The following is a 93,028-nucleotide window of genomic DNA, read 5'->3' on the forward strand; positions in this document are numbered from 1 at the left end:
GACCGGCGCCGGACTCGTCCTGATCACCCACGACCTCGGGGTCGTCGCCGGTCACGCGGACGATGTCGCCGTCATGTACGCGGGCCAGTTCGTGGAACACGCGGGCGTCCAGGAACTCTTCCGCCGGCCGACGATGCCGTACACCGCCCGGCTGCTGGCCGCCGTACCGACCGTGGACGGCGGCGCCCGGCGCCCCCTGGTCCCGATCGGCGGCGAACCCCCCGCCCTGGTGGGCCTCCCGGACGGCTGCCCCTTCGCACCCCGGTGCGCCGTCGCCCTCGACGCGTGCCGCTCCGGCGAACCGGCGTTGAGCCATGTCACCGGGCACGGGGACGTGGCCTGCCTGCGCGCCGCCGAGATCGCCGACGGATCCCTTGACCCGGCGGGCGATACCGCGCCCGTCGACCCACCGGCGCCCGCCCGTCCCACCGGGACCGGCGAGGTGGTGCTGCGCGTCTCGGACCTCGTCAAGACGTTCCCGGTCACCAAGGGCGCCCTCCTCAAACGCCGGGTCGGCACGCTGCGCGCCGTCAACGGGGTCGGCTTCGAACTGCGCGCCGGTGAGACGCTCGGCCTGGTGGGCGAGTCCGGCAGCGGCAAGACCACCACGCTGATGGAGATACTGCGGCTCACCCGGCCCGAAGGCGGCCGGATCGAGATCTCCGGTACCGACGTCGGCACGATCACCTCCGGCGTGCGGGCCCGCGCGCTGCGGCAGGACGTGCAGATCGTCATGCAGGACCCGCTGGGCGCGCTGGACCCCCGGCTGCCCGTCTTCCACCTGCTGGCCGAGCCCCTGCGGGCGATCGGCCGCGACCGCGAGTCGATCCGCGCACGCGTCCGCGAACTGCTCGCCCTGGTGGGCCTGGACGACTCGGTGAGCGATCGCTTCCCGGCCGCGCTCTCCGGCGGCCAGCGCCAACGGGTCGGCATCGCCCGCGCGTTGGCGACCGAGCCCAGGCTGCTCGCGCTCGACGAACCCCTGTCCGCGCTGGACGTCTCGGTACAGGCCGGAGTCATCAACCTGCTGGCGCGGCTCAAGCGGGAACTCGGCCTCGCCTACCTGGTGGTCGCCCACGATCTGGCCGTGATCCGGTACATCTCCGATCGCATCGCCGTGATGTACCTCGGGCACATCGTGGAGACCGGGGACACCGAGGCGATCTTCAACGACCCGAAGCACCCCTACACCCGGGCGCTGCTGTCGGCGATCCCGATTCCCGACCCGGAGCGCGAACGCGCCCGCGAACGCGTCGTCCTGGAGGGCGAACAGCCCAGCGCCGCGCGGCTGCCCGAGGGGTGCGTCTTCGTCGACCGCTGCCCGCTGTACCGCCTCGCCGACGAGGAACTCCGACACCGCTGCCGCACCCAGCCTCCCGCGCCCACCGCAGCGCCCGGACTCCCCGGCCACCAGTACGCCTGCCACGGCGTCTGACCCCCGGCAGACCTCCTCCCCGGCCGCTCTTCACCGCACTCACCGCACTCACCTGCACTCTTCGGTCTTCCCGCTCTCCCGGCTCTTCCCGATTTCCGATTTCCGATTTCCGAAGGAACCCTCCACCATGCGCACCAGACTGGCCCTGCCCGTCGCCCTGCTCGCCGCCGTCTCCGTGACCGCCACCGCGTGCCAGTCCTCGGCGAAGGACTCCACCGGATCGGACGCGAAGAACACCCCCAAGGCCGCGTCGTCCGTCGCCGACTACGACCCGACGCCGTACGACCGGATCAAGGACGGCGGCACCTACACCTCGGTCGGGACCTTCGACGACCAGGGCAACCCGTTCAACGTCAACTCCACGCTGACGGCGTCCCGCGTCTGGTCCTGGTACAACGCCGACGCGATCACCTACTCGCCCACCGGCGAAGTGCAGTACAACCCGGACTACTTCAGCGATGTGAAGGTCTCCGTGGCGGGCGGCAACCAGAAGGTCACGCTCACCATCAACCCCAAGGCCGTCTTCAACGACGGCACCCCCATCGACTGGACCGCGATCAAGGCCACCTGGAAGGCCGATAACGGCTCGAACAAGGCGTACGCCGCCTCCTCCACGGACGGCTACGACCAGATCACCTCCGTCGAGAAGGGCGCGAACGCCAAGCAGGCCGTGATCACCTTCAAGGGGGTGTACCCCTCCTGGTCGAGCCTCTTCACCACCTTCCTGCACCCCAAGGCCGCGACGGTCGGGAACTTCAACAAGGCGTACGTCAAGAAGGCGCACCCGGAATGGGGCGCGGGGCCGTACACGGTCGGCACCTGGGACACCCACTCGGGCGACATCACCTTCGTCCGCAATCCGAAGTGGTGGGGCAAGAAGGGCAAGCTGGACAAGCGCATCTACGTCAACCTGGAGTCGACCGCCGCCGTCAACGCCTTCAAGAACGGGCAGGTGGACAACGTCTCCGCGGTCGACGCCGAGAGCCTCAAGCAGATCAAGGGGCTCCCGGGCACGGAGATCCGCAGCGGCGGCAGCCCCTTCGAGTACTCGCTCTACCTGAACTCCAAGTCCCCTGTCCTCGCCGACCCCGCCGTGCGCAAGGCCATCGAGGAGAGCGTCGACCGCGCCCAGATCGCGAAGATCCAGTTCCAGGGCCTGGACTACAAGGAGCCGCTGCCCGGATCCGCCATCCTCTACAGCTTCCAGAAGGGCTACCAGGACAACGTCTCGGCCGTGCTGAAGTACGCCCCGGACGAAGCGAAGAAGGCACTGGACGCGGCCGGCTGGAAGCCCGGGAGCGACGGCATACGCGTCAAGGACGGCAAGAAGCTCGAAGTCGGCTACACCCTCCTCGGCGACGCCCCGCTGGACAAGGCGACCGCGGGCGCCTTCGCGGCGATGCTGAAGCCGGTCGGTATCCGCCTCGACATCAGGAAGGCCGACGAGTCGGACTTCTCCAAGATCCTCAGCGACCGCAAGTTCGATCTGTTCCTGTCGGGCAACCGCTCGATGGACCCGTTCGGCGCCCGCTACCTGTGCGACTTCTACTGCTCCGACCGCGACTCCAACATCACCGGCGCGGGTACGCCCGCGCTCGACAAGGAGATCCGCGCCACCACCGAGATCGCCGACCTCGGCAAGCAGGCGGCGGCTGCCAACCAGGTCGAGCGCGAGGCGCTGCGGCAGTACGCCTTCCTCCCGCTGTTCAGCGGCCCCTCGACGTACGGCGTGAAGAAGGGCCTCGCCAACGTCGGCGCGACCATCTTCTACAACCCGCTGCCGGAGACGGTGGGCTGGCAGAAGTGAGCCCGCGCGGGTCGATGCCGTAGAGCGCGCAGAAGCCGCCCCGCCTCGATCGCCACCGGCAGCCGGTTCTCGGCCGGTGGCAGCGGGCAGGTGGCCAGGTCGGTGTAGGCGCACGGCGGGTTCGCGGCGCGGTTGAAGTCCAGGAGGACCCTGCCGTCGGCGGCGGGCGGCCCGACGGCCAGGACCCGGTTGGCCGCGTAGGCGGTCACCCCGGAGGTCGCGTCGGTGAACAGCACCATCAGCCGCCCGGCGCCGTGCCCGGGGAACGCGGTCAGGGACAGCGCGCGCCCGTCCAGCTCGAACTCGATCCGGCCCGGGGCGTCGTACACATGCTCAAGCCCCTCGACGGCCGCGCCCACGGTGGTCGGCCGCGGCTCGTCGAAGGGGACGTACCGGCCGGTCACGGCCCAGCGCGGGTCGGGGGAAGAGGCGGGCGTTCCGGCGAAGGCGGTGCGCAGCGGCGCGTCCGGATGCCGGGGCGCACGATGTCATGGCCACCCCGCCTGGCGACCTCGATGACGGCGTCGCCCCAGACCGCGTCGACACCGCCACGCTCCCCCTTGCCGAGGAGTACGACGACCCCGTCCCGGCCGCTGTGCCACGCCCCCGGCGCGTCGGGGAAGCGCCGCGGCCGGTCGTCGAGCCAGTGCGGACCGGTGATGGCCAGGAACCCGTGCGGATCGGCGAGCCTGGTCTCATGGCCGCGGTACCAGCGCTGCCAGTCGTCGGTGAAGTCCCGGGAGCCACGGGAGCCTTGGGAGCATCCGGCCAGTTGGCCGAGGAGCGCCCAGGTGCGGCGGCGATCGGCGTCCCCCGCGATCTCGGTGGCACCGGCGTCGCGATAGCGCCGCACCTCGGCCGCGACGGTCTTCTCGTCGCCGATCACGGCCAGGTCGACGGCCCGGGCGTAGGACGGGAACTGCTCGTAGAACGCGAGGCTCTCGGCCAGCTTCGCCCGCACCGCGTGCACGTCGTCCGTGACCACGCCGGGCACCAGGGCGACGACCCTGGGCGCGGGACATCCGGCGGCCCGCGCCGCGGCGGTCACGGCCGGGACGATGTGCTCCGCCAGATACGGCAGGATCCCGTCCGCCAGCTCACCGCTGACCCGCAGCGCCTGCGGCCCCATCGCGGCGACCAGCAGCGGCACGCCGTCCTCGGCACCCGCGACCCGCGCCGGGACCGGAGTGGTCGCGGTGAGCAACTCACCGTGGAAGTCGGCCGCGCCGGTCTGAACCGCTCCGGGATCGCTGGAGGCTCTATGCGCCGACTCCAGCCGCCGGTTGGGGCTGGTGTTGAGCGTAGAGGTTGGTCTCGTGCTCGTGGGGCGGGATGTCTCCGATCGCGGTGTGGAGGCGCTTGTTGTTGAACCGGTCGACCCATTCCGCGGTGCCGAGTTCGACGTCGGCGAGGCCCGTGCCAGGGCCTGCGGGGCGTGCTCGGCTCGGTCGTGTACAGGCCGATCTGGGATTCCATGAGCGCGTTGTCCAGGGCGTCGCCGACGGTACCGATCGAGGCATCGATACCCGCCGCGATCAGGTGTGCGGTGAACGCCAGCGGGAGTTCCGGAGCGGTCGCGGCGCCACGGGGCCATGTCGAGGACGTCGAGGACGAGCTTGGCCCGCTTGCCGGTGGCGGCGGACCAGCCCACGATCGCCCGGGAGAACGGTTCACCTCCGCCTGCGGGGAGCGGACACTCCCGCCCACATCCGCACCTTGCCCCACAGCGGTTCACCTCCGCCTGCGCGGAGCGGACGGCTCCGCAGTCGTCATGGGCCGCGACGACGCCGGTTCACCTCCGCCTGCGCGGAGCGGACCGGGGGGCAGGTCAGGCATGGGTGTTCTCCGTCGGTTCACCTCCGCCTGCGCGGAGCGGGCATCGCCGGGGGGTCCGCGTGGGCTCCGGCGGGCGGTTCACCTCCGCCTGCGCGGAGCGGACTCCATCGCGACGGGGATCATCACGGCGATCTTCGGTTCACCTCCGCCTGCGCGGAGCGGACGTCTTCAGTCCGTATCCGGCGTCCCGCCATGCCGGTTCACCTCCGCCTGCGCGGAGCGGACGTTCCGGGAAGTAGTCGGAGAGCAGTACATGCCGGTTCACCTCCGCCTGCGCGGAGCGGACGATCTGCCGGCGTTCCAGTACACCGTGCGCGAGCGGTTCACCTCCGCCTGCGCGGAGCGGACCGCCCCGTGCGACGCGGGTCCAAAATCCAGTGCGGTTCACCTCCGCCTGCGCGGAGCGGACCGGCATCCGGGGTGGACGCGTTGGTGTGCGGGCGGTTCACCTCCGCCTGCGCGGAGCGGACCTCGCCGCGGGGTGTGCTGGACGGTCCGGTCACGGTTCACCTCCGCCTGCGCGGAGCGGGCCGTACGAGGGAGAGGGCATGTCAGTAGCTCCACGGTTCACCTCCGCCTGCGCGGAGCGGGCTAGCTGGTGTTCGACTTGAGCCCGGTGAAGTCCGGTTCACCTCCGCCTGCGCGGAGCGGGCCGCTCCATCGGCGCGTTCAAGCCCAAGCAGGTCGGTTCACCTCCGCCTGCGCGGAGCGGGCTTTTCCAGCTCCGCGAGGGCGCCGTCCTGCACCGGTTCACCTCCGCCTGCGCGGAGCGGGCCCCGGCTCGTCCTCGGTGCCCTTGGCCCGCTTCGGTTCACCTCCGCCTGCGCGGAGCGGGCGGCCGCGCGCACTACGGTTTCGAGACCGGCTACGGTTCACCTCCGCCTGCGCGGAGCGGGCCCTTCGTGGCCTGCGGTTCTATAGGGTCTTTGCGGTTTCTTGACTTGTGGGGAGGCGTTGGAAGGCGATGAGGGTGAGGCCGTCGAAGTCGAGGGGGTCGCGGCGTTGGGGGCCGGCTGTGTGGAGGGTGAAGCCTTGTTCGTTGGTTGCGGGGTAGGCCAGGACGGCGCTTCCTTCGGTGAGGCAGGCGGTGAGGTTGTTCCAGAGTTCGGTGCGGACGCGGGCCGAGATGGTGCCGATGTAGAGGGTAGGGGTGACTTCGAGGAGCCAGCGGGTGAGGGCGCCGCGCAGGTGGTCGGGGACGGCGGTGGCGGAGATGACGGTCATGGCGGGCACAGGCCGGGATGCTCCTGTCGTGGGTCAGGCGTGGTTGGTGCCGCCGGGGAGGGGGCCGGTGACGGGATCCCAGAGGTCGACGAGTTGTTCGTCGGGGATTTCGTCGGGGTCGGGTTGGGGGCTGTCGGGGGCGAGGAGGGTCTGGAGGTCGCGGACGATGCGTGGCATGAGGCGGAAGAGGCGCAGGCCGTCGCGGAAGGAGCGGCGGGCTTCTGCTTCGGGCCGGTCTGAGGTGTTCAGGGAGAACGCCAGGGGGATGGTGAGTTCGGCTTTGTAGAGGTCGGCGATGTCGTAGACGAAGGCTTGCTGGTTGCCGCTGTGGACGAATCCGAGGGCGGGGGAGCAGCCGAGGGCGACGATGGCGGCGTGGACGATTCCGTACAGGCAGGTGTTGGCGGCGGACAGGGCGAGGTTGACGGGGTCCTGGGTGTCCCAGGAGTCGGGGTCGTAGGAGCGGCGGAAGCGTTGGATGCGGTGCTGTCTCGCGAGGAGTTTGTAGAGGGCTTTGACGCGTTGTCCTTCGAGTCCGCGCAGTTGCTGGAGGGTCGCTCCTGGCGGGGCCTGGCCGGGGCCGAAGCGGTGCTCGTACATGGCGGTGGCGATGGCGAGGCGGCGGGTGTCGTCGGCCCAGGCGCGGGCCTGGTGTTCGAGCCAGGTGGTGGTGAGGGTGCCGGGGACGGTGGCGGCGTAGCAGCGTACGCCGCCCATGCCGGTGATCAGGACCGTGGTGCCGTGGCGGGCGAAGGTGGCCAGGGCGGGTGCGGTGATGGAGGTACCGGGGCCGAGCAGGACGCAGGCGAGGGAGGCGGTGGGGAGGTAGACGGTCTCGGTGCCACGGCGTTGGGTGGTGATCTCCGCGCAGACGCCGGTGTCGTCCTGGTGGACGCGGACGATGTCGAGGTAGAGGAAGGAGAGGCTGTCGACGACGCGGGGCAGCATGGCGACGGTGGGTGCGGCAAGACGGCGACGGCCCCCGCCGTGGGGGCCGGGAGCCGTCGCGGGGACGGTGGTCATGCGGGATCCGGGGCGGGGGCGATGCTGAGGAGTCCGCAGCCGTATGCCTTGCCGCGTCCGATGCCGCTGAGGACGGCGGTGCGCAGCAGGTCGGGGTCGGTGACGGTGGCGGTGCCGTCGAAGCGGACGCGGTGGTGGTGGATGCGGTTGCTGTGCTTGGCGCGGTCGGCGCGGGTGGTGTCGGCGGGGTACTGGCGGTCGCGGGCTGCGTCGACGGGCTGGGAGCGCAGGGTGAGGGTTTTCAGTCCTGCTTGGTCGGCCTGGCGGTGCCACCATTCGTCTGCGGCGGTGCCGTTGAGGGGGACGACGGCGGGGAGCTTGTAGTGGGCGCGGGTGGTGGCGCCGGGCTTGCGGACGGGGGAGGCGGTGCAGCGGTAGTGCAGGGTGCGGCCGGGCTGCAGGGCGTCGAGGAGGGCGTCGAGGGCGCGGGTGGTGAGGGTGGCGTACTGGGCGGGGAGGCGGGCGGGGTCGGGGGGCTGGTTGGACTGCAGCAGGAGGTGGCTGCCGCGGGGGGTGTCCTCGACGCGGAACAGGACACCGAAGTGGGCGCGGGCTTGTTCGGGGATGCCGTCGGGGAACAGGGACATCACGCGGCGGTGGAGGGAGGCGTGGGAGGTGCCGGCGCCCAGTTCCTGCTGAGCCAGTCGGGAGGAGGGGTGGGGGATGAGCCGGGTGAGGTAGAGGGTCACTGGATGCTTCCTTCCCGGGCGGGGTGGGCGGCGGGAGTGTAGGTGGGAGAGGTGTAGGCGGCGAGTCGGGTCAGTTGCCTGGTTCCGTAGTCGGCGCATTGGGAGGCGGGCAGGTTGAGGGTGCGCCGGTAGAGGGAGCGGGCCCGGTGGCGGCGGTGCGGGGAGCTGAAGTCGACGGGCGCGTCCAGGATGGTGGCGTGCTCCTGCGTGCCGTCGTCGGGTGTGCTGTGGCCGAGGGGGGCGGCCAGTCCGGTCAGGGGCTGGTCGGACAGGAACAGCACCGAGACCGTGGCGCCTTCGCCGTCGCCAGGGCCGGTCACGGCGTGGCGGGCGTGCACGGCGAGGGGGAGGTGGACGAGGTCGTGGAGGACGTCGGTGCTGCGGCCCAGGAGGAGCGGGCCCGCTGGGGGACAGGAGCGGCGGCCCAGGTAGGGGGGCCAGCGCGGGGACAGCAGGGCGTCGCTCCAGGAGGCGGGGGGGTCGGTGTGGTCGGGCAGGGTGAGGGCCACGGTGAAGGCGGCGTCCTGCAGGTACCAGCGGGTGCTGGTGAGGGTGGAGGTGTCGCTGTCGCGTCGTTTGCCCTCGGCGGTGACCACGGTCCGCTCGCGGCTCAGACCGCCTCCCACGGTGTGGAAGTCGCGCAGGTGACTGCCGGGACGGTCGGTGCGGACCGTGACCGACAGGGCGAGGTCGTCGAGGCGCTGGTGGCGGGAGCGGCCCAGGGCCGAGGCGAGGAGTCCGGTGATGGCGGAGCGGGTGGGGAAGGGCAGGGTGTCACGGTCGTCGAAGTGGCTGTGCTCGCCCCAGGACTGCAGGGGTGAGGCCAGCCGCAGCAGCAGGCCCGGCACGTGCGCCCGGCGGGGGGCGCTCACGCGGCGCTGTCCTGCCCGGCGGTCCGGACGTGGCCGACGGCTTTGGTGATGAGGGCGTCGAGGCCGTCGGCGCGCCGGCCGAGGGCGTCGGGAAGGTCTTTGAGTTCCGGGCTGGTCCAGCTCTGGTGGAGGAGGTGGCTGGTGCCGAGGAAGGAGCCGGCCGCTGCCGCGTACTGGGCGAGGGCGTCCACCGCGGGGGTGCCGTGGCCGCCGTGCGCGCCGGGGCGTACGGGCTCCTCGAAGGCGGCGGCGAAGGAGACGGGCCGGTCGCCGCGCACGGCGAAGTGGACGAGGTGGGGCAGGGTGTGGGGGGCGGTGGAGTTCTTCTTGGCCTGTGGCACGGCGAGGGTGAACGCGGTCAGGAAGTTGGTGAGGACCTCGTGGACGTCGGCGGTGCCGTCGGTCCCGGCGAGGTTGTGGGTGAGTTCTTCGAGGTCGATGGTGGCGTAGCGGTAGAAGGTCCCCGCGCTGAACTCGGCGTGGCCCATGTGGGCGCTGCCGGTGGTGTCCTGCCAGGTGGAGGTGAGGTCGTCGACCGCGGTGAAGTAGTCGAGGTCGGCGTCGGCTTCGTGGGTGGTCATGGCGTGCGCCACCTGGACGGCGCCGTCGACGCCCGCCCGGTCGACCTCGGCGAGCATGCGCCCGAAGAGGTTGATGACGTCGTTGCGGCTGCGCAGGATCGCGTCGACACCGGCCTTGGGCAGGGCAGAGGCTTTGGCCTCGCCCTTCTTCGTGATGTCCTTGGCGGCTTCCAGTGTCTGGCGGTGTTCCTCGGCGTAGTCGGCGAGTTCGCGCACGGCGGCCCGGGGGACGTAGACCATCGCGTTGGTGATCACATGATTGGGGACCGCGGTCCTGGTCTTCCCTTCGGTCTTCTCCTCGACCTCGAACTTGCCGACAGACGCGGCGATGTGGGCGCCCGCCCGCTCGGCGAGCTCCCGCGGCCAGCCGCGGTCCGCGAGTTCGCGGGTGACGGCTTCGCCGATGCGGCGGGTACGCAGCGTGCTGTTCCCGGTGATCCTCTCGAACTCGACGCGCGTCGCCCGCTTCCAGGACTGGCTGGAGACACGGGTGCGCAGCTTCGCGCCGTAGAGAACGGTCTTGACGGAGTTGGTGTCGTCGCGGTTGAGGTTCGCGAATGGTACGGACTGGATGATGTGGATGTCGAGGAACCGGGCGCGCGCGGTCATGGGAGGTCCTCCAGGGAAGTGGATGCGGCCGGCCGCCGAGGCTGCCGCGAAGTCGTTTGTGGGAAAGGTCAGTTGGGGTCGCCGGTCTCGTCGTCCTCGCCGTCGTGGCGGCGGGCGGCGGCTTCGATGGCGGAGTTCCGGATGCGGTAGAAGTCCTGGAGCCAGCGCCGGGAGACGGCCTTGGAGTACCGGGGCCAGGCCGCCAGGTCGGCCAGGAGGACGGCGAAGTCGATGTCGGTGTCGCCGGTGCGCAACAGGCGGACGCTGCCGGGCAGATGACGGTGGAGCCCCTCCAGGCTCTGCCGGGTCAGGAGGTTCAGGCGGGCTTCGGCCGTGTCCTGACGGACCCCGGTCTGTCCGCCCTGCGCGATGACGGCGCGGGCGAAGGAAGCGCCCAGGCTGTCCCGCCGGGCCCGCGCAGGCGCCTTCCGCTCTTCTGCGGGGACCGCCTCCTCGCCCGCCGTCGACGATGTCTTCGGCTCGTTGCCGGCGGCCGTCAACTCCCGTCCGTCGGGCTCCTGCGTCGTCTCGTCGACGTCGACGTCGGGGGCGGTGAAGGAGTGGCGGGGCCGGTCGGCGATCATCGCGGCCACGGCGTAGAAAGCACGCTCCTCCGCCTCCCCCCTCTCCTCGGGCAACCACGGGGCGACGATGCGGTGCAGGGAGCCGACGTCGGCCAGCCCGCGGCGCAGTCCCTTGCGCAGAGCGACCCGGACACCGGGATCGGCACCACATCTGGCGGTGATCTCTTCGACGTACGCGCGGTACAGGGAAAGCCGGGTGACAGGTGGGGCGGTGATGGTCATCGGGAGTTCCTCCGGGTGCGGCCGCTGCCGCCGGGCACGGCCGGCGGTCTGACGGACAGGGGCGGATCAGGAGCGCGGACGCCGGTTGCCGCCGTAGAGCTCGGTACGGGCGTCGGCGACAGCACGCGCACCGCGCTGGGTGTGGCACACCGGCTCGGTGACGCTCGCGTAGGCCCGTTCCGCGATCCGCAAGAACGCGCGCCTGGCAGCGTTACGGTCCAGTCCGGCCTCGACGAGGAGCGCGCCGGTCGGATCGAGGCCGTCGAAGCGGGACCAGAACTCCTCCTCGGCCTGCGGCCAGTACAGGGCGGCGGCCCGCTCTGCCCAGTTGTCGGCTTCCTTCGGCCTGGTCTCACGGGTGTAGAGCTGGCAGGCACGGCGCACCGCGTACTGCACGCGCCGCCCGTACAGCTCGCCGGTGCGCCGCAGCCAGCCGACCGCCGGCGCGACGGCCGGGTTGGTTTCCTCGGCCCGGTCAAGGACGGGCGGGGTCAGCCCGGCGACGAACTGCCGGTCCTTGGCCTGCCCGTCCTGCTCGAAGCCGAGAGCACGCACGGCCAGTGGCCTGTCCAGCACGTCGGAGACTTCCAGAGCATGGGAAGGGGAGAAGACTTCGGGGTGGCGGGCCTGGGCCGTGCCGCCGGGTTTGAGCAGCAGCAGGCCGTCGATGTCCCGCCACAGCGCACGCCCCGAATCCGCAGGCCGGGGGTAAGGGTTGCCCTGCTGGCTGATCTGCCAGATCAGGAACGGGTCGTCGCGTGGCAGACGCCCGTCGCGGTAGGCCCAGGTGATGAAGGCATCCGTCACGATGTTCTCGTCGTCCGGGTCGGGGATCAGGAGCAGGGCGTGCTGGGAGACGGCCGTCAGCCGCGAGCAGGGCCCCTGCACGGGGGGCGGCGGCGCGTCCGGGTCGGGCAGTTCCTCCCACTCCCACATGCAGCGGTCCGTCGTACGGCTCACCCGCGGGTCCGGGTGAAGGAGGCCCGCCAGGAGAGTCTCGAAGAGGGTGGAGCCCTCGGGATGGTAGGAGAGCGCGCCGCGCAGCGGGCCCGCCTTCATGTTGGCGCTCGCGGTTCCGCCGACGGTGCGGGCGGAGCCTCGTCCGGAGGGGCCGTAGTAATGCCAGGTCAGCAGGCTCAGGGCGGCTTCACCGGCGGGGACGGGGTCAGGGTCGCCGTCCTGGACATGGGTGAACCAGGCGTGGTTGTTGCCGGAAGGCCGGGTCGGCACCAGCTTGTTGACCCCGGCCGAACGCGCCGGATCGCACTGTTCTGCCAGGCGCGGATCCTGCATCCAGGGCCGCTCGCCGAACAAGCACAGCCGGTGCGCCCAGGCGTCGAAGTAGGCGGTGATGCCGTCGGCGGGCAGTCGGCCCGCGTCCAGAATGTTCAGCCGGCGCTCTGACCAGTCCTCGCCCGATCCGTCGTCGTCCTCATCCAGCGCGCACACCCGGGCGGTGAGCGCGTACAGCGTGCGCAGGACCGCGGAGTAGGCCGGCGGTTCGGTGATGGCGAGCGAGCTGATCTCGTGACTGCGTGCCAGCAGGGTGCGCAGTCCGACCAGCGGCGGCAGGTGCCGGCCGCCTGCTTGGGCGGCCGGAGTCCACAGGACCGGGATCCACGGTGCTGCGTCAAGGGGAAAGGCGGACACCGTGAACATCACGCTCCTGCGGTGGGCGGGTTGGCACAATGGGTGTCGAGGGCCCCGCGTGAGCGGGGGTGAACCGGGTGCGTGCCACAGCTCGCCGCCGGTGCTTCCCCTCTGCTCGCGCAAGCGGGCTCGTCCGGCCCACCCCTCGTCTCCCCCTGCCGAGGGGCGGGCCTGGTCCAATCATCCAAGGGTGCTTGGCATAGCTCAAGCGGTTCAGTGACCTCGGTCAAATTCGGTCGATTCCGGTCTCGCGCGTGAACTCGACGTGTATGCCGTTGAGTTGACCGCGCCAGACCGCACCCTCGCTGCCCTCCGCCGTACGGACCATGGGCACGAGGACGAGGTCACGCAGGTGGGTCTGCTTGCGCCAGGCCGCAGGAAGATCGGGCCGCTCGCCGGCCGGAGGCAGCCAACTGCCGGGAACGGGCACAGCGCGCGCGACGATCCGTCGCACCGCCGCCCGGTCCGGAGCACCCTTGCCCGGCAGCGGGAGTCGCCCGTCCTCGTCGAGCGAGACACCCCCCGCATCCTGGGTGAACAGCATGAGCAGGCGTCCGGTGTCGGCACCGAGCCGGGTGGTGAGCAACTCCGCGCTCATCTCCGCGGTGCCTTTGCTCAGGAGGGACAGATCACCGCGTACCGCATACGGTGGACTGATCCCGGTCATCACCGCCAGCGTCTCCTCCGCGATCTGAGCACCCGTCCGACGCTGGTCGAGTGCGTGCAGCCGCGCGGCCGCTTCGGCCTCCTCCTCACCGGCCTCCGTCAGCCGATCGGTGAAGTCCTGCGCGTACACGGCGTCCACGAGGTGCTGCACGTCCCCGGGAACAGCGATGCCCTGCCCTGCCTTCTCCCGTAGCAGGGCGGCCGAGCGCAGCAGAAGCGAGTGGTCGTAGACGTCTCCCCACAACCTGGGGGGCTCGGTCGCACCGTCCGGCCCGGTGGGCTCCAGGACGACCAGAGCGGGCCGCTCCTCCGCCCGCGCCCAGTGGGGCCGTCCGGCCGCCCCGCGGGCGTGGCGCCGTCCGCGGCCGGCGCGTTGCAGGAGCAGGGCCAGCGGAGCGAGGTCACTGACCACGAGGTCGAAGTCAAAGTCCAGTGACTGTTCCACGATCTGGGTCGCGACCAGGATCGACGCGGGCCGCGCACCGGGCTGTTCGTCCGGGCCGGGCTTTCCGTAGGCGAGCTCGCAGTCGGCGGTGATCTCCTGTCGCAGCAGGCCGGGGAAGCGTGAGTGAAGCAGCCGGATCCCGCCAATCCTGCGGGCCAGGGCCGGGAACGCCCCGCGGAGGTCGCGGAAGGTCCGTTGTGCCTCAGCGACGGTCGTGCAGCACACCAGCGCCGTCCCGCCGAACTCGGCCACGGGGGTGAGGACTTCACGTAGTACGCCGCGCCGCCCGCCCGGTTTCAGCCGGGCGTCGCTCTCATCGCAGTCCCAGGTCACCTGCCGCAGCGACAGGTCCAGGGTCCGTGGGCGCGAGGTCGCCACCGCGCGCGCATCCGACACCTCACCCGTCGCGGCGTCCGCGAACAGCCAGCCCGGGTATGCCGGTTGAATGTCGCAGGGCGCGGTGAAGGCGGCACCCCGCCGGTACGCGTCGACGAGGGAACTGGCGGAGCGGCCGGTCAACGTCGCCGAGAGCAGCACCACCGGGGCCCGCAACGCCCCCAGCCATTCCAGAAGGCGGACCATGAGCGTCTGCATCCACGGCCCGTAGGCATGCGCCTCGTCCACGATCAGCACCTTGTCCGACAGGCCGAACAGCCGCAGCGCGTTGAAGGAGACCGGCAGGACCGCAGCGAGAGCCTGATCGATCGTGCCTGCGCCCAACGGCGCGGCAAAACCCCGCTTGCCGCCCTCCCGCAGCCATGCACGCGCCTCCACCGCGGTGGCCGGAGCCGCGCTGAACTCATCGCCTGACGCAGCCGCGTCCTGCTCACCCTGTCCGACGGCCTCCTTGAGACTCCAGGTGTCCGTCGCGCGTCCGCCCTGGACGCCGTCCATCGCGGGGCTCAGCCAGGCCGCGCTGTGCATCAGCAGCAGGGCCCGCTCCCCGGTCAGCACGCGCTCGGCGAACGAGGCCACCCGCGGGAACATCTGGTCCGCGGTCGCCATCGTCGGCAACGCGAAGTACACCCCTCGCGCCCCCGAGGCCCGACCGAGCGTCGCGGCCGCGAACAGGGCTGCCTCCGTCTTCCCGTCGCCTGTCGGCGCTGTCACCAGTACCAGTCCCGAGCCTTCTTCCCCCACCAGCCCGGGCAGGACCTCCGCGATGTCCTGCTGCAATGCGTTCGGCGTGAACGGAAACAACTCCTCGAACTTCAAAGCCTCCTTACGCGGGAACTCGGTACGGCCCAGTCGCGCCGTCGCCACCACGCCGGGCGCGTCCCGCGCAGCCTGCCGGTAGTGCCCATGCAACTGTTCCGCACCGCCCGGCCACGTCCTGGACGGCAGACCGGGCAGGATCCACTCGACGCTGCTGGCCAGCCAGTCCGCCAACACGACCAGCCCGTACACCCGCACCGACGTCGCCGCCGACAGCTGCCCTGACGGCACGGTCTCGGCCCCCACCACCCGCCGAACCGCCTCAAGGTGGCGGCGCCGCTGCTCCTGCCACCCGCGCTGCCCCAGCCCCGCCTGATACTGCCCGGCTGCCGCGGCCTGCCGGGGCGGCACCACATCTGCGAAACACCCGTGGTGCCCGCCCAGCAACTGGGCCACTTGATGCGGCAGACTGCGCGCCTGCACCCGCGATACCGGATATCCGGCCTCCGCCAGCAATGACACCAACGCCCAGTGCGTCCCCAGCTCGTGCCGGAACCCCGCCGACCGCTCGGCCCCTGCCGCCGCAACGTAGCCCCCGTCGCCCGTCAGCGCCTTGAACGCATCCGGCACCTGCGCCTGGAACGGCGGCGTGATCTTCCCCAGATCATGCAGACCCGCCCACCACGCCAGCACCGCTCGCGCCTCGCCCACACCCAGCCCAAGCTCCCCCGCGACGCGCTCCCGTAACCGAGGGTGCGGCAGAACGTCCCACAGCGCGCCGAACACCGCTGCCACATCCAGCAGATGACAGATCAAGGGGTACGGATACGGCAGCCCCCGCTCCTTGCCCCACACCCGCACATCCACCTGGTCCGGGACCATCACATCGCTCATGCCGAGAACTTCTAGCAGCAGCCACCGACAACACGGCCCCACCTGCGGACTCCCCACCGCCGTCGCCATGCCGGAGATAGTCTGACTTCTGCCACCGCCGTGGCGCGTCTCTCTGAGACGCCGCGATTTGATCGAGCTCAGGGAGACTCTGATGCGCCGCAACAGCGTTGGTAAAGGGAGTGCCAACCCCCTCTGACGTCGCAGGTCAGGAAGGGGTCCGCTCCGCGCAGGCGGAGGTGAACCGGGGACTTCGGCCTCGATGCAGGCGTGGAGCCTGTCCGCTCCGCGCAGGCGGAGGTGAACCGTGCCGGCGCCCCGCCCCCCAGCTCACCAAGAGGTCCGCTCCGCGCAGGCGGAGGTGAACCGGCGGCGGAGTCCGGAGGCGTCGCGGCGGTCCGGTCCGCTCCGCGCAGGCGGAGGTGAACCGTGGGTGCCTGACTCGCACGCCGGGAGAATAGGGTCCGCTCCGCGCAGGCGGAGGTGAACCGCTGTTGTTCATCGGGGTGACTCTCCTCGGTTTGTCCGCTCCGCGCAGGCGGAGGTGAACCGGCGGCGCTGATGGTGAGCTTCATGCTGGACCCGTCCGCTCCGCGCAGGCGGAGGTGAACCGGAACTGCGGTCGGCGGTGCCCGGCCGGGCCTAGTCCGCTCCGCGCAGGCGGAGGTGAACCGCCGGTGGGGACACGCTGGTCGTTGGTCGGTGGGTCCGCTCCGCGCAGGCGGAGGTGAACCGGACGGTAGCCCAGTGATCTGCGCCCGCTGCAAGTCCGCTCCGCGCAGGCGGAGGTGAACCGAGGACCGGACGGGGCGCGAGCCCGAGGGGACAGTCCGCTCCGCGCAGGCGGAGGTGAACCGGAACGCGATGAACAACCCTAAGTTTGCCCGACGTCCGCTCCGCGCAGGCGGAGGTGAACCGAACATCTCGCTCTGGCTCCGCGTCGTCACCGTCCGCTCCGCGCAGGCGGAGGTGAACCGGAGTACCGCAGCATCACGCGGCGCATCTGGGGGTCCGCTCCGCGCAGGCGGAGGTGAACCGCCGATGACGGTTTCCATGACGCGAAATCCCTTGTCCGCTCCGCGCAGGCGGAGGTGAACCGGCGGCGACGGCGGCCGGGTCGTCGGGCACCAGGTCCGCTCCGCGCAGGCGGAGGTGAACCGCACTGGATTTTGGACCCGCGTCGCACGGGACGGTCCGCTCCGCGCAGGCGGAGGTGAACCGTGCTCGCGCGCGGCCACCGACTTACCCGAGCCGTCCGCTCTGCGCAGGCGGAGGTGAACCGAAAACCAGGGGGCCGACCCGCAGCCACCACCCGTCCGCTCCGCGCAGGCGGAGGTGAACCCGTCGAGCACGGTGCCGCGCCGGGCCAGTTCCGGTCCGCTCCGCGCAGGCGGAGGTGAACCGATTTCCGAGAACACGAACGGCGTTCTGACGAAGTCCGCTCCGCGCAGGCGGAGGTGAACCGCGGCTGCACATCGTCTATACCATCGTCGTCCTGTCCGCTCCGCGCAGGCGGAGGTGAACCGGCCGCACCATGACCGACGGCACGGTGTTCCGCGTCCGCTCCGCGCAGGCGGAGGTGAACCGCCGCGCGACCGGACGGTGGGGCAGTTCATGGAGTCCGCTCCGCGCAGGCGGAGGTGAACCGGAGCCGGACGTCGAGCGGCCCGGCGGCACGCAGTCCGCTCCGCGCAGGCGGAGGTGAACCGCCAGTCCTCGCGGGTCATTGCCCCGTGCTCGCGTCCGCTCCGCGCAGGCGGAGGTGAACCGCGGTAGCCGATCCAGTCGCAGAGGCGGCACTTGTCCGCTCCGCGCAGGCGGAGGTGAACCGGCCGCGTACGCGGCGCACCTCGTGCGTGGTGGGTCCGCTCCGCGCAGGCGGAGGTGAACCGACGACGGATGCGCAGCGTGAGCCGATCGAGACGTCCGCTCCGCGTAGGCGGAGGTGAACCGGCCGACGGCGTCGGGCCCGGGAGGGCCTCCGCGTCCGCTCTGCGCAGGCGGAGGTGAACCGGTCACCCGCATCACGGTGCTGCCGGTGTAGCCGTCCGCTCCGCGCAGGCGGAGGTGAACCGGACTCGACCAAGCGCACCCTGCGCACCACCGTGTCCGCTCCGCGCAGGCGGAGGTGAACCGGTGTAGCGATACCCCCGGACGTATCCGGGGACGTCCGCTCCGCGCAGGCGGAGGTGAAGTGGGGTTCATAGGGCCCGGTGACAGTGCGCTGGAGACCGCTTTCCCGCTTGAGGACCGCCTCGGCGCGTTCGCCGCGCTGGATGCGGCCATGCGCCAGGCCGGGGCGGTGCGGGCCACCTTCCCCGGGTGTGAGGACGAGGAGTTGGCGAGGCGGTTGTTCACGGCGGTGGGTGAGCATCTCGGGTTGTCGCTGGCGCGCCGGGAGATCGAGCGGGGGCTGCTGTCCGCGCTCCACCTGCCCTCGCCGGTGTGATCCGGTAGTCACAGGGGGCACCGTGCCCTCTCGGTGCGGCGCCCCCTGTGAGCGGTGTGGTGTCACTGGTCTTCGCGGTCATGGTGCACTTCACGGTCGTGCTGTCGCTGGAGCACGCCGCGCTCATGTTCGTGTTCAGCCAGTACGGGTCCCGGTCCAGCAGGCGCTGGTTCGCGTTGAAGGCCGCGAAGCCGGCCATCGATCCGCTGTTGTCGCTTCCGGAGATCGAGGACCGTCCGCAGACCTCCTTCCACGTCGGCGTATGGCCGTCGATGTTGAACAGGTGGACGGTGCTGCCCTGCTTGCTCGCAAAGGTCTGCACGCAGGCGTCTCCGCTGCTGACCGGGTTCAGGCCACCCGGGAGTGAGGGCGTCCCACCGCTGTTGTAGGTGGAGTTGAACGCGAACTCGTCGCAGTTGGGCTGGTCTGTCGTGCCGTTGAGGGCACTGGTGTCGCCGTTGGCCGCTGCCCATCCGGTCGGGCAGATCACCGTCCGGTTGCCGCTGATGTCACTGTCGGCCAGGAAGTACAGCGGCTTGCCGTTGGCCAGGCTGCCGGGGTGGTTGGTCAGCCTGTGCTGGATCAGTCAGGCGTGTGCCGAGGCCTGCGGGTACTTCGCCGCGTTGAACGTGTAGGTCGGCACGTAGTCGTGAAACACGCAGCCGATCGTCGGCGCCTGGCTGATGATCTTGGTGTTGTCGCACCGGATCTGGTCGGGAGCCCCGTTCTCCAGGTCGCCGTCCGCGACGTCCATGAAGACGGCGGGGGCCGACTGCACCGTCTGCCGGGAGCTTCATGTCGCCCGGCAGCGCGACCGCGACGCCGAGCTTCATCACCTCGTTGGTGGAGGACGGTCCGGTGAGCGTAGGTCCCCAGACATAGGACGCGTCCGACGTCACGGTGCGGTGGTCGCCGGGAACCCATGCGGCCACGCCCTGCCGGCCGCTGACGTTCTGGACGTTGCAGTTGCCGGAACGTCCACGTCGGTGACGCTGATCCGTTCGGTGATGTTCCCGGACTGCGGGTCGAGCTTGCGCTCGTTGACCACCAGTGCAGTCACGGTGCCCACGGGGGCGTTGTTGATAATCGCTTCCCACGACAGGACGTACGCCGAGCATTCCTCGAATGCGCGTGGTCCATATTCCCGCCGACGGGTTGGCTGGGTCGCAGTTGCTGACCAGGGAGGATGTCGCCGCGACCCTCTGTGTGCCGGTTCCACGGGGCAGGGTGAAGTCACGACCGCTGTAGGGCTCGGCCTTGCCGCACGTCTTCACTCTGTCCGAGGAGGTGGTGCGGCGGGTCGGGAACAACCCGGGGTCGGTGGAGCGGTCGCGGCTCGGGGCGACCGTGGTCGTCCACGGGCGGGCGGTGCCGGCGTGTTCGTGTACGGCTGGGCGGACTGGTCCGGGTTCACCGCCGAGGCGCCGGCGTTGGTCACGCCCTTGCTGAGCTTGACCCTCGGAGTGGTGGCCTGCCAGGCGCCGGAGGCGTCCTTCGTGCCCGGCCCAGCCGTGGGGGTTTTGCCGGACACGGGACGGGACGCTGCGGCGGTCAGGGGTGCCATTCTTGAGTTCCCGCCAGTCACGGGTGTTGGTCCTCTCACGCGGGTGGGCGTCCACCAGAGGTGACTCATGGATGGCTGCGAAATCCGTTCGATGACGCAGCACCTCCGGTTGTGGTCAAGCTGCGGGTGGGCTGACCGTCCGGTAGCACTGCGGTGTCACGGCATGCGCAACTCACCGGTGCGGAGCGAGAGTTCGTCGGACAGTCCCCGCCGGTCGGCAGATTCGGCCTGTGTTCGGATCGGTGCAGGAGCAGTTCGAGGGTGGGCGGTGCCGATGCGCCGCTGCCCAAGGCCGCCTTGGCCGCCGTGAGCCGTACGCCTCGTGCGGGGATTCGGGCCGCCAGTTCGGTGGCGAAGCGGCGGGCCCGGTCGCCCCAGTCGTCGCGGGCCATGCTGAAGTGCTGCAGGGTGTCCAGCAGAGTGCGTGCTTCGGAGAGCGTGAACAGGGCCAGGCGTTGTTCACACAGTTCCGGCGAGCGGCGAGCGGCGTGCCGTGGCGGAACACGCGCTGTTTCGCCGCGGGATGCTGTTCTTCCTCCGCAGGGCGGAAGAGCGAATCGCCGGTGTGCTGTGCCGTCTCGAAGGGGACGTGCTCGTGATACGGCTCGCCGGCGTCCTCGAAGGCGATCCGGGGCATCACCGGGGCACACGAGTTGCATCTGGACGACCTGCTCGCGGATCTGCCCAGGCCGGACGCACATGACGGGAGGTGAACGGGAGATATCCCGGGGGCGCACACGACCGACGGCGACGACGAACCGCCGTGGAGGCCCGACGTCGCCGCTGCGCGTCCTGGCGGCCGTCAGGCGATCACCTCGGCCGGTGACGGCACCTGGCTCACGGTGTGGACGATCTACCTCACCCGGTTCGGTGGGCTGAGCGCCTCCGAGTCCACCGTCGGTGCGACCGCTGGGGGCGCCCTGGCCGCCTTCCTCGGCGTCAGGAACTTCCGGACGTTCCTGCCCGTGGCCCTGGTGGCCAACGCCTGCGACACGGCACGTGCGGGCGTCTTCCAGGTCTACGTCATGGGACTGGCCGGCCACCGTGAACGTGTCGCGGAACTCGGCGAGCGGCATCCCTGGGCTCGCTGCCCGCCTGCGGCGTCCTCCTCCTGGCGAACTTCAGGGAAGTCAGCAAGTGGTCAGTATGAGTCCTGAAAAACCTGGGAGCAGCTGCCCTGACACGCGACTCGTTGTAGGGTGTGGAAACAGCCCTTGACCTGCAAAAACGCAGGCAGGGAGCCTACTTGTTGGAGTGCCCCGATGCTGCGTACCATGTTCAAGTCCAAGATTCACCGAGCCACCGTCACCCAGGCCGACCTGCACTACGTGGGATCCGTGACGATCGACGCCGATCTGCTCGACGCGGCCGATCTGCTGCCCGGGGAGCTGGTGCACATCGTGGACATCACCAACGGCGCCCGGCTGGAGACGTACGTCATCGAGGGGGAGCGGGGTTCCGGGGTCATCGGGATCAACGGGGCGGCGGCGCATCTCGTGCAGCCCGGGGACCTGGTGATCATCATCAGTTACGCGCAGGTCGACGAGGCCGAGGCGCGGGAGCTGAAGCCGCGGGTCGTGCATGTCGACGCCGCGAACCGGATCGTGGCCCTCGGTGCCGACGCCTCCGAGCCGGTGCCGGGTTCCGAGCAGCGGCGCGGCCCGCACGCCGTGACGGCCTGAGCCCGGTCGGCCCACTCGGGCGCCGCTCTCGGGTGAGTGGCCCGGCGGTGGTCGGGTAGGCGGGGGGCGACGTCCAGTGACATCGACGATCGCGCGGAGGACCTGATGACGAACCCGCACCCCGACCCCGTCCCACCGGGCCCCCCTCCCACCCCGGAGCCGCCCCCGCCCCCGGACCCGTACCCCAGCCCGGTACCACCTCCGCAACCCGGCCCCGGCCCCGAGCCGACCCCACCCTCACCCGGTCCGGGCCCGCAGCCGGCCCCGCCCGCGCCCGGCCCCCCGGAGCCGTCCCCCTCCCCGATCCCGCCAGGGCCGGAACCCGTACCGAACCCCGAACCGGGCCCACCCCTGACCACCTGAGACAGGGCCTGACACAGGCGCGCCCCTGGGGGGCGCGGCGAACTGCGCGAACGGCCGCGGCGAACCCGCGGCCGCCCACCGGTGACAGCTCTCCGCGCCCCCTAGGGGATCCCGCGCGCGACCACAGCGCTACGCCGAAACCTCACTCCGATCCCCGCCCCACAACGTGTGGAACGCCCCCTCCCGGTCCACCCTCCGATATGTGTGCGCCCCGAAGAAGTCCCGCTGTCCCTGCGTGAGCGCCGCGGGCAACCGGGGGGCGCGCAGCCCGTCGTAGTAGGACAGGGCCGCCGCGAAGCCCGGCGTCGGCACGCCCTGCCGTACCGCCGCGGCCAGCACCTCCCGCCAGTCGTCCTGGGCCGCCGCGATCTCCCGGGCGAACGTCTCGTCGGACAGCAGGCTGGGCAGGTCGGGGCGGGCGTCGTACGCGGCACGGATCCGGTCGAGGAACGCCGCGCGGATGATGCAGCCGGCGCGCCAGATCGCGGAGACGGCACCCTGGTCGATGTCCCAGCCGTACTCCTCGCCGCCCGCCGCGATCTCGTGGAAGCCCTGGGTGTACGACACGATCTTGGACGCGTACAGCGCCTGCTCCACCCGGTCCGCGAAGGCCGCCGCCTCCGCACCGCTCAGCGGCGCAGGCTGGGGACCGGCGAGATGGCGGGAGGCCGCCCGCAGCGCGGCGTGGCCGGACAGGGAGCGGGCGAAGACGGCCTCCGCGATGCCGGAGACCGGGACGCCGAGGTCGAGCGCGATCTGGACGGTCCAGCGGCCCGTGCCCTTCTGCTCGGCCTGGTCCACCACCACGTCCACGAACGGCTTGCCGGTCGCCGCGTCCACATGGGACAGCACCTCGGCGGTGATCTCGATCAGGTAGGAGTCGAGCCGCCCGGTGTTCCAGGTGCGGAAGATGTCCGCGATCCGCGCCGGCGCGTAGCCCGCCACATCCCGCAGCAACTGGTACGCCTCGCCGATGAGCTGCATGTCGGCGTACTCGATGCCGTTGTGCACCATCTTCACGAAGTGCCCGGCGCCGTCCGGGCCCACATGGGTCACACAGGGCGCGCCGTCCTTCGCCTTCGCGGAGATCTTCTCCAGCATCGGGCCCAGCGAGGCGTACGACTCCTTCGACCCGCCCGGCATGATGCTCGGCCCGTGCAGCGCGCCCTCCTCGCCGCCGGAGATGCCGGTGCCGACGAAGTGGATGCCCTGCTCGCGCAGCTCCCGCTCCCGGCGCCGGGTGTCCGCGAAGTGCGCGTTGCCCCCGTCGATGATCATGTCGCCGGGCTCCAGGAGCGGTGCGAACTCCTTGATCACCGCGTCCGTGGGGTCACCGGCCTTGACCATGATCATCAGTCGGCGCGGGCGCTCCAGGGCGGCCACGAACTCCTCGGCGGTCTCGGTCGGGACGAAGTCGCCCTCCTGTCCGAACTCCTTCACCAGATCGTGCGTCCGCGACGCCGTGCGGTTGTGCAGAGCGACCGTGTAGCCGTTGCGCGCGAAGTTCCGCGCGAGATTGCGGCCCATGACCGCGAGGCCGGTGACGCCGATCTGCGCTGAAGTGCTCATACCGCCTGCTCCCTGATCGCCTCGTGAGTACGGCCCCCGTGTGGTACGGGTCCCCGCCCATCCTGACGTGACCCCCGGGCGAGCGCACATCAGACTCGCCGTCCCCGGGAGCGGGCCGCGGGAGCCGACCGTGCCGGACCGGGGAGCGCCTCGTCAACGGCCGTACGATCATGGCCAGTTGGTGCCCATGGAAGGCCGAAACGCCGTCTTGTCGTGCCCGGTGCGCGGCGCATAGCTTTGCCCCTCCTGACGCATGAGGGGACCTCGCGCATGGCCCTAAGCGGCCGGCACCGCCGGTATCAGCCGAACAGGATCAACCGCGCCTCGCTCACGGTCACGGCGGGCGGCGCGGGCCTCGCGCTCCCGCTGATCGCCGCGGGCACGGCCGCGGGTACGGCCACCGGGGCGGACGCCCATACCGGCACCGAGGCCGGTTCCCCCGCGGGCCCGCGGGCCGACACCGGGGACGCGCCGCCCGGCCGGGCCCTCGACGCCTCCGCCCACGACGTGCGCCCCCAGACGACGCCCCAGTCCCGGGCCGGTCGCACCACGATGTACACGGTGGTCCACGGCGACACCCTCTCCGGCATCGCCGACGGGCATCACGTCCCGGGCGGCTGGCGGCGGCTCTACGCGGCCAACCGCGCGACCGTCGGCGCGGACCCCGACCTGATCCTGCCGGGCGAGCGCCTCGGCCTGCACCCCGGGAAGGCGCCCAAGTCCGGTACGAAGCAGCGGACTTCACACCCGGCGAAGCCGAAGGTCCACCACCAGAGCAAAACCACCAAGAGCACCAAGAGCACCAAAAGTACCCAGAGCGCCAAGGCCACCAAGAGCTCCAAGACCGAGACAAGTGCTCACGGGGTCGTCGCCCCGGTCCACGCGGCCATCGGCACCGGATACCGCGTGGCCGGCCCGTACTGGTCGAAGGGCTATCACACCGGCGTCGACTTCCTCGTGCCGACCGGCACCGCCGTGCACGCCGCCGAGGCCGGGGAGGTGGTGGCCGCGGGCTGGGGCGGCTCCTACGGGTACCAGGTGGTGCTCCGGCACGCCGACGGGCACTACACCCAGTACGGCCATCTGTCGGCCATCTCCGTGCGGGTCGGACAGCGCGTCGCCGCCGGTGGTCGCATCGCCCGCTCCGGGGCGACCGGCAATGTCACCGGCCCCCATCTGCACTTCGAGGTGCGCACCGGGCCCGGCTTCGGCTCGGACATCGATCCGCTCGCCTACCTGCGGGCCCACGGCGTCAGGATCTGACCCGCGGCCGTCGCCGGTGCGGGATCGGGCGGCGGGCGTACGGCGCCGTCGGCGCGGGCTCCCCGGGCGGTGCGGGCTCGCCCGCGTCCCCCGGGGCGGTGTCGGCCGCCGGGGCGAGGAGTTCCCGCAGCCCCCGCTCCGTGAGCGGTCCGTCGGCGTGGCCTCGTACGTCCTCCCCGTCGACCCGCTGCCTCGGCACCGAGGAGAGCACCGCGCCGGTGACCCCCTCGGCGGCGGCCGAAAGTTGCGGGGCCGCCGTCCCCGTCTCCTCCATCCGCTCCGTCGTCAGCATGATCAGCCCGCCCGCCGCCAGCACCCCGCACCCCAGGGCGAGCAGGGTGCCCGTCGTGCCGTAGCGGAAGGTCTCGCCGAACATGAGGATGCCGACGGCGGCGGCCAGCACCGGGTTGATGACGGTCAGGGTGGCGAGCGGCGCGGCCAGGCCGCCGCCCGCGTAGGAGGCCTGCGACAGCAGCACGCCGGCCACCGAGAACACGGCGATCAGCGCCAGTGAGAACAGGGTGCCGGGGGAGTCGAGGCCGCCGCCCCAGCCGACGGTGACGGACTTGGTGAACACCGAGGACATGCCGAACGCCGTGCCGGCGGCCGTCGCGAGCAGCACACTGCGCACCGCGGGGTGCCGGTGGGCGGCCCGGCCCGCGCACATCAGCGCCACCACCGCGCCACCGGTGACGATCGCGGCCGCCAGCCGCTGGGCGGCGTCCAGCGCGTGGTCCTGGGAGGAGCCGACCAGGGAGAGCAGCCCGGCGAGCCCGACGGTGGCCATCACGGCGCCCCGCCAGGCGGTCGCCCCGGCCCGGCGGCCGACGCACAGCGCGGCCAGGGGGAGGGCGAAGACGATGGTCAGCGCGCCGAGCGGCTGGACGATGCTCAGCGGACCGTAGGCCAGTGCCACCACGTGCAGCAGCCCGCCGAGGCCGTTGAGCGCGAGCGCGCCCCACCAACCGGGCCTGCGCAGCGGCAGATACGCGCTGGAGGGAGACGTCACGGCCACGCGCTCCTGCACGATCGCGCCGCCCGCGTAGCCGAGGGCGGACACGAGCGACAGCAGCACGGACAGCGCGAGGGCGCTCATCGTCCTCTTCCGCTCATCGGCGTCTCCTGTGCGTGCGGCGGGGGGCCTGGGCCCGGCGCGGCCTACGGTCGGCTTCCATGGTCAACACTCTGCCCGCCCGCGCTCTTCCCGTCGTCGTCCCTGAGCACGCAATGCGTCCTACTCCCGATGGAGTACACCGGTTCGGTGATCATCCCTCAGGTGGGTTACCCAGCGGGAGCCCCCCGACGACCGGTGCGCGAACGGGCCTGGTACGAGTGTCCTCGTGGACCTCGACCCCGAACTCGCCGCCCTGCGCCCGCCGGGCCCCTTCTTCGCCCTGCGCACGGACCCGTACGGGGACCCGGCCGGGCTGCCGACCCTCGCGGCGGCCTACGCCCCGGACGGCCCCGGCGATCCCCTGACCGCGCGGGTGCGCCTCGTCGCCCACCGCCTGCGCGCCCCCGAGCCCCGGGTCGCCGCCTCCCTCGCCCAGCAGGGCCTGGCCGCCCGGCTCTGGTCGGTCGCGCTCGGCTGCGCCGTCCTGTACGGCAGGCTGCCCGATCTGCGCCCGGGCCTGCTGCGCTGGGACATCGGGGCGGCCGCGCCCGACGATCTGTGGCTCACCGAGGTGTCCCCGGGGCCCGGGGATTCCGCCACCACCGCCGCCGCCGCCGCCACCGCCGCCGCCACCACCGCCACCGCCGCGGCCCTCGCCGACGCCGTGCTGCACGGCCATCTGGAGCCCCTGGGGGAGACCCTGAGGGCCCATTACGGGATCGCGTCCGGGCTGCTGTGGGGCAACGCGGGCTCCGCGCTCGCCGGAGCCGCCCGGGAACTGGAGCGCTGGGCCCGCGCCGAGGGCCGTACGGACGCGGCGGCCCGCACCCGCGCGCTCGCCGGTGAACTCTTCGCCCACCCCCTGCTGCGGACCACCGGCACCCGCACGGGCATCGCCTTCCGCCGCCGCAGCTGCTGCCTGTACTACCGGGTTCCCGGCGGCGGCGTGTGCGGCGACTGCTGCTTCTCCCGGCCCCCGGCGGCACCGGGCACCTCAACCGCCGTACCGGACAAGGGGGATGGGCCGACCGGCTGAAGCGCCGTACGAGAGGAGCCCGGCCCGGCGTATTCTTCTCACGGTCCGTCAAATCACCCTCGTCCGCGACGCGTTTGCCCTCTCCCGTCGCGCAATGCCCGGTTTCATGGCATTCGCCCGCCACGATGCAGGCAACGATGTCGAACCTCCGGAGGTCATCCGCAATGAGAGGGACCCGGCGCACACGGCTGTGCCTGGCCTGGGTGATGGCAGCGTCCGCGCTGATCGCCACCCCCGCCGCAGGAGCCGCCGAGCGGACCGACGGCCACCTCACCGACCTGGTGAACCCCTTCATCGGGAGCCAGGACGAGGGCAACACCTTCCCCGGCGCCGCCGTGCCCTTCGGCATGGTGCAGCTCTCGCCCGACACCGGGCACAACACCGGCTACGACTACACCCAGCGCCGGATCCGCGGCTTCTCGCTGGTCCATCTGTCGGGCGTGGGCTGCCGGATCGGCGGCGACCTGCCCGCGCTGCCCACCACCGGCGACGTCACGCAGACCGACGACGCCAAGTACGCGGCCGCCTTCGCGCACGGCGACGAGACCGCGAGCCCCGGCTACTACCGCGTCGGCCTCGCCTCCGGCATCCACGCCGAGTTGACCGCCTCCGCCCGCACCGGCGTGCAGCGCTACACCTTCCCCGCCACCACCAAGGCCAACGTCCTGCTGAACGCGGCCCAGTCGCTGCACAAGGCGAGCGGCAGCAAGGTGGAGATCCTGGACGACCGCACCGTGCGCACCGAGATCACCGGGCACGGCTTCTGCCGGGACACCGGTCCGTACACGGTCTACACGATCACCCGGTTCAGCCGGCCCTTCACCGCGTACGGCACCTGGGACGGCGCCACCGTCACCGCGGGCTCGCGCGCCGGACGGGGCGGCGCCTATGTCCGCTTCGACACCACCGGGGACCGTACGGTCGAGGCGACCACCGCGCTCTCGTACGTCGACCCGGCGGGCGCCGCGGGCAATCTGCGGGCCGAGGGCGGCCGGTCCTTCGACACCGTGCGCCGGGCGGCCCGCGCGCGGTGGGAGGCGCGGCTCGCGGGGGTGCGGGTGCGGGGCGGCACCGACACCCTGCGCCGTACGTTCTACTCCTCGCTGTACCGCTCGTACCTCGCGCCCAACCTCGGCGGCGACGCCGACGGCCGCTACTTCGGCTGGGACCGGCGCGTGCACCGCGCGCGGGGGTTCACGTACTACCAGAACTGGTCGCTGTGGGACACCTACCGCACCCAGGCCCAGCTGCTCGCCCTGCTCGCGCCGCGCGAGGCGCGGGACATGGCCCGCTCGGTGGTGGCGATCGACGAGGACGGCGGCTGGCTGCCCAAGTGGGGCTACGGCCCGGTCGAGACGAACGTGATGAGCGGCGACCCGGTCACCCCGTTCCTGACCACGGCCTATCAGATGGGCCTGCTGAAGGGCTTCGAGGAGCGGGCCTACCGGGCGCTGCGCAAGAACGCGGACGGGGTGCCGCCCGCCGCCAACCCGGGCATCGGGCGGGAGGCCAACGCCGAGTACATCAGGGACGGCTTCGCCCCGTTCGACAAGGACCGGCCGCTGGCCAAGATGGGCGACTCCGACTACCACCACGGCGCCTCCGTCACCCTGGAGTACGCCCTCGCCGACGCCATGCTCGCCCAGATGGCCCGGGGCCTCGGGCATGACGCCGACGCGGCGCGGTACGCGGCCCGCTCGCGCCACTACCGCACCATCTTCGACCCCTCGACCGGCTTCTTCCGGGCCCGGGACGCCTCCGGCGCCTTCACCGGCTCTCCCGACCCGGCGCTCGGCACCGGCTTCCACGAGGGCACGGCCTGGCAGTACCAGTGGCTGGTGCCGCAGGACCTGACCGGCATGGTCGGGCTGATCGGCGGCAAGCGCGCCGCCAACGACCGCCTGGACTCCTTCTTCGCCTACGACCGGCTGCTCGCCGACCCGGCGCGGACGGCCCGTGAGGTGTGGGTCCACGGCAACGCGTACGCGTACTACAACGCGGCCGTCTACAACCCGATGAACGAGCCCGATCTGATCGCGCCCTACACCTACCTCGCCACCGGCCAGCCGTGGAAGACCACCGACGTGGTGCACGCGGCCCTGACCCTGTTCACCGACGGCCCCACCGGCATGACCGGCAACGACGACCTCGGGACCATGTCCGCCTGGAACGTGCTGTCGTCCATCGGGCTGTTCCCGATCCAGCCCGGCTACGACACCTGGGGCCTGTCCACCCCGGTCTTCGACCGCGTCGACCTCGCCCTGGACCGCCGCTACTGGCCGAGCGGGGGACTGACCGTCACCGCGCCGGGCACCTCGGCCGCCGACCGCTACGTGCAGGGTGTGCGCGCCGACGGTTCGGCCCATGGGCGGACGTATCTGACGACGCGTGCGCTGCGCTCCCTGCGCTCGCTGGCGTTCACGGTCGGCCCGCGCCCGTCAGGGTGGGGTACGTCGGCCCAGGCGGCGCCCCCGGTACTGAAGTGACCTCAGGCGACTCCTGAGTCCCGCCCCGTTCGGCGGGGCGGGACTTTATCCGTTGTTAACTGAGCGTATATCGATCACACTTGACCGTAATCGACTGTCGGGGATTGACTGAAGTTCCCTTCCGTCGACGCGCGAGGCAAGCCCGTGACCTCCGATTTGCTCGCTCCCCTCGACCTGGCCTTCTGGAACATCGAGTCCGACCGGCACCCGATGCACCTGGGCGCACTTGGTGTCTTCGGCGCGCACTCGCCGACCGCGGGCGCCCACGCCGCCGACCTGCTCGCCGCCCGCGCCGCCGCCGTCCCCGGGCTCCGCCTGCGCATCCGCGACGTCTGGGGGCCGCTCGCCTTCGGCGGCGCCACCCGCGAGGCGGACCCGGACTTCGACCCGCTGAACCATGTACGGCTGCACGCGCCGACCGGCGACTTCCACGCGGTGGCCGGACGGCTGATGGAGCGTCCGCTGGAGCGCGACCGGCCGCCCTGGGAGGCGCATGTCCTGCCCGGCGCGGACGGGGTCTCCTTCGCCGTGCTCTTCAAGTTCCACCACGCCCTCGCCGACGGGCTGCGCGCGCTCAAGCTCGCCGCGGGCGTCCTCGATCCGATGGACATGCCCGAGCGGCCGGCCCGCCCCGTGGAGCCGCCGCGCCGCGCGTTGCCGGCCGTGCGCGCGCTGCCCGGCATGCTCCCCGGCCTGGTCAGGGGCGCCCTCCTGGACGCGGGGCGGGCCCTGGACATTGGCGCCTCCCTCGCCCTGTCCACCCTGCGCATGCGCCCCAGCACCGCCCTCGCCTCCCCGCCCAGCGGCACCCGCCGCACCGCGGGCGTCGTCCTGGACATCGACGATGTGCACCGGGTGCGCAAGACCGCGGGCGGCACCGTCAACGACGTCCTGATCGCGGTCGTCGCCGGTGCGCTGCGCCGCTGGCTCGACGAACGCGGCGACGGCAGCACCGGGGTGGCGCCGCGCGCCCTGATCCCCGTCTCCCGGCGCCGCCCGCGCACCGCCCAGCCACCCGGCAACCGGCTCTCCGGCTATCTGATACGGCTCCCCGTGGACGAGCCCGACCCGCTCGACCGGCTCGCCGCCGTACGCACCGCGATGGTCCGCAACAAGGACGCGGGCCCCGACCGGGGCGCCGGCGCGGTCGCGCTGCTCGCCGACCATGTACCGGCGCTCGGCCACCGGCTCGGCGGCCCGCTCGTCGGCCAGGCGGCGCGGCTGTGGTTCGACATCCTGGTCACGAGCGTGCCGCTGCCCGGCGTGGGACTGCGGCTCGGCGGCCACCAGCTGACCGAGGTCTACCCGCTGGCCCCGCTCGCCCCCGGCCAGTCGCTCGCCGTCGCGATCTCGACGTACCGCGGACGGGTGCACTACGGCCTGGTCGCGGACGCGGCGGCGGTACCGGACCTGGACCGGTTCGCGCACGCGGTGTCGACGGAGGTGGCGACGCTGCTGGCGGCCTGCGACTGCTGAGGGGCGGGGCCCGGCCGGATCCGCCCCGCCCCCGGTTTCCCAACGGTTCGGCCCCTGCTCCGATCGGGTTTCGCCTCCGCCCCCCGCGCTCCGTTAGAATTTCGCGTTCGATAGCGGGCGTGAGTCGGAGCGCTGCGCGGGATCAGGGAAACGGCAGCGCGATGACGGTGACAGAAGACGGCTCCATGGCCACGGACGCCACGGCCACGGACCCCAGGGCAGGGGATCCCCTGGTCGTGGAACCCATGGCCGTGGATCCCATGGTCGTGGACCCCATGGCCGCGGAAGAGGTCGTCCACGGCCCGGGGATCGACCCCGAGCGCCTGGCCGTCTGCCTCAGCGTGCTGGAGGAGCTCGACACGATCGACGTCGACCACCCCGACGCGATCCTGGTGCGCCGGGCCACCTCGTCCGTCTACCGGACGGTCAAGCAGCGCCGCCGCCAGGAGCGCCGGGCCGCCAAGACCGCGCACGACCGCGCGGTCACCGAGGCCACCGCCACCGGCTCCGCCGAGCGCATCGACGACGAGACCGAGGGCATCCTGCCCTCCTCCAAGGTCGAGGAGGGCCGCATCGCCGGCATACTCCAGCGCCCGCGCTCCTGCTACACCTGCAAGACCCGCTACGTCGAGGTCGACTACTTCTACCACCAGCTCTGTCCGCAGTGCGCCGGTCTGAACCGCGCCAAGCGGGACGCCCGCGCCGACCTCGGCGGCAAGCGCGCCCTGCTCACCGGCGGCCGCGCCAAGATCGGCATGTACATCGCGCTGCGGCTGCTGCGCGACGGCGCGCACACGACGATCACCACCCGGTTCCCCAAGGACGCCATCCGCCGCTTCAAGGCGATGGAGGACTCGGCGGACTGGCTGCACCGTCTGGAGGTCGTCGGCATCGACCTGCGCGACCCGGCGCAGGCCGTATCCCTGGCCGAGCGGGTCGCCGAGGCGGGCCCGCTCGACATCCTGATCAACAACGCGACGCAGACCGTACGCCGGCTGCCCTCGGCGTACGCCGCGCTGGTCGAGGGCGAGAGCGCCCCGCTGCCCGCCGGTGAGCTCCCCGCCCACCAGGTGATCGGCGCCTTCAACTCCGGCGCCGTCGACGGCATCGCCGCGCTGCCCCTCGGCGCCGGTGCCCTGGAGGCGCGGACCGCCGGCCTGGACGCGCAGCAGGTCGCCGACCTCGCGCTGGTCGCGGGCAACGCCAGCGTCGCCCGGCACCTGGACGGGACCGCGATCGACGCGGGCGGCCTGGTCCCGGACGTCGTGGACTCCAACACCTGGGTGCAGTCCATCGAGCAGATCTCCCCGGTGGAGCTGCTGGAAACCCAGCTGTGCAACTACACGGCGCCGTTCATCCTGATCAGCATGCTCCGCCCGGCGATGGCCGACGCGGCCCGCAAGGCGGCGCGCGGACGGTCGTACGTCGTCAACGTCTCGGCGATGGAAGGGGTGTTCAGCCGCGGCTACAAGGGCGCCGGGCACCCGAACACCAACGCGGCGAAGGCGGCCATGAACATGGTGACGCGGACCAGCGCCCAGGAGATGTTCGACACCGACGGCATCCTCATGACCTCCGTCGACACCGGCTGGATCACCGACGAGCGCCCGCACTACGACAAGCTGCGCCTCGCCGAGGCCGGTTTCCACGCGCCCCTGGACCTGGTCGACGGCGCGGCCCGCGTCTACGACCCGATCGTGCGCGGCGAGGACGGCGACGACGTGTACGGCGTCTTCCTCAAGGACTACGCGCCCGGCAAGTGGTAAGAGGCGCCACGCGTTGATCTCCGGGGTGCGCCCCGGGGGTCAGTCGACCGCGTCGAGCCGGCAGTGCCGGGCGGCGACCAGCTCCAGGACCGTGCGCCAGTCCTCCAGCACACCGGCGTCGAAGCCCGCCGTACGGCCCTCCTCGCGGGCCAGCCGCAGCCGCAGGACGTCGTCGTCGGCGGCGCCCGCGTCCCCGCGCACCAGCCGGAACACCCGCTCCCCGAGCAGCGGCCGTACCGCCGCGGCGGCGCGGCGGGCCGAGTCCGCCTCGTCGCCCGGGGCCAGCAGCGGTCCGATGCCCTGGACCAGTCCCGCCACCTGGAGCTCCTTGTCGGCGGGGCGGCCCCGGCGCAGCAGCGCGGCGGTCCGCAGCGCGTGCTGGGGCCGCCCGGCGTGCAGCAGGTCCATCAGCTCCTCGACGCTGCGCAGCTCCATGCGTCCGTCCTTCCGCGAGAGGGCCGTGTCGGGCGCCAGCAGACCATGGTCAGCTTGCGGCCCGGCCAACGGCACCTGAACTGCGTCGCGAACCGTGCGACGTAGGCCGAACGGGTGATACTGACCGTCGTGTCCGCGATGCGCTTTGTTATGTATAGCTGCATATTGGACGGTATTGGGTTGCCGTTCGAAACGCGATAGTTACCCCTTGTTTGCACTCCCTATCGAGCGGCAGTCCGCTCATTTGGTTAATCTGGAGTGGACGGACAGCGAAAAGGGGTCCCACCCACACCCATTTCGTCCGTCCGGGAGCGTGCCGTGGATCATCGGCCCGCTCCGCCCGAAGAACCGGCGCCACCGCGTCCGAGCTGGCCTTCCATCCAGACCCGAGCGGGCGGCGAGCGCCGGAGCGCAGACTGTCCGGTACGCCCCGAGGGTGACCCGACACATAAGGAGTGCGCGGTGACACCGGAGACGACGAAACGCGAGCAGAGCCCCGAAGAGAACCCGAAGCGCCCGGGCCGCAGGCCCGGAGAACTCGGCAGCCTCGACGTGTGGGCCCGGTCCGCCCCCATCCGCCTCGCGGGCTACGAGGAGGACCTCGCCGAACCCCACATCCTGCCGAGCGTGGACTGACCCCCTCGCTCGTGATCGCCGCCGCGCATGGGCGTGATGCGAGAATCACGCCCATGCCGATCAGAACAGCCGTACCCGAGGACTGGCCACTGATCTGGCCCTTCTGGCACCGGATCGTCGCCGCCGCCGAGACGTACACCTGGGATCCCGACACCGACGAGCCCGCCGCCCGCGCCCTGTGGACGGGCCCGGGCAAGCGTGTGTACGTCGCCGAGGACCCCACGGGCACCGTGACCGGCTCCGCCTACCTCGCGGCGAACTACGGCGGCCCCGCCGCCCATGTCGCCAACGCCGGATTCATGGTCGATCCCGCCCACACCGGCCGGGGGGTCGGCCGCGCCCTCGCCGAGCACGTCCTCACCGAGGCCGTCCGCCACGGCTACCGCGCGATGGTCTTCAACGCCGTCGTCGAGACCAATCCCGCCGTACGCCTGTGGACCTCACTCGGCTTCACGGTCCTGGCCACGATCCCCGAGGCGTTCGAACACCCCCGCCACGGCCTGGTCGGTCTGCACGTCATGCACAGGTCGCTCGTCCGACCCTCGTGGAAATCCCCGGCCCCGCCCGGCGCGGGCGGATAGCCTCGGCGCTGTTCATGTCGACACGGGGAGGGGCAGGACATGCGGGAGCGTGACTGGATCGGGCAGGCGGGGGAGCTGTTCGAGGCGGCGATGTTCCGGGGGGACCCGGACGCGCCGGCGCGGTCGGACGAGGTGCTGGACGCGGTCGAGGCGCCGCTCGCGCTCGCCCGGGGCAAGATGCTGCACGTGCGCTTCCTGGGCGACCGTGTCGAACGGCCGGAGGAACTGGGGCTGTTCGAGCGCGCCGCCGAGCTGTACCGGCGCCTCGGGGACGGCCGGGGGGAGGCCGACGCGCTGTTCTGGATCGGCTGCTGGCACCAGGTGGTGAAGGGGGAAGGACCGGCCGGTGTGCCGTACTTCGAGCGGTCGTACGCGCTGGCGCGGGACACCGGAGACCGCAGGACGATGTCGTACGCCGTGCGGCATCTCGGCTTCGCCGACAAGGACGCCGGGCGCTTCGAGCGGGCCCGGGAGCGGCTGACCGAATCGGTGGCGCTGCGCCGGGAGATCGGCTTCCCGGCGGGCGAGGCGGCCGGGCTGGTGGCGCTCGGCTACCTCGCCGCCGAGACCGGGGACCCGGCGACCGCGTTCGGGCGCCTCGACGAGGCCCGGAAGGTCGCCGCGAGCTGTGGCGCCGAAGCGGTGTCCGGGTGGGTCGAGGAGGCCCAGCGGCTCATCGGGGAGCGGGAGTTGAGGGATGAGGGGGGCGCCCGGGCCTAAGTGCCCGGGCGCCGCCCGTCTCAGTCGCCCAGCGGCGCCGTACGAAGCCACGGCAGCGAGCGCTCTATCTCCTCCGCCAGCTCCAGCAGGACGCCCTCCGTGCCGGGGCGGCCCACCAGTTGGACGGCGGCGGGGGCGCCCGAGGGCAGGGCGCCGACGGGGACGGACATCGCGGGCCAGCCGGTCAGGTTCCAGGGCGGGGTGAACGGCGAGTAGGCCGAGTTGGCGAGGACGTTGCGCAGCCAGCCGCGCTCGTGCCAGGGCCCGGCGGCGGGGGAGCGGCGGGCCAGGGCCGGGGTGAGCAGCACATCGTGCTCGGTGAGGAAGGGAGTCAGCCGGGCGCACAGCCGCTCGCGTTCGGTGCCGGTGCGGACCGAGCGGACGAAGCGCCGTCCGATCGCCGCGTGCACCCGGGTGCGCCGGGCCAGCCGCGCCGGGTCCAGGCCCTCGGCGTCCACCGCCGTCCCCGCCGTCCAGTGCTTGAGCGCGTTCACCCCCATCGTCAGGGGGTACGGCGGTTCCGCCCGGCGCACCCGGTGGCCCGCCCGCGCCAGCGCCCCCGCCGCCTGCCGGACCGCGCTCGCGTACGGGCGGCCGACGCCCGCCACGGGGAGCGGATTGCGCAGCGCCACGGCGATCGTGCGCCCCGCGGGCTCCTCGGCAGCGGGGACGTCCCGACCGGCCAGGACGCCCAGCATCAGCCGCAGATCCTCGACCGTGGTGGCCAGCGGGCCGTTCTCCGACATGCCGAACCAGTCGCCGTGGCCGATCCCGGCCGGCACCACCCCGAAGCCCGGCTTCAGGGTGACGAGTCCGCAGTTCGCCGCCGGGATGCGCAGGGAGCCCATGCCGTCGTTGCCGAGCGCGATCGGCACGAACCCCGCGGCCACGGCGGCGGCACTGCCCCCGGAGGAGCCGCCCGCCGTGCGCGTGGTGTCCCAGGGGTTGCGCGAGGCGCCGTACGGCCCCTCGGTCGTACCGAAGACACACAGCTCGGGCACGTTCGTCAGGCCCACCACCACCGCGCCCGCCGCCCGCAGCCGCGCCACCGTGACATGGTCCTCGGCCGCCGGGGTGTCCGGGGTCGCGGTGGAGCCGTCGCGATGGGCCTCGCCGCGCACCGCCAGATTGTCCTTCACCGCCACCGGCACACCCGCGAGCGGCAGTTCGGTCAGATCGGCGCGCGCGCCCACCTCGTCCGCCTCGGCGAGCGCCGTGTGCGCTCGTACGGTGCGGAACGCCTCGATCCGCCCGTCGTACCGCTCGATCCGCGCCAGGTGCTCCGCCACCACCTCCCGTGGCGTCACCCGCTTCTCCCGCACGGCGGCGGCTATGTCGGCGGCGCTCCGCCCGGCCCAGTTCCCCACGGCACTCCTCGGTCACTCGTCGGCTACTCGCCGGTACGCACAGGGCGCAGGGAGAACTGTGCCCCGTCGAGGACGGTACGTCGAGGGTCCGCCGGCCGTCGGAGGGGAATGCGTTCCTCAGCGAGCCCGAAGCGAGCCCGAAGCGAATCCGCAGCGACCCCGGAGCGAGCCCGGAGCGAGCCCGACGCCCGCCCCTGACGAGCCCGACCCGTGAACGCCCGGAACCCAGCAGGGAGCATCCCGCATGCATGATGACCGCACTCTGGTGGAGGACCGCCTGCGCCGCGTCCTGGCCGAGCGCATCCGCCCGGCCGTGTACCCCGAGTCCGTGCCGCTCCAGGTGGCGGTGTGGCACGCGCCCGGCGAGCCCGTGCCGGTCGCCGAGGGGCTCGCCGCCGAGCCCCGGCCGATCGAGGTGGGCACCCGGTGGGGCGCCCCCTGGGGCACCAGCTGGTTCCGGGTGACCGGGACCGTGCCGAAGGCGTGGGCGGGCCGGACCGTCGAGGCCCTGCTCGACCTGGGCTTCGAGCAGGACCTGCCCGGATTCCAGTGCGAGGGCCTGGTCCACCGGCCCGACGGGACCCCGGTGAAGGGCCTCAACCCGCGCAACCAGTGGGTGCGGATCGGGGCCCCCGTCGCGGGCGGCGAGCCGGTGTGCCTGCACATCGAGGCCGCCGCCAACCCGCTGGTCTTCGGTCCGGGGCCCACCCCCCTCGGCGAGAAGGAGACCGCCGGGAGCGAGCCCCTGTACACGCTCGGCCGCATGGACCTCGCCGTCTTCGACGACACCGTGTGGCAGCTGGTCCTCGACCTGGAGGTGCTCGGCGAACTGATGGCCGAGCTGCCGGTCGACGCCGCGCGCCGGTACGACATCCTGCGCGCCGTCGAACGGTCCCTGGACGCCGTCGACCTCCAGGACGTGAACGGCACCGCGGCCCGCGCCCGCGAACAGCTGACCGGTGTCCTGTCCACGCCCGCCGTGCCGTCCGCCCACCGGATCAGCGCCGTCGGGCACGCGCACATCGACTCGGCGTGGCTGTGGCCGCTGCGCGAGACGGTGCGCAAGGTGGCCCGGACGGCGGCCAACATGACCGCCCTCGTCGAGGACCGGCCGGAGTTCGTGTTCGCCATGTCCCAGGCGCAGCAGTGGGCCTGGGTGAAGGAGCACCGGCCCGAGGTGTGGGCCCGGGTGCGCGAGGCGGTGGCGAAGGGGCGGTTCGTGCCGGCCGGCGGGATGTGGGTGGAGGCGGACACCAACATGCCCGGCTCCGAGGCGATGGCCCGGCAGTTCGTGCACGGCAAACGGTTCTTCCTGGAGGAGTTCGGCCTGGAGAACGAGGAGGTGTGGCTGCCCGACACCTTCGGCTTCGCGGCCGGGCTGCCGCAGATCATCCGGGCGGCGGGCGCCAAGTGGCTGCTGACGCAGAAGATCTCCTGGTCGAGGACGAACAGCTTCCCGCACCACACCTTCCACTGGGAGGGCATCGACGGCAGCCGGGTCCTCACCCACTTCCCGCCCGTCGACACCTACAACTGCGCCCTGCACGGCTCCGAACTCGCCCACGCCGCACGCAACTTCCGGGAGAAGGGCCGCGCCCGGCACTCCCTCGCGCCCACCGGCTACGGCGACGGGGGCGGCGGCACCACCCGCGAGATGGTGGGCAGGGCGGCCCGGCTGCGCGATCTGGAGGGCTCGCCCACCGTCGTCTGGGAGACCCCGGGCGCCTTCTTCGAGAAGGCGGCGGCCGAATACCCCGACGCCCCTGTGTGGGTCGGCGAGTTGTACCTGGAACTGCACCGCGCCACCCTCACCAGCCAGGCCGGGACCAAGCGGGGCAACCGGCGCAGCGAACACCTGCTCCGGGAGGCCGAACTGTGGTCCGCGACCGCCGCCGTTCGCACCGGACACCCCTACCCCTACGCGGAGTTGGACCGCGTCTGGAAGACGGTCCTGCTGCACCAGTTCCACGACATCCTGCCCGGCTCCTCCATCGCCTGGGTGCACCGGGAGGCACGGGCGACCTATGCCCGGGTCGCCGGAGAGCTGGAGGCGATCATCGCCGGGGCGCAGCGGGCGCTGGCGGGGGAGGGGCCCCGGGAGCTGGTCTTCAACGCGGCGCCGTACGAGCACGACGGGGTACCGGCGGCGGGCGCCCGGCCGGTCCCGGGGGCGAGGCCGGGGACGGTGCCGGAGCGCCGCGCGGCGGGCGGGTACGTGCTCGACAACGGGCTGCTGCACATCGAGATCGACGCCCGAGGTCTCGTCGTCTCCGCCCGCGATCTCACCGCCGACCGCGAGGCCGTCGCCCCCGGCGCGGCGGCCGGACTCCTCCAACTCCACCAGGACTTCCCGAACATGTGGGACGCCTGGGACGTCGACTCCTTCTACCGCAACACCGTCACCGACCTCACGGACACCGACGAGATCGGCGTCGGCGAGGACGGGACCTCGGTACGGATCGTCCGCTCCTTCGGCAACTCCCGTGCCACACAGGTGTTCTCGCTGCCCCCGGGGGAGCGGCGGCTGGTCGTCGACACGGAGGTCGACTGGCACGAGACGGAGAAGATCCTCAAACTGGCCTTCCCGCTCGACCTGCACGCCGAACGGTACGCGTCGGAGACCCAGTTCGGGCATGTCTACCGCCCCACCCACACCAACACCTCATGGGAGGCAGCCAAGTTCGAGGCGTGCAACCACCGCTTCGTCCACCTGGAGGAGCCCGGCTGGGGCGTGGCCCTCGTCAACGACTCGACGTACGGGCACGACGTCACCCGCGCGGTACGGACCGACGGCGACCGGGGTACGACCACCACGGTCCGGGCCTCCCTGCTGCGCGCCCCGCGCTTCCCCGACCCCGAGACCGACCAGGGCACCCACCGCTTCCGGCACGCCCTCGTCCCCGGCGCCACGATCGCCGACGCGGTCCGCGAGGGCTGGCGGGTCAACCTGCCCGAACGCCGTACGACCGGCGCCCATGACGTCGCCCCGCTGGTCACCGCGGACGACGACGCGGTCGTCATCACGGCGGTCAAGCTCGCCGACGACGGCAGCGGCGATGTGGTGATCCGCTTCCACGAGGCCCACGGCGGCCGGGCCCGGCCCACCCTCACGGCCGGCTTCGCGTTCAGCGCTCCCACGGCGACCGACCTGCTGGAACGCCCGCTGGCGGACGCCCCGCAACCGGTTCACGAGGGCCCGCGGATCACCGTACGGCTGCGCCCCTTCGAGCTGATGACGCTGCGCCTGCGCAGGCCCTGAATCAGTCCTCGGGCGGCGCCAGTTCGGCCAGCCGGTCCAGGACGCGGCGGGTGCCGGGATGCCCGCCCGTCCCGGCCCGGTACACCGCGTGCACGCCGCGGTGCACCGGGGCGACCTGCGGCTACGACCGCTCGGCCGCGCCCGCCAGCCGGGTCGGCGGCAGGTACTCGCGCACGTACGTCCGGTCCCAGCACGCCCCCGTCTGACGCAACTCCCGCCAGGAGGTGTAGCGGTAGCGGAAGAGGCGGGCGCGCACGTAGCGCGGTGGGGTGTCCGGTGGGAAGGGGGAGCGGCGCAGCAGTCGTAGCGTGTCGCGGTCGTTCTCCAGGAGGCGTTCCATCAGACCGCCGAACCACTCACCGGCGTACGCGGGCGACAGCGCGGCGAACCACATCAGCCAGTCCAGGCGCAGATGGTACGGCGCGAACTGCCGCGGCCAGTGGCGCAGTCGGCCCGGCTTGCCCTTGAACTCGTACTCCCGCCAGTCCGAGTCCTCCCGGGCCACCTCGTCCAAGGTGCCCTCCACGACCACCTCGTAGCGCACCCGGCTGACGCTGCCGAAGGCGCCGTAGGTGTTGACCAGATGGAGCGGGTCGAAGGAGCGGTTCATCACCTGGCGCCGGGAGATCATGTTCACCACCGGGTGATAGCTGAGGAACAGCAGCAGCGCGGTGAGCGCGAGGACCACGATCTCGTACCAGAGGGGCGCGGACGGCAGGGACGGCGCCGTCGCCGGGAGCCGCAGCGCGGAGACCGCCAGCACGATGGTGATCCAGTTCAGCCAGGAGAAGTTGCCGGAGAGCACCAGCCACAGCTGGGTCACGATCATCAGCGCGGCGGCGGCCGAGGCGATCGGCTGGGGCGTGAACAGCAGGAACGGCACCACCAGTTGGGTGAAATGGTTCGCGGCGACCTCCAGCCGGTGCAGCGGCTTCGGCAGATGGTGGAAGAACCAGCTCAGCGGGCCCGGCATCGGCTGGGTCTCGTGGTGGTAGTAGAGGCAGGTCAGCTCGCGCCAGCACGCGTCGCCGCGCAGCTTGATCAGCCCGGCGCCGAACTCCACCCGGAACAGGATCCAGCGCAGCAGAAAGAGCACCAGCACCGGCGGCGCCACCTTGTCGTTGCCGAGGAACGCGGCCAGGAAACCGGTCTCCAGCAGCAGCGACTCCCAGCCGAACGCGTACCAGGTCTGGCCCACGTTCACGATCGACAGATACAGCGCCCACGGCACCAGCCACAGCACGATCGCCGCCCACAGCGGTAGCGCCGCGTCCGCCCCGGCGAGCAGCGCCGCCGACACCGCGCAGCCGAGCCATGCCGTGGCCGCGAAGAAGCGGTCCGAGTAGTGCAGGTGGAACAGGCTCGGCGCGCGCCGGAACCGGATCCGCGCCACATAGTGCGGGATCGGCAGCATGCCCCGCTCGCCCAGCAGCGCCCGGAACTGGAAGGCGGCCGCCAGGAACGCCACGAGGTACACGGCGGCCAGCGCCCGCTGGAGGACCAGTCGGCTCAGCCAGTAGTCGGGTGCGGTGAACCAGTCCACGGCCGCCTCGTCTCCCTCGCGCCGGATCCCCCCGAGTTGCCAGTGAAACGGGAGCAAAGCAAATAATAGTGATAATTCACCCACAGTGATGCGGAGTGCACGGTGCGCATACCCACCGGATCCATGCTCATGGCCTGCGTGCTGCTGTCGGTGGGGCTGCTCCTCACCGGGTGTGCGGGCGCCGCCGTCAAGGAGGCCCAGCTGGGTGAGGAGGTCTTCCTCCAGCCCGCCGCCGAGCAGGGGCCCAACCCCTTCACCGCCTCCATGGCGACCGGCCCCGCCCGCACCGGCACGCCCCGGCCGACCGGCACCGGTCGCACCGCCGACGTCAGCGCGCCGCCCGCCGGTCTCGCCGTCGCCCCGCTGGCGGCGGCCCGCGCCCTGTCCGGCGGCACCCCGGGGCTCTACAGCGGCAGCGTCCGCGTCGCCGGCTGCGATGTCGAGCGGCAGATCGGCGGACTGACGGCGGACCCGGCCCGGGGGGACGCATTCGCCCATGTGGCCGGTGTCTCCCGGACGGATCTGCCCGGCTATCTGCGCGCCCTGACCCCGGTCCTGCTGCGCGCCGACACCCGCGTCACCAACCACGGCTACCGCGACGGGCAGAGCGCCGGGTACCAGGCCGTGCTCCAGGCGGGCACCGCCGTGCTGGTCGACAACCGGGGCGTGCCCCGGGTGCGCTGCGCCTGCGGGAACCCGCTGCGCCCGCCCGAGGAGGCCCGGGGCGGGGTCGGCGCGCGCGGCACCGCCTGGTCGGGCTACCGGCCGAACCAGGTCATCGTGGTGACCCCGGCGCCCCAGGCCGTCGGCAGCCTCACGCTCCTGGACGCGGGGACGAACACCTGGATAGAGCGCCGGCTCGGCCCCGACGTCCGCAACGACCACCTCGTGGCCCCGCCGGCCGTCGCCGACACCGCGCCCCCGGATCCGGGCCTCACCGGCTTCCCCCACCCGCCCCGCCCGGACACCGGTCAGCCGAGTCCCCGGGAGAGCAGGTCGAACACCGCGACGGGCGAGGTCGGGGGAGCGCTGATCGACACCGTTCGGCCAGCACGGGGAAGCGGTGCGGGCCGTGGCGAGCGCGCGGACGATCGCCGTACCCGGGCGAACGGGACCGGCACGGGGACCCGGGAACGGAGCACACGGGCCGTGAACCAGGGGGACCTCAGATCGGACACGGTGACGCACAACTCCGGGGGGAGGGCCGACACCGGGGGTCATGGAGTCGAGGGAACGAGAGGCACTGGGGGGCACACCGCCGGAGGGACGAGGGGCACCGGGGGGCACGCCGCCAGGGGAACGACGGACACCGGGACGCACGCCGCCGGGGGCAGGTCGGACACCGGTTCGCACAGCGCCGCCCTCGCCGATGGACATGGCACGCACGCGGCGGACGAGCGGCTGACTCCGGCACCGGACGCGCGCGGCACTGCGGGTACGACCGGGGAGGGGACGCGGACGGCCGATGCGTCCGGCATCCCTGCCGCGACCGGTGACTCGACGCGGGCGGCTGATGGGTCTCGTGCTCCGGCTGTGGCCGAGGATGGGGCTCGGACGCCCGATGCGTCCAGCCCCCCTGCCGCGTTTGGGGCCGCGACGCGGACGGCCGACGCATCCGCCGCTCCGGCCGCGACCGAGGTCGGGACACGGGCGGCCGATGCGTCTCGCGCTCCGGCTGTGACCGGCGACGGGGCGCGGACGCCTGACGCGTCCGCCGCTCCGGCCGCGACCGGCCACGGCACTCGGACGGTCGACCCGCCCAGCGCCCCTGCCACGACCGGCAACGCGACCCGGGCGGCCGACGTATCCGTCCCCCCGGCCGCGACCGGCCACCGTACCCAGGCGGCTGATGCGTCCAGCGCCCCTGCCGCGACCAGCCACCGTACCCAGGCGGCTGATGCGTCCAGTGCCCCTGCCACCACCGGCAACGCGACCCGGACGGCCGACGCATCCGTCCCCCCGGCCGCGACCGGCCACCGTACCCAGGCGGCTGACACGCCCAGCGCCCCTGCCGCGACCGGCCACCGTACCCAGGCGGCCGACATGTCCAGCGCCCCTGCCACGACCGGCAACGCGACGCGGACGGCCGACGCATCCGTCCCCCCTGCCGCGACCGGGGTCGGGACGCGGGCGGCCGACGCATCCGCCGCCCCTGCCGCGACCAGCCACCGTACCCACGCGGCCGACCCGCCCAGCGCCCCCGCCACGACGGGCCAGGGCATCCCGACGGCCGAAACCCACGGCACGGCCGACGACCCCGGCCGGGGGACGACCGTGACCGCCGCCTCCCCCGAGGCGCGTGCCGTACTCTCCGCCTCGGTCCGTCCCTCGGCTCCGTCGGACTCCTCGGCCCCACCGGCGGCTGCCAGGTCCACGCCCTCCGCCGCCCCCTCCCTCCTCGACCCCCTCGCCTATCCCCCCGGCACCTCCCTCTACAACACGGCTCCCTTCGGCGATTCGCTCATGCCCCAGGGTTCCGACGAGATCGGTCCGCCGAACGTCACGGACACGCCCGCCATGCCCGACCCCAGCGGCACCGACGCGTCGGTGGTTCCCGGTGACACGCCCGAACCCGGCGGCAGCGCCGGGGGAGTCGCCCCCACCCCCGCCGACGTGCCCGGCGGCTGACCGCGGGCCGGGCCGTGGGCCCCGGACCGGTCGAAGAATCCGGCGAATCCTGGCAGGGTGGGCCCATGGCTGATCGGGGAGCGAGTGCCCTGTCACTCCCGGAGGACTGGCCCGCCCACCCGGACCCGATCCTGGCGCTCAACCACATGGGCACCTTCGACTGGGACCTGGACAAGGGCCTGTTCCACATGGACGCCGAGGCGCACGAGGTCTTCGACCTGCTGCCCGAGGAGTTCGACGGACGCCCGGAATCCCTCGTCCCGCGCGTGCCGCAGCCCGAGGCGGCCCGGCTCGACGCCCTCATCGCCCAGGTCATCAAGGAGGGCGGCGAGAACTACGGCGCCTACTTCCGCATCCGCTGCCGCGACGGCACCCCGCGCTGGACCCACACCCAGGGCTATATCCGCCGCGACGAATCCGGGCGGCCCCGCCGGGTCGTCGGCATCGTGCGGGACGCCACCGAGGAGTTGGCCGACAGCACCTCCCGCAGCATGCGCGCGGCGCAGGAGCTGGCCTTTCGCCAGCAGACCAACATCGTCCAGGTCGTCTCCGCGGCCCTCGCGCACGCCCGTACCGTGCAGGACGTCATCGACGTGCTCAAGGACACCCACGGCATCCGCCGCCTGGGCGCGGCCAGCTTCGTGATGGCCCTGGTGGAGGCCGGGCGGATCCGGCTCGTCGCGGAGGCGCCGCCCGGCAGCTTCGTGCCCGCCACCCAGGTGAACCGGATCGACGAGCCGTACCCCATGAGTGAGGTCGTCCGCACGCTGAGCCCCCGCTTCGTCGAGACGCCGGAGGAGTTCGCCGAGGAGTACCCGCTCCTGTGGCCGCAGATCACCCATCTGGACATCGCCTCCGCCGCCTATCTGCCGCTGATCGCCCAGGGCCGCCCGATCGGCGCGATGGGCCTGCTCTACAGCGACCGGCGCGGCTTCTCCGACGAGGAGCGCGGCGTCCTCGTCGCGCTCGGCAGCAGCATCGCGCAGAGCCTCCAGCGGGCCATGTTCTACGAGCAGCAGAAGGACCTGGCCCAGGGCCTCCAACAGGCCATGCTGCCGCGCACCATCCCGAACGTGCCGGGCGCCGACATCGCCGTGCGCTACCGTTCGGCCGCGCTCGGCCGGGACATCGGCGGCGACTGGTACGACGTGATCCCGCTGCCCGGCGGCCGGGTCGGCGCCGTCATCGGCGACGTCCAGGGCCATGACACCCACGCGGCGGCCGTGATGGGCCAGCTGCGGATCGTGCTGCGCGCCTACGCCGCCGAGGGGCACACCCCGGCCGCCGTGATGGCCCGCGCCTCGGTCTTCCTGCACGAACTGGACACCGACCGCTTCGCCACCTGTCTGTACGCGGAGGCCGACCTGTCCACGGGGGTGGTGCAGATGGTGCGCGCCGGGCACATCGACCCGCTGACGCGCGGGCCCGACGGATGCCTGCGGGTCCAGGTGGAGGGCGGGCTGCCGCTCGGGCTCTCGGCGGAGTTCGGCGGTCTGGACTATCCCGTCTCCACCCTCGAACTCGACCCGGGCGAGACGCTGTTGCTGTGCACCGACGGGCTGGTCGAACAGCCCGGCGCCGACCTGGACGACGGCATGCGGGGGCTGGCGGAGCAGGTCTGCGCCGGGCCCGAGGACGTGGACGACCTCGCCGACCGGCTGATCCAGCTGGCCGAGGAGCGCGGCGGCGAGGACGACGTGGCCCTGCTCCTGCTGCGCCGCCGGGAGCCGGAGACGGCGCGGGCCTGCGGCCGGCTCCAGCAGCATGTGGCGCCCGGCGATCCGGAGGCCCTCACCCAGGCCCGGCACATGATCAGATCGGCGGTGCGGGCGTGGGGCGCGGGTGAGCGGGCGGACGAGATCGAGCTGGCCGCGGACGAGCTGATGACCAATGTCCTGGTGCACACCGAGGGCGCGGCGATCGTCACCCTGCGGTCCCTCGTCGGCGCCGGGCACCGGCTGCGGATCGAGGTGGAGGACTCCTCCAGCGCCCTGCCCCGGCGCCGGGACGCGGGCGAGGAGGGCGTGTCCGGGCGGGGGCTGCTGCTGGTGGACATGCTGGCCGACGACTGGGGCGTGGAGGCGCGGGGCAGCGGCAAGGCGGTGTGGTGCGAGTTCCGCCTGGGCGACGGCTGAACGGGTGACGGCCGACGGGGTGCGGGCCGACCGAGTGAGCCGGGAGGTGTTGTCGGTGGCGGGTGGCACTCTGGACGTATGCCGGAACTGCCCGAGGTGGAAGCGCTGACGGATTTCCTCACCGAGCACCTGGTCGGCCTCCGGGTGGCGCGGGTGCTGCCGGTCGCCGTCAGCGTGCTGAAGACGTACGACCCTCCCGTCACCGCCCTCGAGGGCGCCCGGGTGACCGAGGTGCGCCGGTACGGCAAGTTCCTGGACCTCGTGGCGGACAGCGGGCTGCATCTGGTGACGCATCTGGCCCGCGCCGGGTGGCTCCAGTGGCGGGACCGGCTGCCGGACGGACCGCCCAAGCCGGGCAAGGGCCCGCTCGCGCTGCGGGTGGCGCTGGAGACCGGCGAGGGCTTCGACCTCACCGAGGCCGGCACGCAGAAGCGCCTCGCGGTGTACGTGGTCGGCGATCCGGCGCAGGTGCCGGGGATCGCCCGCCTCGGCCCCGATCCGCTGGCCGCCGACTTCGACGAGCCCCGCTTCGCGGCCCTCCTGGCGGGCGAGCGACGGCAGCTCAAGGGTGCCCTGCGGGACCAGTCCCTGATCGCGGGGGTCGGCAACGCGTACAGCGACGAGATCCTGCACGCCGCGAGGATGTCCCCCTTCAAACTCGCCGCCTCCCTCACTCCGGAGGAGACCCGTCACCTCTACGACGCGCTGCGCAGCACGCTCACCGAGGCGGTCGAACGCTCCCGGGGCGTGGCCGCGGGGCGGCTGAAGTCCGAGAAGAAGAGCGGCCTGCGCGTCCACGGCCGCACCGGCGAACCCTGCCCGGTCTGCGGCGACACCATCCGCGAGGTCTCCTTCAGCGACTCCTCCCTGCAGTACTGCCCCACCTGCCAGACGGGCGGCAAGCCCCTGGCGGACCGAAGACTCTCCCGCCTGCTGAAGTGAGCGGGCCGGGCGCCCCCGCCTCAGAACAGGTGGATCGCCAAGTGCCCGAGCGGCAGCCCCAGTTGCCAGGCCGGGGTCCACACCTTCGGGCCGTCGTCCTCGTCGGCCGGGGCGTTGCCGCCCGGTACCGCGTCCAGGTCGGTGGCCAGCAGCTCGGTCTCCTCCAGCCAGCGCCAGGCGTCCTGGGCGAGGGCCAGGTCGGGGGCGGGGGAGCCGGTGGCGCGGGCCGTCAGGTCGGCCATGCGGGTGCGGACCCAGTCCTGCCACGGATGGTCGCAGGCGGTCAGTGACAGCCAGTTCTCCAGCTGGGAGACGACCCGGATGCCGGACAGCTCCCCCTCGGTGTCGGACAGGAAGACGGTCAGCGCCAGCGCGTCCCGGCCCGCCCGGAACTCGAAGGACGTCGGCGGCATCAGATCGCCGGTGCGCAGCAGCTCGTCGGCGATGTACTCGGCGTACAGCCACGCCATGGGGACGACCAGTTCACCACCGACGCCGTCCGTGCCGTCGGTGCTCTCGTGACCTGTGTGCGGCATTTCCTTCCTGCCCTTCCTCCGGTGCGTACGGGTCGCCCGATCCCCGGGACCCGTCCTCGCCCGGAACGCGGATGAGGACAGCCCATTGCCCCAACGGGGCCTACAGCAAGGCAATTTGCCAAGGTTTGACCTGGCCCCCGGTTTCATCACGGTACCGGGCGCGCTGCCGAGCGCGCGCGTCGCTTCCGCCTCACCGGTCCCGCGGTCGTACACGAGGGCAAGCGCGTCACGGTGCGGCGGCGTGAGAGTCCCCACAGCCGCCCGGCGGCCCCGTGCGGAGGCACCGGATGGGTCAATGAGAGGATCCGGCCCGTTTGGACGGAGAGTCGGCTTCATACCCATATGCCCGTCACGGCAAGGTCGGTAAATACGACAGCCGTACTGACGTGCTGACGCAGATCCCGAGGGGTGAGCCGATGATCGGACGCAGACACCAGGTGGCCCTGGCCCTGACCGTTGTCCTCACGGCGGCGGCCGCCTGCTCCCAGCAGGCCCGCCAGGACTCCGGCCGGGGCGGCGCCGCCGGGCCGCCCGCCGAGCGGCACGGCTTCACCCTCGTCGCCACCGGCGACATCCTCACCCACCCCGCCGTCCTCGAACGCGCCTCCTCCGACGCCTCCGGCGGCGGCTACGACTTCCGGCCCATGCTCTCCGGCGTCGAACCCCTTGTGCACGGCGCCGATCTGGCGCTGTGCCACCTGGAGGACGGCGCCGGGGGCGCGGCCCCGCTGTCCCCGCCGCAGCTCGCCCAGGACCTCGCCATGACCGGTTACGACGGCTGCGCCACCGCCTCCGAACACGCCCTGGACAACGGCGCCGACGGCATCCGGGGGACCCTCGACATGCTGGACGCGGCGGGTCTGAGGCATGTCGGCACCGCCCGCAGCGCGGACGAGTCCCGGCGCCCGGCCCGCTACCGCGCCGGTTCCGCCACGGTCGCGCAGCTGTCGTACACCTTCGGCACCGAGCAGCCGCTGCCGGACGGGCAGCCCTGGGCGCTCGGCCCGATCGACGCCGACCGGATCACCGCCGACGCCCGCGCCGCCCGCAGGGCCGGTGCCGACGTGGTCGTCCTCTCCCTGCACTGGGGCGCGAACGGCGACGACGCCCCCACCGAGGACCAGGCCGCCCTCGCCCGCAGGCTGACCGCCGCCGCCGACGGACGGCGCCCGGACATCGACCTGATCCTCGGCTCCCACACCCATGTCCCGCAGCCCTACGAGAAGATCAACGGCACCTGGGTGGTCTACGGCCTCGGCGACCAGATCTCCGACGAACTCGACGACGGCAACGGCTCCCGGGACCCGCGCGGCAACGAGTCCACCCTCGCCCGCTTCACCTTCGCCCCGCCCGCGCGGCCCGGCGAGCGCTGGCAGGTGACACGGGCCGAGTTCGTGCCGCAGCTGTACGACCTCGACGCGGGGCGCGTGCTCGACGTGAACCGGTCCGTCGCCCAGGGCGCCGACCTCGCCGGGGTCCGCGACCGGATCCGGGACGTGGTGCTCAGCCGGGGCGCCGCCGCCGACGGCCTGGCGATGGGGGAGTGATCAGTCCGGGTGCCGCTCGGCCAGCGCCGAACGCTTGTAGGAGTAGGTGAAATAGACGACGCAGCCGATCGCGAACCACACCGCGAACCGCACCCAGGTCTGCCACTGGAGGAACGTGATCAGCCAGATCGAGAAGACGACACCCAGCGCGGGCACGAACGGCACCCACGGCGTACGGAAGGCGCGCGGCAGGTCCGGGCGCCGCCGGCGCAGCACGATCACCGCCACGCAGACCACCACGAACGCCAGCAGGATCCCGATGTTGGTCAGCTCGGCCGCCTCCCCGATCGGCAGGAACCCGGCGATCAGCCCGGACGCCGCCCCTACGATCCAGGTCACCCGGGTCGGCACATGCCGCGTCGGGTGCGTCTTGGCGAACCAGCGGGGCAGCAGCCCGTCCCGGGACATGGAGAACCAGACACGAGTGACCCCCAACATGAACGTGAACATGACAGTCAGAATGCCGATGATGGCGCCCACCGCGATCACGTCCGCGAGCGCGTCGAGCCCGACCGACTTGAAGGCCGTACTGAACCCGCTCTCCTTGTCGATGTCCTGGTAGTTCTGCATGCCGGTCAGCACCAGACAGGCCGCCACGTACAGCACCATGGCGATCACCAGCGAGTAGATGATCGCCCTCGGCATGTGCCGCTGCGCGTCCTTGGACTCCTCGGCGGCGGTCGACATCGCGTCGTAGCCGAACACCGCGAAGAACACCGTCGCCGCGCCCGTGAAGGCGCCGCTGATCCCGTAGGGGAAGAACGGGTGGTAGTTCGCGCTGTCGATGTGGAACAGGCCCACCCCGATGACCAGCAGCACCACCAGCACCTTCACCCCGACCACGAGCGTCTCGAAGCGGGCCGCGCTGCGGATGCCGAGGGTGAGCAGCCAGGCGATCAGAAAGCAGAGCAGCACCGCGAACAGGTCCACCCGGTGCCCGGCGCCGGTGCCGGGCGCGCCCATCATCCAGTGCGGCAGCTTCGCGCCCATCTGCTCGACCAGGAAGCCGAAGTAGCCGGAGATGCCGATCGCGACCACCGCCACGATCGCCGTGTACTCCAGCAGCAGGTCCCAGCCGATGAACCAGCCCGCGAACTCGCCGAGCACCGCGTACCCGTAGGTGTACGCCGAACCCGCCTTCGGGATGAGCCCCGCGAATTCTGCGTACGACAGCGCCGCGCACGCGCTCGCCGCGCCGGCGATCAGGAAGGACACCAGCACCGCGGGCCCGGCCGTGCCGTTGGCGACCGTGCCGGCGAGGGTGAAGATACCGGCGCCGATGATGCCGCCGACGCCGATCGCGGTGAGCTGCCACAGCCCGAGGGACCGCTCAAGGCGGGGCCCCTCGCCGACCTCCGTCTCCTCGATGTGCTCGATGGGTTTGCGGCGGAGAATGCCCTCACCCGCGCGGAGTCTTGCCATACGCCTCACCTCTTCGCCGACGGCAAACGGCTGACGGCGGATCATGATGGCTCAGGGGTGCCGCGCAGGGAAGGCGCCACGCACGGCCCAGGCCGGGGTCCACGCACGCGAGGACGGACGGGCGCGGGGCCGCTCGGCGAGATGGGCGCGCAGCGCGGCGAGCCCCGGATGCGCGTTCGCCGCGTCCCACACCAGGGAGTGCGGGTAGACCGGCGTCGGGTCGACGAGCGGGATCCGCCGCAGATCGTGCCCCTGCGGCCACACCAGCCGGATGCCCTCGGCGACCAGGGTGGCCAGCGAGGCGGAGTCCGCGACCGTGTCGAGCAGCGCCTCGGAGCCGAAGTCGGGGCCCACCGAGTCGATGGTGAGCCCGAACTCGGCGGCCAGCGCCGCGTAGTAGGCGGCCCACTCGGTGCCGGCCACCAGGCCCGGCATCCAGATCCGGTGCCCGGCCAGCCCGCCCGGGGTCACCGAGCGGGCCCCGGCCAGCGGATGCCGGGGGCCGGTCAGCAGCTGCACCGGCTCGTCGAAGACCCGGGCCGCCCGCAGCCCCTCGGGCAGCCGGGTGCCGACCGCGCGGAAGGTCGCGTCGATGGTGCCCGCCCGTACGGCGGCCACGGCCGTGTCCGCGTCGAACAGGGTCACCACGTCCAGGGCGGTCTCCGGGTGCGCCCGGTGGAAGTCGCGCAGCAGCCCCGCCGGGCCGAGCCGGGCCCCGACCACATCGACGCGCAGCGCCCGCCGTCCGGGTCGTACCGAGGCCGCGGCGCGCTCCTCGGCCAGCAGCAGCTCGCGGGCGTGCGGCAGGAACGCCTGCCCGTCGATGGTCGGCCGCGCCCCCCGCGCGGTCCGGGTGAACAGCCCTACCCCCAGCTCCTTCTCCAGCGCCGCGATCCGCTTGGAGACGGCCTGCTGGGTGATGCCGAGGACGGCCGACGCCTCCTGGAACTGCCCGGTGTCCGCCACGGCGACGAAGGTGCGTACGGCCTTGAGATCCACCCCGTCATCGTAGCCACCGCCCCCCGCTGTACAACCTGTGGTTGTGGACGGCGTCGCCCCGGTTGTTTGATACGCACCCCACCTGGTGGTTTTCATGTCCCGGGTCAACGGGAGGTTGTGGATGAAGCTGGGTCGGCGGTTCGGGTGGCTGTGGGCCGCGTACACGGTCAGTACCTTCGGTACCTGGCTCGCGTTCGACGCGCTGGCACTGATCGCGGTCCTCGTGCTGCACGCGGGCGCCGCCCAGGTCTCGCTGCTCGCCTCGGTCGGCGTGGCCGTCGGCGCGGTGGCCGCCGTACCGCTCGGACCCTGGATCGAGTTCCGCCGCAAGCGGCCGGTGATGATCACCGCGGACCTGGTGCGCGGGGCCGCGCTGCTCACCCTGCCCGCCGCCTACGCGCTCGGCGCGCTCGGCTTCGGGCAGCTCCTCGTGGTCTCCGTGGTCGTCGCGGCCGCCGACATCGCCTTCACCGCCGCCTCCGGCGCCCACCTTAAGGCGCTCGTGCCGCCCGACGGCCTGCTGACCGCCGCCGGGAGGTTCGAGTCCACGACCTGGACCGCCAGCGTGCTCGGCCCCCCGGTCGGCGGCGCTCTCGTCGGGCTGCTCGGACCGGTGACCATGGTGGCCGCGGACGCCCTCAGCTATCTGCTCTCCGCGTTCGGCATCCGCGCCATCGGCCGCGCGGAGACCGTCCCCGAGCGCACCGCCGCACCCCGCGCCGGAGAACTGCTCGACGGCTGGCGGCACCTGCTGACCAGCCGCGCCCTGCGCCCGCTGTTCCTCAACGTGCTGCTGAACAACGCGCTGATCATGGCCGGCTCGCCGGTCCTCGCGGTCCTCATGCTCGGCCGCCTCGGCTTCACGCCCTGGCAGTACGGCCTCGCCTTCGCCGTGCCCTGCCTCGGCGGACTGCTCGGCTCCCGGCTGGCCCGCCCGCTCGCCACCCGGTACGGCAGGCACCGGGTGCTGCGCGCCTCGGGCGTCCTGCGCGCCTGCTGGCCGATCGGCCTCGCCTTCGTCGGGCCGGGCTGGAGCGGACTGCTGGTGGTGATGGTCGTCGAGGCCGGACTGATCACCTGCTGCGGCATCTTCAACCCGCTCGTCGTCACCGAGCGCCTGGAGATGACCCCGAACGACCGGGTGGCCCGCGTCCTGGCCGCCTGGTCGGTCACCGGCAAGGCGGTCACGGCCGCGCTCACCGCGCTGTGGGGGCTGCTCGCCGCCCTCCTCGGCGCGCGCACCGCACTCGGCCTCGCCGGAGTGCTGCTGCTCGCCACGCCGCTGCTGCTGTGGCCGCGCCCGGCCGCTACGGAACGACCGTCACCGGCCATCGTCCCGCCTTCACCAGCCGCACCGCCACCGACCCGATGATCCGGTGCCCCGCCTGCTCCGAGGCGCCCACCACCACCGCGTCCGCCGTCAGCTCCTCGGCGGCCGTCACCAGTCCGGCGTAGGGGTCGCCGCGGAAGGTGTGGAACTCCCAGCGCACCTCGAATATCCCGCGCACCCGCTCGGCCGCGTCCCGGATCTGCGCCACCAGGTCGTCGGCGATCTCGTCGGTCGTCTCCATCACCGGCGCCCCGAGCGCCGCCCCGGCGGCCAGCACCGGCTGCACGTACACCACCGCGAGCAGCGCGTGCTGCCGCCGGGCCAGACCGCCCGCGTACGCGGCGGCGCGCATCGAGGAGTCGGAGCCGTCCACGCCGACCAGGATCACCTTCGGCCCGTCCGTGCCCCGCTCGAACCGCTGCGCATGCTCTTCGTGCTGCTCCGTCACGTCCCGAGGCTATCGGAACCGTTGCTTCCTGTGGACCGCCAGGGCGCACGGAGCACGCCTCGACGCGCGCATCCCCCGCCCCCCTCCCTAGAGTCGGAACATGACCGCCACCGCGGAGCCCGCCGCGCGCAGCAACGGCGCGGGGGAGGATCCCCCGGCCGGCGGCGGGCGGCTCGGCCGGGTGCCCGAGGCGTTCGGGGGGCTGTTCGCCGGGCTGGGGCTGCTGTGCGCGGCGATCGCGCTGGTGGAGCCCCTGCGCCGGGTGCTGCGCCCGCTCGTGCGGACCATCGATCTGCTGCTGGTCCCGATCAGCGCCAACCTCGCCTACGCGGTCTTCCTGTTCCTGCTGGCCGGGGCCACCGCCGCCCGCAAGAAGGTCGCCTGGTGGCTGGTCGTCGTCTATCTGGGCCTGCTCGTCCTCAGCGACGCGCTCGGCCTCGCCCTCGGCCTGTACGCCCAGTCGCTGCCCTCCCTGATCCTGTGCGGCCTGCTGCTGGCCCTGCTGCTCGTGGCCCGCCGGGAGTTCTACGCAGCCTCCCGCCGCGGCGCCGTGTGGCGCGCCCTCGCCGTGCTGCTCGGCGGGCTCGCCGTCGCGATCCTGCTCGGCTGGGGCCTGGTCCTGCTGTTCCCGGGCACCCTCCCGGCCGACGAGCACCTGGCCTGGGCCGCCGACCGGGTCTGCGGTGGCCTCGTCTCCAGCAGCTCCTTCGCCGGGCACCCGCCCCGCGAGGTCACCTTCGTGCTCGGCCTGCTCGGCGCCCTCGCCCTGCTCAACGCCGCCGCCGCGCTGTTCCGTTCACAGCGCCTGGAGGCCGCCCTGCACGGCGACGAGGAGGCCCGCATCCGGGCCCTGCTCCTGCGGTACGGCGACCGCGACTCCCTCGGCTACTTCGCGACCCGCCGCGACAAGGCCGTCGTCTTCTCGCCCAGCGGCAAGGCCGCCGTCACCTACCGCGTCGAGGTCGGGGTCTGCCTGGCCAGCGGCGACCCCGTCGGCGACCCGGAGGCCTGGCCGCACGCCATCGCCGCCTGGCTGGACCTGGCCCGCCGCTACGCCTGGGCGCCCGCCGTGATGGGCGCCTCCGAGGACGGCGCCCGCGCCTACGCCCGCGCGGGCCTCGGCGCCCTGCAGCTCGGTGACGAGGCGATCCTGCACGTCGCCGGGTTCGATCTGGACGGCCGGGACATGCGGGTCACCCGGCAGGCCGTGCACCGGGTCCGCCGCAGTGGCGCCACCTGCCGCATCCGCCGCCACGCCTCGCTCGGCGAACGGGAGATGGAGGAGATCGTCGACCGGGCCGACGCCTGGCGCGACACCGAGACCGAGCGCGGCTTCTCCATGGCCCTGGACCGGCTCGGCGACCCCGCCGACGGCGACTGCCTGCTCGTGGAGGCCTGCGGCGAGGACCGCAGGCTCCTCGCGCTGCTCTCCTTCGTGCCCTGGGGCACCGACGGCGTCTCCCTGGACCTGATGCGCCGCGACCGCGCCGCGCCCAACGGCGTGATGGAGTTCATGGTCACCGAACTGTGCGCCGCCGCACCGAAGTTGGGTATCCACCGGATCTCCCTGAACTTCGCCGTGTTCCGTTCGGTCTTCGAGGAGGGCGCCCGGATCGGCGCCGGGCCCGTCCTGCGGCTCTGGCGCCGCCTGCTGCTGTTCTTCTCCCGCTGGTGGCAGCTGGAGGCCCTGTACCGCTCCAACGCCAAGTACCACCCCGAGTGGTACCCGCGCTTCATCTGCTACGGCGAGACCGCCTCCCTCGCCCGGATCGGCCTGGCCTCCGGCATCGCCGAGGGCTTCGTCCCCGTGCCGTCCCTGCGCACCCTGTGGGGCAAGGGGCACCGCGCGACCGACCGGCCGCCCGCGCCCCCGGCCCCGCCGCTTCCGACCGCGCCCGCCCCGGACACCGGTGCCGCGTCCGCCGAGCCGGGCGGGTCCCTGCCCGACCAGGTCCGCGTCCGCCACCACAAGCTCGACCGGCTGCGCGCCGACGGCACCGACCCCTACCCCGTCGGCGTCCGCCCCCCGACCCACGCCCTCGCCGACGTCCCGCCCGGCGAGCACGTCACCGTCGCCGGGCGGATCATGCTGGTCCGCGACCTCGGCGGGATCGTCTTCGTCGTGCTCCGCGACTGGTCCGGCGACCACCAGATCGCCCTCACCCGCGAGGGCCCCGGCGCCGCCCTCGCCCGCTTCACCGCCGACGCCGACATCGGCGACCACATCACCGTCACCGGGATGAGCGGCCTCAGCGACCGGGGCGAGCCCACCGTCTTCGCCACCGCCTGGCAGCTCACCGGCAAGTGCCTGCGCCCGCTGCCCGACAAGCGCCGGGGCCTGACCGACCCCGAGGCCAGGGTTCGGCTGCGCCACCTCGACCTGATCACCCGGCCCGCCGCCCGCGCCGTGCTCCGGGCCCGCTCCGCCGCCGTGGGGGCGCTGCGCCAGGGGCTCCTGAGCCGCGGCTACGTCGAGGTCGAGACCCCGGTGCTCCAGCGGATCCACGGCGGCGCCAACGCCCGCCCCTTCACCACCCACAGCAACGCCTACGACCTCGACCTGTATCTGCGCATCGCCCCCGAGCTGTACCTCAAACGGCTCTGCGTCGGCGGCCTGGAGAAGGTCTTCGAACTCGGCCGCACCTTCCGCAACGAGGGCGTGTCACCCAAGCACAACCCCGAGTTCACCATGCTGGAGGCGTATCAGGCGTACGCCGACTACGACGTGATGCTCGACCTCGCCCGCGAACTGATCCAGGGCGCCGCCACCGCCGCCCACGGCGCCCCGGTGGCCCGCAGCGGGACCGAGGAGTACGACATCTCCGGGCACTGGCCGGTGAAGACGGTGTACGGCGCCCTGTCCGAGGCCCTCGGCGAGGAGATCGGCCCCGGCACCGAACTGCTGCGCCTGCACCGGCTGTGCGACCGCGCCTCGGTGCCGTACACGGCGGACGACCAACCCGCCGACATCGTCCTGGAGATGTACGAGCGGCTGGTCGAGGAGCGCACCCAACTGCCCACCTTCTACAAGGACTTCCCGACCGCCGTCTCCCCGCTGACCCGGCAGCACCGCGCCGATGCCCGGCTCGCCGAACGCTGGGACCTCGTCGCCTTCGGCATGGAACTCGGCACCGCCTACTCCGAGTTGACCGACCCCGTCGAACAGCGCCGCAGGCTCACCGAGCAGTCGCTGCGCGCGGCCGGTGGGGATCCCGAGGCCATGGAACTCGACGAGGACTTCCTCCAGGCCCTGGACTACGCGATGCCCCCGACCGGCGGCCTCGGCCTCGGCGTCGACCGGCTCGTCATGTTCCTCACCGGCCGCACGATCCGGGAGACCCTGCCGTTCCCGCTGGTGCGCCGCCGCTGACCCCCGGCCCCGGTCCCGTGGGCTCGGGCGGCCCTGGTGCGGGTCCGCAGGGCGGCCGACGGTGGTCACGCCAACTCGACCCGCCCCCCTGACCGTTGTCATGACGGGGCCCGTGCCGACCGAAGGGGGGTACGGGGGCGCCCCCGCTGGTCCGACCGGGTGGAATACCGCCCGCACGCCGTGCCGTTGCGGTGCGGCGACCCCTCGGGGGGCGACTGATGAGTCATGCAGAAGGATCAGTTGTTCACACGTCGTCGCATGCTCCTCGCCGGTGCCGCCGCCCTGGGCGCGGCCGGTACCGCTGGACTCATCGTGGCGGGCGCCGACGAGGAGGGCGCCCGGACCGCCGCCGTCGCCCCCGCGCCCGCCCCCGGCCCCCAGGCCCGCCAGGCGCCCCTGAAGTCCTCCGCCTTCCGGCTCCAGCCGCTCACCGGAGGCACCCCGCCGCACTCCGCGCCGCGGAGACTGAAGGTGCGCACCGAACCGGTCTTCCGGATCTCCGAGCACGGCCGGCAGATGATGCTCACCTTCGACGACGGCCCCAATCCCGATTACACCCCGCACATCCTGGACACCCTCGCCAAGCACGACGTACGGGCGATGTTCTTCCTGTGCGGCGAGTGCGTCGAGGCCAACCCGCACCTGGTGGCCCGGATGGCGGAGGACGGCCATGTCGTCGGCAACCACACCTGGACCCATCCCCTGCTGACCACCCTCGACCGCTCGGAGATCAAGTCCGAGATGGAACGCACCAGTCACATCATCGAGAAGTTCTACGGCGAGCTCCCGCAATGGTTCCGCGCCCCCTACGGCGCCTGGAACAAGGCCACCTTCCAGCTCGAAGCGGAGATGGGCATGGAGCCGATGGCCTGGACGATCGACACCACCGACTGGGACACGCCCGGCACCGACGTCATCATCGACCGGGTGGAGAGCGGCGCCGCGCCGGGCGTGGTGATCCTCTCGCACGACGCCGGGGGCGACCGTTCGCAGACCGTGGCGGCCATCCAGGAGTGGCTGCCCTATCTGCTCGACAGCGGATACCACCTCACGGTGCCGAACCGGCGCGTCTGACCCCCCGCCCGAACGCCCGCCGGGCCGCGGTGGTTCAGGTGACCGCGACCAGGCGGGCGAAGACCACGACATTGCCGTCGTAGCCGTTCTGCTTGGAGAAACCGCCGCCGCAGGTGATGACCCGCAATTCCGGGGTGCCCTTGGAGCCGTACACCCGGTCGCCGGGGAAGCCGGCCTTGGAGAAGACCTCGACGCCGTAGATCTCGAACACCGCCGTCCTGCCGTCCTTGCGCAGGACCTCGACGCGGTTCCCCTTCTTCAGGGCCCCGAGTCCGTAGAACACGGCGGGGCCCTGCTGGTTGTCGACATGGCCGACGATGACCGAGGTGCCCTTCTCGCCGGGGGAGACCGCGCCGGTGAACCAGCCCGCCAGATCGGGGTCTTCGGGCGGCGGCGCGCTCACCGCGCCGGTCGGGTCCAGGCCCACGGGGGTGACCGGCGCGTCCACATGGATCGCCGGGATCCGCACCCGGTCCGCCGCGGAGAACGTCAGCGGTACGGGTCCGGTGGGCGGCGGGCTCTGCGGGGCGCGGGTGTCCGGGGCGGCCTGCGAGGCGGGCTGCGGCGGGCCGGCGTCGAACTCGCCCGAGCCGTTGCGCAGGAGTGCCAGACCGGAGAGCAGCAGCAGCGCCATCACACCCCACGGGGCGCGCCGCCGGCGCCGTACGGCGTCGTCCTCGTCCTCCTCGGCGAGCCGGGCGGGCTGGTACAGCCGGGGCGCGGACATGCGCCGTCCCGTCTCCAAGCGTGGGTCGTCCGCTGCGTTGCGCATGGGAAAAAGCTAAGTCCCGCGCGGGCACCCGGCGACGGGCCGAGTGGCGAACGGGTGGCCCGTCACCCGTGTGGTGCGCCATCCGAGTTGCCGTTCCCAGGAATTTTCTGACGGTCCGTGACCTGCGGCTATATCCGATTGTCAGGTTGTCGTGCGGTGTGTCGGATCACCAGGACGGACCATTCTCGACATGCGGGCGTGTTCCGTGCGCCGGAGGGTCTTTGCTGGGAGGTGCTTTCTCGCCGATCGACCGGGGACGGGCCCCGGGGTGCCTTCCGCGGAGGATCACATGCGAAACCAACGCGCCCTGGCGGCCGCGTGCACCGCGGTGGCCGTGCTCGGGCTCGCCGCCCCCGTGGCCGTCGCGGACGGCATGGGCAACGGGGGCGGCACCACGGGAGGCACGGGCACCGGCTCGGGGACCATCGTCGGTCCCGGCACCGGTGTCGGCAACTTCGGGAACGGCAACGTCGGAATCGGTGGCGGGGGCGGAAATCTTGGTGGCGGTGGCGGGGGCGGCGGAGGCGGGAACTTCGGCGGCGGGGGCGGCGGGGGCGGGAACTTCGGCGGCGGGGGCGGCGGCGGAGGCGGCGGAGGCGGGGGCGGCAACGGGATCGGGAACGGAGGCGGCAACTTCGGCAACGGGAACGGCAACTTCGGCAACGGCAACGGGAATTTCAACGGGAACGGCGGCTTCAACGGGAACGGCCGATTCGAGGGCCACTTCAACGGCACCATCAGCGGCAACGGCCGGATCAGCAGCAACGGCCGGGGCGACGACTTCGGTCATGGCCGGGGCGACGACTTCGGACCCGGCGGCGGCCTCGGCGGTGACTTCGGCAACGGGCCCGGCGGTGACAACGGGCTGCGCAACATCGTCGTCTCGCCGAGCGTGGTCGCGGCCGGGGGCCGGCTGACGGTCACCGTGCAGGGCTGCAGGCGCGGCGGCGAGATGGCCTCCCGCGCCTTCCGCACCGCCCCGCTGACGCCGTTCCGGGACGACACCTCGCGCGGGGTCGTCTACGTCAACCGCAACGCCCGCTCGGGCCGGTACGACATCTCCGTGCGCTGCGACGGCCGCACCATCACCCGGCCCCGGGCCTTCACGGTGATCGGCGGGGTCAACGGCGGGCTCGGCGGCAGCAGGACCGGCGGCGCGACGACCACGGACATGGCCATCGGCGGCGGCCTGGTCGGCGTGGCCCTGATCGGCGGCGGAGCGTACTGGCTGCGCCGCAGGGGCGAGCGGCGGGCCTGAGGGGGATCCCCGAGAAACGCCCGGACCGGCGGCCACTGTGCGCGGGCCGCCGGTCCAGGACTCCTGCGGTCGGACCGTCCGGTCCGCTCAGCTCTTGATGCCCGGGAACAGATTGAGGAACGGCTCGGCGGTCACCGCGATGCCCCGGCTGTAGGGGGCGTCCAGGTCCCAGATCAGGAACAGCATGAAGGCGATGGTCGCGGAGAACAGCCCGGCCAGGAGCAACTCCCTTCTGGTGCGCCGGATCTGGAGCGCGAACACCATCCCGACGGTGACCACCGCCCCGGTGAGCAGCCCCCACCACACCACCGAGGGCATGGTGGCGCCCGTCGAATCGCCCCGTGCGTTGCGGGCCTGGTCCGCGGCGGCCATCTGATCCAGCAGCGGCTGGTACGCCTGCGCCTCGAAGTCGTTCTTCGGCTGGTAGTCGGTGACGTCCTCACGGACCTTCTGGAGCAGCGCGGTCCCGTGGTCGGTGATGCGCTCCTGACGGGCCATCGTGGGCCACTCGGAGTGCACGACATAGCTGACATAGGAGTTGACATCGGCCCGGATGAGGTCTCGGGTCTCCGGCGGATACACCCGCACCCGCTCCGAGATCTCGTGCAGCGCCTGCGCCTCGGACTGCACGTAATTCTGGGCGGAGTCACGCGCCTCCCACACGCCCGCGATGGCCAGACCCAGGACGATCGCGTACACGACACCGATCCACATCGTCATGTACTCGATGACGTCCGGGGTCTCATTGGGGTCCTCGTCCTCGGGTGCCCGCCGGTGCCGTACGAAGGTCACGAGGACCACCACGACACAGGCGCCCAGCATCCCGAGGACGAGAACAAGCCAATCCGACAACGGATACCTCCAGAGGTGAACTGCCCGACGGGTCAGCGCGGGCGCAGGGCCACGACGGCGACGATCGCGGGTACGGCGATGAGCAGGACGTAGGTGACGGGCGCGGTGTGGCCCGGGGCGGGCCGGCCGGCCGGATGCGGGTGGTACGCCGGGAAGCTCACCGGCGTCGTCGAAGGCCGCGGCGTGGGCGTGGGCTTGGGCTTCGGGGCCGGTACGGGCTGCGGCGCGGGCGGGGGAGTCGGGGTGGGCGTCGGCCGGGGCGCCCGGACGGGCGGCGCGGGCTTCGGCGTGGGCCGCTGCCTGGGTGTCGGCGTCAGATCGGAAGAGCGTCGTGGATTCAGGAGAATCATCACCCAGCTCCTGCGCCGCCTGCTTCTCGCGGCTCTCCGCCTGATGCATGTCGAGAAGGAGGTCGGCTCCGACTGATGCCCGTTCGTACTCGATGGCAGCGGCTTCGGCGCGGGCGGCGGCGTAGGGGTCGGTGTGGGGGTAGGCGTCGGGGTGGGGGTCGGGGTGGGCGGGCACGTCGGCGGGGGCGGCGGCGGTGGGCAGTGCCGGTGCGGCGGCCGGTGGTGGCGGTACGGGGGAGCCGGCCGGTGGTGACGGCCGCCGGAGAGAGCCACCGAGGCGCCCCCCGCGAAGGCCCAGGCACCGCCCGCGAAGGCCGAGTTGCCACCCCCCGAGGCCGCGACCGAGACATCGCCCGCCGAGGCCACCGCCACGGTGCCGTCCGGCCCCGTGGAGGCGTACGCGCAGGCGTCGGCCGACGCACGGCCGACCGGGCAGCCCGTCAGCGCGCAGGCCAGCGCCAGGAGGGCCAACGCCCTTGGGGCGGGCGCGCGTCGGGTCACGTGGAGTCCATGCACCCGGAGATCATGGGGCGCGCGGAGCGGCCGTAACCCGGACTGCGGCGGTATTGGTCCGAAGGAGGGATAAAGCCGATCAGCGGTTTGACGATCGGATGAGTCCGACATGGCCGAAAGGGCACCTCAGTTCGACCCTTGAATCACGGGAGGACGTCACCGGATCGTCAAACTGGCGGTCCTGCGGGGCGTCACCCGTCCCGGTGGCGTGCGGTGGACGGCGGTGGACGCGGTCCTCGGCCCCGGACGTCACCGAGCGGGGTCGGCCGGGCACTTCCCGCAGGCAGTGACCGGGAACGGACGGTCAATTTCCGGTTCGGGTCGCTCCTTTGGCGGGCGATCAGTAGCCTCAGCTCGAACACCGGATCGCCTACGTCCACGTCCCCGCCTTGGAGAGATAATGGAGCGTCCCGCCTGGGCCCCACGCAGCATCGACATCTCGGTGCCGAGCGTCTCGCGCATCTACGACTACTACCTGGGCGGTTCGCACAACTTCGAGGTCGACCGGGAGGCCGCCCGCAAGGCCATGGACTTCATGCCGGGGCTGCCCAAGACGATGCAGGCCAACCGCGCTTTCCTGCGCCGGGCCGTGCGCTTCGCCGGGCAGCAGGGCATCACCCAGTTCCTGGACATCGGCTCCGGCATCCCGACGTACGGCAATGTCCACGAGATAGCCCAGACCGCCGTCCCCGGCGCGCGTGTCGTCTACGTCGACCACGACCCGGTCGCCGTCGCGCACAGCCAGGCCGTGCTCGCGGGCAACGACACCGCGGACGTGGCCGCGGCGGACCTGCGCAAGCCGCAGGAGATCCTCGCCAGCCCCGAAGTGCTGCGGCTGATCGACCTGAACCGGCCAGTCGCCCTCCTCCTCGTTGCCATACTGCACTTCGTGGAAGACGCGGACGACCCCTACGGTGCGGTGGCCGAGCTGCGCGAGGCGCTCGCGCCCGGCAGCATGCTGATCCTCACCCATGCCTCGTACGAGGGAATCCCGGTGTCCGCGGAGCGGGCCGAGGGCGCGGTGGACGTATACAAGGACATTCGCAACCCGCTGATCATGCGCTCGCGCGACGAGGTCGCGCGGTTCTTCGAGGGGTACGACATGGTGGAACCCGGACTGGTGCCGATGCCGCTCTGGCGCCCGGAATCCGCGCCGGAGGACGAGGATCCGTTCGCCTTCGCCGGATACGCCGGTGTGGGGCGTACGGCGTGAGCGCGGAACCGGACGGGCCGGAGGACAGACTGCGCCGGCTGACGACGATCTGGAGCCGGGCGCTGTACCCGGTGACCTCGACGTCGCTCACCCGCGCCGAGTTCGAGGCACAACTCCTGCCGCTCGTGCGCCGGTTGAGCGAGCTGCTGCGGGCCCGGAGCTTCGACGCGGACGCCGCGAAGACGGTCGGCGCGGCCCTGGTGGAGGCGCACTGCACCGACCCCGAGGCGCTCTCGCGGACCCTGGACTGCGTGGACGCCTACCTGGTGCTCTACTGCGGCGGGGACGGCCCGCAGGACGAACTGCGCATGCGTTCCTCGCGGTTGCAGCACGCGATGGCCGCGGGCTACGCGCACGCGCTGCGCAGGCGGACCCTGGCCGAGCAAGAGGCCATCGCCCAGGCCGCGTTGCGGGCCCAGGGCGTGGTGGCGCAGGCGCTGCACGCGAGCGAGGCCCGCTTTCGCGCGGTCTTCGAGGGCGCCGCCATAGGGATCGGCATCGCCGACCTCGACGGCCACATCCTCCAGGTCAACGAGGCGCTGCTGCGCATGTTCGGGCTCACCCAGCAGTCGCTGCGCGGCCGCCGGGTGCAGGACTGGACCCATCCCGACGACGCCCCGCAGACCTGGCGGCTCTACGACGAACTGGTGCGCGGCGACCGCGAGCACTACCACCTGGAGAAGGCCTTCAACCGGCCCGACGGCACGGTGCTCTGGACCAATCTGACGGTCTCCCTGCTGCGCGACGCCGACGGCGGACCGCAGTACCAGCTCGCGCTCATGGAGGACACCACTGAGCGCCGGCTGCTCAACCTGCGGCTGCGGTACGAGGCGACGCACGACGCGCTCACCGGACTGCCCAACCGCACGCTGTTCTTCGAGCGGTTGGAGAAGGTCCTCGCCGCCGGGGACGGCCAGCGCTTCGGGCTGTGCTACCTCGACCTGGACGGCTTCAAGACCATCAACGACAGCCTCGGCCACGCGGCCGGTGACCGGCTCCTGGTGGAGGTCGCCGACCGTCTCCAGTCCTGTGCGACCGCGCCCGGTGAGATGGTCGCCCGGCTCGGCGGCGACGAGTTCGTGGCGCTGACCACCGGCCCCGGCACCGACCGCACCGTGGACGAACTGGCCGAGCGCATCATGAACGCGCTGGTCACCCCGGTCAGCATCGACGGCCGGGATCTGCTGGTGCGCGGCAGTCTCGGCATCGTGGAGGGCCCGGCGGGCGAGCGGACGGCCGCCGAGGTGCTGCGCAGCGCGGACATCACCATGTACCGGGCCAAGTCGGCGGGCGGCAACCGCTGCGAACTGGCCGACCCGGAGGCGGACGCCCGCGCCATCACCCGGCACGGCCTGACCACGGCCCTGCCCACCGCCCTGGAACGCGGCGAGTTCTTCATCGAGTACCAGCCGCTGGTGCACCTCGGCGACGGCAGCGTGCGCGGCGCGGAGGCGCTGGTGCGCTGGCTGCACCCGCAGCACGGAGTGCTCGGCCCCGACCGCTTCATCCCGCTCGCCGAGCACACCGGGCTGATCGTGCCGCTCGGCCGCTGGGTCCTGGAGGAGTCGATCCGGCAGGCCCGCGCCTGGCGGGAGCGGCACGGCGGGCGGCACGCCGGGCCGCTGCGGATCAACGTCAACCTGTCCCCGTGCCAGCTCAGCCACCCCGGTCTGGTCCAGGACACGGTGGACATCCTCGAACGCGCGGGCGTCACCCCCGACGCCCTGTGCCTGGAGGTCACCGAGTCCGCGCTCATCGGCGCCGACGACGATCTGCTCAAACCCCTGCGCAGGCTCGCCGAGATGGGCGTGGACATCGCCCTGGACGACTTCGGCACCGGCTACTCGAACCTGGCCAATCTGCGCCGCCTGCCGGTGAGCGTCCTCAAACTGGACCGCTCCTTCACCCAGGGCATGCAGCAGTTCCCCGCCGACCCCGTCGACCTGAAGATCGTCGAGGGCATCGTCACCCTCGCCCACAGCCTCGACCTCGCCGTCACCGTCGAGGGCGTGGAAACCGGCGCCCAGGCCGAACAACTCCGCGTCCTGGGCTGCGACACGGCCCAGGGCTGGTACTACGCCCGTCCGGGCCCCCCGGAGAGACTGCACGAGCTGGCACTGGCGGACGCGAAGGGATGAGCGGCCGGAGCGGCGGGGCCGGACCCTCGCCGCTCAGGGGCCTCCGCGCACCAGCCCCTCACCGCACCAGCCTCTCACTCTCACCGCTCCAGCCCCTCACCGCTCCAGCAACATCCGCTGAAGCTCCCGCGCGGCCCTCGGCGGATCCACATCACTGCGATGCGCCAGCGCGATCACCCGATGCAACCCCGGCCGGGCGAGCGGGGTGACCCGCAGCCCCGGTCCCGCCCTGGTCGCGACCATCCGGGGTACGACCGCCACCCCGAGCCCCGCCCGGACGAACCCCAGCACCGCGTCCATCTCACCCCCCTCGACGGCGAACTCCGGCTCGAACCCGGCGGAGCGGCACGCCGCGACGGTCAGCTCCCGCAGGTCGTACCCGTGCCGGAACATCACCAGACGCTCACGCTCCAGGTCGGCGATGTGCACGAGCCGCCCGCCCCGCCCGGGCGCCGGTGCCTCCGGGGAGGAGACGACGACCAGGTCCTCGCGCAGCACCTCCCGCGTGGTCAGCGCGGGCGACGGCGTCGGCAGCGGCAGCACGATCAGCGCGAGGTCCAGCGCGCCCCGGGCCAGCTCCCGCACCAGGTCGTGGGAGCCGCCCTCCTCGATCATGAGCCGGATGCCCGGATAGCGGTCGTGGAAGGCGCGCAGCACATCCGGCAGCAGGCCCGTGCACAGGCTCGGCGTCGCACCGAGCCGCACCCGGCCCCGGCGCAGCTGCACCAGCTCCTGCACCTCCTGCCGGGCGGTGTCCGCGTCGGCGAGGATCCGCCGGGCCAGCGGCAGCAGCGCCCCGCCCGCGTCGGTGAGCGTGATGTTGCCCCGCGCGCGCAGGAACAGATCCGCGCCCAGCTCCCGCTCCAGCGCCTTGATCTGCTGCGACAGCGACGGCTGGGCCACATGCACCAGCTCGGCGGCATGGGTGAAGTGCCGGGTCTCGGCGACGGCCACGAAATACTGGAGCTGCTGGAGCTGCATACAGCAACGATAGCTCCAGCCTATGGAAACGAGCCGCACCATGTCTTGGACCGATCGGGACGTTCGGCCCTAGCGTGCTGTTCCATGGCTCTGGCAACGCGGACGGACCGACGGCCGTCCATGGCGCGCACGATGTGGGACTCCTCCGTCGGCAAGAAGACGGTGATGGCCGTCAGCGGTCTGATCATGCTGCTCTACCTGGTGGTGCACATGATCGGAAACCTGAAGATCTACTTCGGGGCGGGCGAGTTCAATCACTACGCCCACTGGCTGCGCACCGTCGGCGAACCCTTCATGCACTACGAGTGGACCCTCTGGCTCGTCCGGATCGTGCTCGTCGTCGCCGTGGTCGCCCACGCCACGTCCGCGTACCAGCTCAGCCGCCGCGACATCAGGGCGCGGCCCAGCAAGTACGTCCACCGCAGGCCCCGGGCGAGCTACGCCACGCGCACCATGCGCTGGGGCGGGATCATCCTCGGCCTGTTCATCGTCTGGCACATCCTGGACCTGACCACCGGCACCGTGCACTCCGGCGGCTTCCAGCCCGGCCACCCGTACCAGAACGTCGTGGACACCTTCTCCACCTGGTACGGCGACGTGATCTACATCGTCGCGATGCTCGCGCTCGGCCTGCACGTCCGGCACGGCTTCTGGAGCGCCGCGCAGACCCTCGGCGTCGGCAGCCGGGCCCGCGACCGCGCCCTGAAGACCGCCGCGAACGTTCTCGCGCTGCTGCTCACGGCCGGCTTCATCGCCGTACCCGTGGGCGTCATGACCGGAGTGGTGAGCTGACATGACCGACTACGTGAACTACCCGACCGGCGAACCCGTCGCCGACACCAAGGCCCCCGCGGGACCGGTCCACGAGCGCTGGGACACCCGCCGCTTCGAGGCCAAGCTGGTCAACCCGGCCAACCGGCGCAAGCACACGGTCATCGTGGTCGGCACCGGCCTCGCCGGCGGCTCCGCGGGCGCCACCCTGGCCGAACAGGGCTACCACGTCGTCCAGTTCTGTTATCAGGACTCCCCGCGCCGCGCCCACTCCATCGCCGCGCAGGGCGGCATCAACGCCGCGAAGAACTACCGCAACGACGGCGACTCGGTCCACCGGCTGTTCTACGACACCGTCAAGGGCGGCGACTTCCGCGCCCGCGAGTCCAACGTCGCCCGCCTGGCGCAGATCTCCGTGGAGATCATCGACCAGTGCGTGGCGCAGGGCGTGCCCTTCGCCCGTGAGTACGGCGGCCTGCTCGACACCCGCTCCTTCGGCGGCGTCCAGGTCTCCCGCACCTTCTACGCCCGCGGCCAGACCGGCCAGCAGCTGCTCCTGGGCGCCTACCAGGCCCTGAGCAGGCAGATCGCCGCCGGGAACGTGGAGATGCATCCGCGCACCGAGATGCTGGACCTGATCGTCGTGGACGGGCGGGCGCGCGGCATCGTGGCCCGGGACCTGATCACGGGCCGTATCGACACGTACTTCGCGGACGCGGTCGTCCTCGCCTCCGGCGGCTACGGCAATGTCTTCTACCTGTCGACCAACGCCATGAACTCCAACGCGACCGCGATCTGGCGGGCGCACCGGCGCGGCGCCTACTTCGCCAACCCCTGCTTCACGCAGATCCATCCGACGTGCATCCCGCGCACCGGCGACCACCAGTCCAAGCTCACCCTGATGAGCGAGTCGCTGCGCAACGACGGCCGGATCTGGGTGCCCCGGGCCAAGGGCGACGACCGCCCGCCGAACCGGATCCCCGAGGACGAGCGCGACTACTACCTGGAGCGCATCTACCCCTCCTTCGGCAACCTGGTCCCGCGCGACATCGCCTCCCGCGCCGCGAAGAACGTCTGCGACGAGGGCCGGGGGGTCGGCCCCGGCGGCCAGGGCGTCTACCTGGACTTCGCGGACGCGATCCGGCGGATGGGCCGGGCGGCCGTGGAGGCCAAGTACGGCAACCTCTTCGACATGTACCAGCGGATCACCGACGAGGATCCGTACGAGGTGCCGATGCGGATCTACCCGGCCGTGCACTACACGATGGGCGGACTGTGGGTCGACTACGACCTCCAGACCACCGTCCCCGGCCTGTTCGCCGTCGGCGAGGCCAACTTCTCCGACCACGGCGCGAACCGGCTCGGCGCCTCCGCGCTGATGCAGGGCCTGGCCGACGGCTACTTCGTGCTCCCGGCCACCATCAACGACTACCTGGCCCGCAACCCCCACCAGGACCCGGTCACCGCCGAACACCCGGACGTACAGGAGGTGCTGGCGGAGACCGAGGACCGGCTGAACCTGTTGCTGGCCGTCGACGGCGACCGCACCCCGGACTCCTTCCACCGCGAACTCGGCGAGGTCATGTGGGAGTTCTGCGGCATGGCCCGCACCGACGAGGGCCTGCGCAAGGCCCTGGAGCGCATCCCCGAGATCCGCGAGGAGTTCTGGCGGCGCATCAAGGTCCCCGGCACCGGCGAGGAGTTCAACCAGTCGCTGGAGAAGGCCAACCGCATCGTCGACTATCTCGAACTCGCCGAACTCATGTGCCTCGACGCACTGCACCGCGCCGAGTCCTGCGGCGGCCACTTCCGCGAGGAGTCCCAGACCCCGGACGGCGAAGCCGCCCGCAGGGACGAGGAGTTCGCCTACGCGGCCGCCTGGGAGTTCGCCGGTACGGGCTCCGCTCCCGTGCTGCACAAGGAAGACCTGGTCTTCGAGTACGTCCACCCCACCCAGCGGAGCTACGCATGAAGCTCACCCTGCGCGTCTGGCGGCAGCAGAACGCCGACGCCGACGGCACGATGTCCACCTACGAGGTGGACGGCATCTCGTCCGACATGTCCTTCCTGGAGATGCTGGACCTCCTCAACGAGCGGCTCATCCTCTCCGGCGAGGACCCGGTCGCCTTCGACCACGACTGCCGCGAGGGCATCTGCGGCGCCTGCTCCCTGGTGATCAACGGGGACGCGCACGGACCCGAGCGGACCACCACCTGCCAGCTGCACATGCGGTCCTTCGAGGACGGCGACACGATCGACATCGAGCCCTGGCGGGCCGCCGCGTTCCCGGTGATCAAGGACCTCGTGGTCGACCGGTCCGCGTTCGACCGGATCATCCAGGCCGGCGGCTACGTCACCGCGCCCACCGGATCCGCGCCCGAGGCACACGCCACGCCGGTGCCGAAGGCGGACGCCGACTTCGCGTTCGAGCACGCCGAGTGCATCGGCTGCGGAGCCTGCGTGGCGGCGTGCCCCAACGGCGCGGCGATGCTGTTCACCTCGGCCAAGATCAACCATCTGAACGTGCTGCCGCAGGGCGCGCCCGAGCGGGAGACCCGGGTGCTCGACATGGTGGCGCAGATGGACGAGGAGGGCTTCGGCGGCTGCACGCTCGCGGGGGAGTGCGCCACCGCCTGCCCCAAGGGCATCCCGCTGATGTCCATCACCGGCATGAACCGGGAGTGGCTGCGGGCCACCCGGAAGGCGGGCAAGCGGTAACGCCACTCGCACACACAGCCGTTCGCCGACAGGGGCGGGCGGACGGGGCCGGGAGCGTGGTGCTCACCCGGCCCCGTCTCGTGTCGCGCGCAGCCGCCCGGCGGCCCCGGCCGTTCAGCATTCCCACATCCGCTCTCCCGGCATCCGTCACGCGCCGGTCAACCGGCGTCGGAAGAACAGGAAAGGCGGGCCGCGGACCACCGGTCCGCCGCCGCTGTCGCCGAACCGGCCCCGTGACCAGGAGAGAGCCATGACCGGCGTTTCCACCCTCGACCGTCCCCCGCAGCCTGCCGCACCCGCCCGCTACACCGTCGCGCTCGCCCGCGACGAGGACGACGTGCGGGCCGCGCAGCGGCTGCGGTACGACGTCTTCGCCGGGGAGATGGGCGCCGCACTCGCCACCCCGCGGCCGGGCCACGACATCGACGCCTTCGACGCCCACTGCGATCATCTGCTGGTCCGCGACACGGTGACCGGGCAGGTCGTCGGCACCTACCGGCTGCTGCCGCCCGAGCGGGCCGCGGCCGCCGGACGGCTGTACTCCGAGGGCGAGTTCACGCTCGACGCGCTCGAGGCGATCCGCCCCGGCCTGGTCGAGGTCGGCCGTTCCTGTGTGCACCCCGACCACCGCGACGGCGCGGTCATCGGCCTGATCTGGGCCGGTATAGCCCGCTACATGACCGACCGGGGCCACGAGTGGCTGGCCGGCTGCTGCTCGATCCCGCTCGCCGACGGCGGCGCCCTCGCCACCGCCACCTGGGGCCGGGTGCGCGACAAGCACCTGGCGCCCGAGGAGTTCCGGGTACGACCGCTCACGCCCTGGACCCCGAACGACGAGGCCCCCGCCGGGCGCACCGAACTGCCCGCGCTGCTGCGCGGCTACCTCCGCCTCGGCGCCTGGGTGTGCGGGGAGCCCGCGCACGATGCGGACTTCGGGGTCGCCGATCTGTACGTGCTGCTGTCGATGCGCCGGGTCAACCCGCGCTATCTGCGGCACTTCCTCTCCCTCGTGCCGGCCTGATGAGCGTCTGGCTGCCCACCGCGCCCTGCACCCCGGACGCCTGTGTGGAACCGGCGCCCGCCACCGTCCCCGCGCCCCGGGCCGTGCTGCGGCTGGCCGCCGTCGCCGCCCTGGTGCTGGCCGGGATCGCCCTGTCCCCGCTCGGCCGGCGGATCCCCGCCGAGTGGATCGGGCGCTGGTGCCGGGCGGTCGTACGGGCCATCGGGGTACGGGCGAGCATCACCGGCGCGGTCGCGCCGGACGGCGGGCTGCTGCTGGTCGCCAACCATGTGTCCTGGCTGGACATCCCGCTGCTGACCGCCGTACGGCCGGCCAGGATGCTCGGCAAGACGGAGATACGGCGATGGCCGGTGGCGGGCGCCCTGGCCGCGCGGGGCGGGACCCTGTTCATCGAACGGGACCGGCTGCGGGCGCTGCCCGGCACGGTCGCGGTGATCGCCGACGCCCTGCGCACCGGCTCCGCCGTGGCCGCGTTCCCGGAGGGCAGCACCTGGTGCGGGCGCGCCCATGGCCGCTTCCACCGGGCCGTCTTCCAGGCGGCGCTGGACGCGGGCGTGCCCGTGCAGCCGGTCTGTCTGCGGTACTGGCTCCAGGACGGCGGTACGGGCACCGCCGCGGCCTTCGTCGGCGAGGACACCCTGCTCGCCTCCCTGTGGCGGGTGGCCCGCACCCGGGGGCTGGTCGCCGAGGTCCAGGTGCGCCCGCTGATCCCCCCGGACACCCACCCCGACCGCCGCGCCCTCGCCACCGCGGCCCAGCCGATCACCCCCGCCCCGACCTGGACCCACGCGGCCCTGGTCAACGACCACCGCACGACCACCCGCACCCTCGGCCGGACCTCGCCCGCCGACCAGGAGGGGATGACCCGGGCGGGGTGATCCGGAGGGGATTGTCCGGAGGGGATTGTCCGGAGGGGGCGACCCGGCAGGGGCAGCCCCTCGGGGGCGTCCCCTAGGGCATCACCCGGGCCAGATACGGCGCCGTCGCGCTGCCCTCCGACCGGGCCACCCGCTGCGGCGGCCCCGCGGCGACGACGCGGCCGCCCTGGTCGCCGCCGCCCGGGCCGAGGTCGATGACCCAGTCGGCGGCGGCGACCACCGTCATGTCGTGCTCGACCACGACGACGGTGTGCCCGTCGTCGACCAGGCCGTGCAGCCGGTCCATCAGGACCTCGACGTCGGCCGGGTGCAGTCCGGTGGTCGGCTCGTCCAGCAGATACAGGGTGTGGCCGCGGCGACCGCGCTGCAGCTCGCTCGCCAGCTTGATCCGCTGGGCCTCGCCGCCGGACAGCTCGGTCGCGGGCTGGCCGAGGCGCACATAGCCGAGGCCCACGTCGAGCAGCGTGCCGAGGCTCCGGGCGGCGGCCGGGACGTCCGCGAAGAACTCCGCCGCCGCCTCCACCGTGAGGTCCAGCACCTCGGCGATGTTCCGCCCCCGGTACGCCACCTGGAGGGTGTCGGGGTTGTAGCGGGCGCCGCCGTAGTCCGGGCAGGGCGCGTACGTGCTCGGCAGGAACAGCAGCTCGACGCCGACGAACCCCTCGCCCTGGCAGGTCTCGCAGCGGCCCCCGGCGACATTGAAGGAGAACCGCCCGACGCCGTACCCGCGCGTCCGCGCCTCGTCCGTCGCCGCGAACACCTTCCGCACCACGTCGAACAGCCCGGTGTACGTGGCCAGATTGGAGCGCGGGGTGCGGCCGATCGGCTTCTGGTCGACCCGCACCAGCCGGTCGACGCCCTCCGTCTCCTGCGTCAACTCGCCGATCAGCGTGGACTTACCCGACCCGGAGACCCCGGTGACGGCGGTGAACGCGCCCAGCGGGAACGCGGCCGTCACCTCGCGCAGGTTGTGCCGGGTCACCGGACCCACCGTCAACCAGCCGCGCGGTTCCCGGACTTCACGCGGCGGCCCCGGCGCCTCGTCGAAGAGGAACGCGGCCGTCGCCGACTCCTCGACCGACGCCAGTTCGGCGGGCGGCCCGCTGTACAGCACCCGCCCGCCGTGCTCGCCCGCGCCGGGCCCCACGTCCACCAGCCAGTCGGCGCCGCGCACCACCTCCAGATGGTGCTCCACCACGAACACCGAGTTCCCCGCCGCCTTCAGCCGGGCCAGCACGGTGAGCAGCGCCTCGGTGTCCGCCGGGTGCAGTCCCGCGGACGGCTCGTCCAGCACGTACACCACACCGAACAGTCCGGACCGCAACTGGGTGGCCAGCCGCAGCCGTTGCAGCTCGCCCGCCGAGAGGGTGGGGGTGGAGCGGTCCAGGCTCAGATAGCCGAGGCCGAGTTCGACCACCGGCGCGATCCGCGACTTCAGGTCCTCGGTGAGGACACGCGCCGTCTCCGAGTCGCCGTCCAGCATCTCGGCGAGGCCGGTCAGGGGCAGCGACGCCAGCTCGGCGATGGTGCGGCCGCCGACGGTCACCGCCATCGCCTCGGGCCGCAGCCGGCTGCCCCCGCACCCCGCACAGGGCGCGCTGGTCAAAAAGCGCTCCGCCTTGGCGCGCAGGGTCGGCGACTTGGTGTCGGCGAACGTCTTGAGCACATACCTGCGGGCGCTCATGTACGTGCCCTGGTACGGGCGTTGGATACGGTCCGCGTCCCGCACCGGATGCACCGTGACGACCGGCTGCTCGTCCGTGAACAGGATCCAGTGCCGCTGCTCGGCGGGCAGTTCACGCCAGGGGGCGTCCACATCGTGGCCGAGCGCGTCCAGGATGTCCCGCAGGTTCTTGCCCTGCCAGGCGCCCGGCCACGCGGCGATCGCGCCCTCGCGCACCGACAGCGCGGGATCCGGCACCAGCAACTCCTCGCTGGTGTCGTGCACCTGGCCCAGACCGTGGCACCGGGGGCAGGCGCCCGCCGCCGTGTTCGGCGAGAACGCGTCGGAATCCAGGCGCTCCGCGCCCGGCGGGTACTCCCCGGCACGCGAGAACAGCATGCGCAGGGAGTTGGAGAGATTGGTGACCGTGCCCACCGAGGAGCGCGAGGTGGGGGCCGCTCGGCGCTGCTGGAGCGAGACCGCGGGCGGCAGCCCGGTGATCTCACCGACCTTGGGCGCGCCGACCTGGTGGATCAGCCGACGGGCGTACGGCGCGACCGACTCGAAGTAACGGCGCTGGGCCTCGGCGTAGATGGTGCCGAACGCCAGGGACGACTTCCCCGAGCCGGACACCCCGGTGAACACGGCCAGTACGTCACGCGGGACGTCCACGTCGACGCCCCGGAGATTGTGCTCACGGGCGCCGCGGACGCGGACGCAGGGATCATGGGGGCTGTGGTGCATGGAAGACACACCCTATCCGCCCCCTACGGTCAGGACCGCGGCGGGTTGCCCGGGTCCTGCCGGGTGCCGAACTCGTCCCGCGCCTTGTCCTGGGCGGTGTCGACCTGCTTCTGGTACTTGTCGCCGGTGCGCTGGTCGATGTAGTCGCCACCCTTGTCGATGCCCTTGTCGGCCTGACTCTCGTGGCCCTTGATCATGCCCTTGAGCTTGTCCATGAAGGACATGGCGGTCCTCCTCCTCGCTTACGTCCTTGCCCTCCCAGGGTCACCGGCGCGGGCCCGCCTCGCATCTCGGGGCGCCGCCCCCGGGGTCAGGGAGCGGCGGCGAAGAGCGCGGCCAGCGCGCGGTAGGAGTCCAGCAGCGCCGTACGGTCGTAGCCGCTGGTGGTGACCAGGACCTCGGCCGCGCCGGTCTCCTTCAGCACCGACTCCAGCTCGTGCGCGACCTGGTCCGGGGTGCCCGCGAGCTGCCCGGCGAGCTGGGCGTCGTACGCCTCCCGCTCCCGCGCGGTCAGCGAGCGTGCCTCGGTCTCCTCGGCCGGGGCGAGCGGCGGGAAGGTGCCGTGCGTGCGGGCGTACGCCATCGACCACGCCTCCGGGACCAGCAGCCGCCGCGCGTCCTGCTCGGTGCCGGCGACCGCGACCGTCCCGGAGATCACCACATACGGCTCGGCCGCCCAGGGGGAGGGGCGGAACCCGGCGCGGTAGCGCTCGACACCGCGCAGCAGCCGCTCCCGGCCGCGCAGGTCCCCGATGACCAGGGGCAGTCCGGCCCGCGCCGCGATCGCCGCGCCCTCGCCCAGGGCCAGCACGAACGGCGGCACCCGCAGACCGTCCGCGGGCCGGGCGCGCACCCCCGTAGGGGACGCCCCGGAGAACCAGCCGAGCAGCTCGTCGAGCTGGGCCCCGAAGTCCTCGGCGTCCCCCTTGTCCCGGCCGAGCGCCCGGCGTACGCCGTCCGTGAAGCCCACCGAGCGTCCGAGGCCCATGTCGATCCGCCCCGGGAACAGCGACTCCAGCACCCCGAACTGCTCGGCGACCACCAGCGGCCGGTGGTTGGGCAGCATCACGCCGCCGGTGCCCACCCGGATCGTCCGGGTGGCGGCGGCCACCGCGGCGGCCAGCACGGTCGGCGCGGAACCGGCGACACCGGGCACACCGTGGTGCTCGGACACCCAGAACCGGTGGTAGCCGAGCGCCTCCGCCTCCCGTGCGAGGGCCACGGTGTCCCGCAGCGCCTCGGCGGGCGGGTGCCCCTGCCGGATGCGGGAACGGTCGAGGACGGAGAACCGGGTCCGGGCGATCACTGAACTGCTCACCTGTGGTTCAACGCCTCGACCGCCCGTGGATTCCCGCACGTGGCTAAGGTCTTGGTGTGAGCGACATCGGTATGAGCGGCATCGGTATGAGCGGCATCGGCGGGCGCGACGACAGCGCACGGCCGATCGCCGTGTTCGACCTCGACAACACCCTGGCGGACACCGCCCACCGGCAGCATTTCCTCCAGCGGCGGCCCAAGGACTGGGACGGGTTCTTCGGTGCCGCGCCCGCCGACCCGCCGCTCGCCGAGGGCGTCGAGCTGGCCCGGCGCAGCGCGCGGGACTGCGAGGTCGTCTATCTGACCGGCCGTCCGGAGCGGTACCGGCGCGACACCCTGGACTGGCTCGCCGCGCACGAACTGCCCGCCGGGGACCTGTACATGCGGGGCGACGCGGACCGCAGGCCCGCCCGGTTCACCAAGCTCGCGACCCTGCGCCGGCTCGCCCGGGGCCGCGCGGTGCGCTTCCTCGTGGACGACGACACGGTGGTGTGCGACGACGCCGAACGCGCCGGATTCACCGTGGTGCGGGCCCGCTGGGCCGAGGACTCCGCCGCGCTGCGCGAGGCCCAGGAGAAGGAGGGCCGTACCTGAGGCGGGACGCCCGAGGCGGTCGGTCAGTCGCCGTCCTCGATGCGGAAGCCCACCTTCAGGCCCACCTGGTAGTGCTCGATCCGCCCGTCCTCGATCTGGCCGCGGACCTGCGTCACCTCGAACCAGTCCAGGTTGCGCAGCGTCTGTCCGGCGCGGGTGATGCCGTTGCGGATGGCCTGGTCGAGGCCCTCGTGCGAGGTGCCGACGATCTCGGTGACCCGGTAGGTGTGGTCCGTCATCGGAGGCTCCTTGGGCCGGGGGACACGTCGTACTCCACGGTGCCGCATCCCGGCCCGCTCCGCACGGCGTAGCGGCCGTGACCTCGCGTAATCACCGATACCCCTTGACCTCGGCATTGGTCCATACCAAAATCCAGCCACACCCGTACGAGCCTGTGCGCTCGTCCCCCCACGTCGGGCCTTCACCCCTGTGCGCAAGCGCCATGCCAGACAGAACAGGACCCCTCGTGAGACGTCGTCTGCTCGCCCTCGGCTGTGTCACCGGCTGCCTCGTCAGCGGCTGCGGAATGCTCCCCGGCACCCATCAGCGCGAGACCGTCACCGTGTGGCTGATGAAGGACAGCGCCTCGGCGGACTTCCTCGACCGCTTCACCAAGGACTTTGAACACACCCATCCGGACCTGCGCCTGGACATCCGCATCCAGGACTGGACCGGCATCGTGGCGAAGGTCCGCAAGGCGCTCGCGGAGACCTCCGACGACGCGCCCGACGTGATCGAGGTCGGCAACACCCAGGTGCCGCTGTACGCCGACGGCGGCCGACTCGCTGATCTGACCCTGGAGTCGATGCGCGACTGGGGCAAGGACAAATGGCTGCCCGGACTCGCCGAACCCGGCAAGGACGGCAGCTCGCAGTACGGCATCCCCTGGTACGCCGCCAACCGCGTCGTCATCTACCGCAAGGACCTGTTCGCGCAGGCCGGCATCGCCCGTCCGCCGCGCACCCGCGCCGAATGGCTCGCCGACACCGAGAAGCTCGACTCCGGCCCGGACCAGGGGATCTACCTCGCCGGACAGGACTGGTACACGCTCTCCGGCTTCATCTGGGACGAGGGCGGCGACCTCGCCCGCAAGGTCGACGACTACCAGTGGAAGGGCGCCCTGGACACCCCCGCCGCGCTGCGCGGCATGGACTTCTACCGGCGGCTCCAGTCGCTGGGCGACGGACCCAAGGGCGCGGACGAGGAACACCCGCCCCAGGCCGGGGTGTTCGCCGGTGGCAGGGTGGCGCAGATCGTCGCCGTACCGGGACTCGCCCAGGCCATCGTGAAGCAGAACCCGGAACTCAAGGGGAAACTCGGCTACTTCCCGGTGCCCGGACCGAACGCCTCCCGGCCCGGCGCCGTGTTCACCGGCGGCTCCGACCTCGTCGTGGCGCAGAACACCAAGGACCAGTTCGCGGCGACCGCCGTCATCGGGGCGCTCACCGGCGCCAAATGGGACACCGAACTCGCCCGCACCATGAACTACGTGCCCAACAAGACCACATTGGCCGCCGCCGTCTCCGGCGAGGAGGGGGTCGCCGCCATGGCCGCGGGCGCGGCACACGGCAGAGCGACCCCCAACACCCCTCAGTGGGCGGACGTCGAGGCCGACAACCCGATCAAGCGGTACATGACCCTGGTGCTGACCGGGGCCGACCCGGCGACCGAGGCCCGCCGGGCGTCACAGAAGATCACCGAGAAGCTCACCCCGGACCTCTGAGCCGCTCACCGTGCCACGCTCAGCGACAGCGCGAACCGGTTCTGCGCATCGGTCCACCAATGGGTCAACCCGAGCCCGGCGGCGGCCAGTTCCCGGCTCACCCCCTCCTCGCGGAACTTCGCCGACACCTCGGTGCGCAGCTCCTCGCCCGGCGCGAACTCGACCGCGAGGCCCAGCGCGGGCACCTTCACGGTCTGCGCGGTGCGCGAGCGCAGGCGCATCTCGATCCACTCGCGCCGGGCGTCCCACAGCGCCACGTGCTCGAAGGCGTCCGGGTCGAAGTCGGCGCCCAGTTCGCGGTTGACGACGCTCAGCACGTTCTTGTCGAACGCGGCCGTCACCCCGGCCGCGTCGTCGTACGCCCGCACCAGCACCTGCTCGTCCTTGACCAGGTCGGTGCCGAGCAGCAGGCCGTCGCCGGGTTCGAGCAGGGCGCGCACCGAAGCGAGGAACGCGGCGCGCTCGGCGGGCAGCAGATTGCCGATGGTGCCGCCGAGGAACGCCACCAGCCGGGGGCCCGGCGTCGGGGGCAGGGCGAGCGGCGCGGTGAAGTCGGCGATCAGCGCGTGCACTTCGAGGTCCGGGCGCTCCGCGATGAGCGCCCGCCCGGCCTGGGTGAGGGCGCTCTCGCTGACGTCGACCGGGACGTACGCGGCCAGCGAGGTGAGGGCGTCGAGCAGATAGCGGGTCTTCTCCGAGGAGCCCGAGCCCAGCTCGATCAGCGTCCGGGCTCCGCTCGCGGCGGCGATCTCACCGGACCGGGCGGCCAGGATCTCCCGCTCGGCGCGGGTGGGGTAGTACTCGGGCAACTCGGTGATCCGGTCGAAGAGTTCGCTGCCCCGGGCGTCGTAGAACCACTTCGGCGGCAGCCACTTGGGATCGTCGGTCAGGCCGTGTTCGACATCGGCGCGCAGCGCGGCCTCCGTCGCGTCCTCGGGGAGGGTGCGGGTGACGTGCAGAGGGCTCACGTGCAGGGCTCCTTAGGTGGTACGGCGGCCGGTCGCGCCGCCGGGGCGAGCAGCACACCGCTGCTGTCCGCGGTGAGCACGGTGCGGTCGGGGACCTCCCGCCACAGCGGGTCGTCGTCGTAGGGCTCGGAGGCGACGACCGTGCCCAGACCGGGCTCCGTGCGGTACCAGAGGCTGTCGCCCCAGGCGGTGGCGGCGATGGTGGTGCCGTCCGTCAGCAGCAGGTTCAGCCGGGAGGCGGGGGCGGCCCGCGCGACCTCGCGCACCGTCTCCGCCAGGGCCCGCGCCGGGTCCGCCCCGGTGCGCAGCCGGTGCAGCACCAGGGCCCAGACGAAGGCCGAGTCGGTGCGCGCGGGCAGCGACAGCAGGTCGACCGGGGGCAGCGTGGCCACCAGCGGCGCCGCCGCGTCCGGCCAGCCCGCGACCGCCCCGTTGTGGCTGAACAGCCAGCGCCCCGCGGCGAACGGCGCCGCCGCGGCCTCCGCGTCCGCCCCCGCGAGGGTGGCGTCCCGTACGGCGGCGAGCACCGCGCCGGAGCGCACCACCCGGGCCAGATCGGTGAAGGACAGGTCCGCCCAGATCGGTCCGGGCCGCCGGTAACGGGCGGGCTCGGCATCACCGGGGGCGTACCAACCCACGCCGAAACCATCGGCGTTGACCGTCCCGTACCGCTGCCGCCGCGGCGCCCACGACTGCCGGAACAGGCTGTACGGGGGCTCCGTCAGCAGCCGCCCCAGCGGCAACTCGGGGCCCACGTAGGCGAGATGGCGGCACATCAGGCGGTCTCCGAACGGGCGGTGCGGAAGCCGGAGAAGATCTGCCGCCGGATCGGATAGTCCCAGTTGCGGAACGTGCCCCGGCAGGCCACCGGGTCCACGGCGAACGAACCGCCGCGCAGCACCTTGTGCTCGGGGCCGAAGAACACCTCCGAGTACTCCTTGTACGGGAACGCCTGGAACCCCGGGTACGGCAGGAAGTCGCTCGCCGTCCACTCCCACACGTCGCCGATCAACTGCCGTACCCCGAGCGGGGATTCCCCGGCCGGGTAGCTGCCGGCCGGGGCGGGGCCCAGGTGCCGCTGACCGAGGTTGGCGTGCTTTGGCCCCGGGTCGGCGTCGCCCCAGGGGTAGCGCCGGGAGCGGCCGGTGGCTGGGTCGTGCCGGGCGGCCTTCTCCCACTCCGCCTCGGTGGGCAGCCGGCGCCCGGCCCAGCGGGCGTAGGCATCGGCCTCGTACCAGCACACATGCAGCACCGGCTCGTCCGGCGGCACCACCTCGGTGGTGCCGAAGCGGCGGCGCAGCCAGCGCTCGCCCTCCCGGCGCCAGAACAGCGGCGCGTCGATCCCGTGCCGCCGGATGTGCGCCCAGCCCTCCGGCGTCCACCAGCGCTCGGTGCCGTAGCCGCCGTCCTCGATGAACGCCTGATACGCGCCGTTCGTCACCGGGGTGGTGTCGATCCAGAACGGCGCCACCTCCCGCGCATGCGCCGGGCGTTCGTTGTCCAGCGCCCATGGCTCATCGGAGGTGCCCATGGTGAACGGGCCGCCGGGGACGAGGACTTCGGCAGGACCGGTGAACGGCGGGCCGGGCTCCGGGTCCGGCGCGGTCAGCACCGCGGGCCCCTTGCGCAGCTGATGGGTGATCAGCATCGTCTCGTCGTGCTGCTGTTCGTGCTGCGCGATCATCCCGAAGGCGAACCCGGCCTCGGTCAGCCGGGTGCCCCGCAGATCGGCGGACTCCAGCAGGTCCATGACCCGTCCGCGCACCTCGGCCGCGTAGTGCCGGGCCTCCGCGGGCGGCAGCAGCGGCAGCGAGGGCCGCTCCGCGCGCGGATGTTCGAAGGCGTCGTACAGGCCGTCGATCTCGGGGCGCATCGCCTCCCGCCCGCCGACCGCCCGCAGCAGCCACAGCTCCTCCTGGTTGCCGATGTGCGCGAGGTCCCACACCAGCGGGGACATCAACGGCGAGTGCTGCGCGGTGAGATCGGGTTCGTCCACACACGTGGTCAGCAAGGTGGTGCGGTCCCGGGCGGTGGTGAGCGAGGCCAGCGCGCGCTCGCGCAGCGCCTCGGTGTCCGGCTCCGCGGTCGTGGCCTCGGCCTTGGCGGCGGTCATGAGGGGATGTCCTTCCTGCCCTGGGCGGCGGGGCCGCTCCCGGCCGGGGCGGTACGGGTGCCGGGCAGCGCGTCCAGCAGATCGTCGGCCGGGCAGCGGCCCCGGGCGACATAGCGCTCCAGGTACCCCGCGACGGCGTCCGTCACCTCGGCGCCGGCACCGAGCCGGGGCAGCGCGTCGAGCGCCGCCGCGAAACAGGCGGCGGCCACCTCCCGCAGCTCCGGGTCGGCGAGCCCGAGCCGGGCCGCGGCGCTCCACAGCGGATTGTGCGGGGCCGGCAGGTTCAGCGTCCGCTCGGCCAGCGGCTTCACACAGCGGTAGGCGGTCTCGGCGGCCTGCGGATCGTCGAAGAGCGCCGCCGTCACCGCGAGCGGCACGATCCAGCCGTCCTCGCCCGGCTGCGCGTCGATCATCCGCAGCTCCAGATGGCCACGCGGTCTGACCGGCGGGAACAGGGTGGTCAGGTGGTAATCGAGGTCCGCCCGGGTGGGCGGCCGCGACCCCTGCCCGCGCGTCCACTCCCGGAAGGTCAGCCCCTCGGGCACCTCCCAGGGCCCGCCGTCCCGGCGCACGCACATCACCGGGGAGTCCAGCACATGCCGGGCCCACGCGGACCGCGGCTCCTCCTGCGGCGGGGGCGCGCCCGCCCGGTCCGCGCCGATCTCCGCCCACATCAGCTGCCGGGCGGACCGCCAGCCGGTGGGCAGCCGGTCGACCAGCGGGGAGTTGGCGAACGCGGCCACCAGGACCGCGCCCAGCTGATGCGCCAGCCACCAGCGCCGCCCGTGCCCCAGCGGGCCCGGCTCCTCATGGCCCGCGTCCACGCAGACCTGCACGGAGGCGGAGGCGCGCATCATGTGCCGCCCGGCCGGTCCGGTGCGGTCCAGGCACGTCTCCATGGCGTCGTAGCGCGGCTCGCGCAGGAACCGGTCCGGGACGCGGAAGGGATCGTGCCCGAGGCCGACGAGGACGAGCCCCTGCTCGTCGAGGACGGCGCGGACGGCCGCGAGGTCGGCGGAGACGGTGCCGACGCACTCCGTGAGGGAGGCGGCGGGCGGCGAGCTGAGCTCCAGCTGGCCGCCGGGTTCGACGGTGAGCGCCGAACCGAGGGGTACGGCACGCACGGCCGCGTAGGCCGCGCGCAGTCGGTCGGGTGTCACGGGACGCTGCGGCAGGTCCCGGTCATGGATGAGCCACTCCAGCTCCACACCGAGGGTGCGGGGTGGCCCGGTCTTGAAGCAGATGCCCTGGACCAGCGCGTCCACCTCGGCCTCGGTGACGGCCGTACGGTGCCCCGTACAGTCACCACCCTCGTCCATCACATCGGACATGTCGGGATCCTCCTGAGATTCCACCATGTCTCCGGTCCGGCGTTCGGTCGGCCGGGCCGGCACTCGTACCAGCCAAGACCCTCGTGCCGGATCGCACAAGAGCGCCCCTGCGGCGCCGCGGACCGGTCACCTTCGTGACCGTGCGCGTTCACGGCGGATTCCGGGGCCGGGAAACTCCGGATTCCGGGGCCGGGAAAACTCCGTTGCACCGCCCCACCAGCATCACGCAGGATGACCGCATGAGCACAACGGGGGAGACCGCGCGGGCCGCGGTCATGGCGTCCACGGGGGTGGCGCCATGAGCGCGCGCCTGCGCGGAATCGCCGCAGAGACGGAACAGATCGTGGCCGCGGGCCGCTACCGGCTCCCGGACGGCCGGGAGGTGTCCCTCACGGACGCGATAACAGCCGCCCGGAGCGGCACCCGGATGCATGGCCCCGGGCCGGTCCCGGTGCCACCGGCGCCCGGCCTGGACACGGTCGTCGAGGTGACCGGCGAGAGCAGCACGGAGGCGGCCCAGCGGCTGGCCGACGCGCCCGTCGCCGTCCTGAACTTCGCCTCGGCGAGAAACCCCGGCGGCGGCTATCTGAACGGCGCCCAGGCCCAGGAAGAGGCCCTGTGCCGCGCCTCCGCGCTGTACACCTGCCTGCTGGAGGCCCGGGAGTTCTACGACCATCACCGCGCCGACCGGGACCCGCTCTACTCCGACCGGGTGATCCACACCCCCGGCGTCCCCGTCTTCCGCGACGACCGCGGCCGACTCCTCGCCGAGCCCTACCATGTGGGTTTCCTGACCGCCGCCGCCCCGAACGCGGGCGTCCTGCGGCGTACGGCGCCCGAGCGCGCCGGGGAGATCCCGGCCGCCCTCGCGACCCGCGCCGAGCGGGTCCTGGAGACCGCCGCGGCCCATGGGTACCGGCGCCTGGTCCTGGGCGCCTGGGGCTGCGGAGTCTTCCAGAACGACCCGGAGCAGGTCGCGGGCGCGTTCCGGGAGCTGCTCGGCGCCGGGGGGCGATTCGAGCGGACTTTCGAGCAGGTGGTGTTCGGAGTCCTGGACCGGACGCCCCGGGCGACGGTACGGGAGGCGTTCGTACGGGTGTTCGCGCCGGCCAGGGTTTGAGAGGGGCGGGGGTCTGAGGGACGGGAGCTGAGGGGCCGGGGGCGGTTCCGGCCCGGCGTCGGCCGTCAGGTCCAGCCGTACCGCTCGTGCAGCCGCTGCCGGACCAGGTTGAACCGCATCCGGTCCAGGGCGCACGCCTCGCGGCGCATGCCGTCCTCGTGGAGGCGCAGCACCCGGTCCACGTCCACCCAGGAGTCCCGGCCCGTGCGGTCCCAGGGGCCGCTGCCGATGGCCACCCACTCCCGGTCGCCGTCGTGCCGCTTGCTGGAGAGCTGCACCGCCAGGAAGGTGCCCGCCGCCTCGCGGGCGACGACCAGCACCGGACGGTCCTTGCCCCGGCCGTCGTTCTCCTCGAACGGCACCCAGGTCCACACGATCTCCCCGGGGTCCGGGTCGCCGTCGTGGGCGGGGGAGTACTCGGTGCGCACCCGGCCGACCTCGCGCGGGTCGGCCTCGGCGGTGGCGCCCGGCCCGTGGCGGCCGGGAACGTTCTCATCGGTGTCGGTAAACGTGCTCACGGGGGCACCCTAATGGCACTTCCCGCAGGGACAACGGGCCCCTGCCGTACACCGGTTGGGCCTTGTCCGGATCGGTCCGGATATGGGTCAGGACGGCGGGTCGGCGGGCCGGGCGGTGATGCTCATACCGGGGCGGCGGTGGTGCACGGTGAGATAGGTCAGGCCCCGCTCCCCGGCGCTGAGGCTCCGGGTGGCACCGCGCGGCAGCCACACGAGGGCCCCCTCGGCGACCGGCCGCGGCGCGTCCGAGGGGCCCGCGCCGAGCACCCCCTCCCCGGCGACGACCAGCAGCAGCACGTCCAGTCGCCCCTCCGCGTGCGCCGCGATCCGCCCGCCCGGCGCGATCCGCACCACATTGGCATCCAACTGGCGCCCGCCCTCGGCGAGTTTCCACAGCACACCGGACGGCAGCGGCGGCTCCTCGGCCAGCGCCCGGGCGTCGCACAGGAGCTCCGGAACCGGTTCCGCCCGTTCGGCCTCCGATGACATCCGCACCCCTCACGCACCTCGGTCTCCGAGGCCCAGCCTACAATTCTCACAGGTGGGATTCGTGAAAAAAACGCGCAGGTGAGAGCAGGCGGAACAGGGCGCAGGGCCCGCGTCGGCGTGCCGTGCTGGACGCGCTGCGCGCCGCGCCCGCGCCGCTCGGGGTGACGGAGACGGCCGAGCGGCTCGGCGTGCACCCCGACACCGTCCGCTTCCACCTCGACGCCCTGGTGACCGAGGGCCGGGTCGAGCGCCGGGCCGAGGCGTCCACCGGCCCCGGCCGCCCGCGCGCGCCGTCTGCACCGTCCGCCCCGGCATGGACCGCGGCGGCGCCCGCGGATATCTGCCGCTGGCGCGGATGCCGCTCAGCCGCTGGGCGTCCGCCGATCCGGCCGAGGAGCACGGCGAGTTGATCTGCCCCCTCCATCTCGGCCTGATCCAGGGCGCCCACCGATGAACGCCACGTCCGCGGCCGTCGCCACCGCCGTCACCTTCGTCCGGCTCGGCATCGGCCGAACGGTGTTCCGGGCGCTGAACACGGTCGAGGCGGTGCTCGCGGTCGTGGTGAGCGTCGCCGTCGCGGTGGACGCCGCCCCCGCCCGGATCATCGGGCCGACGGTGGCCGCCGCGGTCCTCCTGCCGACCCAACTGGCGCCCGTCCGCCCCTGCTTGAACCGCCGCTCCGACCGCGTCCTCGCGGGCGAGGACCTGCCACGCTCCCGCGGCCACCTGTGGTACGTGGCCCTGGAACTCCTCAAGGCCGCCGCTCTGCTCACGGCGTGACGCCTGACCCGGCGGGTTCCGGCGGCCACCGCTCGTGCCAGCGCAGCTCCGCCTCCAACTGGGCCGCGAGCGACACCAGCAGGGGTTCGCTCCCCGCGGGCCCGAGCAGCTGTGCTCCCACCGGCAGTCCGTCCCCGACGAACCCGGCGGGCACATTGACCCCGGGCCAGCCCAGCACATTCCAGGGCCACGCGTACGGACACGCGCCGATCATCGCCCGGTCCGTGGCCGCCCCGCCGAGCCCGTACAGCGCGCCGATCCGCGGCGGGGGCGCCGCCGTGGTCGGGGCGAGGATCACGTCGTACGACCGGAAGAAGGCGCCGATCCGCCCTTGCAGCGCCGCCTCCGAGCGCCGGGCCGCCCGCAGCGGGGCCCCGCCGAGCAGCCGGCCCAGCCGGGCCGCGCCCCGGGTGCGGGCGTCGAGCAGCGCGGGATCGGGGGCCTCGGCGACCAGTTCGGCGATCCCGGCGGTGGCGCGGGGCACGAAGGCCAGCCCGATCTGTCCGTAAGGCGGGTCGTCCTCCGTCACCTCGTGCCCCGACGCGGCCAGCTGCCCGGCGAGTTCGGTGACCCGGGCGCGGATCTGCGGATGCAGCCGGGAGGGTACGGCGGTGAACGGCGGCCTCAGGGACAGCGCGACGCGCAGCCGACCGGGATCGCGGCCGACCGCGTCCGCGACCGTCAGCGCGGGCGGCCGGTGCACGTCCCGGGCGTGGCTGCCGCTCGCCGCGTCGAGCAGCAGGGCCGCGTCGGCGACCGTACGGGCCAGCGTGCCGTTGACCGTGATCCCCTGGAAGGGGTCGGGGCGCGGCCAGGTGGAGATGCGGCCGCGCTGCGGTTTGATGCCGATCAGCCGGGTCCAGGCGGCCGGTATGCGCACCGAACCGGCGCCGTCGGAGCCGAGCGCGGCCGGGACGAGGCCCGCCGCCACCGCCGCCGCCGAGCCGCCCGAGGAGCCGCCGGGGGTGTGCCCGGGATGCCAGGGGTTGCGGGTGTCGCCGAAGGCCCGTCCCTCCGTGAACGGCCACTGCCCCAGCTCACAGGTGTTCGTCTTGCCGACGATCACCGCGCCGGCCGCGCGCAGCCGCCGTACCGCCTCCCCGTCCTCGGCCACCGGCGGGAAGTCGCCCGTGCAGCCGAACGCCGTCGGCTCGCCCGCCACGTCCGTGTCGTCCTTCACCGCGAGCGGTACCCCGAGCAGCGGGCGCCGCCCGCCCGCCGCCAACTCCCGGTCGGCGGCGTCCGCTTCCGCGAGCGCGGCCTCGGCGCGCACGACGCGGAAGGCGTTCAGCACCGGCCGGCTCGCCTCGATCCGGGCCAGGGTCCGCTCCACCAGTGTCCGGGAGGTCACCTCCCCGGCGGCGAGCGCACGGGCGGACTCGGCGAGACCGGGGGAGCGGTCGGGCGTCATGGGCGAGTACCTCCGGGAGGCTCCGGACACGGGGTCTACCGAACGGTAACGTCAACAAGCCTGGCTGGGGAGGGGGTTGCCGCTGGGCTCGTGCCTCACCGCGTGAACAGCCGCCGCAGCCAGTCGAGCCGGGCGGCGCGCGCCGCCCGGGACAGGGCGGCCTTCGGGGCGAGGGTGTCGAAGCCGTGGAACGCGCCCGGCCAGACGTGGAGTTCGGCCCGGCCGCCGGCCGCCCAGATGCGGGACGCGTGGGCGACCGTCTCGTCCCGGAAGGTCTCCGCCGAGCCGACGTCGAGGTAGGCCGGTGGCAGTTCGGACAGGTCGGCGGCACGGGCCGGGGCCGCGTACGGGGAGACGTCCGGGCCGCCCCGGTCCGTGCCCAGCAGGGCGGTCCAGGCGGTCTCGTTGGCGGTGCGGTCCCACAGTCCGCGGCCGGTCATCTGCCGACCGGAGACGGTGTCGTTGCGGTCGTCGAGCATCGGGCTCAGCAGCAACTGGCCGAGCAGGTGCGGACCTTGCCGGTCCCGGGCCAGCAGGGTGGCCGCCGCCGCGAGCCCGCCGCCCGCGCTGGCCCCCGCGACGACGATCCGCCGCGGGGCGCCGCCGATCTCCGCCGTGTGCGCGGCGGTCCAGACGAGACCCGCGTAGACGTCCTCGACCGGGGCCGGGTGCGGATGTTCGGGGGCGAGCCGGTAGTCGACCGACACCACCACCGTTCCCAGCTCCCGCGCCCAGTCCAGCGGGACCTCCACCCCGGCCCGGTCGGTGCCGGCCATCATGCCGCCGCCGTGCACGTGGTAGAGCACCGGCAGCTGGGTCGTCGTACCCCTGGGACGGCACACCAGCAGCGGGACCCCGGGGGCGCCGGGCGGGCCCGGCACCGCGTACTCGCTCACCTCGAAGGCGCCGCCCAGGGTGAGGTCCGGTGCCGCCAGGCAGGTGCCGCGCCGGGCGGCGTCGAGATCCTCCAGACGGAACCCGGGCGCGGCCGCGTCCCCGAGCGACTCCAGGCACGCGGCCAGTTCCGGGTCGAACGGGGGCGGGACCAGGGGCACGGCTTCCTCCTCGGGCGGCTGACACGATCACGGCCGTACGGCCATCGTCCGCATACCCCTGCCCGGCCCCGGAAGTCGAGCGCGACGCGGAGTCGTACCCCCGGCTGCCGTAGTGAACCCCGGAGGGGGCGGCGGCGGAGCCCCTCAGGGGCAGGGGCAGGGGCAGGGGCAGGGGCAGGGACAGGGGCACGGGCACGGGTCGGAAAAGACCCGTAGGGGCCGGAGGCCGCTCGGCTCCGGCCCCTACGGGCGGTTCGGGTGGGGCTCAGGCGGCCGTGATCTCCGCCGCGGTGCCGTGCAGACGCGCCACGACCTCGGTCAGCTGGGCGGCGACCTCGGCGTCGTCGACCGGGTGGGTCTCGGCGAAGCGGGTCATGGAGCCGGGGATGGAGAGCTTGATGTCCTCGATCACCTTGCCGCCGGCGATGCCGACCGACTTGCGGGTGTCGTCCTGCGCCCACACGCCGCCGTACTGGCCGAAGGCGGTGCCGATCACGGCGACGGGCTTGCCGCCGAAGGCGCCGGCGCCGTACGGGCGGGACAGCCAGTCGATGGCGTTCTTCAGGACGGCCGGCATGGTGCCGTTGTACTCGGGCGAGAACAGCAGGAACGCGTCGGCGCCCTGAGCGGCCTCACGCAGCGCCGCGGCGGCGGCCGGGACACCGCCCTCGATGTCGAGGTCCTCGTTGTAGAAGGGCACGTCGGCGAGGCCCTCGAAGAGCACGACCTCGGCGCCCTCGGGGGCGAGCTTGGCGGCCGCCTCGGCCAGCTGACGGTTGTGCGAACCGGCACGCAGGCTGCCGACGAGCGCGAGGATACGAACAGACATGGGAAATCTCCAGGGGCTGAAACATCGCCGTTACGATCCGGACCAAGGTCCGTTTAAATTTCTACCACCCTAACCGGACCGGGGTCCAGTTCTGTTCCCGGTGCTTTACGCTGTCTTCATGTCCAGCGCGCCGCAGCCCTTCCCGACGCCGCAGGAGCCCTCCGACGCGCCACCCCTGCTGGAGCTCGGCACGGCTCCCGAGGAGCCCTGTCTGCGCGCCGACGCGGCCCGCAATCGGGCCCGGCTGCTGGAGGCCGCCGCCCGGCTGATCGCGGAGCACGGCGTGGCCGGCGTCACCATGGAGGCCGTCGCCTCGGCGGCCAAGGTCGGCAAGGGCACGGTCTTCCGGCGCTTCGGCGACCGCACCGGACTGCTGACGGCCCTGCTCGACCACTCGGGCAGGCAGCTCCAAGCCGACTTCCTCGGCGGGCCCCCGCCGCTCGGTCCCGGCGCGCCGCCCCTGGAGCGGCTGCGGGCGTTCGGCATCGCGGTGCTCTACCGCTCGGCCGAGCAGCTGGAGCTGCAACTCGCCGCCCAGCCCGAGGCGTGCCGCCGTTTCTCCCACCCCGCGACGCAGGCGCTGCGCACCCACGTCATCATGCTGCTGCGCCAGATCGTGCCGGACGCGGACTGCGAACTGCTGGCCCAGACCCTGCTGGCCTCCCTCGATCCGGCGCTCATCCACCATCTGACCCGGCAGCGCGGGATGCCCATGGCCCGCCTGGAGGCCGCGTGGATGGACCTGGTCGCGCGGGTGACGCGCACCCGGCCACCCGCCTGACCCCGCCCGGCAAGGGGCCGAACGGCCCTTTCGTGCACGGTAGTTGGTCAAAAAGCGAACCACGGTCCCCCGCGTGCCGCACCCCCGGGCCGCTCTGCCAAGATGCGGTCTGTCATGGTGCAGATACCGAACACTCCCACGAGTGCCGATGTGGCCCGCCTGGCCGGCGTCTCGCGCGCGACCGTGTCCTACGTCCTCAACAACACCGACGCCGTGCGGATCAGCGAACCCACGCGGCGGCGCGTCCACGAGGCCGCGCGGGAACTGGGGTACGTCCCCCACGCGGCTGCCCGCAGCCTGCGCGCGGGACACAGCCGTACGGTCCTCATGCCCGCCCCGGCGATCCCCGTCGGCCCCCTCTACAGCGCGTTCCTCAACGAGGTCCAGGGCGCTCTGGGCCGGCTCGACTACACCGTCGTCCAGTACGGCTCCGTCGGCCTCCAGAGCGACGACGCCGCCCGCGCCTGGGCCGAGTTACGGCCCGTGGCCGTCCTGGTGCCCGGCACCGGGATCGGCCCCCGGGGCGTCGACATCCTCAAACGCTCCGGCGCCCGCGCGGTCGTCACCCTCGGTCCCGAACGCGTCGAGGGGGCGCACGCCCTGCTGATGGACCATGACGCCGTGGGCCGGTGCGCGGCCGCCCACCTGTACGAACGCGGCAGGCGCCGGATCGGGGTCGTCGTACCGGAAGCGCCCGGCCTGGAGATCTATTCGAGGGCCCGGCTCGCCGGCGCCCGGCAGGCAGTGCGCGGCACCGAGGCGAGCGTCCTCGGCGTGCCGCTCGCCTACACGGAGCGGGCCGCCGCCGAACTCGCGGCGGACTGGCCCGAGTTGGACGCGGTGTTCGCCTACAACGACGAGTACGCCATGCTGCTGATGCGGGCCCTCCAGGACGCCGGGCGGCGCATCCCCGAGGACGTGGCCGTGATCGGCGCCGACGATCTGATGCTCGGCCGGTTGCTGCGGCCCCGGTTGAGCACCGTCCGCATCGAACTGCCCTCGGGCCGCGGCCTCGCCGCCCTCATCGACCGCGCGGTGCGCGACCCGGGCGGCGAACCGGAGGTGCACCGGGTCCTCGGCTCCTCGGTCGTACGACGCGAGTCCACCTGAACCCGGCCCGCCACCCCCGGCGGCCACCGGGCCCGCCACCCCCGGCGGCTACTGGCCCTGGCCCTCCTGGGCGGCGATGTTCTTGCGGACCTCGTCCATGTCCAGCTTGCGGGCCTGGCCGATGACGTCCGTGAGGGCCGCCTCGGGCAGTGCGCCGGGCTGGGCGAACACGGCCACCCGGTCCCGCACGATCATCAGCGTCGGGATCGACTGGATGCCGAAGGTCTGCGCCAGCTCCGGCTGCGCCTCGGTGTCCACCTTGCCGAACACCAGGTCCGGATTGTCCTCGGCGGCCTTCTCGTACACCGGCGCGAACTGCCGGCACGGACCGCACCAGGACGCCCAGAAATCGATGAGCACGAAGTCGTTGTCCGTGACCGTCTGGTCGAAGTTGTCCTTGGTCAGTTCCACGGTGCTGCTCATGGCCTGCTTCCCTCTTCCTGGTCCGGGGGTGTGCCGACGGCGGAAACACGGCCGGTGGGCCGCCTATTCCGGGCGGTGTCCACGCTGGTGCGGGCACCGCTCACGCGCACCCGGACGCCTCTCGCGCACCCGGGTGCCCGTGTGCGCGCTCGTACCCATGTGGCCGCCGCGCACACCACCCACCAGACTGACCCCATGACGGAAACGACGGAATCGGAAACCATCGCGTACGACGTCGTGGTGCTCGGGGCCGGGCCCGTGGGGGAGAACGTCGCCGACCGCACCCGCGCGGCCGGCCTCACCACCGCGATCGTGGAGAGCGAACTGGTCGGCGGCGAGTGCTCCTACTGGGCGTGCATGCCCAGCAAGGCGCTGCTCAGGCCGGTCATCGCCCAGGCCGACGCCCGACGGCTGCCCGGCCTCGCCGCGGCGGCCCAGGGACCCCTCGACACCCCGGCCGTGCTGGAGCGCCGCGACAACTTCACCTCTCACTGGCAGGACGACGGGCAGGTCGACTGGGTGGAGGGCATCGGCGCCGACCTCTACCGGGGCCACGGCCGCCTCGCGGGACCGCGCACGGTCACCGTCACCGTGTCCGACGGGAGCGTCACCACCCTCACGGCCCGGCACGCCGTCGTCGTCTGCACCGGCACCCGTGCCCAGCTGCCCGACCTGCCCGGACTCGCCGAGGTACGGCCATGGACCAGCCGGGAGGCCACCAGCGCGGACGCGGCCCCCGGGCGGCTGCTCGTCGTCGGCGGCGGTGTCGTGGCCACCGAGATGGCCGACGCCTGGGCGGCGCTCGGCTCCCGGGTGACCCTGCTGGTACGGGGCAAGGGCCTGCTCAGCCGCATGGAGCCGTTCGCCGGGGAACTGGTCGCCGAGGCGCTCACCGAGGCCGGGGTGGACGTGCGCACGGGGGTGTCCGTCGCGTCCGTCACCCGGGAGGACGGCACCGTGGTGGCCCTCACTCGTACGGGTGAAAGGTTTGAGGCCGACGAGATCCTCTTCGCCACCGGCCGCATCCCACAGACCGACGACATCGGCCTCGACACCGTCGGCCTGGAGCCCGGCTCCTGGCTGGAGGTCGACGACACGCTGCGGGTCACCGGGACCGACTGGCTGTACGCCGCCGGTGACGTCAACCACCGCGCGCTCCTCACCCATCAGGGCAAGTACCAGGCCCGTATCGCCGGTGCCGCCATCGGTGCCCGCGCGGCCGGCACCCCGCTGCTCGACGGCCCCTGGGGCCCACACGCGGCCACCGCCGACCACGAGGCCGTGCCGCAGGTCGTGTTCACCGACCCCGAGGCCGCCGCGGTCGGGCTCTCCCTCGCGGAGGCGGAGGAGGCCGGGCACCGGGTCCGGGCCGTCGACGTCGAGTTCTCCTCCGTCGCCGGGGCGGCCCTGTACGGCGACGGCTACAAGGGCCGCGCCCGCATGGTCGTGGATCTGGAGGACGAGATCCTGCGGGGCGTCACCTTCGTCGGCCCCGGCGTCGGCGAACTCATCCACTCGGCCACGATCGCCGTCGCGGGCCACGTCCCGATCAGCCGCCTGTGGCATGTGGTCCCCTCCTACCCGACCCTGAGCGAGGTCTGGCTGCGCCTGCTGGAGGCGTACCGGGACAACTGAGGGGACCCTCGGGGGAATCCGCCGGGACCCTGACCGCCCCCTGGGGGCCGCGCGCACGCGGCCCCCAGGGGGCATGGTCATGACCGGGAGGGTTCCCCGCCCCGGGGGCGGACGCGCGGGCGGATCACGGCAGTTCGAAGCCGAGGGCGGTCGCGGCCGCGGCCGGGGTCGGCTGGGACCACAGGGCGGCGACGGCCTCATTGGTGGACAGGGAGCGCGGAGCGGCGCGGTCGAGGTAGAGCGTGCCGTCGAGATGGTCCGTCTCGTGCTGCACGATGCGGGCCGGCCAGCCGGTGAACACCTCGTCCACCGGGCGCCCCCGCTCGTCCTCCGCGCGCAACCGCACCTCGGCATGCCGAGCCACCACCGCCTGCCAGCCGGGCACGCTGAGGCAGCCCTCGAAGAACGCGGCACGCGCGGTGCCGACGGGCTCGTACACGGGGTTGACCAGCACCCGGAAGGGCTGCGGGCGCCGTCCCCTGATCGCGGCGATCTCCTCCGGCACCGGCGCCGGGTCCTCCAGGACCGCGATCCGCAGCTCCACGCCGACCTGGGGCGCGGCGAGGCCCACGCCGGGCGCCGCGCGCATGGTCAGGCGCAGCGCCTCGACGAAGCGGGCCAGCAGGGCGGGGCCGAGCTGGCCGTCGTACGCCTCGGTGGGGCGGCGCAGCACCGGCTGCCCGGCGGCGACGATGGGCAGGGGGCCGCCGGTGGCGAGGAGTTCCTCGACCCGTTCGGTGAGCGGCGCGTGATCACGGTCGGATGCCATCGCGCCAGGATGCCACGGTGGCCCATCCGGGTACGAGGCGCCCGGTCCGGTGCCACGGCGGCTGCGGGGATCCGGCTCAGCGTTGCCGGACGTCGCCTCGGCCCTGCGGGAGGTCGCCTCGGCCCTGCGGGAGGTCGCCCGCGAGCGCGGCGGCGATCCGCAGATGCCGCTCCGCCTCCTCGTGCCGCGACTGCCGTTCGAGCGTGCGGCCCAGCATCAGCCGGGCGTAGTGCTCCACCGGGTCGCGCTCCACGATCACGCGCAGCTGGTCCTCGGCCCGCCGCAGCTGCGCCGAGTGGTAGTACGCACGGGCCAGCAGCAGCCGGGGCCCGGTCTGCTCCGGCACCTCCTCCACCAGGGCGGCCAGCACGCGCGCCGCTCCCGCGTAGTCCTTGGCCGCGAAGAACGCCCGGGCACGCTCCCAGCGCTCGGCCGGGGTGCCGTGGTCGTAGTACGTGGTCTCCACTTTGTGACCTCCTTCGGCGGGCACAACGAAACCAGGTAGTTCAATATTCCACTACTGGCTCCCGTGGGTCCGGTCCGCGTCCGGCCGATCTCCTGAATGCGGAGAAGAGGAATTGATAGCCTGTCACTCCGCATTCCCTGTCCGCATCAGCAGCGCCGAAGGAGAATGACGCATGGGCGTTCTGGAGTCGATCCACGGGCCGCAGGACCTGAAGAAGCTCGAAGCCGGTGAGCTTGACACGCTGGCCGCGGAAATTCGCGAGTTCCTTGTCGAGGCCGTTTCCCGTACGGGTGGT

The 93,028-nt window shown here is 72.8% G+C and carries 79 protein-coding genes, 2 pseudogenes and 2 CRISPR repeat arrays (1 of these 83 only partly in view); of the genes and pseudogenes, 40 read left to right on the plus strand and 41 right to left on the minus strand.

Annotation, left to right across the window (positions count from 1 at the left end; translation table 11 throughout):
• Window positions 1-1,435, plus strand: the 3' portion of a protein-coding gene (locus ACLF5H_RS02035; RefSeq protein WP_421674353.1) for a dipeptide ABC transporter ATP-binding protein. Its footprint begins 650 nt before the window's first position; only the last 1,435 of its 2,085 coding nucleotides appear in the window; its start codon lies off the left edge, out of view; the stop codon is at window positions 1,433-1,435.
• A gap of 127 nt (window positions 1,436-1,562) precedes the next feature.
• Entirely contained in the window at window positions 1,563-3,242 is a 1,680-nt protein-coding gene (locus ACLF5H_RS02040; RefSeq protein WP_421674354.1) for an ABC transporter family substrate-binding protein, read from the plus strand.
• Here the strand turns inward: ACLF5H_RS02040 and ACLF5H_RS02045 are convergent.
• From ACLF5H_RS02045 to ACLF5H_RS02095, 11 genes and pseudogenes are all read right to left on the minus strand, one after another.
• Window positions 3,203-4,014: pseudogene (locus ACLF5H_RS02045) on the minus strand (DUF1684 domain-containing protein). The gene ACLF5H_RS02040 and the pseudogene ACLF5H_RS02045 sit on opposite strands and share 40 nt — an antisense overlap.
• A pseudogene (locus ACLF5H_RS02050) lies at window positions 4,006-4,476 on the minus strand (LLM class flavin-dependent oxidoreductase); the annotation flags it as partial. The pseudogenes ACLF5H_RS02050 and ACLF5H_RS02045, both read right to left, overlap by 9 nt.
• A 25-nt stretch (window positions 4,477-4,501) precedes the next feature.
• Window positions 4,502-4,762: an integrase core domain-containing protein gene (locus ACLF5H_RS02055; protein WP_421674423.1), complete on the minus strand. Its 261-nt coding sequence runs from the start codon at window positions 4,760-4,762 to the stop codon at window positions 4,502-4,504.
• Window positions 4,763-4,908: 146 nt separating this feature from the next.
• A CRISPR array of direct repeats spans window positions 4,909-5,975; the repeat unit is 29 nt; unit sequence CGGTTCACCTCCGCCTGCGCGGAGCGGAC.
• A gap of 18 nt (window positions 5,976-5,993) precedes the next feature.
• On the minus strand, window positions 5,994-6,311 hold the full coding sequence (gene cas2e / locus ACLF5H_RS02060) for a type I-E CRISPR-associated endoribonuclease Cas2e (protein ID WP_421674355.1): 318 nt from the start codon (window positions 6,309-6,311) through the stop codon (window positions 5,994-5,996).
• 24 nt (window positions 6,312-6,335) lie between these two features.
• Entirely contained in the window at window positions 6,336-7,250 is a 915-nt protein-coding gene (gene cas1e, locus ACLF5H_RS02065; RefSeq protein WP_421674424.1) for a type I-E CRISPR-associated endonuclease Cas1e, read from the minus strand.
• A gap of 71 nt (window positions 7,251-7,321) precedes the next feature.
• Window positions 7,322-8,014, minus strand: a complete 693-nt coding sequence (gene cas6e, locus ACLF5H_RS02070) for a type I-E CRISPR-associated protein Cas6/Cse3/CasE (protein WP_421674356.1) — start codon at window positions 8,012-8,014, stop codon at window positions 7,322-7,324.
• Window positions 8,011-8,886 (minus strand): type I-E CRISPR-associated protein Cas5/CasD, encoded by an 876-nt coding sequence (cas5e, locus tag ACLF5H_RS02075; RefSeq protein WP_421674357.1) that lies wholly within the window; start codon window positions 8,884-8,886, stop codon window positions 8,011-8,013. Before cas5e ends, cas6e begins: the two co-directional genes overlap by 4 nt.
• Window positions 8,883-10,076, minus strand: a complete 1,194-nt coding sequence (gene cas7e / locus ACLF5H_RS02080) for a type I-E CRISPR-associated protein Cas7/Cse4/CasC (protein ID WP_421674358.1) — start codon at window positions 10,074-10,076, stop codon at window positions 8,883-8,885. The genes cas5e and cas7e overlap by 4 nt, the downstream gene beginning before the upstream one ends.
• A gap of 68 nt (window positions 10,077-10,144) precedes the next feature.
• Window positions 10,145-10,882: a type I-E CRISPR-associated protein Cse2/CasB gene (gene casB / locus ACLF5H_RS02085; RefSeq protein ID WP_421674359.1), complete on the minus strand. Its 738-nt coding sequence runs from the start codon at window positions 10,880-10,882 to the stop codon at window positions 10,145-10,147.
• Between the two features lie 66 nt (window positions 10,883-10,948).
• A complete protein-coding gene (gene casA, locus ACLF5H_RS02090; RefSeq protein ID WP_421674360.1) occupies window positions 10,949-12,541 on the minus strand; it encodes a type I-E CRISPR-associated protein Cse1/CasA in 1,593 nt (530 codons plus the stop codon).
• 217 nt (window positions 12,542-12,758) lie between these two features.
• Window positions 12,759-15,692, minus strand: coding sequence for a CRISPR-associated endonuclease Cas3'' (locus ACLF5H_RS02095; protein WP_421674361.1), 2,934 nt, complete (start codon window positions 15,690-15,692; stop codon window positions 12,759-12,761).
• Window positions 15,693-15,907: 215 nt separating this feature from the next.
• Window positions 15,908-17,886: direct repeats of the CRISPR family, unit length 29 nt; unit sequence GTCCGCTCCGCGCAGGCGGAGGTGAACCG.
• Window positions 17,887-17,973: 87 nt separating this feature from the next.
• Here ACLF5H_RS02095 and ACLF5H_RS02100 point away from each other — a divergent pair.
• Together ACLF5H_RS02100 and ACLF5H_RS02105 are read left to right on the plus strand one after the other, a co-directional pair.
• Window positions 17,974-18,138 carry a hypothetical protein gene (locus ACLF5H_RS02100; protein ID WP_421674362.1) on the plus strand — a complete coding sequence of 55 codons (165 nt, stop codon included), beginning with the start codon at window positions 17,974-17,976 and terminating at the stop codon, window positions 18,136-18,138.
• A 47-nt stretch (window positions 18,139-18,185) separates the two neighbouring features.
• Window positions 18,186-18,527: a hypothetical protein gene (locus ACLF5H_RS02105; RefSeq protein WP_421674363.1), complete on the plus strand. Its 342-nt coding sequence runs from the start codon at window positions 18,186-18,188 to the stop codon at window positions 18,525-18,527.
• A gap of 197 nt (window positions 18,528-18,724) precedes the next feature.
• Here the strand turns inward: ACLF5H_RS02105 and ACLF5H_RS02110 are convergent, their stop codons facing one another.
• Window positions 18,725-18,916 carry a hypothetical protein gene (locus ACLF5H_RS02110; RefSeq protein WP_421674364.1) on the minus strand — a complete coding sequence of 64 codons (192 nt, stop codon included), beginning with the start codon at window positions 18,914-18,916 and terminating at the stop codon, window positions 18,725-18,727.
• Between the two features lie 1,628 nt (window positions 18,917-20,544).
• On the opposite strand from ACLF5H_RS02110, the gene ACLF5H_RS02115 reads away from it, so the two are divergent.
• Window positions 20,545-20,859 carry a hypothetical protein gene (locus ACLF5H_RS02115; RefSeq protein ID WP_421674365.1) on the plus strand — a complete coding sequence of 105 codons (315 nt, stop codon included), beginning with the start codon at window positions 20,545-20,547 and terminating at the stop codon, window positions 20,857-20,859.
• A gap of 105 nt (window positions 20,860-20,964) precedes the next feature.
• Window positions 20,965-21,384, plus strand: coding sequence for an aspartate 1-decarboxylase (panD, locus tag ACLF5H_RS02120; protein ID WP_421674366.1), 420 nt, complete (start codon window positions 20,965-20,967; stop codon window positions 21,382-21,384).
• Window positions 21,385-21,876: 492 nt separating this feature from the next.
• Here the strand turns inward: panD and gndA are convergent, their stop codons facing one another.
• Entirely contained in the window at window positions 21,877-23,316 is a 1,440-nt protein-coding gene (gene gndA / locus ACLF5H_RS02125; protein ID WP_421674367.1) for an NADP-dependent phosphogluconate dehydrogenase, read from the minus strand.
• 270 nt (window positions 23,317-23,586) lie between these two features.
• Between gndA and ACLF5H_RS02130 the strand changes: the two genes are divergently transcribed.
• Entirely contained in the window at window positions 23,587-24,579 is a 993-nt protein-coding gene (locus ACLF5H_RS02130; protein ID WP_421674368.1) for a M23 family metallopeptidase, read from the plus strand.
• Here the strand turns inward: ACLF5H_RS02130 and ACLF5H_RS02135 are convergent.
• Window positions 24,569-25,675 carry a DMT family transporter gene (locus ACLF5H_RS02135; RefSeq protein WP_421674369.1) on the minus strand — a complete coding sequence of 369 codons (1,107 nt, stop codon included), beginning with the start codon at window positions 25,673-25,675 and terminating at the stop codon, window positions 24,569-24,571. The two genes, ACLF5H_RS02130 and ACLF5H_RS02135, sit on opposite strands and share 11 nt — an antisense overlap.
• A gap of 244 nt (window positions 25,676-25,919) precedes the next feature.
• Between ACLF5H_RS02135 and ACLF5H_RS02140 the strand changes: the two genes are divergently transcribed.
• From ACLF5H_RS02140 to ACLF5H_RS02155, 4 genes are all read left to right on the plus strand, one after another.
• Window positions 25,920-26,729, plus strand: coding sequence for a (2Fe-2S)-binding protein (locus ACLF5H_RS02140; protein WP_421674370.1), 810 nt, complete (start codon window positions 25,920-25,922; stop codon window positions 26,727-26,729).
• Window positions 26,730-26,893: 164 nt separating this feature from the next.
• Window positions 26,894-29,215: a GH92 family glycosyl hydrolase gene (locus ACLF5H_RS02145; RefSeq protein ID WP_421674371.1), complete on the plus strand. Its 2,322-nt coding sequence runs from the start codon at window positions 26,894-26,896 to the stop codon at window positions 29,213-29,215.
• Window positions 29,216-29,359: 144 nt separating this feature from the next.
• Window positions 29,360-30,691 carry a wax ester/triacylglycerol synthase family O-acyltransferase gene (locus tag ACLF5H_RS02150; protein ID WP_421674372.1) on the plus strand — a complete coding sequence of 444 codons (1,332 nt, stop codon included), beginning with the start codon at window positions 29,360-29,362 and terminating at the stop codon, window positions 30,689-30,691.
• 161 nt (window positions 30,692-30,852) lie between these two features.
• Window positions 30,853-32,457, plus strand: coding sequence for an SDR family NAD(P)-dependent oxidoreductase (locus ACLF5H_RS02155; RefSeq protein ID WP_421674373.1), 1,605 nt, complete (start codon window positions 30,853-30,855; stop codon window positions 32,455-32,457).
• Window positions 32,458-32,496: 39 nt separating this feature from the next.
• Here the strand turns inward: ACLF5H_RS02155 and ACLF5H_RS02160 are convergent, their stop codons facing one another.
• Complete coding sequence (locus ACLF5H_RS02160) at window positions 32,497-32,892, minus strand: hypothetical protein (protein WP_128792891.1); 396 nt, start codon at window positions 32,890-32,892, stop codon at window positions 32,497-32,499.
• 462 nt (window positions 32,893-33,354) lie between these two features.
• On the opposite strand from ACLF5H_RS02160, the gene ACLF5H_RS02165 reads away from it, so the two are divergent.
• Genes ACLF5H_RS02165 through ACLF5H_RS02175 form a run of 3 tightly spaced genes read left to right on the plus strand, consistent with a single transcriptional unit; the run spans window position 33,355 to window position 34,829 of the window.
• Window positions 33,355-33,528: a hypothetical protein gene (locus ACLF5H_RS02165; RefSeq protein ID WP_421674374.1), complete on the plus strand. Its 174-nt coding sequence runs from the start codon at window positions 33,355-33,357 to the stop codon at window positions 33,526-33,528.
• Between the two features lie 53 nt (window positions 33,529-33,581).
• Window positions 33,582-34,109, plus strand: coding sequence for a GNAT family N-acetyltransferase (locus tag ACLF5H_RS02170; RefSeq protein ID WP_421674375.1), 528 nt, complete (start codon window positions 33,582-33,584; stop codon window positions 34,107-34,109).
• A 39-nt stretch (window positions 34,110-34,148) separates the two neighbouring features.
• A complete protein-coding gene (locus tag ACLF5H_RS02175; protein ID WP_421674376.1) occupies window positions 34,149-34,829 on the plus strand; it encodes a tetratricopeptide repeat protein in 681 nt (226 codons plus the stop codon).
• A 20-nt stretch (window positions 34,830-34,849) separates the two neighbouring features.
• On the opposite strand, the gene ACLF5H_RS02180 is transcribed toward ACLF5H_RS02175, so the two are convergent.
• Window positions 34,850-36,196, minus strand: coding sequence for an amidase (locus ACLF5H_RS02180; protein ID WP_421674377.1), 1,347 nt, complete (start codon window positions 36,194-36,196; stop codon window positions 34,850-34,852).
• 244 nt (window positions 36,197-36,440) lie between these two features.
• On the opposite strand from ACLF5H_RS02180, the gene ACLF5H_RS02185 reads away from it, so the two are divergent.
• Window positions 36,441-39,455 (plus strand): alpha-mannosidase, encoded by a 3,015-nt coding sequence (locus ACLF5H_RS02185; protein WP_421674378.1) that lies wholly within the window; start codon window positions 36,441-36,443, stop codon window positions 39,453-39,455.
• A gap of 121 nt (window positions 39,456-39,576) precedes the next feature.
• Here ACLF5H_RS02185 and ACLF5H_RS02190 read toward each other — a convergent pair whose 3' ends face one another.
• Window positions 39,577-40,998 carry a lipase maturation factor family protein gene (locus tag ACLF5H_RS02190; protein ID WP_421674379.1) on the minus strand — a complete coding sequence of 474 codons (1,422 nt, stop codon included), beginning with the start codon at window positions 40,996-40,998 and terminating at the stop codon, window positions 39,577-39,579.
• 102 nt (window positions 40,999-41,100) lie between these two features.
• Here ACLF5H_RS02190 and ACLF5H_RS02195 point away from each other — a divergent pair, with 102 nt between their 5' ends.
• The 3 genes from ACLF5H_RS02195 to ACLF5H_RS02205 all read left to right on the plus strand — a co-directional run bounded on the left by ACLF5H_RS02195 (window position 41,101) and on the right by ACLF5H_RS02205 (window position 46,703).
• Entirely contained in the window at window positions 41,101-43,626 is a 2,526-nt protein-coding gene (locus tag ACLF5H_RS02195) for a DUF6777 domain-containing protein (protein WP_421674380.1), read from the plus strand.
• 65 nt (window positions 43,627-43,691) lie between these two features.
• The gene (locus ACLF5H_RS02200; RefSeq protein ID WP_421674381.1) at window positions 43,692-45,761 is read left to right on the plus strand and encodes a SpoIIE family protein phosphatase; all 2,070 of its coding nucleotides are present in this window, start codon (window positions 43,692-43,694) and stop codon (window positions 45,759-45,761) included.
• A gap of 78 nt (window positions 45,762-45,839) precedes the next feature.
• A complete protein-coding gene (locus ACLF5H_RS02205; protein ID WP_421674382.1) occupies window positions 45,840-46,703 on the plus strand; it encodes an Fpg/Nei family DNA glycosylase in 864 nt (287 codons plus the stop codon).
• Window positions 46,704-46,723: 20 nt separating this feature from the next.
• Here ACLF5H_RS02205 and ACLF5H_RS02210 read toward each other — a convergent pair whose 3' ends face one another.
• Window positions 46,724-47,239: a hypothetical protein gene (locus ACLF5H_RS02210; RefSeq protein WP_421674383.1), complete on the minus strand. Its 516-nt coding sequence runs from the start codon at window positions 47,237-47,239 to the stop codon at window positions 46,724-46,726.
• A 416-nt stretch (window positions 47,240-47,655) separates the two neighbouring features.
• Between ACLF5H_RS02210 and ACLF5H_RS02215 the strand changes: the two genes are divergently transcribed.
• Window positions 47,656-48,786, plus strand: coding sequence for a CapA family protein (locus tag ACLF5H_RS02215; protein WP_421674384.1), 1,131 nt, complete (start codon window positions 47,656-47,658; stop codon window positions 48,784-48,786).
• Here ACLF5H_RS02215 and ACLF5H_RS02220 read toward each other — a convergent pair whose 3' ends face one another.
• Together ACLF5H_RS02220 and ACLF5H_RS02225 are read right to left on the minus strand one after the other, a co-directional pair.
• The gene (locus tag ACLF5H_RS02220) at window positions 48,787-50,208 is read right to left on the minus strand and encodes an amino acid permease (protein WP_421674385.1); all 1,422 of its coding nucleotides are present in this window, start codon (window positions 50,206-50,208) and stop codon (window positions 48,787-48,789) included. It lies immediately after the preceding gene.
• A gap of 51 nt (window positions 50,209-50,259) precedes the next feature.
• Window positions 50,260-51,207: a LysR family transcriptional regulator gene (locus ACLF5H_RS02225; RefSeq protein WP_421674386.1), complete on the minus strand. Its 948-nt coding sequence runs from the start codon at window positions 51,205-51,207 to the stop codon at window positions 50,260-50,262.
• Between the two features lie 121 nt (window positions 51,208-51,328).
• Between ACLF5H_RS02225 and ACLF5H_RS02230 the strand changes: the two genes are divergently transcribed.
• On the plus strand, window positions 51,329-52,579 hold the full coding sequence (locus tag ACLF5H_RS02230; RefSeq protein WP_421674387.1) for an MFS transporter: 1,251 nt from the start codon (window positions 51,329-51,331) through the stop codon (window positions 52,577-52,579).
• On the opposite strand, the gene ACLF5H_RS02235 is transcribed toward ACLF5H_RS02230, so the two are convergent.
• Entirely contained in the window at window positions 52,515-52,985 is a 471-nt protein-coding gene (locus ACLF5H_RS02235; RefSeq protein ID WP_421674388.1) for a universal stress protein, read from the minus strand. The genes ACLF5H_RS02230 and ACLF5H_RS02235 overlap by 65 nt on opposite strands.
• A 100-nt stretch (window positions 52,986-53,085) precedes the next feature.
• Here ACLF5H_RS02235 and lysX point away from each other — a divergent pair, with 100 nt between their 5' ends.
• Complete coding sequence (gene lysX / locus ACLF5H_RS02240; protein WP_421674389.1) at window positions 53,086-56,355, plus strand: bifunctional lysylphosphatidylglycerol synthetase/lysine--tRNA ligase LysX; 3,270 nt, start codon at window positions 53,086-53,088, stop codon at window positions 56,353-56,355.
• 225 nt (window positions 56,356-56,580) lie between these two features.
• Window positions 56,581-57,429 carry a polysaccharide deacetylase family protein gene (locus ACLF5H_RS02245; RefSeq protein ID WP_421674390.1) on the plus strand — a complete coding sequence of 283 codons (849 nt, stop codon included), beginning with the start codon at window positions 56,581-56,583 and terminating at the stop codon, window positions 57,427-57,429.
• Between the two features lie 34 nt (window positions 57,430-57,463).
• Here the strand turns inward: ACLF5H_RS02245 and ACLF5H_RS02250 are convergent, their stop codons facing one another.
• Window positions 57,464-58,156 (minus strand): class F sortase, encoded by a 693-nt coding sequence (locus tag ACLF5H_RS02250; RefSeq protein WP_421674425.1) that lies wholly within the window; start codon window positions 58,154-58,156, stop codon window positions 57,464-57,466.
• Window positions 58,157-58,490: 334 nt separating this feature from the next.
• Here ACLF5H_RS02250 and ACLF5H_RS02255 point away from each other — a divergent pair, with 334 nt between their 5' ends.
• A complete protein-coding gene (locus tag ACLF5H_RS02255) occupies window positions 58,491-59,459 on the plus strand; it encodes a hypothetical protein (RefSeq protein ID WP_421674391.1) in 969 nt (322 codons plus the stop codon).
• Window positions 59,460-59,546: 87 nt separating this feature from the next.
• Here ACLF5H_RS02255 and ACLF5H_RS02260 read toward each other — a convergent pair whose 3' ends face one another.
• Both ACLF5H_RS02260 and ACLF5H_RS02265 read right to left on the minus strand, forming a co-directional pair.
• Entirely contained in the window at window positions 59,547-60,311 is a 765-nt protein-coding gene (locus ACLF5H_RS02260) for a hypothetical protein (protein ID WP_421674392.1), read from the minus strand.
• A 32-nt stretch (window positions 60,312-60,343) separates the two neighbouring features.
• Window positions 60,344-60,472, minus strand: coding sequence for a hypothetical protein (locus ACLF5H_RS02265; RefSeq protein WP_258399564.1), 129 nt, complete (start codon window positions 60,470-60,472; stop codon window positions 60,344-60,346).
• A gap of 22 nt (window positions 60,473-60,494) precedes the next feature.
• Between ACLF5H_RS02265 and ACLF5H_RS02270 the strand changes: the two genes are divergently transcribed.
• From ACLF5H_RS02270 to ACLF5H_RS02280, 3 genes are all read left to right on the plus strand, one after another.
• Window positions 60,495-60,737, plus strand: a complete 243-nt coding sequence (locus ACLF5H_RS02270) for a hypothetical protein (protein ID WP_421674393.1) — start codon at window positions 60,495-60,497, stop codon at window positions 60,735-60,737.
• Window positions 60,738-61,574: 837 nt separating this feature from the next.
• Window positions 61,575-62,387: an SAM-dependent methyltransferase gene (locus ACLF5H_RS02275; protein ID WP_421674394.1), complete on the plus strand. Its 813-nt coding sequence runs from the start codon at window positions 61,575-61,577 to the stop codon at window positions 62,385-62,387.
• The gene (locus ACLF5H_RS02280) at window positions 62,384-64,525 is read left to right on the plus strand and encodes a putative bifunctional diguanylate cyclase/phosphodiesterase (protein ID WP_421674395.1); all 2,142 of its coding nucleotides are present in this window, start codon (window positions 62,384-62,386) and stop codon (window positions 64,523-64,525) included. The genes ACLF5H_RS02275 and ACLF5H_RS02280 overlap by 4 nt, the downstream gene beginning before the upstream one ends.
• Window positions 64,526-64,621: 96 nt before the next feature.
• On the opposite strand, the gene ACLF5H_RS02285 is transcribed toward ACLF5H_RS02280, so the two are convergent.
• On the minus strand, window positions 64,622-65,506 hold the full coding sequence (locus ACLF5H_RS02285) for a LysR family transcriptional regulator (protein WP_421674396.1): 885 nt from the start codon (window positions 65,504-65,506) through the stop codon (window positions 64,622-64,624).
• A 120-nt stretch (window positions 65,507-65,626) separates the two neighbouring features.
• Between ACLF5H_RS02285 and ACLF5H_RS02290 the strand changes: the two genes are divergently transcribed.
• From ACLF5H_RS02290 to ACLF5H_RS02310, 5 genes are all read left to right on the plus strand, one after another.
• Window positions 65,627-66,298, plus strand: coding sequence for a succinate dehydrogenase (locus ACLF5H_RS02290; RefSeq protein ID WP_421674426.1), 672 nt, complete (start codon window positions 65,627-65,629; stop codon window positions 66,296-66,298).
• Between the two features lies 1 nt (window position 66,299).
• Window positions 66,300-68,249, plus strand: a complete 1,950-nt coding sequence (locus tag ACLF5H_RS02295) for a fumarate reductase/succinate dehydrogenase flavoprotein subunit (protein ID WP_421674397.1) — start codon at window positions 66,300-66,302, stop codon at window positions 68,247-68,249.
• The gene (locus ACLF5H_RS02300) at window positions 68,246-68,995 is read left to right on the plus strand and encodes a succinate dehydrogenase/fumarate reductase iron-sulfur subunit (protein WP_421674398.1); all 750 of its coding nucleotides are present in this window, start codon (window positions 68,246-68,248) and stop codon (window positions 68,993-68,995) included. The genes ACLF5H_RS02295 and ACLF5H_RS02300 overlap by 4 nt, the downstream gene beginning before the upstream one ends.
• A gap of 250 nt (window positions 68,996-69,245) precedes the next feature.
• The gene (locus tag ACLF5H_RS02305) at window positions 69,246-70,016 is read left to right on the plus strand and encodes a GNAT family N-acetyltransferase (protein WP_421674399.1); all 771 of its coding nucleotides are present in this window, start codon (window positions 69,246-69,248) and stop codon (window positions 70,014-70,016) included.
• The gene (locus ACLF5H_RS02310; protein ID WP_421674400.1) at window positions 70,016-70,894 is read left to right on the plus strand and encodes a lysophospholipid acyltransferase family protein; all 879 of its coding nucleotides are present in this window, start codon (window positions 70,016-70,018) and stop codon (window positions 70,892-70,894) included. The genes ACLF5H_RS02305 and ACLF5H_RS02310 overlap by 1 nt, the downstream gene beginning before the upstream one ends.
• A 73-nt stretch (window positions 70,895-70,967) precedes the next feature.
• On the opposite strand, the gene ACLF5H_RS02315 is transcribed toward ACLF5H_RS02310, so the two are convergent.
• The 3 genes from ACLF5H_RS02315 to ACLF5H_RS02325 all read right to left on the minus strand — a co-directional run bounded on the left by ACLF5H_RS02315 (window position 70,968) and on the right by ACLF5H_RS02325 (window position 74,619).
• On the minus strand, window positions 70,968-73,301 hold the full coding sequence (locus tag ACLF5H_RS02315) for an ATP-binding cassette domain-containing protein (RefSeq protein ID WP_421674401.1): 2,334 nt from the start codon (window positions 73,299-73,301) through the stop codon (window positions 70,968-70,970).
• Between the two features lie 29 nt (window positions 73,302-73,330).
• The gene (locus ACLF5H_RS02320) at window positions 73,331-73,525 is read right to left on the minus strand and encodes an antitoxin (RefSeq protein ID WP_421674402.1); all 195 of its coding nucleotides are present in this window, start codon (window positions 73,523-73,525) and stop codon (window positions 73,331-73,333) included.
• An 86-nt stretch (window positions 73,526-73,611) separates the two neighbouring features.
• Window positions 73,612-74,619 carry an LLM class flavin-dependent oxidoreductase gene (locus ACLF5H_RS02325; protein ID WP_421674403.1) on the minus strand — a complete coding sequence of 336 codons (1,008 nt, stop codon included), beginning with the start codon at window positions 74,617-74,619 and terminating at the stop codon, window positions 73,612-73,614.
• Between the two features lie 86 nt (window positions 74,620-74,705).
• Between ACLF5H_RS02325 and ACLF5H_RS02330 the strand changes: the two genes are divergently transcribed.
• Window positions 74,706-75,212 (plus strand): LNS2 domain-containing protein, encoded by a 507-nt coding sequence (locus ACLF5H_RS02330; RefSeq protein WP_421674427.1) that lies wholly within the window; start codon window positions 74,706-74,708, stop codon window positions 75,210-75,212.
• Window positions 75,213-75,235: 23 nt separating this feature from the next.
• Here ACLF5H_RS02330 and ACLF5H_RS02335 read toward each other — a convergent pair whose 3' ends face one another.
• Window positions 75,236-75,451: a dodecin gene (locus tag ACLF5H_RS02335; RefSeq protein ID WP_037656965.1), complete on the minus strand. Its 216-nt coding sequence runs from the start codon at window positions 75,449-75,451 to the stop codon at window positions 75,236-75,238.
• 227 nt (window positions 75,452-75,678) lie between these two features.
• On the opposite strand from ACLF5H_RS02335, the gene ACLF5H_RS02340 reads away from it, so the two are divergent.
• Window positions 75,679-76,935 (plus strand): extracellular solute-binding protein, encoded by a 1,257-nt coding sequence (locus tag ACLF5H_RS02340; RefSeq protein ID WP_421674404.1) that lies wholly within the window; start codon window positions 75,679-75,681, stop codon window positions 76,933-76,935.
• A 5-nt stretch (window positions 76,936-76,940) separates the two neighbouring features.
• On the opposite strand, the gene egtD is transcribed toward ACLF5H_RS02340, so the two are convergent.
• Genes egtD through egtA form a run of 4 tightly spaced genes read right to left on the minus strand, consistent with a single transcriptional unit; the run spans window position 76,941 to window position 81,347 of the window.
• Window positions 76,941-77,903: an L-histidine N(alpha)-methyltransferase gene (egtD, locus tag ACLF5H_RS02345; RefSeq protein WP_421674405.1), complete on the minus strand. Its 963-nt coding sequence runs from the start codon at window positions 77,901-77,903 to the stop codon at window positions 76,941-76,943.
• Window positions 77,900-78,679: an ergothioneine biosynthesis protein EgtC gene (egtC, locus tag ACLF5H_RS02350; protein WP_421674406.1), complete on the minus strand. Its 780-nt coding sequence runs from the start codon at window positions 78,677-78,679 to the stop codon at window positions 77,900-77,902. The genes egtD and egtC overlap by 4 nt, the downstream gene beginning before the upstream one ends.
• On the minus strand, window positions 78,679-80,016 hold the full coding sequence (gene egtB / locus ACLF5H_RS02355) for an ergothioneine biosynthesis protein EgtB (protein WP_421674407.1): 1,338 nt from the start codon (window positions 80,014-80,016) through the stop codon (window positions 78,679-78,681). Before egtB ends, egtC begins: the two co-directional genes overlap by 1 nt.
• Complete coding sequence (gene egtA, locus ACLF5H_RS02360; RefSeq protein ID WP_421674408.1) at window positions 80,013-81,347, minus strand: ergothioneine biosynthesis glutamate--cysteine ligase EgtA; 1,335 nt, start codon at window positions 81,345-81,347, stop codon at window positions 80,013-80,015. Before egtA ends, egtB begins: the two co-directional genes overlap by 4 nt.
• 298 nt (window positions 81,348-81,645) lie before the next feature.
• Here egtA and ACLF5H_RS02365 point away from each other — a divergent pair, with 298 nt between their 5' ends.
• Window positions 81,646-82,467: a TIGR02452 family protein gene (locus ACLF5H_RS02365; protein ID WP_421674409.1), complete on the plus strand. Its 822-nt coding sequence runs from the start codon at window positions 81,646-81,648 to the stop codon at window positions 82,465-82,467.
• Between the two features lie 65 nt (window positions 82,468-82,532).
• Here ACLF5H_RS02365 and ACLF5H_RS02370 read toward each other — a convergent pair whose 3' ends face one another.
• Window positions 82,533-82,985 carry a type II toxin-antitoxin system PemK/MazF family toxin gene (locus ACLF5H_RS02370; protein WP_421674410.1) on the minus strand — a complete coding sequence of 151 codons (453 nt, stop codon included), beginning with the start codon at window positions 82,983-82,985 and terminating at the stop codon, window positions 82,533-82,535.
• A gap of 87 nt (window positions 82,986-83,072) precedes the next feature.
• Entirely contained in the window at window positions 83,073-83,474 is a 402-nt protein-coding gene (locus ACLF5H_RS02375) for a cupin domain-containing protein (protein WP_421674428.1), read from the minus strand.
• A 313-nt stretch (window positions 83,475-83,787) separates the two neighbouring features.
• On the opposite strand from ACLF5H_RS02375, the gene ACLF5H_RS02380 reads away from it, so the two are divergent.
• Together ACLF5H_RS02380 and ACLF5H_RS02385 are read left to right on the plus strand one after the other, a co-directional pair.
• Window positions 83,788-83,928, plus strand: a complete 141-nt coding sequence (locus tag ACLF5H_RS02380) for a hypothetical protein (protein ID WP_421674430.1) — start codon at window positions 83,788-83,790, stop codon at window positions 83,926-83,928.
• Window positions 83,925-84,254 (plus strand): hypothetical protein, encoded by a 330-nt coding sequence (locus tag ACLF5H_RS02385; protein WP_421674411.1) that lies wholly within the window; start codon window positions 83,925-83,927, stop codon window positions 84,252-84,254. Before ACLF5H_RS02380 ends, ACLF5H_RS02385 begins: the two co-directional genes overlap by 4 nt.
• Here the strand turns inward: ACLF5H_RS02385 and ACLF5H_RS02390 are convergent.
• The 3 genes from ACLF5H_RS02390 to ACLF5H_RS02400 all read right to left on the minus strand — a co-directional run bounded on the left by ACLF5H_RS02390 (window position 84,244) and on the right by ACLF5H_RS02400 (window position 87,549).
• The gene (locus tag ACLF5H_RS02390; RefSeq protein ID WP_421674412.1) at window positions 84,244-85,665 is read right to left on the minus strand and encodes an amidase; all 1,422 of its coding nucleotides are present in this window, start codon (window positions 85,663-85,665) and stop codon (window positions 84,244-84,246) included. The genes ACLF5H_RS02385 and ACLF5H_RS02390 overlap by 11 nt on opposite strands.
• 95 nt (window positions 85,666-85,760) lie before the next feature.
• On the minus strand, window positions 85,761-86,720 hold the full coding sequence (locus ACLF5H_RS02395; RefSeq protein ID WP_421674413.1) for an alpha/beta hydrolase: 960 nt from the start codon (window positions 86,718-86,720) through the stop codon (window positions 85,761-85,763).
• A 265-nt stretch (window positions 86,721-86,985) separates the two neighbouring features.
• The gene (locus ACLF5H_RS02400; RefSeq protein ID WP_421674414.1) at window positions 86,986-87,549 is read right to left on the minus strand and encodes an NAD(P)H-dependent oxidoreductase; all 564 of its coding nucleotides are present in this window, start codon (window positions 87,547-87,549) and stop codon (window positions 86,986-86,988) included.
• A 100-nt stretch (window positions 87,550-87,649) separates the two neighbouring features.
• Here ACLF5H_RS02400 and ACLF5H_RS02405 point away from each other — a divergent pair, with 100 nt between their 5' ends.
• Window positions 87,650-88,330: a TetR/AcrR family transcriptional regulator gene (locus tag ACLF5H_RS02405; protein ID WP_421674415.1), complete on the plus strand. Its 681-nt coding sequence runs from the start codon at window positions 87,650-87,652 to the stop codon at window positions 88,328-88,330.
• Between the two features lie 102 nt (window positions 88,331-88,432).
• A complete protein-coding gene (locus ACLF5H_RS02410; RefSeq protein WP_421674416.1) occupies window positions 88,433-89,440 on the plus strand; it encodes a LacI family DNA-binding transcriptional regulator in 1,008 nt (335 codons plus the stop codon).
• Window positions 89,441-89,488: 48 nt separating this feature from the next.
• Here ACLF5H_RS02410 and trxA read toward each other — a convergent pair whose 3' ends face one another.
• A complete protein-coding gene (trxA, locus tag ACLF5H_RS02415) occupies window positions 89,489-89,863 on the minus strand; it encodes a thioredoxin (RefSeq protein ID WP_421674417.1) in 375 nt (124 codons plus the stop codon).
• Between the two features lie 195 nt (window positions 89,864-90,058).
• Between trxA and ACLF5H_RS02420 the strand changes: the two genes are divergently transcribed.
• Entirely contained in the window at window positions 90,059-91,498 is a 1,440-nt protein-coding gene (locus ACLF5H_RS02420) for a dihydrolipoyl dehydrogenase family protein (RefSeq protein WP_421674418.1), read from the plus strand.
• Window positions 91,499-91,622: 124 nt separating this feature from the next.
• On the opposite strand, the gene ACLF5H_RS02425 is transcribed toward ACLF5H_RS02420, so the two are convergent.
• Window positions 91,623-92,267, minus strand: a complete 645-nt coding sequence (locus ACLF5H_RS02425) for a peptide deformylase (RefSeq protein ID WP_421674419.1) — start codon at window positions 92,265-92,267, stop codon at window positions 91,623-91,625.
• 76 nt (window positions 92,268-92,343) lie between these two features.
• Window positions 92,344-92,733: a tetratricopeptide repeat protein gene (locus ACLF5H_RS02430; RefSeq protein WP_421674420.1), complete on the minus strand. Its 390-nt coding sequence runs from the start codon at window positions 92,731-92,733 to the stop codon at window positions 92,344-92,346.
• A gap of 172 nt (window positions 92,734-92,905) precedes the next feature.
• On the opposite strand from ACLF5H_RS02430, the gene ACLF5H_RS02435 reads away from it, so the two are divergent.
• The coding region (locus tag ACLF5H_RS02435) for a 1-deoxy-D-xylulose-5-phosphate synthase N-terminal domain-containing protein (RefSeq protein WP_421674429.1) at window positions 92,906-93,028 on the plus strand (123 nt) is incomplete at its 3' end.

The sequence above is a fragment of the Streptomyces sp. LaBMicrA B280 genome (assembly GCF_049222185.1).
GTDB classification, from domain to species: Bacteria; Actinomycetota; Actinomycetes; order Streptomycetales; family Streptomycetaceae; genus Streptomyces; species Streptomyces murinus.

What these genes read in the sequence shown, in the direction of transcription:
- ACLF5H_RS02040 (WP_421674354.1), top strand. Translation starts at nt 1,563, where the DNA reads ATGCGCACCAGACTGGCCCTGCCCGTCGCCCTGCTCGCCGCCGTCTCC.
- ACLF5H_RS02055 (WP_421674423.1), bottom strand. Translation starts at nt 4,762, where the DNA reads ATGCCTCGATCGGTACCGTCGGCGACGCCCTGGACAACGCGCTCATGG.
- cas1e (WP_421674424.1), bottom strand. Translation starts at nt 7,250, where the DNA reads ATGCTGCCCCGCGTCGTCGACAGCCTCTCCTTCCTCTACCTCGACATC.
- cas7e (WP_421674358.1), bottom strand. Translation starts at nt 10,076, where the DNA reads ATGACCGCGCGCGCCCGGTTCCTCGACATCCACATCATCCAGTCCGTA.
- casB (WP_421674359.1), bottom strand. Translation starts at nt 10,882, where the DNA reads ATGACCATCACCGCCCCACCTGTCACCCGGCTTTCCCTGTACCGCGCG.
- casA (WP_421674360.1), bottom strand. Translation starts at nt 12,541, where the DNA reads ATGTTCACGGTGTCCGCCTTTCCCCTTGACGCAGCACCGTGGATCCCG.
- ACLF5H_RS02095 (WP_421674361.1), bottom strand. Translation starts at nt 15,692, where the DNA reads ATGAGCGATGTGATGGTCCCGGACCAGGTGGATGTGCGGGTGTGGGGC.
- ACLF5H_RS02100 (WP_421674362.1), top strand. Translation starts at nt 17,974, where the DNA reads ATGCGCCAGGCCGGGGCGGTGCGGGCCACCTTCCCCGGGTGTGAGGAC.
- panD (WP_421674366.1), top strand. Translation starts at nt 20,965, where the DNA reads ATGCTGCGTACCATGTTCAAGTCCAAGATTCACCGAGCCACCGTCACC.
- gndA (WP_421674367.1), bottom strand. Translation starts at nt 23,316, where the DNA reads ATGAGCACTTCAGCGCAGATCGGCGTCACCGGCCTCGCGGTCATGGGC.
- ACLF5H_RS02130 (WP_421674368.1), top strand. Translation starts at nt 23,587, where the DNA reads ATGGCCCTAAGCGGCCGGCACCGCCGGTATCAGCCGAACAGGATCAAC.
- ACLF5H_RS02135 (WP_421674369.1), bottom strand. Translation starts at nt 25,675, where the DNA reads ATGAGCGCCCTCGCGCTGTCCGTGCTGCTGTCGCTCGTGTCCGCCCTC.
- ACLF5H_RS02145 (WP_421674371.1), top strand. Translation starts at nt 26,894, where the DNA reads ATGAGAGGGACCCGGCGCACACGGCTGTGCCTGGCCTGGGTGATGGCA.
- ACLF5H_RS02155 (WP_421674373.1), top strand. Translation starts at nt 30,853, where the DNA reads ATGACGGTGACAGAAGACGGCTCCATGGCCACGGACGCCACGGCCACG.
- ACLF5H_RS02160 (WP_128792891.1), bottom strand. Translation starts at nt 32,892, where the DNA reads ATGGAGCTGCGCAGCGTCGAGGAGCTGATGGACCTGCTGCACGCCGGG.
- ACLF5H_RS02170 (WP_421674375.1), top strand. Translation starts at nt 33,582, where the DNA reads ATGCCGATCAGAACAGCCGTACCCGAGGACTGGCCACTGATCTGGCCC.
- ACLF5H_RS02175 (WP_421674376.1), top strand. Translation starts at nt 34,149, where the DNA reads ATGCGGGAGCGTGACTGGATCGGGCAGGCGGGGGAGCTGTTCGAGGCG.
- ACLF5H_RS02185 (WP_421674378.1), top strand. Translation starts at nt 36,441, where the DNA reads ATGCATGATGACCGCACTCTGGTGGAGGACCGCCTGCGCCGCGTCCTG.
- ACLF5H_RS02200 (WP_421674381.1), top strand. Translation starts at nt 43,692, where the DNA reads ATGGCTGATCGGGGAGCGAGTGCCCTGTCACTCCCGGAGGACTGGCCC.
- ACLF5H_RS02205 (WP_421674382.1), top strand. Translation starts at nt 45,840, where the DNA reads ATGCCGGAACTGCCCGAGGTGGAAGCGCTGACGGATTTCCTCACCGAG.
- ACLF5H_RS02210 (WP_421674383.1), bottom strand. Translation starts at nt 47,239, where the DNA reads ATGCCGCACACAGGTCACGAGAGCACCGACGGCACGGACGGCGTCGGT.
- ACLF5H_RS02215 (WP_421674384.1), top strand. Translation starts at nt 47,656, where the DNA reads ATGATCGGACGCAGACACCAGGTGGCCCTGGCCCTGACCGTTGTCCTC.
- ACLF5H_RS02220 (WP_421674385.1), bottom strand. Translation starts at nt 50,208, where the DNA reads ATGGCAAGACTCCGCGCGGGTGAGGGCATTCTCCGCCGCAAACCCATC.
- ACLF5H_RS02230 (WP_421674387.1), top strand. Translation starts at nt 51,329, where the DNA reads ATGAAGCTGGGTCGGCGGTTCGGGTGGCTGTGGGCCGCGTACACGGTC.
- lysX (WP_421674389.1), top strand. Translation starts at nt 53,086, where the DNA reads ATGACCGCCACCGCGGAGCCCGCCGCGCGCAGCAACGGCGCGGGGGAG.
- ACLF5H_RS02245 (WP_421674390.1), top strand. Translation starts at nt 56,581, where the DNA reads ATGCAGAAGGATCAGTTGTTCACACGTCGTCGCATGCTCCTCGCCGGT.
- ACLF5H_RS02250 (WP_421674425.1), bottom strand. Translation starts at nt 58,156, where the DNA reads ATGTCCGCGCCCCGGCTGTACCAGCCCGCCCGGCTCGCCGAGGAGGAC.
- ACLF5H_RS02255 (WP_421674391.1), top strand. Translation starts at nt 58,491, where the DNA reads ATGCGAAACCAACGCGCCCTGGCGGCCGCGTGCACCGCGGTGGCCGTG.
- ACLF5H_RS02275 (WP_421674394.1), top strand. Translation starts at nt 61,575, where the DNA reads ATGGAGCGTCCCGCCTGGGCCCCACGCAGCATCGACATCTCGGTGCCG.
- ACLF5H_RS02285 (WP_421674396.1), bottom strand. Translation starts at nt 65,506, where the DNA reads ATGCAGCTCCAGCAGCTCCAGTATTTCGTGGCCGTCGCCGAGACCCGG.
- ACLF5H_RS02290 (WP_421674426.1), top strand. Translation starts at nt 65,627, where the DNA reads ATGGCGCGCACGATGTGGGACTCCTCCGTCGGCAAGAAGACGGTGATG.
- ACLF5H_RS02295 (WP_421674397.1), top strand. Translation starts at nt 66,300, where the DNA reads ATGACCGACTACGTGAACTACCCGACCGGCGAACCCGTCGCCGACACC.
- ACLF5H_RS02300 (WP_421674398.1), top strand. Translation starts at nt 68,246, where the DNA reads ATGAAGCTCACCCTGCGCGTCTGGCGGCAGCAGAACGCCGACGCCGAC.
- ACLF5H_RS02305 (WP_421674399.1), top strand. Translation starts at nt 69,246, where the DNA reads ATGACCGGCGTTTCCACCCTCGACCGTCCCCCGCAGCCTGCCGCACCC.
- ACLF5H_RS02310 (WP_421674400.1), top strand. Translation starts at nt 70,016, where the DNA reads ATGAGCGTCTGGCTGCCCACCGCGCCCTGCACCCCGGACGCCTGTGTG.
- ACLF5H_RS02315 (WP_421674401.1), bottom strand. Translation starts at nt 73,301, where the DNA reads ATGCACCACAGCCCCCATGATCCCTGCGTCCGCGTCCGCGGCGCCCGT.
- ACLF5H_RS02320 (WP_421674402.1), bottom strand. Translation starts at nt 73,525, where the DNA reads ATGTCCTTCATGGACAAGCTCAAGGGCATGATCAAGGGCCACGAGAGT.
- ACLF5H_RS02330 (WP_421674427.1), top strand. Translation starts at nt 74,706, where the DNA reads ATGAGCGGCATCGGCGGGCGCGACGACAGCGCACGGCCGATCGCCGTG.
- ACLF5H_RS02335 (WP_037656965.1), bottom strand. Translation starts at nt 75,451, where the DNA reads ATGACGGACCACACCTACCGGGTCACCGAGATCGTCGGCACCTCGCAC.
- egtC (WP_421674406.1), bottom strand. Translation starts at nt 78,679, where the DNA reads ATGTGCCGCCATCTCGCCTACGTGGGCCCCGAGTTGCCGCTGGGGCGG.
- egtB (WP_421674407.1), bottom strand. Translation starts at nt 80,016, where the DNA reads ATGACCGCCGCCAAGGCCGAGGCCACGACCGCGGAGCCGGACACCGAG.
- egtA (WP_421674408.1), bottom strand. Translation starts at nt 81,347, where the DNA reads ATGTCCGATGTGATGGACGAGGGTGGTGACTGTACGGGGCACCGTACG.
- ACLF5H_RS02365 (WP_421674409.1), top strand. Translation starts at nt 81,646, where the DNA reads ATGAGCGCGCGCCTGCGCGGAATCGCCGCAGAGACGGAACAGATCGTG.
- ACLF5H_RS02375 (WP_421674428.1), bottom strand. Translation starts at nt 83,474, where the DNA reads ATGTCATCGGAGGCCGAACGGGCGGAACCGGTTCCGGAGCTCCTGTGC.
- ACLF5H_RS02380 (WP_421674430.1), top strand. Translation starts at nt 83,788, where the DNA reads ATGGACCGCGGCGGCGCCCGCGGATATCTGCCGCTGGCGCGGATGCCG.
- ACLF5H_RS02385 (WP_421674411.1), top strand. Translation starts at nt 83,925, where the DNA reads ATGAACGCCACGTCCGCGGCCGTCGCCACCGCCGTCACCTTCGTCCGG.
- ACLF5H_RS02390 (WP_421674412.1), bottom strand. Translation starts at nt 85,665, where the DNA reads ATGACGCCCGACCGCTCCCCCGGTCTCGCCGAGTCCGCCCGTGCGCTC.
- ACLF5H_RS02400 (WP_421674414.1), bottom strand. Translation starts at nt 87,549, where the DNA reads ATGTCTGTTCGTATCCTCGCGCTCGTCGGCAGCCTGCGTGCCGGTTCG.
- ACLF5H_RS02410 (WP_421674416.1), top strand. Translation starts at nt 88,433, where the DNA reads ATGCGGTCTGTCATGGTGCAGATACCGAACACTCCCACGAGTGCCGAT.
- trxA (WP_421674417.1), bottom strand. Translation starts at nt 89,863, where the DNA reads ATGAGCAGCACCGTGGAACTGACCAAGGACAACTTCGACCAGACGGTC.
- ACLF5H_RS02420 (WP_421674418.1), top strand. Translation starts at nt 90,059, where the DNA reads ATGACGGAAACGACGGAATCGGAAACCATCGCGTACGACGTCGTGGTG.
- ACLF5H_RS02425 (WP_421674419.1), bottom strand. Translation starts at nt 92,267, where the DNA reads ATGGCATCCGACCGTGATCACGCGCCGCTCACCGAACGGGTCGAGGAA.